We start from the raw sequence: 114,672 nt of genomic DNA on the forward strand, positions 1-114,672 counted from the left end.
GTGGTCATGGTGTAGAAGCCACCGTCGGCCACACGGTCGCCGTTCTCATTGAAATGGCCACCGGTTTCCGCCCATCCGCCCACGGATACCAGGGTTTTCACATCCGGGTACTGTTCCTTGAATTTGGACAGCTGATTGAAGTGGCCCTTGTAGCTGTAGTCCGGGTCGGTTTCCGCACCGGGGATACCATTCCATTCCATACCGGTGGCGGGATTACCCGGGTCACTGGTATTGCCCACGGATACGGAGTAGTCGCTGCCCACGTGGGCGAAGGCGTAATTGATGTGGGTGATTTTGCCCCACGGAATGTCTTTCACCAGGTAGCTGGGCTGGCCGTTGGCGCCGTTGCGCCAGCTGGTGAAGTAACCAATGATTCGGCGCGGGTGATCGGCGCCCATGTCTTCGCGGCCCTCTGCGTCATAGATGTCGCAGTAATTGGGCGCGGTACCCGGGGTGGTGTAGAGCCCGTCCGGGCGACAGGGGTGATCCCCGATAACGACCTGCTCATCTTCGACAGCAATGGAAATTTCCGAAGAGGCGTCCAGATCGTCGTTGTCGGTAGCCACTGCGGAAATGGTGTGATTGCCCAGCGTGGCAGTCCACTCGGCGCTGTATGGCGCAATGGCATCGGTGCTGAGCAGGCTGCCATCGACGTAGAAGGCAACTTGGCTCACGCTGCCGTCACTGTCTGACGCGCTGGCTGTGATGGTCAGGGTTTCGCCGGTGGTATGGCTGGAGCCATTGCCCGGTGCAGTGATATTAACCTGTGGGGCAACCGGGCCACCCACGACTTCCTCTTCCACGGTGAAAGTGACCGGTGAAGTAGTCGCGGTGAGGCTGTCGTTGTCGGTGATGCGCGCGGTGAGAGTGGGCTCACCGGTTACTGCGGTCCAGGTGGTTTCCCAGGGGGCGGCGGTATCAGTGTCGATCAAGGTACCGTCGATAAAGAATTCAACGGACGTTACGGTGCCATCGGAATCGGACGCCGAAACCGTGAAGACAACGCTGTCATTCTCGGTGTGAGTAGATCCGGCGGTGGGTGCAGTGATAGACCCCTGTGGAGCAACGAGCGGGGGGGGATCGCCATCCTCACAGGCGCCGAGCAGGCTCCACTCCTGATACTGGCCGGAATACTGTTCGGGGTCCTGGTTCTGGGTCCACCAGTTTGCCTTGTATGCGTTGTCGTTGTGCTGGACTTCCGCGCCTCCGGAGTAGGCGGTAGCGGCTTCCCAAACCGGGAAATTACTGCAGTCGACAGCGGCATAGCTGTGGCCCGCCGAGAGCATGGCTGCGGTCACCAGACCGAGCCTGAGCTTTGAGTTGATCATATAATGTTCACCTTGCGGCAGATTATTTTTATTGAATCACGACGCTGGAAACTCGGCGCCGCCAAATGACATCGCTGTCAAAATAGCAACCGGTATTCATCGAGGCAACACCAACTTTTCATAAAGCGGTCACAATCGAGCTTTTAACGCCAGAATTTGCGGCCGAAGTCAGATATGAGAAGAATGTCATGCTGTGGTCGCCCGCGAGACGACTTGCCGCAGGGTGGCGAACGTGCAGGCTGGTAGCGGAATGGGGAAGAAACGGAGCTCTTGCCGGGTATCGCTCGAACGGAGCGGCACCACGGCCTGGCTGTTACATATCCCAGAGGGAATTTGTCGCCATGGACAGAGTGATGCGCTCCTTGTCCTGGATATGCTTCAGGTTCTCGAAGACTTCTTTGACTTCCACCGACTCGATAGAGCCGTAGACAGAGTGGTATAGCTCAGAAAAATAGCGGTCTACTTCCTGCCCGAGCTTATTGATCTCGTCGATGGAGGGCTTGTCGCTCAGGTAGAGATTTTTTACCAGTTCACCGGCGGACTCTTCGTGGGTGTACTGCAGCCAGGTCTGCATGACTTTCTGCTCTGCAACGGCGCCATAGTTCTTGAGATTATTTGCCATGCGCAGCTCGTGTTCGTGCAGGTGCTTGAGCAGCAGCTGGGTGCGATTGTCCTGACTATTTTCCAGCAATTGCTGGTATAGCCCGGCCATATCCAGATGAAACTTTTGGGCATCCTTGAGAACTTCGTGGGCCTGTTTGAACGTCTTCATCAATGCGCCTTCTCGTTGGTTGGTGTAATTATAGTTTTCCGGTGGGAGCCTCAAATGAGGAGTGTGATACTTCTCTTATGGTTATAGTGCATATCCCCGGGCGTTCAAGTCATCGCAGGCGATAGACTCCCGGACACAAAAAAGGCGATCCGTTGGGATCGCCTGTGTATTTACGCTGTGGCCGGTGCCAGATGGAACTGCTCCATCATGATCTGTAATCGCTTGCGCTGCATCTTGAGGCTGTATTCCAGCTCCTTAACGCGGGTGCGGATGGTCGCATTTTCCCACTTTTCGACCAGGCGTTCGCGGGCGCTTTCATAGCGTGTTTGCTGCAGCTCTTTCCACTCCGCAAGCGCGGCCGAAAAGTCTTGCGCTTCTCGCTCCAGCAGTTGCTTCCAGCTTTCCTTGTGCTTGGAGTTTTCCAGTTTTTTCTCCGCGCGTTTGAACTGCATGGTCAGCATGGCCCGCTGGATACGCATTGCGGGTACCGTCTTCAAATTGCGCGCCAGCCCCAGCCAGCTGGCGGTCTTGATCAGCCACTTGGTGGGGTCCCAGTGGAACCAGCGGATACCGTTGCGGTAGTCGGTCTGAAAGATGTGGTGATAGTTGTGATAGCCCTCGCCAAACGTGAAAAACGCCAGCAGATCGTTGTCGCGGGCGGTGTTTTCATCGGTATAGGGACGACGGCCCCAGATGTGGGCCAGAGAATTAATAAAGAAGGTGGTGTGATGGTTCACCACGATGCGCAGCACGCCGGCCACCAGTAGCATGCCGAGGACATCACCGGTGAGCAGGCCGAGAACCAGCGGCACGCCCACATTCATTGCCACGGTAATGGGCACATAGTGGTTGTGCTGCCACATTACAATCTTGTCGCGCTGCAGGTCTTTGGCATTATCGAAGTCCACCGCACCACTGGGGTAGTCCCGCAGCATCCAGCCGATATGAGAGAACCAGAAGCCGCGATTGGCGGAATAGGGGTCTTGCTCGTTGTCGTCACAGTGGCGGTGATGGCGGCGGTGGCCGGAACACCAGATCAGCGCACTGTTCTGAAGCGCAGCGGCGCCAAACAGCGCATAAAAGAGGCGTAGGGACCAGTGGGCCTCGTACGTGCGGTGGGACCAGAGTCGGTGGTAACCGGCGGTGATGGAAATACCGCAGAAGGCACCCAGCACGGCAAATGCCAGCCAGTGGTACCAGTGATAACCAACCAGGAAGCCGTACAGCGGTACCAGGGTCACGGCGATCAGTGCGGTACTGGCGAACAGCACGGTCGTGAGCCAGATACGGGGGGCTTCGGGAACTGCTTTCATATTTTACAACCTTGTTTGAGCCTGCCGATTTCGGCGCTCGCTGGATCTGCTCGGGCCGAAAGGGAAATGCTACCGCAGATGCCGCCTCGGGACACGTTATTAGAGGGCGCCTGACATGCAAATCGCTGGATATGAGACCTGAAAAGAGTGCGCTAGTTCTCGGGCCGGCGGTGAGGTCTCGGCCCAAGTGGGATTTTAGCGCGCCACGAGTGGGTTGAAAGTCACGTTGGGGAGGAATGGTCCAAAGTTGCATTGTTTTGGTGCGTTAGTGGATTTTTGCGTTCAATCTTGGGTCAAGCGCTGTCATTTATCTTTAATAAAGGGTTCTTTAGCACAAAATTTTCAATTTGATCGAAGTTTGCCTGTATGTTTTTTGTTCAAACCGCTTGGGGGGGAGTTAGAAAACACCGTTTTTTGGCAATTTTTGAAAAGTTGGCACACCGGTTGCAATACTTTAAGCGTGGGCCGCGAGGTCCACGCTCCGGGAATCCATCACGGGTTATGGCAAACGTAATAATGCGTGACTTCCCGTTTTCTCTCATCATCGCTATTTTGGGCCCCGCATTGCGGGGCCTTTTTTTATCCGGCGATAAGTGATTCACTAGCCGTATTCCGGTCGCACGCGCGGCCTTTCCTAATAGAGCAGCTGCACGGCAATACGGTGTCGAAGACGACCCCCATACACTCCAGTCCATTTGGCCTGTACCTCGCCAGCCCCGGCGAGCTGGAAGGTCTGTCGCCAGCGCAGGCATTGAATCAGGCGCAATACCTGCACAGCCTTCTGCTGAGTGGGAGTCAGGGAATCTGGGAATGGCACCCGGAAACCGGAGAGCAGCGCTCTATCGGGAGCCTTTGGCTGCAGTTGCACCAGGACCCCCAAGCCGCGCTGTCCGGTATATGGAGTGGTGACCTGGGGCTGGTCCACTCCGATGATCGCGACGGGCTACTAGCGCTGCGCAACCGCCTGTGTCAGCAGGGCGCTTTCGCCGATACCACTTTCCGAGCCTATACGCGCGAAGGTCAGCTGGTATGGTTGCGGCTCTGGGCCCGCGTGTTCAGCGACCCTGCCGGCCAGCGATTCTTTCTCGGTGGCTGTACCGATTACAGTGAGCCGCTCACCGCACGATCCCTCTCAAATTTTTCTGGTGAACGATTACAGCAAACCCTGGACGCCATCGGGGATGGCCACTGGGAGTGGGATTTACGCGTAGACGAAGTCGTTCTCGATAACACCTGCTGGAGCATGCTGGGGTACGCCCGCGGGCAGAGCGATCCCGATGTCAGGGCCGCGCTGGCTCGCTGGAAGACCCACATGTTTCCGGAGGACTACCCCGATGTGAAGCAGGCGATGGAGGACAATGTCCGGGAGAGATTGCCGCTGGATGTGGCATTTCGCCTCAAGCATAGCGATGGCAGTACCATCTGGGTGCGGGCGCGCGGTAACGTCCAGAGCAATAGTGCGGGGCGCCCGGTGCGGGTGCTCGGGACGCTCGAAGACATCACTGCGACAAAAAAGAAACAGATGCGGGCGAAAGAAGAACTGCTGCGGCTCAAACAGCAAAACCGCGATCGCACGGAGCTGATTTCCAGCCTGGGACACGAATTGCGCACCCCGCTCAATGCCATTCTTGGCTACAGCCAGATGGTGGAACTGGATCAAAGCCTGAACCCGAACCAGAGACTGCGCCTTGCTGAAATCCGCAAGGCCGGGCAGCACCTCCTGCACCTGGTCGGTGATGTGATGGACCTGGCGCGCATCGACAGCCAGCGCCTGGCGCCCTCCATCGAGCCCGTGCAGCCGGCCAACCTGGTGGCAGATTGCCGGCAGTTGTTAGAGCCTCTGGCGGATACCCGCAAGGTCAATCTCACCTTCGAGCCGCTTGGCTGGGAGCGCGCCTATGTTCTCGCCGACCCGGTGCGGTTCAAGCAGGTTGTTCTCAACCTGGTTGGCAATGCGATCAAGTACAATCGCGAGGGCGGCCGAGTGGTGATTTCCCTGGCACCACAGGCAGAAGGGTGGCTGAGGTTGAGTGTCCTCGATACCGGCTGTGGCATTGCTGCGGGTAAGCAGCCTCAAGTGTTTGAACCGTTTAACCGCCTTGGTGCGGAGCAGGGGAAAATTGAGGGCACCGGCGTCGGACTGGCAATTGCCAGGCAGCTGACTGAGGCTATGGGTGGGCGAATTGGCTTCGACAGTGAAGAGGGGCAAGGCTCGGTATTCTGGATCGAGTTTATGATGAACGATGCCCCCAGCGAAGTACTGACGATGGCGGCACGCCCGGATTATGCGCAGATGCTTCCTCCGTGCCGGCTGCTCTACATTACCGGTCGAACCGCCAATGCTAGCCGCCTCAAAGTCGTACTGGCCTCCGTGCAGCAGGCTGAAGTTCAGACGTGCAATGATGCCATGCGTGGAATATTTGCCGCGCGTACCGGTCGCCCGGATATCATTCTGATCGACAGCGAATTACCCGGCGTGTCACTCAGGGACTTCGCTGCCATTCTGCGCGGAGATGCGACCACCGCACATATCCCACTGGTGGGTATTCTGGATCAGCGCAGTGACGACGTCGATTTCTGTGTACCCGCCAGTTACGACCTGACGAGCCTCGCCGAAGGATTGCGTTATGGTTTGTCACTTGATCAGGTTGATGTCGACGGGATTGAAGGTGAGCATTAGAACTCGTGCTGCACACCCTTGCTGGAGTGCGGGCAACGACACTGAGCGAACGGGAGGGGGGAATGCGTCCCCGCGACATAGTAAAACAGTGAAAGGAAGTACTGATTGAAAGCTCCAAATCCCGATGTGGGCGTCGCACAACAGAACGATGCAGGCCAGAGCGGCATGCGAGTGCCTGTCGATTCGAGATTGCAGCACACGGAGCAGGGGCGCGCGAGCGGGTTGACGGTACTGGTGCTCACTTTCGGTACCTTCTGTCTCGCTTACCTTTGTAAACAGTTCCTTTCTGTCAGTGATGGTATCGCAACCATATGGCTTGCCGATGCCTTCACCATTGCATTCCTGTATCGATATGCCAGCCGATCCTGGCCACTTCTGCTTCTTGGGTCCTATATTGGAACCCTTGCTGCTGCTGTTGTCGGTGATGTAACCCTGTCCAACGCGCCACTGTATTCCCTGGCCGGGGTGGTGGAGGCCTGTGTTGCGGCGTCCATGTTGCGATTTTTTTGCGCGGACGGCGACTTTTTCGATGGTGCGGGACGCTGGCTGAGGTTTATCTTTTTTGGCGCCCTTATCCCAACCGTATTTGGCGCTGGTTTTGGTTCCCTGGTTGCGACGCTGTTTGCCGGACTGCCCCTCATCGATGTGTTTATGGTTTGGTACCTGGCAGACGTTGTCGGGATCAGTGTTTTTTTCCCGCTGGTGTACCTGTTTTCCATTGGTGCCGGGCGGGAGACGTTGGCCGCGAGTGCCATTCTCCAGTTGATCACGGTTTCAGCCTGCGCGCTAGTTTGCATATTCATCGTATTGTTTACCTTCTCCCATCCATTTGTGTTTATTGCGCTGCCCCTGATTTGGGCTGCCTCCCGCCTTGACTTAACACAAACGCTGCTACTTGTTTTTGTTGCGGTGGTAGCACAGTTGGCGGTGTTCACTAACGCCCTCACCTGGCTGCCGGCGGAGATGCGGTCGTTCACCGGCGCACTGGATTTTTTTCCTCTGTACGCCGCCATGTTGCCTGCATACATCATGGCGGTGATATCCCGCATCGAGCGAAAGCGGAGCGCCCGGATTGTGGAGGTGGAGAGCAGTTTTCGTGCGGCAATGGCGTCATCGCGCATCGGTATGCTACTGGTGACGCTGGACAACCGGATTCTGCAGGCAAACGCAAGTTTCTGTCGGTTTATTGGATTTACCGAAGTTGAATTGCGCGGGCTGCGTGTCGGGGAAGTGGTCGCGCTGCCAAATTCTGGTACAGGCAATCAGCGGGACGGTTTGCGAGGGTACGAGCGTCCGCCGCAGGATTTTGAATTCGGGTATGTCCAGGATGCCGAATGGCAGTTTATCCGTAAAAGTGGTGAGCGCGTTTGGGGGCACTGGTCCTGTACCCAGGCGAGAGGGTCTCGCAACGAGCCGTTGTATGCCATAGTGCAAGTCGAAGATGTCGATTGGCGAAAGCGGAGCGAAGAGCAGCTGGCCCGCGCTGAAGAGCGCTGGAAGTTCTCGCTGACGGTTACCGGTCAGGTGGTTTATGACTGGGACCTGGAATCCGGCAAGACATTCTTTTCGGAGTGGTTGAGCGGTGGTATGGGGATCGACGCAGGCAGCCTAACCTGTCGCAGTGATTGGACTGCACGGGTCGCGGAAGCTGATCGCCCGCGCCTGTTATCGGCCCAGAAGGCACATATTGACGGTGACGCGGCGGAAATCGACTGTCAGTACCGGGTGGAAACCGACGCGGGAAGAATGCGTTGGGTGCATGAAGTCGCGCACGTTATGGAATCCGCTGACGGTGGAAAACCACTAAGGCTGATTGGCGTTTTGCGGGATATTACCGAAAACAAGAATATGGCAGAGTCTCTGGAGAAAGAAAAAGAGCAGCTGCAGGTGACTCTCAACGCGATTGCGGATGCAGTTATTGCCACCGATGGGCGTCAGCGAATTACTTTTATGAACCCCGTTGCCGAGCTGTTGACCGGCTGGAAACTCACCGAGGCCAAGGGGCGCGAAGTAGGTGAAGTGCTACGTTTGTCCAGTGGCCGGAAAGGAGCGATTGTTACCGGTCCCGCACAAGATTGCCTCAACATGAACCTGCCTGTGATGTCACCGGAAGGTACCGTACTGCACCACCGGGGAGGGGAGTGTTACGACGTCAAGTGTTCGGCTTCACCGCTGCGTACCAGTGATGGGTTGGTGCTTGGCGCCGTTCTGGTATTCCAGGATGTCACGGAAACACGCCAGCTGATTCAGCAACTTCGCTACAAGGCGAGTCACGACCATCTTACCCATCTGCCAAACCGGGAAGCATTCCGGCGAGAGCTGTTGGAGGCGGTTAGCACCGTGCGAAATACGGAGCGGGTTCATGTGCTGGCGTATATGGATCTGGATCGCTTCAAGGTAATCAATGATAGTGCCGGCCATCAGGCTGGTGATGCATTGCTGAAAAATGTTGCGCGTTTCCTGCGCGGCCATTTGCGTGAGTCCGATTGTGTGGCCCGCTTGGGCGGTGACGAGTTTGGCATTCTGCTTCGGGATTGCGACAAAGATCAGGGGCTGGCGCGGTGTGAGCAGTTGGTACGAAAGATTATCGCTCTGCGTTTCCCTTGGAGTGGGCGAATCTTTGACGTGGGCGCAAGTGTGGGAGTGACGGAAATTTCCCGTAGCAATAGCCAGGTCGCAGACTTGATGAGCCAGGCCGATGTGGCCTGTTACTCCGCCAAGCACGCCGGTCGCGGAGTGGTGATGTTGTACGAGGCGGACCGAAGCGCCGCAGCAGAGCAGCATCGGGAAATTCACATGGCCTCGCGCATACGTGCAGCGCTGGATGAAGGGAGTTTCCGTCTGTATGCGCAGCCGATCGCCAGTGCGAAGGATTCCACGCGGATACATCACTATGAAGTTTTGGTGCGAATGCTGGATACCGATGGAAATCTGATTTTGCCCGGTGCATTTATACCAGCGGCAGAGCGCTACGGTTTGATGCAGCAGGTCGACAGCTGGATTGTACGGGAACTTTTCGAAAATCAGGCGGCCGCTGTTGCCGCTAGCCAGCTGAAGCTGGCGTTAAACCTGTCGGCAGATGCACTTGGAGATAGTGCGTTTCAGAAGCAGTTTTTCAGGTTGCTCGAAGATTCTGCCATTTCGCCGCAACACTTGGGCATGGAAATTACTGAAACCGCCATGATCAACCAGATGGAGAGCGCCAGTCAGTTTGTTGCGGACTTGCGCGCTATGGGTTGCACTGTGGCACTGGATGACTTCGGTAATGGTCTGAGCTCGTTTAATTACCTGAAAAACTTTGCCATTGATTACATCAAGATAGACGGCAGTTTCGTGCGGCAGGTGGAGTCCAATTTCGTCGACCTGATGATTGTCGAGTCGATCAATCAGGTTGCGCACCGCCTTAAAGCGCAGACGATTGCTGAGTTTGTCGAGGATCAGGCGACGGCGGAAAAGCTGGAGGCAATCGGTGTAGACCTGTTGCAGGGGTACCATATTGGCCGGCCGCGACCACTTCAGAAGGTTCTTGATGAGGCGCGACGGTTAAAAGACGAATTACCTGTGACGGCAACCTGAATCTTATCTCAGTCAGACCGGTGGCGGCGCGGTAGCGGAGTGTTCCGCCACCAGATGCTGCCACCGTTCACGGGTCGACAGTAGATTTATTGGCGAACCTTACCCAGGTGCTTGCCCACGATTTGCAGCAGAGGCTTGAAGGTCTTGGGGGTGGCGCAAACCAGGTTGCCGGAATCCAGGTAGTCATTACCGCCGCGGAAATCGCTGATCAGGCCGCCGGCTTCTTTCACCAGCAGCGAGCCCGCTGCGATATCCCAGGTGTTCAGATACATTTCCCAGAAGCCATCAAAGCGACCGGCGGCAACATAGGCCAGGTCCAGTGCGGCTGCGCCCGGGCGGCGAATGCCCGCGGTCTGTCCGGCAATGTCTTTCATTGCGGCCAGGTAGCCATCGATATTCTCAAAGGAATCGCCGTTGAACGGGATGCCGGTGCCGATCAGTGCGCCGTTCATGCCCTGGCGGTTGGAAACGCGAATGCGGCGGCCATTCAGTGCCGCGCCACGGCCGCGACTTGCGGTAAATTCTTCGCGCTTGATCGGGTCCAGCACTACCGCATGCTCGATCTGGCCTTTGTATTTGCAGGCGATGGAGATCGCAAAGTGGGGCAGGCCGTGGATAAAATTGGTGGTGCCGTCCAGCGGATCGATAATCCACTCGTATTCAGGCTCAGCGCCTTCCTGAACGCCACTTTCTTCGGCGCGGATGCTGTGTTTGGGGTAAGCCTTGCGCAGGTGATAAATGATCTCCTGTTCGCTGGCCTTGTCCACTTCCGTCACGTAATCGTTGCGGCCCTTCTCTTCAAACTTCATCAGGTCGCCGCGCTCCCAGGCGCGTTCGATCAGTTCACCGGCCTTGCGCGCCGCGCGCAGGGCAATATTCAGCATGGGTTCCATAGGAATTCCGCGATCAGTAGTGGATTGTGGATGGTAAAAAGCAATGTCGGGCTCGCCGACGGGCGAGATTGTAGGGATTCCCGTTCAATTTTGCTACACTCCGCGCCGGTTTTGTAACAGGCAAGTGTAGGGTAACGCAGCGGTATCCTGCGACCTGGCTTGCCGCGTCATAATCCCGGCCGAATCAAGGCCCAAACCAGCTTTTACCCCGGAATCCCCATGGCGACCTCTCCTTCGGAAACCTCAACCCAAATGGCTTCCCAGTCAGCTCTCGCAGCGCTGGACAACATTCGCGTGGTGTTGGTGAACAGTGCGCACCCGGGCAATATCGGCGGCGCGGCGCGGGCGCTGAAGAATATGGGGCTGAGCCAGCTGTATCTGGTGCAGCCGCGGGAGTTTCCCGCTGCCAATGCGGTGTGGCGTGCGGCGGGTGCTTCCGAGCTGCTGGATAGCGCCGTGGTGGTGGAAACTCTGGAAGAGGCCGTGGCGGATTGCGGCCTGGTGGTGGCCACCAGCGCCCGTGAGCGCCGTATCCCCTGGCCACTGCTGACGCCCCGGGAGTGCGGAGTGCGTGCCGTGGCCGAGGCCAAATCTCATCCAGTCGCCCTGGTGTTTGGCCGCGAAGACCGCGGTTTGACGAATGACGAGCTGCAGGCCTGCAATTTCCACGTGCATATTCCCTCCAATCCGGAGTACAGCTCCCTGAACCTGGCCACCGCCGTGCAGGTGCTGGTGTACGAGGCCCGTATGGCGGCGCTGGAGGCGGATAAGGGGGAAGCGCTGAAGTTCACCGACTGGGACAGGCCCCCGGCCAAAGCGGGCGATATGGAGCTCTATTATGAGCACCTCGAGCTGGCTTTGGGGGAGCTGGGCTTTATCGACCCGGACAACCCCCGTCAGACCATGACCCGCCTGCGCCGACTGTTCAGCCGGGTGCGTCCGGACGATATGGAGCTGGGTATTCTGCGCGGCATGCTGACCGCGATTCAGAACCATATCCATCGCAGTGGTGGTAAAGGTCGGCCCGACTGACAGTTCACGCCTGCTCGTTATGACCGTTATGCCTGGGTGGTAAATCGCGATAACCAACAGGTCTAGGCAGCCGCCAAATACCCGACTGAAACGCTCGGCTATATACTTGACTGAAGTAGTGGGTTATTCCATACTCGCGCCCCGAATCCGCAGTGCCGGTAAGGGTTGCGGGGTGGTTGCGAATCATTCGCAAGTGCCGGTTTGGTGGCCCAAGCGGTGCTGACTGGTGCGACTTCCCAGGTGAAGGGCAGGAGAGGGTATGCGTTTAACAACCAAAGGGCGGTATGCGGTCACAGCAATGCTGGACCTGGCGTTGCACGCCGAACGCGGCCCTATCAGTCTGGCGGATATATCCAAGCGTCAGGATATCTCCCTGTCTTATCTGGAACAGCTTTTTTCCCGTCTGCGCCAGTCCGGCCTGGTCTCAAGTGTACGCGGACCCGGTGGTGGATACCGCCTGGCGCGGCAGAGTGCAGAGATCTGCGTGGCGGAAATCATTGATGCGGTCAACGAATCCGTGGACGCCACCAGTTGTGGCGGCAACAGCGATTGTTCCGCCGGTGAGCAGTGCCTCACCCACTATCTCTGGACCGACCTCAGTCGCCAGATTCACAGCTTCCTGAATGGCATCAGTCTGGCGGATATGGTTGAGCGCGCCGAGGTGCAGGAAGTGGCTCGCCGTCAGGATGGCCGCAGTGCAGCACTGGCCGACGTGATTGAGCAGAAAGTAGCGATTATCGGCGGCTTGCAGTAAGGTGCCGGCCGCCCGGTCAGGCAGAGCGGCCTGGCTACAGGAAATTTGAGCGCATTTAGCGATAGCAGTATGGCGCCGACGCAAATCGGCGATTGGAGACAAGAGACTATGAAGCTTCCCATTTATCTGGATTATTCGGCAACCTGTCCGGTAGACCCGCGCGTCGCCAGTAAAATGGCGGAGCAGTTGACCATGGAAGGCAACTTCGGCAACCCGGCTTCCCGCTCCCACCTGTTTGGCTGGAAGGCGGAAGAGGCGGTGGAAGATGCCCGTCGCCAGGTAGCGGAACTGGTCAACGCGGACCCGCGCGAAATCGTCTGGACCAGCGGTGCCACCGAGTCCGACAATCTCGCTATTAAAGGTGCTGCGCACTTCTATCAGGGCCGCGGCAAGCACATCATCACTTCCAAGATCGAGCACAAAGCCGTGCTGGATACCTGCCGCCAGCTGGAGCGCGAAGGCTTTGAGGTGACTTACCTGAACCCGAAGGAAGACGGCATCGTCTATCCGGAGCAGGTTCTGGAAGCGCTGCGCGAAGACACCATCCTGGTGAGCCTGATGCACGTCAATAACGAAATTGGTGTGATCAACGATATCGCCGCTATCGGCGAACTGTGCCGCGAGCGCAAGATCATTTTCCATGTGGATGCGGCCCAGAGCGCCGGCAAGATTGAGATCGATCTGGCGGAACTGAAAGTGGACCTGATGTCCTTCTCCGCCCACAAGGTTTACGGCCCCAAAGGCATTGGCGCCCTGTACGTACGCCGCAAGCCGCGCGTGCGTATCGAAGCCCAGATGCACGGCGGTGGTCACGAGCGCGGTATGCGTTCCGGCACCCTGCCGACGCACCAGGCAGTTGGCATGGGTGAAGCCTTCCGTATCGCCAAGGAAGAAATGGCAGAAGAGGGCAAGCGCATGGTCGCCCTGCGCGATCGTTTCTGGAGCCAGATCAGCGATATGGAAGAAGTGCACATCAATGGCTCTGTGGAGCAGCGTGTGCCGGGCAACCTGAACGTGAGCTTCGCGTTTGTGGAAGGGGAAAGCCTGATCATGTCTCTGAAGGATCTGGCGATTTCCTCCGGTTCCGCCTGTACCTCTGCGAGCCTGGAGCCCAGCTATGTGCTGCGCGCCCTGGGTGTGAACGACGAGCTGGCTCACAGTTCCCTGCGCTTCAGTTTTGGTCGTTTTACCACGGAACAGGACGTGGATACCGCGGCCAAAGAAGTAAGGAAGGCAGTAGAAAAGCTGCGCGAACTCTCCCCTCTGTGGGATATGTACAAGGATGGTGTTGACCTCAGCACCATCGAATGGGCTGCGCACTAAGCTGCCGCGCAAATAGAGAATTTTTGAGAGGGTATAGTCATGGCCTATAGCGATAAAGTAATTGACCACTATGAACACCCGCGCAATGTTGGCCGCATGGACGACAAAGCGGACAACGTGGGTACCGGTATGGTTGGCGCCCCGGCCTGTGGCGACGTAATGCGTCTGCAGATTCAGGTAAACGACAACGGCATCATCGAAGACGCCAAGTTCAAAACCTACGGTTGCGGTTCTGCCATTGCCTCCAGCTCCCTGCTCACCGAGTGGGTGAAGGGCAAGTCTCTCGACGAAGCGGCGCAGATCAAAAACACCGAGATCGCCGAGGAACTGGCGCTGCCGCCGGTGAAAATTCACTGCTCCGTACTGGCGGAAGACGCCATCAAGGCGGCGGTGAACAATATCCGCGAGAAGCGCGGTGAGAAGAGCGGCGAAGCCGCAGAACAGGCTGCCGGCTAGGCGCCAGCGCTGAATAGCCTGCACTGAATAGACAGAGAAGTAAGGAGTAGCACCGATGGCAATTACCATGACCGAAGCGGCCCGGGCACACGTTGCCAAACAGCTGGCCAGTCGCGGTAAAGGTATCGGTATTCGCGTAGGTGTGAAGACCGCCGGCTGCTCCGGTATGGCGTACGTTCTCGAGTTTGTCGACCAGGCCGAAGCGGAAGATGAGGTGTTCGACGCGGGCGAAGTAAAGCTGATCGTCGACCCCAAAAGTCTCGCATACCTGGACGGTACCGAGCTGGACTTTGTCAAAGAGGGGTTGAACGAAGGCTTCGCCTTCAAGAACCCCAACGTCAAGAATGAGTGCGGCTGCGGCGAGAGCTTTCACATTTAAGGCTCAAGCGCAGCAGCAACAAGGCCGGGTGCGCAACTGCATGCCGGCCTTTTTGTTATTGGATTTCCTGACTTCAGGTTTCTAATTCCAGGCTTCAAAGAGATGCAACAGAATCACTTCGAAATTTTCGGCCTCCCGGTCTCCTACACCGTAGATCGCACGGCGCTGGCACAGCGCTATCGCGAACTGCAGCAGGAGTTTCACCCGGACCGTTTTGCGGCAAAGTCTGAACGCGAGCAGATGCTGGCCATGCAATACGCAGCGCAGATCAATGAGGCGAATAACACGCTGAAGGATCCGGTCGCGCGGGCCGCTTACCTGCTGAAACTGGCCGGTGTGGAAATCAATCCGGAGCAGACCACCGCCGACGGTGAGTTCCTGATGCAGCAGATGATTCTGCGCGAGCGTTTGGAAGACGTGCGCCAAGCCGCAGACCCGGAAGCGGAACTCGAAGATCTCGCGAGTGAAACCGCGCAGTTGTTCAAGGCTCAGGAGCAGGCGTTCGCGCAGGCTCTCGAAAAGAGTGCGCTGGACGACGCAAAAAGTGCGCTATTGAAATTGCAGTTTCTCGCCAAGCTGCAGCGCCAGATCGAAGAGCTCGAAGAAGATTTATTGGACTAAGACTGACTTATGGCATTACTGCAGATCTCCGAACCCGGCCAGACCCCCGAACCCCACGAGCGCAAGCGCGCCGTAGGCATCGACCTCGGCACCACCAATTCCCTGGTGGCAACGGTGCGCAGCGGCTCTGCACAAGCGCTGCCTGCGGAAGATGGCCAAGCCATCCTTCCCTCTGCGGTGCGTTACACCGAGCGTGGCGTGGAAGTGGGCTACGGCGCTCGCGCCGCCGCCGGTGAAGATCCTTACAACACCCTTATTTCCATCAAGCGTCTGATGGGGCGTGGCATCGCCGATATCAAACACTTCGGCGAGCAGTTGCCGTACAAATTCAGCGAAGACAATTCCGGCATGCCGTCCATCGAAACGGTGGCCGGTGCGGTGAACCCGGTTCAGGTATCCGCGGAAATCCTCAAGGTTCTCGCCGAGCGCGGTGCGCAATCTCTGGGCGGCCCGCTGGACGGTGCCGTGATCACCGTGCCCGCGTATTTTGATGACGCCCAGCGCCAGGCCACCAAAGACGCCGCCAAGCTGGCGGGGCTGAAAGTGCTGCGTCTGCTGAACGAGCCTACCGCCGCGGCGGTAGCCTACGGCCTCGACAAGGCCGACGACGGCAGCGATGTAGGCGACAAAACCATCGCCGTTTACGACCTCGGCGGCGGCACCTTCGATATTTCCATTCTGCGCCTGTCCAAAGGCGTATTTGAGGTTCTGTCTACCGGTGGCGACAGTGCCCTTGGCGGTGATGATTTTGACCGCGCCGTGGCCGAGTGGATGGCGGCGGAAGCGGGGCTCGGTACCGACCTCGACGCCGGCACCCAGCGCAAACTGCTGAATGCCGCCTGTGCCGCCAAAGAGGCACTGGCCGCCGAGGCTTCGGTGGCGGTCGCATACGGTGACTGGTCCGCGCAACTGGATCGCGTCAAACTCGCCGAGCTGCTGGATCCGCTGATCAGTAAAACCCAGCGCGCCTGCAAGCGTGCCCTGCGCGATGCGGATCTCACCGCGGACGACGTGGAAGAAGTGGTTCTGGTGGGCGGCTCTACCCGCACCCTGCGTGTGCGGGAGAAAGTGCAGGAATTTTTCGGTCGCGAGCCCCATGCGGATATCGACCCGGATCAGGTGGTCGCCATCGGTGCGGCGATTCAGGCGGATGTACTCGTCGGCAACAAATCTCGTGAAGACCTGCTGTTGCTCGATGTGATTCCGCTGTCCCTGGGTATCGAGACCATGGGTGGGCTTACCGAAAAGCTGATCCACCGCAACACCACCATTCCCGTGGCCAAGGCCCAGGAATTCACCACCTTCAAAGACGGCCAGACCGCCATGGCCATTCACGTGGTGCAGGGCGAGCGCGAGCTGGTGAGCGATTGCCGCTCCCTGGCCCGTTTCGAACTGCGCGGTATCCCGCCCATGGTGGCCGGTGCCGCGCATATCCGCGTGACCTACCAGGTGGATGCGGACGGCCTGCTGTCCGTAACCGCCATGGAAAAGAGCAGTGGCGTGCAGGCGGAAATCACCGTCAAGCCGTCCTACGGCCTTGAGGATTCCGAAATCACCCGTATGTTGCAGGACTCCTACGCCAACGCCGAGGAAGATATTGCGGTGCGCGCCCAGCGCGAGGCCCAGGTGGAGGCGGAGCGCACCCTGGAGGCGATGCTTGTTGCCTTGCAGGAAAATGGTGCGGAACTGCTGAGCGAGAGTGAACTCGGCGAGCTTGAGCGCGGTATGGAAGCCCTGCGCCTGGCCCATAACGGCGGCACCGCGGAAGAGATTCGCTCCCGTATCGACGAGCTGAACGCGCTTTCCGAACCCTTCGCAGCGCGCCGCATGGATGCTTCCATCAAGCGCGCCATGCAGGGCCACAGTCTGGATGAATTCGACAAGCCCTGAGGGCGGTCGCGATTAATAGAGAAATAAGTTATGCCGAAAATCGTATTCCTACCCCACGAAGAGCTGTGTCCCGATGGCAAGGTGATTGAAGTGGAGCCGGGCATCAGCGTGTGCGACGCCGCATTGAAAAACGGCGTGGACATCGAGCACGCCTGTGAAAAAGCCTGCGCCTGCACCACCTGCCACGTGATCGTGCGCGAGGGCTTTGATTCCCTGGGCGAGCCGGACGAGCTGGAAGAGGATCTGCTGGACAAGGCCTGGGGCCTGGAGCCGGAATCCCGCCTGTCCTGTCAGGCGATTGTGGATAAAGAAGACCTGGTGGTCGAGATTCCCAAGTACACCATCAATCAGGTTTCCGAAAAACACTGAGGGCTGCCGGTATGAAATGGACCGACATTCACGACATCGCCATCGAGCTCAGCGATGCCTACCCGGACAAGGATCCGTTGACGGTCAACTTCGTTGACCTGCGCAAGTGGGTGATGGATTTGCCGGAATTCGACGACGATCCCGACCGCTGTGGCGAGAAGATCCTGGAGGCCATCCAGGCCGCGTGGATCGAGGAAAACGAATAAAGCCTGGCAAAATGTCCGTCATGCCGGACTCGATCCGGTATCCAGCGCTACGGAGCACTGTTCTCTGGATCCCGGGTCAGGCCCGGGATGACGTGAAGGAAGCCAAATCAAACAGTACAAACTTCACCGTACAGCGCGTATAATCCGCGCTCCGCGAATCAGGATTGGTCAATTAATCAACAGTTGGCGCGGTGAGAGAATTCAGGGAAGAGCAACGTGAGTTGCTCTTTTCGTATCTGTCTTAAGACAAATTTTTTGCAAAACCTAGAAATGGAGAAAATCATGGCCGTGGAACGTACCCTGTCCATCATCAAGCCGGACGCCGTAGCCAAGAACGTTATCGGTGAAATCGAGAGCCGCTTCGAGAAAGCGGGCCTGCGCGTTGTTGCCATGAAGATGGTTCAGCTGTCTCAGGAGAAAGCGGAAGGTTTCTACGCTGAGCACAAAGAGCGTCCTTTCTTCAAAGACCTGGTTGAATTCATGACCTCTGGCCCGGTTGTTGTACAGGTTCTGGAAGGCGAGAACGCCATCCTGGCCAACCGCGACCTGATGGGCGCCACCAACCCGAAAGAAGCCGACGCTGGCACCATCCGTGCAGACTTCGCTGACAGCATCGACGCCAACGCGGTACACGGTTCCGACTCCGCGGCTTCTGCCGAGCGCGAAGTAAGCTACTTCTTCTCTTCCGAAGAAATCTGCGCGCGCTAATTCAGCCTGTGCAACAGTAGGGGCCTGTCCGCAGGCCTCTACAGCTACTCCAAATTCGCACCGCAATCGGTGCAAGGTGAACCCATGACCGAAGTACAAACTGCTGTACAAACCGAAAAAGTGAACCTGCTGGGGCTGTCCGTAGACAAGCTCGCGGACTTCTTTGCCGGTTTGGGCGAAAAGCGCTTCCGCGCGGTACAGGTCCTGAAGTGGATTCACCAGAATGGCGCGGATGATTTCGAGCAGATGACCAATGTCAGCAAGGCCATGCGCGCCAAGCTGTCCGAGATCGCCGAAATCCGTGCCCCCAAAGTCCTCAAGCAGATGGACTCCGCCGACGGCACCCGCAAATGGCTCATCGAAGTCGCCGGCGGCAATGTGATCGAGACCGTCTATATCCCCGATGGTGACCGCGGGACTTTATGTGTGTCCTCCCAGGTGGGCTGCTCCCTGGACTGCAGCTTCTGCGCCACCGGCAAGCAGGGCTTCAACCGCGACCTGACCGCCGCTGAGATCATCGGTCAGGTGTGGATCGCGTGTAAATCCTTCGGCCAATTGCAGCCGAACGGACCGCGCAAGGTGACCAACGTGGTGATGATGGGCATGGGCGAGCCCCTGCTCAACTTCGACAACGTGGTCGACTCCATGAACCTGATGATGGAAGACAATGCCTACGGCATCTCCAAGCGTCGGGTAACTCTGAGCACCTCCGGTGTGGTACCGGCTCTGGATCGCCTGGCGGAAGTGACCGATGTCAGCCTGGCCATCTCCCTGCACGCGCCCAATGACGAGCTGCGCAACGAGCTGGTACCGATCAACAAGAAGTACCCCATTGCCATGCTGCTCGACAGCGCCAAGCGCTATATCGAGAACATGCCGGACAATCATCGCAAGATGACCATCGAGTACACCATGATGCGGGAGGTCAACGACCGCCCCGAGCACGCCGAACAACTGGCGGAGCTGCTGCGTGATGTGCCGGTAAAGATAAATCTGATACCCTTTAATCCGTTTGAGCTGTCCGACTATCAGCGGGTCAGCAACAACGCTTTGCGACGTTTTCAACAGATTTTGTTGGACAAAGGCTATACCGTAACCGTGCGTACCACCCGGGGTGATGATATCGCCGCGGCCTGTGGTCAGCTGGCCGGCCAGGTAAACGACCGCACCCGCCGCTCCGAGCGTTATCGCAACGCCGAGCGCCCGGTAAAAATCGTCAACCAGGCATAACGGCTCCGATTGCTTTCGGGCATTGCCGAATGGATTTGGCGTGCGAGGCTGTACGCACTCTATAACCATAAGGTGAGGCTAGTGTTAGCAAGAATTTCCAATCCGGCCCTCCTTGCCGGATTACTGATTACCCTGCTGTTGGGCGGCTGTGTTGCCACCGGTCCCGGTAAGCAGGTCGACCTCGACAAGGCCCGTGAGACCCATATCCAGCTCGGACTGCGCTATCTGCAAAGTGGTAGCGACAACCGCGAGATGGCCCGCCATCACTTCCAGGAAGCCCTCAAGCTGGGGAAGAGAGACCCTCAGGCCCACCACGGACTCGCCCTGTTGTATCAGGCGGATGGCGAGTTGGCTGTTGCGGAGTCCCATTTCGAAAAAGCGCTGCGCTATGACCGCAGTTTTTCCATGGCCAGGGTTAATTACGGCGTTTTCCTTTACCAGCAGGAGCGGTATCAGGAGGCTCGGGAGCAGTTCAAGGTCGCCTCTGAGGACCTGACCTACAATCGTCGCTCGTATGCGCTGGCCAATCTGGGCCGCGCCGAGCTCCGATTGCACGCACTGGAGGGAGCCGAGCAGGCGTTTACCAAGGCGCTGTCGCTGAGCCCCGGCCTGCCTGTGGCGCTGCTCGAACTGGCCGAACTCAAGTTCGAGAAGCAGGATTACACCCAGGCCAAGCAATATCTGGATCGCTTCAGTGAAAAGAACCGGCAGGTGCCGCAATCCCTGTGGCTGGGAATCCGCATCGAAAAAATCTTTGGCAATCGTGACAAGGAAAGAAGTTACGCCCTGGCGTTAAAGAACCTCTTTCCCTATTCAGCGGAAACGCTGAAATATCAGCAGATGATGGCCGAAAATGAGCAGTAATAATCCGATTTCAGAGCCGGTCCAGGAGGCCGTCGATTCCGTATCCGTCGGTGACCAGTTACGCCTTGCCCGCGAGCAGGCCGGGCTGGGGATTGATGAGCTGGCGAGTCGTCTGTGCATGACGTCAGACAAGCTGGAAGCGCTGGAGCAGAACGATTTTGCCCGCCTAGCCGGTGCCACCTATGTGCGTGGTTATATTCGCAATGCGTGCAAGGAGCTGGGCCTGGATTGCGCCCCGGTGCTGGATGCCTTTGCGCAGCAGGTGCCCTCGCAGGCGGCGGTCCACGTGCCGGAAATGCCTCGCGGTGCTGTAATGCCCCGTGGCGCTCAGCAAAGCGAGGGAGGCTCACTATTTGGGCCCGCTGTGCTGGTGCTGGCCATTGCGGCCGCGGGTGGCTTCTGGTGGTTTGGCCTGCAGGGCGGAAGTACCGCGCCGGCGGTCGACCCCGCGATTGTCGAGGCAACCTCTGAGCAGAGTTTTACCACCGAGGCGAACCCGCTACCGGTGGAGGATGTCGAGCCCGAATTTGAGTCGTTTGCTGCTGAATCAGGGTCGGTTGACCAAGAACCCGTTGAGCCAAAGTCAGTTGATGAGGGCGCGGTGGAGGTTACTTCCGAGATTGAGGATCTGCCACAAACCGGTGCAGAACTGGAGGTTGCTGAAAATGCGTCTTCCGAAGCGATTGCAGAACCCGACACAGTAACTGCAGCCCAATCTGTAGTGGTTGAGCCCGCAGCGAGTCATGAGCCCGTTGCGGTCGCGGAAGCACCTGCGATCACCGCAGAGACCGCTGCAAACATCGCGCCGGGTCAGGAGCTGTCGCTGACATTCAGCGAAGAGTCCTGGGTGGAAGTAACCGATGCTACGGGCAATAAACTGCTGGCGAAGCTGCAGCCTGCCGGTTCGACCGTTGAGCTGACCGGCAAGGCACCTTTTAATCTGATGCTGGGCAATGCCGCCGCCACCACTGTCAGCTATGCCGGTGAAGTGGTGGACAGCGCCCCGCTGGGCAATCGCCGCACCCGTAAGCTCACTGTGGGCGGCTGAAGCTAAGTCGGCTTGGTCGTGCGGCGACCTCTTAGAATCGTAGCGAGCGGGTGCCTGGTGGTGCCCGCCGGAGCGCAGAAAGCGGAGTGTATGGTTAATACATGAGCATTTGACCGGGCTGGCGCACCAGCACCGCCGGGGGCCGCCAGGCACTCGCGCAGTAGATTCTATGAGGTGGCCTGTAGGTTTGCGCCCAATCTATCTATAATCTCCCCGTTTTTTTACCGTCACCCACACCCGCTTAAAGCCAACGCAGGTTCTGTTATGCAGTTCGAGTCACCCATAGTTCGCCGCGTGTCACGCCAGATCATGGTGGGCAATGTGCCGGTCGGCGGTGGTGCGCCCATCTCCGTGCAGAGCATGACCAACACCGAGACCTGCGATGTGGCCGCCACGGTGGACCAGATTCAGCGCCTGGAGAAGGCGGGCGCGGATATCGTGCGGGTGTCGGTCCCGTCCATGGAGGCTGCGGAAGCTTTCGGCGAGATTAAAAAGCAAGTGGCTGTACCGCTGGTGGCGGATATCCACTTCGACTATCGCATCGCCCTGCGTGTCGCAGACCTGGGCGTGGATTGTCTGCGCATTAATCCGGGCAATATCGGCCGTGAAAAGCGTATCCGCGCGGTGGTGGACAAGGCGCGGGATCTGAATATCCCGATCCGCATCGGCGTCAACGCCGGCTCCCTGGAAAAGGACCTGCAGAAAAAATACGGCGAACCCACACCGGATGCATTGGTGGAATCCGCTCTGCGCCACGTAGACATCCTGGACAGCCTGAACTTCCAGGACTTCAAGGTAAGCGTAAAGGCCTCGGATATTTTTATGGCCACCGCCGCCTACCGCAAACTGGCTTCCCAGATTGAGCAGCCGCTGCACCTGGGTATTACCGAAGCCGGTGGCCTGCGCTCCGGTACCGTCAAATCCGCCATCGGCCTCGGTGCCCTATTGCTGGACGGTATCGGCGATACGCTGCGCGTATCGCTCGCCGCGGATCCGGTGGAAGAAGTAAAAGTCGGCTGGGACCTGCTGAAGAGCCTGCGCCTGCGCACCAAGGGCATCAACTTTATTGCCTGCCCCAGCTGCTCGCGCCAGAACTTCGACGTGGTGAAAACCATGAACGAACTGGAAACCCGTCTCGAAGACATCACCACTCCGCTGGATGTGGCGGTGATCGGCTGTATCGTGAACGGCCCGGGCGAAGCAAAAGAGGCGGATATCGGCCTCGCCGGCGGTACCCCGAGCCACGCGATTTACGTGGATGGCCAACCGGACCGCAAATTCAAAAATGAGAACCTGGTGGAAGACCTGGAAAAACTGATCCGCGAAAAGGCCGCTGCCAAAGAGGCCCAGGAAGCGAGCATCATCGCCAAGGAAACCACCGAGTAATTTAGGCATCCCGTCATCCCGGTACCGGATCAAGTCCGGCATGACAAGGCGATCCGGGATCCAGCTCCGAAACTGGATACTGGCCTCCGCCGGTATGACGGCACAGCAGAATTTTAGATACATCGTCATCCCGGACTCGATCCGGGATCCAGCTCCGAAACTGGATACCGGCCTCCGCCGGCATGACGACAGAAAAGACGTTAAGGACACCCGTTGAAACAACTTCGCGCCATCCGCGGCATGAATGATCTGCTGCCCACCCAGTCCACGGTGTGGCAATACGTGGAAAGCACCCTCAGTGAGCTCTTCGCCCGCTACGGCTACAGCGAAATCCGCACGCCGATTCTGGAAGCGACCCAGCTGTTCGCCCGCGCCGTCGGTGAGGCCACCGACATCGTCGAAAAGGAAATGTACTCCTTCGACGACAAGAGCGGCGACAGCGTCACCATGCGCCCGGAAGGCACCGCCGGTACCGTGCGTGCGGCGATCCAGAACAACCTGCTAATTCAGCCCCAGCGCCTCTGGTACTTCGGCCCCATGTTCCGCTACGAGCGCCCGCAGAAAGGCCGCCTGCGTCAGTTCCACCAGTTTGGCGTGGAGGTGTTCGGCATTGAAGGTCCGGATATCGACGCGGAGATCCTGATGATGACCGCGCGCCTGTGGAAGCAGCTGGGCGTATCCGAGCATGTCACTCTGCAACTGAACTCCCTCGGCAACAGCGAAAGCCGTGCAGCCTTCCGCGATGCACTGGTGGAATACCTGTCTGCACGCAAGGATCAGCTGGATGAAGACAGTCAGCGCCGGCTGGACAAGAACCCGCTACGGATTCTCGACAGCAAAAACCAGGATACCCAGGCTCTGCTGGAAGGGGCCCCTTGTCTGCTGGACTTCCTCGACGACGAATCCCGCGCGCATTTCGACCAGCTGCGCGGCTTCCTGGATGCGGCCGGCGTAACCTATGAAGTGAATCCGCGCCTGGTGCGCGGTCTCGACTACTATGGCAAGACGGTTTTCGAATGGGTGACCGATAGCCTCGGCGCCCAGGGCACCGTCTGTGCCGGCGGCCGCTACGACGGCCTGGTGGAACAGATGGGCGGCAAACCCACCCCGGCAGTAGGTTTCGGCCTCGGTGTGGAGCGCCTGGTGCTGTTACTGGAAACCCTGGAAGTGCTGCCAGACACCCTGGATCAGCAGGTGGATGCCTATCTGGTGGCCGTGGGTGATGTACAATCAGCCGCCCTGGCCGCGGCCGAGCAGCTGCGCAGTGATCTGCCCTGGTTGCGCCTGCAGACCCACTGTGGTGGCGGCAGCTTCAAGAGCCAGATGAAGAAGGCCGACAAGAGCAATGCGGATTACGCACTGATCATCGGCGAAGACGAGGCGGCTGCGGGGCAGGTGACGGTTAAGTCCCTGCGCGCAGAGGTCGAGCAGCAGACCGTTGCGGTCTCCGAGCTCGCGGCGCTTTTGCAGAATTAATCTGCCGCGAACGGGTATTGGCCCGCGTCGCGCAGAAGATAAAAGATCAACGTTTCAAGACCTGGTATCGGGAATAAGGCAAATAACAAATGGCAGACCATCTGACAGAAGAAGAACAGATTGAATCCATCAAGCGCTGGTGGAAAGAAAATGGTACCGGCATCGTAACCGGCGTTGTACTGGCGCTGACTGCCTACTTCGGCTGGCAGTGGTGGCAGGGAAAAGAGCGCGGTGATGCAGAGGCGGCGTCCAATGTGTACCAGAGCTTTGTAGATGCCGTTTCCGCCAATGAGGGCAACCCGGATAACAAGCAACTCACCACTGCCCAGTCCCTCGCCCGCGAGCTGAAAGACGACTACGCCAAGCGTATCTACGCCACCCAGGCCTCCCTGGAACTGGCGGCACTGGCGGCGAAAGAAAATGATCTGGAAGCGGCGGCCAAAGAATTGCAGTGGGCGCTGGATAACTCCAGTGACGAGGCTCTGAAACTGGTGGCCAAACGCCGCCTTGCGGCGGTGAAAGCCGCTCGCGGTGAAACCGATGAAGCATTAAAGCTGTTGGACGGTGATGTTCCGCCGGCATTTGCCTCTCTCTATGCTGAGACCCGCGGCGATATCCTGGTACAGCAGGGCGAGAAAGAAGCCGCCCGCGCGGCCTATCAGGAAGCGCGCGCGCAAATCCTGCCTGAGCAGGCCGCCAACACCCGTCTGCTGGACCTGAAAATCGAAAGTCTCGGCGAAGTGCCGCAAACAGATGAAACCAAGGACGCCGCACCGGTGTCTGAATCCGACAACGATTCAGACAATGCAGAAATGGAGAACAACGCGCAATGATAAGCACGTACACCGGTAACCGCTTCGCGGCGGGCAAGACACTCAACCGATTTCTTGCCGTGGCCCTGGCCGCGATGATCAGTGCCTGTGCTTCCAATGATGAAAAGGAAGACACAGACCCGGTGGAGCTCACTGAGATCCATGAAAGTGTAAAACTGCGCGAAGTGTGGTCCACCAATATCGGTGATATTGATGCTCTTCGCTACGCCATGCTGAAGCCCGGCATCATCGACGGAAAGATCATTGCGGCCAACAGCGATGGCGATGTGTACGCTCTGGATCGCGCCACTGGCAAGCGCCTGTGGAAAACCGATGTGGATCAATCCATTGGTGGTGGTGTAGGGGTTGGCCTGGGTTTGGCAGTGGTCGCGGATTTCCGCGGACGTGTAGTGGCGCTGGACCTGAACACCGGTGAACAGCGCTGGAATACCCAGCTCAGCAGCGAAGTCGTTGCAACTCCTGCTGTTGGCGCCGGTATGGTGGTGGTACAAACCGTCGACGGCAAGCTCCTCGGGCTGGACGCCAGCACGGGTGAGCAGCGCTGGCGCCACAATACCGCATTGCCGGTATTGACCCTGCGCGGTACCTCCAGCCCGGTAATTACCGGTGGCGTGGTGTTCGCCGGCCTGGATAATGGCAAGTTGATTGCGCTGAGCGCCACAGATGGTCTTACTCGCTGGGAACAGCGAGTGGCCATTCCTCAGGGTTCTGCAGAACTGGAGCGCGTTGTGGATATCGACGGCGCGCCGCTGGTGCGTGGTGAGCTGGTGTTCGCTGCCAGCTACCAGGGCCGCGTGGTTGCCCTGTCCCGTGAAGATGGCCGTGGCCTCTGGGCCCGTGACGCCTCCACCAACCATGGTGTGGCAGTGGGCGCCGGCCAGGTATTCCTGAGCGGTGCCGACGGCAGTGTCCACGCCTACAATGTGGGTAATGGACAGATTCAATGGACCAACAGCGAGCTGCTGCGCCGTGAGCTGAGTGGCCCCGCGTATTTTGGTGATGTGGTGGTTGTAGGTGACCTGGACGGTTACCTCCACGCCCTGGATCCAAACACCGGCCGCTTCGTGGGTCGCACCCGCATCGACCGCGATCCGATCCGTATTCCACTGCTGGCGGACGGCGATCTGCTGTTCGCCCTGTCCGACGACGGTGAGCTGGCCGCCCTCCGCCTGGAGCGCTGATTTCGAATCTCGTCCTACCGACGAATTCGTCATACCGGTACCGGATTGAGTCCGGCATGACAAAGCGATCCGGTACCCGGTGCCTCGGCGCGGGTCCAGAATCCGTACTGGATCCCGGGTCGAGCCCGGGAAGACGACGACAAAACCACACCGGTTTTAAACAATCGCCCGCATTCTGCGGGCGTTCGTATTTCTGGTCGGGCCCAAAACAACCCGCCAGTTTTTGAGTATATTTGAATTATGTTGCCTGTAATCGCCCTGGTAGGGCGCCCCAATGTGGGTAAATCCACCCTGTTCAATCGCCTGACCAAGAGCCGTGATGCCCTTGTAGCCAACTACGCCGGTCTCACCCGCGACCGCAAATACGGCGAGGCCGAATTCGAAGGCCACAAAATGATCCTGGTGGACACCGGTGGTATCAGTGGTGGTGAAGAAGGTATCGACGCCGCCATGGCCCAGCAATCCATGCAGGCCATCGAGGAAGCGGACTTCGTCCTGTTTATGGTGGATTGTCGCGCCGGTTTGACCCCTGCGGATGACATGATCGCCGAGCGCCTGCGTACCCGCTCCAAGCCCACCATTCTCGTGGCTAACAAGGTAGACGGGGTAAACCCGGATATCGCCTTGGCGCCGTTCTACGAGCTGGGTATTGGCGAGCTCTTCCCCACTACCGCCACTCACGGTCGCGGTGTGCGCTCCCTGATGGAGCGGTTAGTAGGTGACCTGCCAGAACCTCCGGAAGAAGAGCAGCCCGACGAAGCCACCGGTATCAAGATCGGAATCGTCGGCCGCCCCAATGTGGGCAAGTCCACCCTGGTAAACCGCCTGTTGGGTGAAGATCGCGTCGTCGTTTTCGACCAGCCCGGTACCACCCGGGATAGCGTGTATATCAACTACACCCGCGATGAAAAGCCCTACACCATCATCGATACCGCAGGTATCCGCCGGCGTAAAAACGTCAAGGAATCCGTGGAGAAGTTCTCCATCGTCAAAACCCTGCAGGCGGTGGAAGACGCCAACGTCGTGGTGCTGGTGATCGACGCCAGTGAAGGCCTGGTGGATCAGGACCTGCACCTGATGGGTACCGTCATCCAGTCCGGCCGCGCACTGGTTGTGGCTCTGAACAAGTGGGACGGTCTGGACCCGGATCATCGCGACTTTGTTAAAACCGAACTGGAGCGCCGCCTGCGCTTTGTTGACTTTGCGGATATTCACTTTATTTCCGCATTGCACGGCACCGGTGTGGGCAACCTGTACCAGTCCATTGAGGCCGCATACCAGTCCGCCACCGACAAGCTCTCCACCAACCACCTGACGCGTATCCTGCAGTGGGCGGTAAGCGAGCACCAACCACCGCTGGTCAACGGCCACCGCATCAAACTGCGCTACGCCCACGCCGGTGGCCAGAATCCACCGGTGATCGTGATCCACGGTAACCAGACCGCGCAGGTGCCCAATCATTACGTCCGCTATCTGGAAAAGACCTACCGCAAAGCTCTGGACCTGCACGGCACGCCGGTGAAAATTGAATTCCGCACCGGTGACAACCCCTACGCGGGTAAGAAAAACAAACTGAGCGACCGCCAGAAAGCCAAGAAGCGCCGCCTGATGAAGTTCGTGAAGAAAAAGAAATAAGTACGATTCGGTTGAAGCGGCGCAGGGGCGCCGCAATACCCTTTAGGTAAGGGCAGAGAAATCAGCCTGAGACTAAAATAGCGGGCACAAACTTCGATGCTAAGGCGCAGCTAGCTGGTGCATATTTATCAGCTAGCTGCGCCGCCCACTAACTTGCCGGCAACCACAAGGAAAGGGCCCCAAATGCTAAATCTCAAGAATCCTGACCTCCTACGCAAACAATCCTACATCAACGGCCAATGGCTGGATGCGGACTCCGGCAACACTCTGGATGTCACCAACCCGGCTACCGGCGAAACCGTCGCCACCATCGCCAGCCTCGGCGCCGATGAAACCCGCCGTGCTATCGAGGCCGCCAACGCAGCCTGGCCCGCCTGGCGCGAACTCACCGTCAAACAGCGTGCAAAAGTCCTGCGCGACTGGTACAACCTGATTATCGAAAACGTCGACGATCTGGCCGCGATTCTCACCGCAGAGCAGGGCAAACCCCTCGCGGAAGCCAAAACCGAAATCACCTACGGCGCCAACTATCTGGAATGGTTTTCCGAGGAAGCCAAGCGCGCTTACGGCGATGTGATCGCGCCGCCATCCAAAGACAAACGCATCGTTGCCATCAAACAGCCGGTTGGCGTCACCGCATCGATCACCCCATGGAATTTCCCCAGCGCTATGATCGCGCGCAAGGTCGCCCCGGCACTCGCCGCCGGTTGTACCTTTATCGCCAAGCCCGCGTCGGAAACCCCTTTGTCTGCCCTGGCCCTCGCCGTGCTCGCAGAAAAAGCTGGCGTCCCCAAAGGTGTATTCAATGTGGTGGTAGGTAAAAGCTCCCGGGAAATTGGCGGTGAGATGACGTCCAACCCGCTGGTGCGGAAATTTACCTTCACCGGCTCCACCGCAGTAGGTAAGCAACTGGAAGCCCAGTGTGCCGAGACCATGAAGAAAACCTCCATGGAGCTCGGTGGCAATGCACCGTTTATCGTATTCGACGATGCGGATATCGATGAAGCCGTAAAAGGCGCCATCGTCTGTAAATACCGCAACGCCGGCCAAACCTGCGTGTGCGCCAACCGCATTCTGGTGCAGGAAGGCGTGTACGAAGAATTCGCGAAAAAATTCTCCGCCGCGGTTAATGAATTGAAAATGGGCAATGGCGCGGAAGAGGGCATCGAAGTCGGCCCCATGATCAACTCGGGTGCCGTAGACGATGTAAAAGCCCTTGTGGAAGATGCCCTGAGCAAAGGCGCCAAAGCCCTGATCGACGGCGGCCCCAGCGAAATGGGTGAGTGCTTCTTTACCCCCACCGTACTGGCGGACGCCGATGACACCATGCGCCTGTTCAAAGAAGAAATTTTCGGCCCGGTCGCGCCCCTGTTCAAATTCAAAACCGAACAGGAAGCCATCCAGATGGCCAACGACACCGAGTTCGGTCTCGCTTCGTATTTCTACTCAAGAGATATAGGCCGTATCTGGCGCGTCGCCGAAGGCCTGGAGTACGGCATGGTCGGTATCAACGAAGGCATCATTTCCAATGAAATGGCCCCCTTCGGTGGCATCAAGGAGTCCGGCAGCGGCCGCGAAGGTTCCAAGTACGGCATCGACGACTACCTGGAAATCAAATACCTGTGTATGGGTGGTATCTAGCGCTCGTCATACCCGCGCGTCATGCCGGCGAATGCCGGTATCCAGAGCATTGGCACCGAGGCCGCTTCGTACCACCAACACTGGATCCCGGATCGCTTTGTCATGCCGGACTCGATCCGGTAACGGGATGACGTACAAAATAGAATGAACATTACTCCCATCGCCACCACCCACTCCTGCTTCACGGAAAAATTCGGCATCCCCCGCCAGCCCCTGCTGGCGGATGCCAGCCGCGCATCCATCGAACTGCTGCCACCCTACAACGACCCCGAAGCCGTCGTTGGCCTGGAACAGCACAGCCACCTGTGGCTCACCTGGCAATTCCACCAGGTCGCCGGCCAATGGTCCCCCAAAGTGCGTCCACCGCGCCTCGGCGGTAACAAAAAAATCGGTGTGTTCGCCACGCGCTCACCATTCCGTCCAAACAATATTGGTTTGTCGGTAGTTCGCCTGATCGAAGTTCGGGTGGCGGATGAAAAAGCGGGCACCAAAGTCGAACTGATCGTCGCCGGCGCCGACTTGCTAAACGGCACCCCGATTCTGGATATCAAGCCCTATATTCCCTATGCCGACAGCGTACCGAATGCCTCCAGCGAACTGGCCGAATCAGCGCCTCCTGCCGTCAATGTAACTATCCCCGCCGATATTCGTTCCTCTGCCAAAAACTATCGCGACGTCTGGGGAACAGATTTGCTGGAATTGATTACTCAAGTACTCGCACAAGACCCCAAGCCTGCCTATCAAAAGCCAGACCCCGAGCGGGTTTACGGTATGGAGCTGTGTGGATTCAACCTGCAATGGCGTTACGAAGGTCATGACATTCAGGTCGTGGGGCTCAGCGTATTGTCCGAGAGTGTAGAGCGATGAGTGCGAAACGGGTAATCTGGTCACTGGCCAAATTTATTCTTTTAGCCGCGCTAGTGGTTACCGCCGTCTCTTGGTACCACAGCCGCAATATGCCCAAAGGCCTGGCTCCGGAACTCATCGCCCCAGACATCAACGGCCTGCCCATCAACCTGCAGAAGATGACCCAACAAGGCCCGGTACTCATCTACTTCTGGGCAACCTGGTGCGGCTACTGCCGTGTCGTCTCCCCGGCAGTTTCCGAGTTATCCACAAACCACCAGGTAATCACTATCGCCCTACAGTCCGGCACCCCGGATGAAGTGGCCAACTACCAGCAAAAACACAACCTTAACTTCCGTACCATCAACGACCCCGCCGGTGCCCTCAGTGCAAGCTGGGGCCTACAGGTAACCCCGACCATTGCGATTGTAGATACAGAAGGAAAGGTCAGCACAGTGACCTCGGGGATGACATCAAGACTCGGGCTCAAAGCCAGACTCTGGCTAGCCAACTGAGTTGCGCGAACCCGTCACGCCGGAATCGATCCACTATCGTCATGCCGGACTTGATCCTCTCTCGTCATGCCGGACTTGATCCGGCATCCAGCTCCTCAGACCCTCCCGGCCACACTGGATCCCGGGTCAAGCCCGGGATGACGAGGCGGTCTCAATGCCGCGTCTTGCTAGGATCCAAATCCTCACTCATCACATCATCAAACACCGGCTGCCCCGGAATCTTGTGCCCCTCGCTGGCCCACTCACCGAGGTCAATCAGTTTACAGCGCTCACAGCAAAACGGCCGGTAAGGATTGGAGGAGCTCCACTCCATCGGCTTTTTGCAGGTGGGGCAGGCTACGGTGGGTTTGTCGGAATGAGAATCGGGGGAAGGACGGTCAGACATAAGAACAGCTATTGCGACGACTATTGAGAGTGGGTGGCCAGTTGAAGGTACTTCTGGTGAAGCGTATCCACCTGGGCGTGTAGGGATTCAAGTGAGCCGCTATTATCCAGAATATCGTCCGCCCTTGCACATCGCTCTTGTCGCGACATTTGCGCAGCCATGATTTTGCGGATCTGATCCACGGAGTTGGCATCCCGCGCACTGGCGCGTTGCAGCTGCAGCACTTCCGGGATATCCACAACGCAAACTCGTTGCACCAGCTCAGACTGGCTGGTCTCCAGGAGCAGCGGGGTTTCAAAAATGGCATAGGGCGCGGAGTGGGTTTCTGAACTGGCGGCCAGAGAGGAAATGATTTCCTCTCTAATCAGCGGGTGAGTCAGTTGTTCCAACCAGCGTCGTTCTTCGGGGTTGTCGAACACCAGCTTGCGTAGCGCGGCCCGATCCAGCCCACCTTGGGGCAAGATCACTTCCGAACCAAAGTGCACCGCAATGGCATCCAGCGCCGGCCGCCCAGGCTCAACCACCACCCGTGCCGCTTGATCCGCATCCACCACATTGACCTCGTGGTGCCGGAAACGAGCCGCCGCTGCGGATTTGCCACTGCCAATTCCACCTGTCAGGCCAACAATAAACATGTGCGCGCTCACCCTCTACGTGCGTGCTTTCAAGATTGCTGGAGCTCTAGCGCAATGGAGCACTGCGAGCACAATTAAGCGTGAGCCACGAGCGGTATAGAATATTCCATAAGGAAAGCGGTGGATTAGAAGGCGGCGAATGTCTTTGTGTACACACGGGACTATGCTGAATTCTCGAAAACCCCTCCTCAACACAAAGCAAGAAATCCGGCCCCAAGCCGTCGCGGCACTCTTCGTAAAACTCGTACGCGTTAGTCAAATCCGCCTCAGCAACAGGGCGGATATAAAGTGAATATGCCACTACTTTCGAGTAATACGAGCTTTGACAGACTCCCAATCTGAGCCAGGGTTGCTATCTACTTCGTAAGCGGCAAGCCGGGCATCGAGTACACCTCTCTGGGCCTGACTCAATTCAATTTTGTTTTGTTCTGCAAGCACACTTTCCCACAGCTCCTGTGCCAGAACTATGCGTTCACTAACACTAAGTTGTTGAATTTCCACAGGTTTCTCCACTCGCTGTATGGTTGGGTAAATTATATACCGATTAGTAATCTTACCCTAACCTCCTCTTGCAAGAGGTCGCAGAGCCATTCCGCTAGGTATTTAGACCAGAAACACGGAAATACCACCCCATAATCTGCTCACCCCACAACATGGCAATCCACGCCGCGCCGGCAAGGTAGGGGCCAAAGGCGATAGGCAGATTCTTGTCACGCCCGGAAATCAAGGTCCAGGTAATACCTGCCAGAGCGCCAACTGCCGCAGAAAGCAGAATCACCAACGGCAATACCTGCCAGCCAAACCAGGCCCCGATCGCTGCGAGAATTTTGAAATCCCCGGCGCCCATGCCTTCCTTACCGGTTACCAGTTTAAACACGTGGAACACGCTCCACAGGGCAAGGTAACCGGCAATCGCCCCAATCACCGCATCCTGAAGCGGAGCAAAAACTCCCCACAGGTTAATCAGCAGGCCTGCCCACAATAGTGGCAAGGTGATGCTGTCTGGCAGAAGCTGCTTGTCAAAATCAATCCCGGTCAGTGCCACCAGCGCCCAGGTAAAAAACACCCCTGCCAACGCCTGCCAGGTAAAGCCCAGCTGCCAGACAACCACGGCAGTGAGAATGCCAGTGACAAGCTCTACCAGTGGATAACGCTTGGAAATACGAATGCCACAGTTACTGCATTTCCCGCGCAGTAACAGGTAGCTGATGATAGGGATGTTCTGCCAGGGCTTAATTTCTTGATTACAGCCAGGGCAGTGTGAGTTTGGGAGAACCAGGTTATATTTTTGATCGAGTAGCTTCTTATCTTCAGGTGAAGGTGTTTTTTCAAAGTAGGCGTAGAAATCTCGCTGGTATTCCCGCTCCATCATAATGGGGAGGCGGTGGATAACCACATTGAGGAAGCTGCCGATTAGCAGGCCTAAAACAAAAGCGCTGCTAATTAGCAGCGCTGGGTGAGAAATCAGTATTTCGGTCATTATTAAACTACTTTTCCGAGTTGGAAAATCGGCAGGTACATAGCGATCAATAGTCCTCCGACAAGTACACCAAGGACTGCCATGATCATCGGCTCCAGCAGCGCAGTAAGGTTGTCAACGAGATTGTCGACTGCTTCTTCGTAGAAATCTGCAGCTTTACTCAGCATGTCATCAAGTGCGCCTGTTTCTTCACCAATGGCTGTCATTTGCACCAACATTGACGGATATAGCTTGGATACACTCATGGCTACATTCAAAGGAAGGCCGGTTGCTACTGAGTCGCGAATTTTAAGGGTGGCTTCCTCATAGACGATATTGCCAGTTGCTCCTGCGACTGATTTGAGCGCGTCTATTAACGGCACGCCTGCAGCGAAAGTTGTGGATAACGTACGGGCATATCGTGCAGAAATAGAATTGTAAGTTATTTGGCCAAGTACCGGTATTTTCAAAGCAAGACGGTCGAACGAATGTGCAATAGATTTATTGCGCTTTTTCATTTCGACTATTCCGCCCACAGAAAACACAGTACCCAGCATTGCAATCCACCAGTTTGCCTGCATCCACTCAGAAATACCTAGAACAAATAAGGTGAAGGCAGGTAAATCCGCGCCAAACCCGGAAAAAGTCTCGGCAAATGTTGGGACCACTTTAACTAGTAGAATTGCTGTAACAATGATCGCCACGATTACAACCGCAACTGGGTATGTCATTGCTTTTTTGATTTTCTTTTTTAGTGACTCAGTCTTTTCTTTATAAGTTGCAATCCTATCCAGCATAGTTTCGAGGGCGCCGGACTGTTCGCCGGAGTCCACTAAATTACAGAAAAGTTCATCAAAAAAGAGCGGGTGTTTACGTAGTGTATTTGCAAAGCTAGTTCCGGACGCGACTTCGTCGCGAATGCTAAGGATGAGTTTTTTAAGTCCCGCATTATCGGAACCGTCCGCTACGATTTCAAAGCTCTGGACCAAAGGTACACCGGCCTTCATCATGGTTGCGAGTTGGCGCGTAAATAAGGCTATGTCGCCTGCGGATATTTTTTTACTTTCGCCAAATAATGGTTTGGCTTTCTTTTGCACTCTATTGGCGATTATGCCTTTGCGCCGAAGGTGTGCTTTGACCAGCGCCGGGCTGGCGCCACTTGTTTCGCCTTCGACTTTATTGCCCTTGGCATCCACGCCTTTGTAGGTATATGTGGTAGCTGTTGCGTTGGCGGCATTGGCCATGTTGGTAATCCTGATTCTTATTTGAGTTCACTGTTAATCTTTTGTTACCCGATTGGCTTCTTCCAGGCTGGTAACTCCCATCACTACTTTGCGTAGTGCGGAGATGCGTAGGTTATTGAAGCCTTCTTTTTTTGCCTGGTCGGCAATCTGAATTGAATTACCGCCTTCCATTATAATGCGCGAAATTCCGTCGGTAATGCGAACCACTTCATATACTCCTACGCGTCCTTTATAGCCTTTTGAGCAGTGCTCGCAGCCAATTGGTTGGTAGACTTGCCACTCAGATTTAGGGATATTTACTTCGTCCAATCCCTCCTCAAGTAGAACCTCTTCTGGCAAAGTAATCGGCTTTTTACATTCGTTGCACAATCGACGTGCCAACCTTTGGGCAATGATCACACTAACTGATGTGGCGATATTGAACGTAGGTACGCCCATGTTCATCAGACGCGTCAGAGTTTCAGGTGCTGAGTTCGTGTGCAGGGTAGAAAGCACCAAGTGCCCAGTTTGTGCGGCTTTAATTGCGATTTCCGCTGTCTCTAGATCCCGGATCTCGCCGACCATTACGATATCCGGGTCCTGTCGCAAGAAGGACCGTAGAGCCTCGGCGAAATTCAGTCCAACCTTGCTGGAGACGTTTACTTGATTGATTCCCTCCAGGTTAATCTCTACAGGGTCTTCGGCTGTCGAAATGTTGCGCTCAGCTGTATTTAGGATATTTAACCCAGTATAGAGAGACACCGTTTTACCGGAGCCTGTGGGCCCAGTAACCAGAATCATTCCCTGGGGTTGCTCCAGCGCATCGAGATAGATTTTCTTTTGGTTCTCCTCGTAACCTAAAGCGTCAATTCCCAGTTTGGCCGAAGAGGGGTCCAGAATCCGCAATACGATTTTCTCGCCCCACAGGGTGGGCAGGCTGTTGACCCGGAAGTCGATCGCCTTGGTTTTAGAGAGCTTCATCTTTATGCGGCCGTCCTGAGGCACCCGACGCTCAGAAATATCCATCTTGGACATAACTTTCAGGCGTGCAGCTAGGCGACTAGCTAATTGAATAGGTGGTTTTGCCACCTCATGTAGAATGCCATCTGTCCGCAGGCGCACTCGATAGCTTTTTTCATAGGGCTCAAAGTGAATGTCGGATGCCCCGCCTCGGATAGCATCTAGGAGGACCTTGTTTACGAATCGCACAACTGGGGCTTCATCACCACCAGGGTCGCTCTCGTCGTCCCGTTGGGGGGTACCGGATTCTACATCTAGACTATCCAGGTCTTCGTCGTCCAGTCCTTGTAGTCCACCGCTAACGTCCCCACTGTTGGCCATGTAGCTCTCGATGGCCTTGGTAAGTTTATCGGCCTCTACAAGGACTGCGTCTGTATTGAGACCTGTGTTGAAATTTATCTCATCCAGACCTGCGAGATTGGTAGGGTCCGCAACGGCTACAAATAGTCGATTGCCTCGCTTGTAAAGTGGCAAAGCAAAATGTTTGCTGATCAACTTTTCGTCAACTATGCCTTTGGGGAGCAATTCGAAGTTATAGCTAGACAGGTCAAACAGAGGGGAGCCAAACGCTTGACTGGCAATATCGGCTAGCTCTCGACTTTTGATCAGCTTGGTTTCAACTGCATGTTGGGCGAAGCTTTGGCGCTCGCGTTTTGCCGCTTGAAGTGCTGATTGCGCGGTGGCTTCGTCGATGGCCTTGTCGATAACCAGGCGCTTTGCCAGTCCGCTCAAAGGGGTGCTGCTCATTAGAAGTCGATTCGCAATTGTTGTGTGTTTTTTGTTCTCTTTCGGCGCTTTTTTAAACTAAACGGCCAGTGCTCCAATATAGCGAAATAACACCTGACCGCCAAATGTTAAAAGACAATTGGATCACAGCGCTACGGGGTTTAGTTAAAGAAACCTATAAAGATCTCGTTTAGGGAAACGGTAGATTCAAGTTTTTGATTGTAAGTGCTCGCTAGCTGACAATATTCGTCACTGTAGGTCAGGATTGTTCGTTATTTGTCCATTTGGGTGGTGTTGCAGCCTTTTTTTTGGGGGGGGAGCCAGTTTTCTGCCTATTCACTAGCCCCTTACTGCTTGCGCGTTTTACCACAAACCCGGTATTGTACTTTCCGACTTCCTCACGGGATTTCACTTAAAAACAACAGTCTGTATGGAGACGGTTACAATGAAAAAGCAACAGGGTTTTACTCTAATTGAATTGATGATCGTAGTTGCGATTATTGGTATTCTGGCTGCGGTTGCGATTCCCGCGTACCAGGATTATGTAGCAAACTCTCATGGCGGTGCAGCCATGAAAGGTGTTAATGGTTACGTGCAAAAAGCGCAGGCATGTATCCAGACTGGCATCGGCTGTGCCTCTTTGGCCGCAGAGATTGATGGCACTATTGTTACCTCCACTACCAACCCGGCTCTGGATACCGCTTCAGACCTGACTTTCGATGATGGTGATTGCTCCGTAACTGCAACTTTCACCGACACTGGTGCTGTGACTTTCGCCGCAGCTTCCACCGGTTCCGGTGCTGACGATGCCCAGTGTGCTAGCGGCGCAGGTCTGTAAATTGAGTTTATGTAAGTTAAGAGCTCGAGTTTTGAACTTGACTATTAGCTGACAAAAAAGCCCTGCTTTTGCAGGGCTTTTTTGTTCCTTCGAATTTTTCTTTTAGTGCATAGTACAAGGCTAGTAAGCGATCAGTCTTCCCCACCCTGGACAGCAGCTCGAGCTTCCAGTGACACCGCAGCCCTGACATTCCACGGCAGCAATGCCTCGATGGCTTCGACCGTTTCGGCTTGTGGCAGATGGCTGTAAATCGCAGCCAGATATTCATGCGGCTCAAGGCCGTTCAGTTTGGCCGTTTCAATCAGGCTATACAGCGCGGCACTGGCCTTTGCCCCTTTCGGAGTATCACTGAACAACCAGTTCTTGCGGCCGATCACGAACGGGCGTATGGCGTTTTCGGTTGCATTGTTGTCGATGGCAGGCGGCCATCTTCGGTGTACCGGTAGGGTAGTAGGCAATAGGGTAGTAGGGGTCATGGGTAGTAGGGGTCAGGTAGTAGGGGTCAAATCTTGACATAACAGTATTTTGACCGATCTTATTACTCCTTAATCGGATTACTGCGTCTAAACCCCTTGAGGCATAGTGTTCTCGTGGTTACCGGTAGATCCCCACTTCTCGAAGGCTTAGCTTCGGCTAAAAGTGATGGCATCGTGGCTGCTACGTGCAAGGGTGATACTTTTCGGGGGTGGTCGCTGGCAACAGGTTGGCTATAATTGGCAAAGTTTGCCAAATAGTGGAGGCTGGTATGGCCACAATGAATATCTCTCTGCCCGAAGGGCTGAAGCGCTGGGTGGAGCAACAGGCGCATTCGGGCCGTTACAGTAACAGTAGTGACTATATGAGGGACTTGATTCGGCGGGATCAGGAGCGAGCTCTCAAAATTGCGAACATGCAGTCGTTGGTTTCCGAGGGTTTTGAAAGCGGGGTTGGAGATAAGAGCATGGAGGTGCTAAAGGTGATCGCACGGAGAAAATTAGAGGGCGGGGACGCTCAGTGAGTTACCGCCTGACAGAGAAGGCGGAAGAAGATGTTGTCGATATTTTTCTTGAGGGGGTAAAACTATTTGGGCTGCCCCAGGCGGAGCTTTACCACTCGCAATTGGAGAAGGCGTTTTTATTCCTGTCTGAAAATCCACTTGTGGCATCCGTCAGAAATGAAATTTCACCTCCTGTTCGAATTCATCCTGTAGGGTCACATTTAGTCGTATATTCGATATGCTCTGATGAGGAGGTGTTAATCGTGCGTGTCCGGCACGGCCACGAGGATTGGAGCCGTGGGAATTAAGGAGATGAGCAGACCACTACGCCTCGAATACCCCGGAGCCTGGTACCACGTGATGAATCGCGGCCTGGCCCGGCAGAAAACTTTTCTCAATGCGGATTGCTATTCCGCGTTTCTCGATACGCTTGCTGAGGCCCATCAGCGGTTTCAGGTTCAGGTGCACGCCTACTGTCTAATGGGCAACCACTACCATCTGCTTCTGCATACCCCACTAGGCAATCTCAGCCGGGCGATGCGCCATATCAACGGTGTTTACACGCAGCGCTTTAACCGGCTGCAGGGGCGAGATGGCCCATTGTTTCGGGGGCGCTATAAAGCAATTCTGGTGGAGGCGGATCAGTATCATCTGTCGCTAACCCGATATATCCACCGCAATCCAATTGAGACACGCCGCCCGCTGGTGGATCAGTTGGAGGAATACCCCTGGTCCAGCTATCCCGCGTACCTCAATCTTTGCAAATCGCCAGACTGGCTGTATCGGGATTTTACCTATGCCGGGTTGGGCCGCCGGGACAAGTTCCGTGGCTACCGGCAGTTTGTGGAGCAGGGGGTGGATGAGGAGGTGGCGGCATTTTACGAGCGTCAGCGGCAGTCGCCATTTCTTGGCGGTGAGGTGTTTCAGGAGGAAATGCGCTCACGGCTTGGTGAAATACCGCCCGAGGTGAGTGGCATGGCCGTTGATGGCGGGGTTTCGGTTGGATATGTGACGATCGTGGAGGCTGTTGCAACGGTTTTTAAGCGGCAGGCTGACGACCTTTATAAGCGCTCAGGGCCTGGACGCTCTGGCGCGAACCCGGCGCGGGCGGTGGCTATGTGGCTTTGTCAGGATCTGGCGGGGATGACGCTGCCGGAGATTGGCGCGGTGTTCGGTGGTGTGCATTACAGTGCGGTGAGCCAGGCGGTGCGGCGGATAAAGGAGAAGGTGAGGGGAAGTGCGGAATTGAGTCACCTGTTTGAAGTGGCAAGGGCGAAAGTTCCGGGAAGCGGGTTGTGAGGTTGATTTTTTGATCTTTGGGGCATGATTCTTGGTATCGGCTTGAAGCATCTGTGATCGGAGAGGCGGGGGAGGAGCTAGTGGGCTTCTATTCGTTATCCCCGGGGCTGTTACCGCCTGGCGAATTGCCCTTAGTCTTGCTAATGGTGTACTCGCGCCGTCATGTCAACACCCAGGGCGCGCAGTACTGCAAGTGTCGTTTTCAATGTGGGGTTTCCCTTTTCACTGAAGGATCTGTACAGCTGTTCGCGGGAAAGGCCAGTTTCTTTGGCAATTTCAGACATACCTTTGGCGCGGGCTACTACGCCTACGGCTTTGGCAATGTAGGCGGCATCACCGGATTCAAAGGCGTCCGCCATGAATATGGCGATGGCCTCGGGACTGTCGAGCGCCGTGGCAGGGTCGTAATTGTAAAGTTTTTCAGCCATTTTAAACCTCCTTTGCCAGCCGCTTGGCGGTGGCGATATCTCTTTGCTGAGAGCTCTTGTCACCACCGCTTAGAAGTATGACAAGGGTGTCTCCACGTTGTTGATAATATATGCGGTATCCGGGGCCATGGTGGATACGAATTTCTCTAACGCCATCACCCACTGGCTTGGCGTCTCCTGAAAGACCATTGGCCAGCCTGAATATACGGGCGGCAATCAGGGCTTTAGCCCTCTGGTCTCTGAGGCCGCTTTCCCACTTCCGAAATGTGTCCGTTTGCTTAATTTCCATGCCGATGAATTGTAGTTTAATGACTACAGGTGGGCAAGCTGGAAGGAATGGTGGTGCGGCGGATAAAAGAGAAGATGGCGGGAAGCGCCGAATTGAGTCGCCTGTATGACGCGGCAGGGGTGAAGGCTACAGGACGGGGGGTGAGGCTAATTTTGACCTGTGAGTCATGGCTCTGTGCGTCGGCTGGAACCCGTTGTGACTAAGTGAGTAAGCACTATAATCGGCCGGAAGGCGATTTTTGTGACTCTTGGAAGGGAAGATGACTCTAAACGTGGATCATCTGTGCCGGACGGTGGATACACTGGCTGCTGCGCTCGAGGAGTTGGGTAAAGTAACGCCGGGCAGTGTTCAATACGATCTATTCCGTAATGCCGCCATCAAGAGTTTTGAGCTGTCGCTGGAAGCATCGGGAAAGTTGTTGAGATAGGCGTTGAAGGCATTTTCAGGGAGTCCGCGACAAAAGGCATTGTCGGAGATGACTGATGACACCCAGGCTTGATCAGTTGCCGCGATACGCGGAAGGCGTGTTGCGAATTCTCGATGAGCGGGTCCCGGAGGCTGAAGTCTGGGCGTTCGGTAGCCGAGTGGTAGCCGGGTGGTAGGCGGGGCCCATGAAGGCAGTGACCTGGATCTGGTGCTTCGCAATCCAGTTGATCTTTCTGCGCCCTTATCTGGCCTCGGGGCGCTTAAAGAGGCCCTGAGCCAAAGTAACATTCCGATTCTGGTTGAAGTGCATGATTGGGCCTTGTTGCCGGATGCTTTTCACGAAGAAATCGAGAAAAAAAGCCTCCTTTTTCGAGCGCCTGTAAATCTGGCGGCTTGAATAATTCGCCGGCGTCAAATCTTGACATAACCGTATTCCGGTCAAGGGTTGGTGAGGTGTCGGGTTTGGAGACACACAGCCCTGGTTATATTGCACCCGCTGCGATAGTGAGTTGCACCGGGTGCTAAATGTTGTTCGCGGTGAACCTCATAATGACTATGAAATTCTAAAGGTTTCCACCATCGCCGGAACACCTGGAAACATACCAATCGCCAACATCACAACGCACAGCAGCGCAAAAACAACACCGGGAATAATCCACCGGCCAGCGTGCCCCAGCTCCTGCCCCCGCTCTTTGCAACCGATCAGGCCCAGATTGTCCAAGAGCACTGTCAGGGACCAGCCAAACACCGGGTTGACGATAGCGGAGGCGAAAATAACTACCGCGGCGGATTCTGTGGTTTTGCCTTTGCGGGTCATTTGCATGCCGGCTTCCAGGAGTGGCAGGAATACGCCCACGACCAGGGCAATGCTCAGCACTGGTGGCCAAACCGCCAAGTCCATTGGGTAGCCCAGCAAAGCGGTAGCGATACACAGAATACCGGTTAGCACGGCGCCGCCCGGGATGGGGCGCTTGGCGATGGCGGCCGGTACGATATAGGTTCCCCAGGATGAGGTGATGTTGGCGCCTCCCAACAGGCTACCGACCGTTTGCCGGGTTGCCGCACCGATCATGGTGTCGTCAATATTCATGATTACCCGGTCGGTTCTCGGCGGGTAATTGAGCCTCTGAAATACCTGATGGCCCAGAAAGTCTGGGGACCACATGGCGACCGCCAGAATGGCGAAGGGGGTGACGGCGAGAAAGGCCTTCAAATCCGGCAGGCCCAGTTGCCAGCCGGTGTTTTCTCCCCACCAGTACGCCGGGTTCATGTTGGGCAGGCCGGGTTCGGTGGTGAATTCGAACGGTGCGCCCAATGCAAAAGCCACAATGCCTGCCAGCAGGCAACCCAGTGGAATAGCCAGCCAGCGTTTGCGGAAGTGCTCGAGCAGGGCGTACATCACGATGGTCGCCAGGAGTACGACGAACGCGATGTATCCTTTGTCGAAGCTTTCCGCCCAGGTAAACAGGCGCCCCACCTGGCTGGTTACGCCGATAAACCCAAGATACAGCAGCAGACCACCGGCCACGCCGTTGCTGGTCAGCCTGGTGAGCAGGCTTCCGCCTTTGGTGATACCCAATATAAAGCCCAGTATCCCGATCATGATCCCCAGTGCCATGGGGTGCCCGCCGGAGGCAACCACCAGCGGAATCATGGGGATCAGGGGGCCGTGGGTGCCGGGAAGATTGGCGGTGGGGTTCAGGAATCCGGAAAGGAAGAAGGCGAACAGAGCCGCGGCGATCAACATTTCGAAGCGAATGTTTTCCGTCATAAATTCTGCGGACAGTCCCAGCGGCGTGGCGAATGCCGCCACGATGGCGGCCACCATGACGACTTTGCCGATGGTGGCTGCCATGGCGGGGATCCAGTCTTCCCACTCAAAGCGGTAGTCGCGGAACGGGTAATTGGGGGCCCAGCGGCGCGGGGCCATGATTTGCAATTCGTGCTCAAGGTACTCTTCACGAGTCGTGAACGCGGATCTCGGTTTGCGCTGCGCTCGATAGCTGCTCTCGACCAGAGGCTCGGTCATTACGGGATCCTTCGCCTGTTCCAATTTAGTTTGGGGATAGAGGATTTCAGGTAGAACTATAGACGCGAGTCCGTTGAGCTAGACGAATTGAGGCCCGTTATAGATTGATATAGGTAGGTGTCGCCTGATTTGTGGTTTGCTCGCGCTTCGACACTAGAATGAACAGGTGAATCTCCACCCACGAGGAGCCCAGCCAATGACCATGCGCACTCTAGCCACCGAATTCCCCGACCTCGCCGACAGTATCCGCCACCTGGTTCAGGACAGCATCCAGTACAAGAATGACCACGACAATTACCACAAGCTGGACAAGACCATCCGTGGGCTTGAAGAGCGGGGTGTGGCCACGGATGATCACCATTTTAGGGAGCTGAAGACGGAGCGTGCGCGTTTAAAAGACCAGCTGTATATGCAGGCGAAAAATCACGCGCATTGAGGGAATCCAACTCCAGGCTTAAAACCGGTTCAGCTCATCCCGCAGGTCCTTCTCCAGGTCTGCGGGTTCGGTGATCCATACGCTGTTATCGGCACCGGGAAAAACCCCCACCTCTATACCGTCTTTCTTCAGTCCGGGCAGCCAGCGGTTGAGGAACTGGGGCAGGGGAATGCTTTTGGGCTTCAGGTCGCTATCGGCTGCTGCGTAGGTCTCGGCGAATTCGACACTTGGCCAGACGGGCAGATACTCAAAGCCGCCATCCTCTTCGCTGTGCAGCTTCAGGAAGTGCTCGTCGCTGTTGATCAGTATCCAGATTTCCCGCTCTTCACCCACCAGGTCCAGAAAGTACTCGAAGCGTTCTTCGCAGGTCTGTTCCAGTACGCTCTCCAGGTGATCATTGCTCATAGTCTTACTTCTCAGTCGCTTCGCTGCTGTTGTGGTGGCGCGGACATTGTTGCGGTCCGGTGAATTGTCGATTATGCGCCACGCGGGTTGCTCAGAGTATGGTAATTTGAATACAGGTTCGCAATTGGGAAAAAGGAGTCGCCATGAGAAGGTTTGTGTGTCTGTTTTCGTTGTTGTTCTGTGTATTTACCGGAGCGCAGGCTCAGGAGGTGAAATTACCGGAGCGAATGCCAGAGTTGTCGGTAACGGAAGACGCGGCGCTGGGGACAGGTGATGCGGGATTGAAGGCGGGCGCCAAACCTGCGGATTTCACCGTGCTGAATCACAAGGGCGACGAGGTTTCCCTGCGCTCGCTGTTGGCCTATAAGGCGCCGATTCTGGTGATCTTCTACCGCGGCGGCTGGTGCCCCTACTGCAATGTGCAGATTCGCCAGCTGGCGGAAGCCTGGCCGGAGTTTGAAAAGCGCGGGGTGACACCAGTGCTGATCAGTGCAGACAAGCCGGATGCCGGTGCCATGGCCAAGGCGACCTACGAGATTCCCTTCCCTGTGCTGTCGGATCCGGATCTCAAGGCCCTCGAGGCGTTCGATGTGGTGGTTCAGATTGACGACGAGACGGCGGAGAAGTACAAGACCTACGGGATTGTATTGGAGGACTGGTCCGGGCGGGATCACCACACGGTTGCGGCGCCGGGGATTTTCCTGCTGGACAAGTCCGGTAAGGTCACCTGGGCCCATGTGTCCAAGGACTATAAGACCCGCCCCAGCGTGGGCCAGCTATTGAAAATGCTGGATGAGCGCAATTGACCGACCTGGCCGGCGCTAGCCGGCCTTCAGGCCGTTGGCGGGTTGCAGCGGCTCCGCCAGCACCTCGGCGGTTTTCGCTGCGTTGTAATCCATGATCAGCTGCGGCTCGTCGGTAAATACACCGTCTGCACCCATGGCGACGATCAGCGCGAGGTCTTGCGGGTGGTTGACGGTGAAAACGTAGTTTTTCAGGCCGCGCTTCTGTGCGTCGGCGATGATTTCCGGGCACACGAAGTTGAGACTGTGGTGCATGGAATAGGCCTGCAGCGGCTCGGCACAGGCGGCAAGGTCCAGGGGAACGCCGTCGATCAGTACGCCGCGGCGCACCTGGGGGATCAACTTCAGGCATTCATAGATCTGGCGGTGATCGAAGGACGAGATGATGTATTGCTCGTAACTGGCGCCGTTGTCGCGAATGTAGGACTCCAGCTCCCTGGCGGCGAGGGCTGCACAGTTGGGGCCTTTCAGCTCAATATTCAGCTGCACGTGATTGCCGATCAGCTCCAGCACTTCCCGCAGTGTGGGCACCTGTTCGCCGCCGGGCAGCAGCATCTGGCGCAGTGCAGCGGGGGCCATCTCTGTGAGCAGCTCCTGCCCCGCCAACAGGCGGCCCAGGCGGCGGTCATGCTTGACGATCAGTTCGCCCCCCACATTCCACACGTCGATTTCCACACCGTCAATATCGAATTCCAGTGCGTGGGAGATGGCCTGCAGGGTGTTCTCCGTGGCCCGTTTGGGGTAGCCCCGGTGAGCAAAGCAGAAGAGGGTATCGGCTGATCGCATTTCGACGTCCACAGTGGCGGAGGTCTCCCAATGATGATTTAAAAGTATGACTACGAGGTGACAGGGTCACAACGGCGAGGCGGGATTTTGGGGGGGATTTTTAGACCGTTTGGCGCGTTAGGTACACACGCTTATTCCGGAAAGGTTTGAAGTGGGGTATTGGATGGTAATGCAGGCCCCGTGGGGCCTGATGGGGAATCCTACCAGGCGTTTACTCGCCGGCGAGGGCGCGGTAGCGGCCGCGGTGGAATACCAGGGGCTCGCCGCCGGCCGCGGTGAATTCCAGCACCTCACCCAGCAGAATGGTGTGATCGCCACCTTCGATATTCTGCGCGCGGCGACAGTGGAACAGGGCGGCACAGTCATCCAGTTGCGGGATGCCCTCGGCGCCCTGGTGCCATTTCACCTGGCCGAATTTGTCTGCGCCGCGGCCGGCAAACAGGTTGGAGATGTGCTGTTGGTCGCCCTTCAATACATGCACTGCGAAGCGCTCGCATTCGGTGAAGGCGCTGTAGCTGAGGGAGCTGCGGTCGATGCTCCACAGGATCAGGGCTGGATCCAGGGAAACAGAGTTGAAGCTGTTGACGGTCATGCCCACGGGCTGGCCGGCCGCGTCCAGGGTGGTGACTACGGTCACGCCGGTGGCGAACTGGCCGAGCGTGTCGCGTAGGGCGCGGGTGCGCTCGGCGCCGTCTTTTGAGACCTGGGCTTGCGGGGTCTGGTCTGCAGTGGAGGGGGCGGAATTACTGGATGCCGTCATACTTCGATCAATTTGTGGTCAAATTTTGTGCTGGTGGCCATTCTACGGGAAAAGCGCCGCCGATGCGTGGTTTTCTTTATCGTCGCCGTTTCAATCCTGGCTGTTCATCCTTCTCCGTTCATCAATGCCGCACAGCGCTGACTGAGCGCATCACGCTGAGCGATACCGCTGCCGGTAAGGGCGAATCCGAGCAGTTTGCCGTCGTGATCCAGATACTCTGCCACTACACCGCCTTCCAGCTCTGTGACCTTCCAGTCTGCGGCGGTGCTGCCCACACGGGGCGGGCATACCACGGTGGGGCGCAGGGTGGTTTTTACCGCAACCGGCAGGCTGCCGTACTGCACCGGTGTCGGTTTGCCGGTGAGGGTCTGGGCCAGGGCGCGGGCGCTCTGGGTAAGTGGGGCGACGAAGAAGAGATTGTGACCGTCGACCTCGGCACAGTCTCCGAGGGCGAAGATATCCGGGTCGCTGGTCTGCAGTTGGCGGTTGGTGATGATTCCGCGGGAGACGTCGATACCAGCGGTTTCCGCCAGCCCGGTATTGGGTTTGAGGCCGAGGGCAGCCAGGGCGATGTCGGCCTCGATCACACTGTCGTCTGCCAGCTGTGCACGGAGTCCGCCCGCCTGCAGATCCAGTTGGCTGACGCCCGCGCCGAAGTGAAAGCGCACGCCGGCGCTTTCCAGCGCTCGCTGAATATCTCGCCCCGCGGCTTCCGGCAGCAGATTGGCCAGGGGCCACGGCTGCAGGTCCACTACATCCACCGAGTAGCCCGCCTGAATCAGGTCGTTGGCAAACTCACAGCCAATGAGGCCCGCACCGATCAGCAGTACGCGCTTGCGGTTGGCCAGGGCGGTGCGGAAGCGATGATAGTCCGACAGGCTGTTGACCCGGAACAGGCGGGACAATCCGTTGCCGTCGATGGGCGGCAGTGGCGCGCAGTTGGCACCGGTGGCAAATACCAGTCGACCGTAGGTGAGTTCGGCGCTGATGCCGCCGCTGTCGGATACCAGCGTCAAGAGCTTGGCGGTGCGGTCCAGGTTGGTGACGTGCGAGTGCACGAGGATTTCAGCGTTCAGTTCTTTCGCCATGTCTTCCGCACTGGCGGTGGCCAGTTGTTGCGGGGTTTTTCCATGGGCGAGGGACGCGGAGAGCAGCGGTTTGGAGTAAAAGGTACCGTCGTCGCCGGTGATCAGGGTCAGCGGTGTGCGCTGATCGAGTTTGCGGAACTCCCTGGCCAGGTGATAACCGGCGAGGCCGGTACCGATGATCACCAGCGGCTGGATGTCGTCGAGTATCGGGCGCGTCTCTTCGAGCGGTTGTGACTCACCTGCGTCGGCGGCGGGCGTGCTCACCAGCACCATATCGAAATCTTCTTTACCGACACCGCATTCCGGGCAGGTCCAGTCTTCCGGGATATCTTCCCAGCGTGTGCCGGGGGCAATACCTTCTTCCGGTGCGCCTTTCGATTCGTCGTAGACCCAGCCACACACCATGCATTCCCAGATGCGACCGGCGGCGGCCGTCGAGGCGGCCGGTTTTTCGATGGCAGGCGCCGCTTCGGGGTTGGCGGTGTCGGCCTGGGGCTGGTGGCCCGGAGCGGTACCCACCACCGCCAGCATATCGAATTCGTCTTTGGTGGCACCGCATTCCGGGCAGAGCCAGTCGTCAGGGATGTCATCCCAGCGGGTACCGGGGGGAATGCCGTCGTCCGGTGAGCCTTTAGCTTCGTCGTAAATCCAGCCACAGATCTGGCATTCCCACACACGGAAGTCGGACATGATTACCCCTGGAAACAGCGTTATTCGTTAAGGTCGAGTGGTCGACTTTGAAGGCTGTGGAGTTTAGGGAAAAACGCCGGGAAAGTTAAGGAACCCGGCGCTTGATAATGGTCACGATTAGGGCGGGAATAAGACGAGAGCAAACAAAACCTATTCTTTGCCCCGCTGGGCAATACTGGTAAGCGCGCGGTGGTACATGTCCGTGATCTGCTCGGTGTTTTCTACGGTGATCCGCAGGTCATTGATCAGCCCGTTGGACAGGCCGTAAACCCAGCCGTGTACGGACAACTCCTGACCGTTTTCCCAGGCGTCGCGCACCGGGGTGGTCTGGCACACGTGAATAACCTGCTCGAGCACATTCAGCTCACACAGCAGGTCAACCCGGTCCTGTTCCTTGAACAGTTCGATCAGGGTGTGGTGCTTGTCGCGTACATCCTTGATATGGCGCAACCAGCTTTCAATCAGTCCCAGGCGAGTGTCTTCCAGTGCGGCCTTGACCCCGCCACAGCCATAGTGGCCGACCACCATGATGTGTTTGACCTTGAGCACTTCAACGGCGAACTGGATAACAGACAGACAGTTGAGATCCGACGGCACCACCACGTTGGCCACATTGCGGTGAACGAATAGTTCCCCGGGCAACAGATCGACAATCTGGTTGGCGGGCACACGGCTGTCCGCACATCCAATCCACAGATACTCCGGGGATTGCTGTTCGGAGAGCTTCAGGAAGAAGTCGGGCTTCTCCTTACGGGTGGTTTCCGACCAGGAGTGGTTTTTTTCTATCAGGTCTTGGAGCTGAGACAAGGGGATCATTCCGTTGGTGTGCAGAGACTGCGCAGAATATCCTGTTTGAGTCAGGCGGGGAATGCCTGCGCTGGAATGTCTGCATCGGTAATCGCCATCTGTTACCCTGCGCCCTCAGGTTGAATTCATCTGCTTTCACGCCACCGGCAAGAGACTGATCATGGGACTTCGCAATACCAGCATCCGCCGCCCACGTCGTTTCAACAAGCATAATGCGGCACTGTCCCGGCGCCGAAAAAAAGTGCGCTGGTTGCTGGCGCAGCGGGCACGGGTGCGAAATTACCGTCGCTTTTTTCAGGTGCAATCCCAGATTGTTGCGGACGCACAAGCCGGGCGGGCAGGGGAATAAACCGTGATTGCGCAGTAACTGAAAATAGTGGATTAGAAGGAGACAGGGCGAGTTGGAAGATTCGAATAACAATGTGGTAACGGTAATAGCCGATTACCGGGACGATCAACAGGGCGCAGATCTGTTGGCGCTATTGAATGAATATGCTCTGGACCCCTGCGGTGGCGGCGAGCCGCTACCGGACATCTGCCGTGCAGAATTACTGGATCGACTGGCGGCGTTTCCCGGTGCGTTTTCCGTGATGGCATACCAGGGTGGCAAAGCGGTGGGGCTGGTGAACTGCTTTATGGGGTTCTCCACCTTTATGTGCAAACCACTGGTCAATATTCACGATGTGACCGTGAGCCCTTCTGCGCGGGGGGCGGGAATCTGCACATTGATGTTTGAGAAGGTGGTGGCCGAGGCCAAAGCGCGCGGCTGTTGCAAGATCACTCTGGAGGTACTGGAGAAGAACCTGCCGGCGCAGGCGGCCTATCGTAAAGTGGGCTTCAAACCCTATGCCCTCGACGAAGAGTTCGGTCAGGCGGAGTTCTGGCAGCGCTACCTGTAATACGGGAGCGCTGCCGTCAGTTTTATCGATTTAACAGGCCTTTCACGGCGTTGGGTAGATCCGCAGGCAGCAGAATGTTTTTGGCATTCGCGGAGGTAGACAGTTCCTCCAGCGCGTTGATGTAGCGCTCACCCAGCAGATACATAACCGGCATTTCCTTGTCGCCTATGGCGTGGGTTACCCGTTCAATCGCCTCACGGCTGGCGTCGGCCAGTACGACCTGGGCCTTGGCATCCCGCTTGGACGCTTCCAGGCGGCCGTCCGCCTCCAGAATCGCCGCCTGCTTTTCACCTTCTGCACGGGTTACCGTGGCGCGGCGCTGGCGCTCGGCAGCCGCCTGTTCTTCCATCGCTTTCTGCATGGTTGCGGAGGGGTTGATATCCTGAATTTCCACGGTTTTCAGGTTGATTCCCCAATCGGCGATATCGTCGGAGATGGCTTCCTTCAGTTTGGCCTTGATCAGGTCGCGGGAGGACAGGGCGGAGTCCAGAGACATTTCACCAACGATGGAGCGCAGCGCCGTCTGCACCAGGTTTTGAATCGCAATTTCGTAGTCTTCAACACCGTACACCGCCTTCTCCGGCGACACGATATTGATGTACGCCACGGCGTTGGCAATGATGGTGGCGTTATCCTGGGTGATGACTTCCTGCGAGGGAATATCAAGCACGATATCCTTGGTGGTTACCTTGTAGGGCACCTGATCCACGTAGGGGATGATTATGTTCATGCCCGGGTTCAGGGTGCTGTGGTATTTGCCCAGCCGCTGCACTATGTGCTTGGAGCCCTGCGGCACGATGCGTACGCCCATGCCAACGGTAATGATCACCAGCACCACCAGTGCCAGTACTACGGATAACCCTTCCATTTGAATTTCTCCCAAAATTTTTTTGTATATTTGTATCTGGATGTCAGAGCGGGCTGACAACCAGCGTGTTGCCGGAAATGTTCATCACTTTCACCCGCTCGCCAACGGCGATTTCGCTGGTGCTCATAAACATCCATTCGTCTTCGCCGAGAATCGGTGCCGGGAAGCGCATGCGTCCGCGAGGCTTGCCGATATTGGAGTCAATGACCGAGCCCACCTGGCCGCTGAGCGCTTCCATCGCCATTCCGGAGGTGGTGCGATCCTTCCAGTTGGGCTTGATGAACTTTTGCCACACAGCGACCAGCCCGACGGACAGCCCTGCCCAGATCAGCAACTGTGCGGTAATTGGCATGCCCACGAGCATCAGCAAAACGCCCATAAAGAGCGCGGCCAGGCCGAACCAGAACAGGATAAAGCCGGAAACAAAAATCTCCGCGGTGACGAGTAGTAGCCCCAGTACAAGCCAGTGCCAGTAGGCAATATGTGTGTTCAGCCATTCGAGCATGATGGCCTCTCTCCTTAAGTTGTTCCGGATATGTTGTTCCGTGAATCTTGCTACCAAATTGAATGAGCAATTCGTTGATTATGCCTGAAAGCGGTATCACGCGCGCGTGATACTCAAGAACTGCACTGGTGAGCACTAAATCACCATCGTATTGAAGAGGTTTATCACCCGGGGCGGTGGAATTTACGATAAAAATAGTTCCACAAATGTTCGTAAAAACTTCACCAAAGCGCAGCAAAACCGGGGGGCTGTGCAATACTTTTTGCAGGCGCCTCCGAGTATTTCCTCGGAGTACCCGCGAAAGCTCCCTACAAGATGCTGAAGCCGTATCTGCACATCCGAGTTCACCAGCGAACGAGCAGAAAATATGCATCAATTTTGTGCGTTTGCACCGGGGTTATCCCCTACCGCAACCAGCGACATCACGGACGAATTTTTTATGCGAATGACCGCTAACCTGGCCCAGGGCCGCTACCAGTACAGTTGCGATGGCAGAACCATGCCGGTGCAGGACGACTGGCAACTGGGGCGCGATGAACAGGGCAGGCAGCTGCTTATCAGCCGCAGGCTGGTGGGCGAACAGGGGCACGGGATTGAAGTACGCGCGCTGATGGATGCGGGCCTGGTAACCGAGTGCCTGGTGAACTGGAAGGATGAGGTGGACGAGGTGAATGCCCACTATCGCCTTGCCCCCAGTAATGGTGCCGTGGCGGCGATGGGTGATCCTATCGAGGTGGACTGGACCGGCCCCAACGGGCCGCAGCAAATCGTGCTGGAGGGGGGGAACCGGCTGCTGTTCCCTCTGATGCGGATTTTTATGGGGCCACTTCTGTTGCGCCTGTGCGATATGGAATTTGGTTGTGAGGTGATTGCCCCGGATATCGTGGATCCCTCGCAGCGGGGCAAACTCCTGTCTCCCCGTGTGAGCCACCGTCGCGCCGGGGTCATGGCCGGTGATGCGACGATTCAGGGGGTCCATGACCTCGGCCCGGATATCACCGTGTTCTCCTATCAGGGTGACGAGGCCGAGCGGGACGCCCACTGTTTTGTGGACCCGCGCGGACTGCTGGTGGGTTACGACTGGCCAAGCAGCACTGGCCGTTTGTGGCAGGTGCGTTTACGTGACCTGGAGTGGTCAGCGGATTTGGCGTCCCTGAGCTGATTTGGGCAGTGCGTCAATAGGCTGACCGGCCGCACACTATCAGTCCGCAAACCATGTAAACTGGCGCCCTGAATCCAATCAGGAGCGCCAGTTTTTGTTTTCAGCTCGACGTTATTGCTCTTCTCTCAATAAGCTCTGCACCGTACTGCTGGCGGGTACCTGTCTATCCGTAACGGGCTTGGTTAATGCGCAAGTGGTGGCCGCGGAAGACATGCCCGCGGCGGAGGCTGGCAACCAGGAAATCGAGATACTGCAGACCGACGATTCGCTTCAGAGCGAAGAACGGCGCCAGCAAAACTGCTTGCGTGAGCAATTGCTCACTGCGCCGGCGAATATCACACTGGAAGAGATGCGGATTCGCTGTGAGCTGTCGGTAATCCGCGAGGGCCGCCAGGTGGAGGAAACGCCGGTGTTTGCGACGACCCCGGAAGTGCCACCTCAGGAATCGGCCGATGTGCTGATCAGCAAGCGCGCCCAGGCCATCCGCGACGCGGCGCAGAATCCATTCACCCTCGCATCCCATAAAACCAACTATCTGCTTCCGGTAACCTACAACCCCAAGCCCAACAAGGGCGGGCTGGAAGATTACGATACGGAGAATGAGATCGACCTGGATTCCATCGAGGTGCAGTTTCAGCTCTCGGTCCAGGTGCCGGTGTGGCGGGGTTTCCTTGGCAAGGCGTCGTTTATGAGCTTTGCCTACACTAACCGCTCCTTCTGGCAGGCGTACAACTCGGACGATTCCGCGCCATTTCGCGAGACCAATCACGAGCCTGAGCTGATCATGACCTGGCTTAATGACTGGACCATTTTCGGCTTTCAGAACGTGGCTAACCAGATCGCGTTCAATCATCAGTCCAACGGCCGCAGTGAGCCACTGTCCCGCAGCTGGAACCGGGTCTACGCCAATTTTGCCTTTGAAAAAGACAATCTGTATTTCACCTTCAAGCCCTGGTATCGCATTCCGGAAGACAGGGAAGACGACGACAACCCGGATCTGGAATTTTATCTGGGGCATTTCGAGTTTGTGGGTGGGGTAGAGCGCGGCGACCACAATATTTCGATCATGGTGCGCAATAACCTGCGCTCCGATAATAAGGGCGCCGGCGAATTGCGCTGGAGTTTCCCAATGGGCAGCCGCGTGCGCGGTTACGTGAAATACTTCAACGGCTACGGGGAAAGCCTGATCGACTACGATGAATCGGTACAGACCCTGGGGATAGGATTTGAACTGGCCCGGGGTACCGGAAGTTAAGCGGCACCGGTACGAATCTGCTGGGCGGGCGCCAGCGGCCCGCTCACGACGATTTAGACGACTTCAATGGTGCCGAGCAATACGGATAAGGTCCACGGATGGGATTTGACGACACCTACAGGCTGAGTGCTCACGCGGTCATAACCAATGAAGCGGGTGAGGTGCTGCAACTGCGCGCCACCTATGCGGACAAAAACTGGGGACTGCCTGGCGGCGCGCTGGACCTGGGGGAAACCATTCACGAGGCCCTGCACCGGGAGTGCAGAGAGGAGCTGGGCCGGGAGATCGTCATTGACTACCTGAGTGGCGTCTATTACCACCGGGCATACAACTCACATGTGTTTATCTTCCGCGCGCATTTGAAAGCCCATGGCACGAGAAATAACGGCGGGGGAAACAGCAATGGCGATATCACCTTGTCGTCCGAACACTCCGCATTTGATTACTTTTCTGTGAACGACCTGTCACCGGTCCAGCGCGTGCGCGTTCAGCACTGTTTGCAATTTAACGGCGAAGTTCAGAGCGCAAAATTCTAATGTGATCACATTTGACGATCATTGATTTCGTATCCCTACGGCTTTCTGGTGCTTATCGCCAATTTCTTGTGTCTACCCCTAAACGGCGTCAGCCTCATTTAGTATCTGTCTCCTATGCTGAAAGATAAGAAGAAATGTTATGGGTGTAGAACTGCCAATGCCTGATCTGGGCAATCTCTGCGAACAGCGCCAGCCACTGGAGTGCCGAGTGGCGCTGGTCAGTAATGACCGCGACCTGAGCAGCATTTGGGTCAGCGCACTCAATGCGACCGCCGCTCAGCACGAGAACCCCTACGGGTTGCGCTTTGAGTCGGTCGCCACCAGCGCACTGGAGAAGTGCCTGCGGGAAGAGGACCAGTTGCAGGCGCTGATTATCGACGGTGGCTGTGACGCCGACGAGCTCAAGGCCGCAGAGCAACTGGCCGACCGTATGCATGACTTGCGGGCGCAGTTGAACGTTTTTCTGGTGGCACAGGATTCGTTCCTGAATGACCAGGGCGGTGCCCCTGCGTCCGTGCGCAAGCGCTTCGATGAGCTGTTCGACCGCCGTGAGTGCAACTTCAACCATATGTTCCGGCTGGTACAGGCGTTTATCGCCCGCCGCGCCTCCACTCCGTTTGCCGATACCCTCAAGGAGTATGTGTTCTCCGCCCGCGATGCCTGGCATACCCCCGGCCACTCCGGTGGCGACAGTCTGCGCAACAGCCCCTGGGTAGGGGACTTCTACCGCTTTATGGGTGAGCACGTGTTCAATACCGACCTGTCGGTATCCGTACAGGTACTGGACAGCCTGCTGGAGCCCCACTCGGTGATCCAGGAAGCCCAGGACCTGGCAGCCCAGGCATTTGGTGCCGAACAGACGTTCTTCCTCACCAACGGCACCTCCACTGCCAACAAGGTGGTGATTCAGCAGATTCTGGGCGGAGGTGGCAAGATCATTGTCGATCAGGCCTGTCACAAGTCGGTACATCACGCGATCGTGATGAACCGGGTGGAACCCGTGTATCTCAAGTCCACCCTGCATCCACAATTCGGCATCTACGGCCCGGTATGCCGCGCGGATATCGAAACCGCGCTGGACGAGCACCCGGATGCGGGTCTGTTGGTGATCACCTCCTGTACCTATGACGGCCTGCGCTATGACCTCAAGCCGATCATCGATTATGCCCACGAGCGCGGGGTGAAAGTACTGATCGATGAGGCCTGGTACGCGCACGGTTACTTCCACACCGAGCTGCGCCCAACGGCACTGGAGTGCGGGGCGGACTATGTCACCCAGAGCACCCACAAAATGCTGTCGGCCTTTTCCCAGGCCAGCATGATCCATGTGCAGGACCCGGATTTCGATGAGTTCCGTTTCCGCGAAAACCTGAATATGTACGCGTCCACCAGCCCGCAGTATTCGATGATCGCGAGTCTCGATGTGGCACGTAAACAGATGGTGATGGAAGGTTACGGGCGCTTGCGCCACTGTGCACAGATGGTCGCCACTTTGCGTCGGGAAGTGGATGCAACCGGTGTGTTTCGCGCATTGACCCTGGACGATCTGGTGCCGGCAACCCTGGCCAAAGACAATATTCGCCTGGACCCAACCAAAGTGACCATCGACGTATCCGGCAGTGGTTACTCCGGTAAAGAGATTCAGGTCAAACTGTTCGACCAGTTCGGTATTCAGGTCGAGAAAACCACGTACAACACAGTGACCGTCCTGGTGACACTGGGTAGCACCGAGAGCAAACTGCTGCGACTGGTGCACGCACTCAAGCAACTGGCGCGGCAACCGCGCAAGCGCAGCCATGCGGGGACCGCCCGACAGTTGCCAGAGTTTACCCATCTCAACTGTCTGCCGGCGGATGCATACTTTGCGGATACCCAAGAGCTGCCACTGATGGACAACGGGGTGGCGGCAGAGAAAAAACTGGTGGGGCGCACTTGCGCGGACGAAATTGTTCCCTATCCACCGGGGATTCCGGTGCTGGTGCCAGGGCAGGAGATATCCGCGCAGATCGTGCAGTTTTTACAACAACTGTTGCAGGGGCAGAATGCGACAGAAATTCACGGTTTGATTTTCCGATCCGACGAGCCAATGCTGCGCGTGGTCAAGCCCGAGGCTCGTGGGGACATGGCACCCGAGACACCGGCGAAAGCCAAGAAGTAGCCGCGGCTGGGGCGACGAGGGACGAGGCAGGAATGCCAGAAGAAACTGTTGGCAATGGTTCGCCACACTGTATTCTGATCGCCGGTGCGGGCGGCGGCCTGGGTGTTGCCTTGAGCGCTGTTCTCTCAAAACGATTGCCCACAGCTAATCTGCTGACGATCAGTCGAGGTGATCTGGATCGCATCTCGGATATGCATCATCACCTGATCGCGGATCTGGAAGATCCCGGGTGTATTGCCCCTGTTCGCGAGTGGCTGTGCAAATGGCCTTTGCCAAATTGGATCGTGTGTTGCTGCGGCATTCTGCACTGGCCCGGTCACCAGCCAGAGAAAAACCTGCAGCAATGTGATGGTGAGGCGATTCATCACAGTGTCACGGTCAATGCCCTCACGCATTTACATCTGGCTCAGGCGATTGACCCTCTGCTCAAACGCCAATCGCCACTCGTTTGGACGTCGCTTTCCGCAAAAGTGGGAAGCATTGAAGACAACCAGCTGGGCGGCTGGTACAGCTACCGTATGAGTAAAGCCGCGCTCAATATGTTGGTGCGAAACCTCTCCATCGAGTGGGGTAGAAAAATCGATACCTGTTGTGTGGTCGCGCTGCACCCGGGTACAACAGACACATCTCTGTCCAAGCCTTTTCAGCGGAATATTCCCGACGGCAAGCTCTATTCAGCGACACAAAGTGCCGAAAGAATTGTGTCGGTCTTGCAACAGTTAAAGGACAGTGACTCCGGTAAGTTACTTTTCTGGGATGGCTCGCATATTCCCTGGTAGCCCGGAGCTCTATCGGAAAAACTTGCCGGATTCTTATTTATTTCCACACATTGCCATCTTCACTTCCGATATGTATTGGTGGCAGTATCTCTAGTCCGGCGCAACACAGTAACGTTAAACTCTCCCTCTGTTCACAATGAGTTTCCTACAGGAAACCGGGCAAGGGAGAGTTTTCGTGAGTAAAAAGGCCTTTGAAGTAGGGATGGACTGGAGCCAGTCGCTGGCGGCCATATGGCGACCCAAACGCGCGGCGCTGAAACCGGTTCGCCGGCTGGACCCAATCAGGCTCGATGAGCTGTTGGGCATTGACGAGCAAAAGCACCAGCTGGTGGCGAACACACAACGGTTTTTGCGCGGCGAAAGTGCCAATCACGCGCTCTTGTGGGGATCTCGCGGCACCGGGAAATCCAGCCTGATCAAGGGGATATTGAACCGCTTTGGCGAGGACGGGCTGCGTTGTATTGAGGTCAACCTGCAAGATCTGGATGACCTTCCCGAAATCGTCGACCAGCTCGACAGCGGCGATGCCAAAAATTACCGCTTTATCCTGTTCTGCGACGACTTTTCTTTTGAAAAGGGCGACGAGCGCTACAAAGCCCTCAAAACCATTCTCGCCGGCTCACTGGAGCTGCCTCCGGAAAACGTACTGCTGTACGCCACTTCCAACCGCCGCCACCTGATACCGGAAAGCGCGTCGGACAACCTGCAAACCAGAATCGTCGATGGTGAGCTGCACCACGGTGACACGGTAGAGGAAACTCTATCTCTCGCCGACCGCTTTGGTCTCTGGCTGAGCTTCTACCCCGCGAATTGGGAAAGCTACCTGAAAATGGTGGATCAGCACTTTTCGGATTACACCGGTGACCGGCAACAACTCCACACGGCCGCCAAACAGTTCGCCATGCTCCGTGCCAGCCACAGCGGGCGAACCGCGGAGCAGTTCTACAAAAGCTATTCAGATTGACCCGCTAGTGGTCCATGCGGAAAGTTCGGTAACTATGGAGCACAGCCAAAGTGTTCAGATCAAGGCGAGAAAGCGCAGGAATAGTGGTTCTATTTCAAGCTTTCTCAACGCAGAGCAGGGCGCTTTGGCGAAGCGAACAGTTACACAACTTTCCGCATGGACCACTAGATCATGTAGGAGCCTGTCCTGCAGGGCAGGCTCTTGCGAAAGGCGTTAAGAAATCAGCGGATTACCACGCTCGATAATCGTTTTCACATCCACGCCTACAGGCAAGGTCCCGGTATTGTTCGCTCCCCGTGTATCAAGGCGGGATGCAATAAACCCTTCTGCAACCGGGGTATTGCCGGCCTGCATTAACAAATGGCTCTGCATGGTCAGCGCCAGTTGATCGATAATGTGCCGTGCGCGGTATTCCATATTGTCCAGGTCCGCGAACTGATTTTTCAGTTGCGCCAGTGCCCGGTCAAAGCGCAGATCGCTACCCTTGCTTTTTTCCAGCTCATCAAACCAGTTGGTCAGCACCGCCGGTGTTTTTGCCACCGCGCGTAATACATCCAGTGCCTGGATGTTGCCGGAACCCTCCCAGATGGCATTGATGGGGGCGTCGCGGTAGAGGCGGGCGGTAATGAAATTCTCGATCACACCATTTCCACCGAGACACTCCATCGCCTCATACGCGTGATGCGGGGTGCGTTTGCAGATCCAGTATTTGCCCACTGCGGTACCGAGGCGCATCAGTAGTTTCTGTTGCTCGTCGTCCAGGTGATCCATGGCCTGCGCCATGCGCATGGTCATGGCGACGGAGCCTTCCACTTCCAGTTGCAGGTCGGCGAGTACATTTTGCATCAGTGGTTGTTCGATCAACCGTTTACCGAACGCGTTGCGCTGGCTGGCGTGGTATATCGCCTGAAGTGCAGCCTGGCGCTGCCCGCCGGAGGAGCCGATCATACAGTCGAAGCGGGTGGCCGAGACCATTTCGATGATCGCCGGTACACCGCGGCCTTCCTCGCCCACCAGCCAACCGAGCGCGCCGCGCAGCTCGATTTCTGACGAGGCATTGGAGATGTTGCCGGCCTTGTCTTTCAGGCGCTGTACCTGAATCGGGTTTTTCGACCCATCCGGGCGCCAGCGGGGCACCAGAAAGCAGCTGAGCCCGGCGTCGGTTTGCGCCAGCATCAAAAAGGCATCGCACATGGGGGCGGAGGTAAACCATTTGTGGCCGACGATCTCGTAGGCGCCTTCGCCGATTGCTGTGGCCGTGGTGGTGTTGGCGCGCACATCGGAGCCGCCCTGTTTCTCCGTCATCCCCATTCCGATGGTGAGCGTGGATTTTTCTGTGTGGGGGCGGTTGCTGGGGTCGTAATCGCGATCGGTAATTTTCGGCAGCCACTCTTTTGCCAGAGCGGGAGTGAGCTTGATGGAAGGCACCGAGGCAAAAGTCATGGTGATCGGGCAGCCGTGGCCGGATTCCACCTGGCTGTGCAGATAGTATTTGGCGGCGCGCACCACGTGTGCGCCGGGCTTAGGGTCCGTCCACGGCGACGAGTGTAGCCCTTCACTTTTCGCCAGTTGCATCAGCTGGTGGTAGGCGGGGTGGTAATTGACCTGGTCGATGCGGTTGCCTACCCGGTCGTGGGGTTCAAACTCCGGCTTGTAGTGATTGGCCTGAAAACCGCGTTCAATCCACTCCGGGCGCCCGCAGATTTCACCGTAACGTTGCAGGTCGTCTTCACCCCAGTGACCGCCGTTGCGTGCCACTGCCTCTTTCAATGCCGTATCCCCAGCGTAAAGGTTATGACCCTGCAGTGGGCGAGGCTGGTTCATGACGGTATGAGTGCTGGCCATCTCTGACGCTGTATGCGGATTGTCCATGCTTTTCTCTCGGTAATCTTTGGATTCTCTTTTAGATCAATCCTAACCAACTTGCATGGCGGCCACTTGTCATTTGATGCCGGGCGCATTGCTCCCATGCGCCAATTGCGCCTCACTGTGCGCAGCGTTGATGCATTTGTGAGTGACAGCGTTGTCATCCGTGTGCTGCAGGCGGTAGCATGACCGCAGGAACAAGGGTGAATCCAAGCCCTAATACATAACGAGGTATAACGCAGGAGAACTCGCGATGGGGAACTGGTGGCGTTGGTGTGGTCTGTGGCTGGTGATGTTGGGTGGTGCTGCCTGTGCGGAAGAGAGCGCGGATGTACCCCCGGTGAGTGCGGACGAATTGGCAGTAATGGGCTATTACATGGGCGACGGGCATGACCTGGCGCGCTATGACTTCAACAAGCTCACGCATCTTATCTACAGCTTCGTCTGATCTGGACGGCAATCAGCTGGCATTTCGGGACGATGAAGCGGTCGCTTCTTATCGGCGCTTGTTGGCGCTGAAACAACAGTTCCCACATTTAAAAATAATGATCGCGCTCGGAGGTTGGGGTGGCTGCGAGACCTGTTCAGAGGTTTTCTCTTCAGCGGAAAACCGTCGTGCCTTTGCCGGCTCTGTAAAGGCAACACTGGAGCGCATTGGTGGCGATGGCCTGGATCTGGATTGGGAGTATCCAGCCATTGCCGGACATCCGGGGCATCCCTACAAACCGGAAGACCGCGAAAACTTTACCGCGCTGGTGCAGGCGTTGCGCAAGACCTTGGGGCAGGACTACCTGATCACTGCCGCCATTGGTGGTTTCGATGAGTTTTTGCAGAAATCCCTGGACTGGCAGGCGGTCACGCCGTTGCTGAATGCGATCAACGTGATGAGTTACGACCTGGTCAATGGCTTCAGCACCGTGACCGGACACCACTCACCCCTGTATTCCACCGATCAGCAGAAGCAGTCCACGGACAATGCCGTCCGCTTCCTGCTGGAAGCCGGTGTGCCCAGCAAGAAAATTGTGATTGGTGCGGCTTTCTATTCACGGGTTTGGGATGGCGTCGCACCGGACCAGAAAGGGCGCTATCAGAATGGCACCCATGTTGCGGGCCTGGCGTTTAGTGCATTGGAAACCGCCTATACCGCAGAGTCAGGATTTGAGCTGGCGTGGGATGACGAGGCAAAGGCTGCATACGCCTACCACGCGCAGAAGAAACAGTTTGCGACCTTTGATAACCCGCGTTCTGTCGCAGCAAAAACCCGTTATGCAAAGGATCACAAGCTGGGCGGCATTATGTTCTGGCAGTTGCCGGGGGATAGCGACGATGGCGAACTGGTAAACGCGATCTTCGAAGAAAAAAGCCGCTGATGTTACGGCAAGCGCTAGATACTGCGCTTGCCGGAGAGGTTGAGGGTCAACTCCAGTAGTCCGGCCCAGGGGTCCATTTCCTTGCCGCCTTTGATGGCGTTATCCACTGCCCTCGCGCGCATCAGGAAGTTTTCCAGGTGGCGCGGGCGCAGGCGCTGGCAGGCGGCCTGAATCAGCGGCTGGCGTTTCTGGATACGCACCAGACGGTTGATGGGCTGGCCTTGATCCAATTTCTGTTGGGTTTCTAGCAAGGTGCGGATTTCCCGGGCAATGGCCCAGAGCACCACCGGGGCTTCCACACCTTCGGCGCGCAGCCCTTGTAATGTGCGCACCGCGCCCGCGGCGTCGGCAGCGAGCGCCTTGTCGATCAAACCGAACACGTCGTAGCGTGCGGAGCTGGCGACGGCATTATTCATGGTGTCGGCGGTAATCACCGTGTCCTGTGCCAGCAGTTTCAGCTTTTCAATTTCCTGACTGGCGGCGAGCAGGTTGCCTTCCACACGCTCGGCCAGTATCTGGATGGCTTCCGGCTCGGCGTCGAGGTTGGCGGCGCGCAGGCGTTGGTGAATCCAGCGCGGCATTTCGGAGGCGTTTACCGGCCAGATCTGGATCAGTACGCCTTTGGCTTCCAGCGCCTTTACCCATTTGCTGTTTAGTTGCGAGCGGTCGAGGCGTGGCAATACCAGTAGCAACAGGGTTTCGTCGTTCGCCATGCTGGCGAACTCCTGCAGGGCTTTACTGCCTTTGTCGCCGGGCTTGCCGCCGGGCAGGCGCAACTCAATTACTTTTTTGTCTGCGAACAGTGAGAGGGAGCCGGCTGCGGAGAGCAGTTGGCCCCAGTCGAAGTTGTGTTCGCCGTGCAGCAGGTCGCGCTCGTTGAAGCCCTGTTTGCGCGCGGCGTTGCGGATACTGTCGCAGCATTCCTGCACCAGTAGCGGTTCGTCGCCGGTGACGACGTAGATGGGTGCGAGTCCCTGGCGTAGGTTCTGCGCGAGCTGGCGCGGGTTGATGCGTGGCATATCAGGGCAGTGCCGGGCTGTCGCGGACTGGGGTGTTGATTTCGATACGGCGCAGGCGGTCGATGATCCGGCCGATAAGTTCGCGGCGCATTTCTTCCCGCTGCAGGCGCTCTTCTTCCCCTTTACTGACGACTTCGGCGTCGTCCCATTCGAGGGTGCGGTAGACGTCGGCGCGGGCCATGGTAAGGAGGTCGCGGCCGGTGTTGTCACGCACGCTGTATTCGGCGCTGGTGATGAGTTCGTATTCGGAGGCGCGGCCCTGGGCATCCACGGAGACGGTACGTTTTTGTTCGATCTCTTTGTGGATGGTGAGGGTGAAGTCGGCTTCGTTAGGCGCTTCTGCTAATGGCAGGCCGCTAGTTTGCAGCAGGCGGGTGATGCTTTCGGCAAGTTCGCTTCTGGGGTCTTCGGTGGTGATGTAGAGCTTGCTTCCGGGAGGGAAGTTTTTCGGTGCGCCGCGGAGGTGCCAGCCACAGGCTGAGATTGCTATGGCCAGGATTATTGTTAGGGTGCGGAGCATTATTGATTTCATCGAGGTCCGTTGCGTTCTTTTGCTGATGTGGTGGTGGGAGGGTGCCGGGTACAGGTTTTCAGGACCGCTGTAGACCCATCCCTGGGCGCTGCGGCGCAAACATCCTGTTTGCGACGCTCCTGAAAACCTGTACCCGGCACCCACCCTTCGCATCTGAGCATTGTGCTTCGTAAGGGAAGGTGGATGCGCTGTGCTTATCCACCCTACGTCGAGGTACTGCCTTAATTTGTAGGGTGGATAAGCGAGAGCGCATCCACCACTCGGGGTCAATCAATTGGCGACGATGTTGACCAGTTTACCGGGTACAACGATCACCTTGCGCACGGTTTTACCTTCGGTAAATTTCAGTACGTTTTCGTCGGCCAGCGCCATTTTTTCCAGGGTTTCCTTGTCGGCGTCTGCGGGCGCTTCGAGTTTTGCGCGCAGTTTGCCGTTGACCTGAACCACCAGGGTGATGCTGGAGCGGACCAGGGCTTTTTCGTCCACTTTGGGCCAGGGCGCGTCGACCAGTTCGCCGCTGTTGCCCAGCGCTTTCCACAGTTCGTGGCTAATGTGCGGGGTGACCGGGGCGAGGAGCATGACGGCGGCCTGCAGGGCTTCGCGTTCTACGGCGAGGCCGTTGGCGGAGTCGCGCTCTGCTACCTTGCCCACTTCGTTCAGCAGTTCCATCACCGCGGCGACGGCGGTGTTGAAGGTCTGGCGGCGGCCGTAGTCGTCGCTGACTTTCTGGATGGTTTCGTGGGTTTTGCGGCGCAGCTGTTGTTGCTTGTCGGACAGCGCGTTGGTATCAATCGCCGCACTACCGTCGCCGGCTTCGATATGGCCGTGGACGGTTTTCCACAGTTTGCGCAGGAAGCGGCTTGCACCTTCCACACCGGAGTCGTGCCATTCGAGGGTCTGCTCGGGGGGCGCGGCGAACATGGTGAACAGGCGCACGGTGTCGGCACCGTATTCCTGTACCGCGGCGTGGGGGTCGATGCCGTTGTTTTTGGACTTGGACATTTTCACCACGCCGCCGGCAACCACTTCTTCACCGGTGGCGCGTTCTACGGCTTTGATCGGCTTGCCTTTGTCATCGCGCTCTACGTCGACGGCAGTCGGCGCGATCCAGGTTTTGTGGCCGTTGTCTTCTTTGTAGAAGGATTCGGCCAGTACCATGCCCTGACACAGCAGGCGCTTGAAGGGCTCATCGCTCTTTACCAGGCCTTCATCGCGCATGAGTTTGTGGAAGAAGCGCGCGTACAGCAGGTGCAGAATGGCGTGTTCGATACCGCCCACATACTGGTCCACCGGCAGCCAGTAGTTGGCGCGGTCCGGGTCGAGCATGCCTTCTTCGAAATCCGGGCAGGTGTAGCGGGCGTAGTACCAGCTGGACTCCATAAAGGTGTCGAAGGTGTCGGTTTCCCGTTCAACGGCTTCGCCGTTGTACTCGTCTTTGCGCCACTCTGTGTCCGCTTTAATCGGTGAGGTGGTGCCGTCGAGCTCCACGTCTTCCGGCAACAGGATCGGCAGTTTCTCCGCCGGTACCGGAATTTCGCCGCCGTCGGCGAGGTTGAACATGGGAATCGGTGCACCCCAGTAACGCTGGCGGGAGACACCCCAGTCGCGCAGGCGGTAGTTGGTGGTGACGCGGCCTTTGCCAGCGGCTTCCAGGCCGTCGGCGATGGCATTGAAGGCGGCGTCGAAGTCGAGGCCGTCGAAGCCGCCGGAATTGACCAGCACGCCTTTTTCGGTGAAGGCTTCTTTTTCCAGATCAATGGACTCGTCGCCGGTGGGGGCGATCACCTGCTCAATCGGCAGGTCGTATTTCTTGGCAAATTCCCAGTCACGCTGGTCGTGGGCGGGTACCGCCATCACAGCGCCGGAGCCGTAATCCATCAGTACGTAGTTGGCGATCCACACCGGCACTTCTTCACCGGTAAGCGGGTGGATGGCCTTGAGGCCGGTGTCCATGCCTTTCTTGTCCATGGTGGCCATATCGGCTTCGGACATGGATTGCTTTTTGCACTCGTCAATAAAGGTTTTCAGCTCTGGATTGGACTCTGCCAGTTCCAGCGCAATCGGGTGTTCTGCCGCGAGGGACACGTAGGTGACGCCTATGAGGGTGTCCGGGCGGGTGGTGTAGACGTCGAAGTGGTCGACACCGGCTATGGTTTTCGGCAATGCGAAGGCCAGCTCGACCCCTTTGGATTTACCGATCCAGTTGCGCTGCATGGTGCGCACCTGTTCCGGCCAGTCCGGCAGCTGGTCCAGGTCTTTCAGCAGTTCTTCGGCGTAATCGGTAATCTTGATAAACCACTGGGGGATTTCCCGGCGTTCGACCAATGCACCGGAGCGCCAGCCGCGGCCGTCTTCCACCTGTTCGTTAGCGAGTACGGTCTGGTCCACCGGATCCCAGTTCACCGTAGCCATTTTTTTGTACACAAGGCCTTTCTTGTACAGGCGGGTGAAGAACCACTGCTCCCACTTGTAGTAGGACGGCTGGCAGGTGGCCAGCTCCCGGGACCAGTCAAAACCGAAGCCAAGAGACTTCAGCTGGCCTTTCATGTAGTCGATATTGGAGTAGGTCCACTTGGCCGGCGCGGTCTTGTTCTGGATGGCGGCATTCTCCGCCGGCAGACCGAAGGCGTCCCAGCCCATGGGGTGCAGCACGTTCTTGCCCTGCATGCGCTGGTAGCGGGAGATCACGTCGGTGATGGTGTAGTTACGCACGTGCCCCATGTGCAGCTTGCCGCTGGGGTAGGGGAACATGGATAGGCAGTAGAACTTGTCGCGGCTGGGGTCTTCCTTTACCTCGAAGCTTTTCTGCTCGGCCCAATGGCCCTGGGCGGCGGCTTCGACTGCGGAGGGGTTGTACTGCTCTTCCATCTGTGGGGAACCTATACTCTGTGACTCGATCTATTGGGGTGTTCTGACCGGGAGTCTAAGGCCCGGCCGGAAAACCGCGAATTATAGGAGGGATAAGGTGAGTAAGAAACCTAAAGAGGCCGGCAAGGTCGCGAATCCCGATCTGCCAGGGGAAGATGGCAAGCTCTCTACCGAGGCCAAACGCGAGCTGGAAAAGCTGGTGGGGGAAGAGCTGGACGTGGAAAGTTTCACCGCGCGCAAGGCGGCTTTCCTCAACGCCTGGATCAAGGACGACGCCCACCGCGCGGAAAACTACCTGCAGGATCTTGGGGGCGAGCTACTGACCCAGGAGGAGCGTGTCGGCGACTGGCTGCTGGATGCGGCAGACCCCACCAAGACCGTGTGGCCCGCGGTGATGGGTTGTATCAAGCGCGGTGAGCCCTGGGCGCTGGCCGGTGAGATTGTCGGCGAAGGCGAAGAGCTGCAGTGTCTCGGCTGCGGTTACCGGGCGCTGCCGGATGCCGGTGCCGAAGTGACACCCTGCCACCGTTGCGGCTATGGCTGCTTCCGCCAGATTGTGGGCGGCCCCGAAGACCGCTAGCCCCCTTTGTGAATAGACAAGGAGGCTGCGCCCTGAAATCAACATCCTGAGATGGATCGCGCGCAAACGGAATAATGGAACTGCAAACTGCACTTACGACACTGGTGATGCCGCCATTCGCCCCCCTTGTCGGGATGCTGCTGGCATTTGCCTTCTGGTTTTTTCCCGCCTCTTCCCCCGTCGCCAAACTGTCACTGCCACTGGCTATCCTGTGCTTCCTCACGCTGTGGGTTTTCGCGACACCGGCTTTTTCCGGCTGGCTTGGGCAGCGCCTGGTTCACGAGTTGCCCGTGGCCCCGGAGTCGGAGCCTTCTGCGGTGGTGGTCCTCGGCGGTGGGCGCTACCGGGATGGGGACAGTGGTGTCGAGCGGCTCTCTGCCGCAAGTCTTGAACGGGTTGCCTGGGCGGTACAGCAGGCGCCGGAGAAAATGCCGATTCTGGTTACCGGTGGGCGTGTGTTCGAGGAGGAAAAGCTCCCGGAATCCGACCTGATGGCCGGTGCCCTCGAGGAACTGTTCGGTCGTAGTGCCACTTGGCGTGAGAATTGCAGTCGCAACACGGCGGAGAACGCTTCCAATTCGGCGGCACTTCTACACGATTCCGGAGTCGAAAGCGTACTCCTGGTTACCCACTGGTGGCACATGCCCCGCGCTGCGGAAACTTTTGCCCGTGCCGGGCTGCAGGTGCAACCGCTGCCCGTGGGCAGCCCCGGTGAACTGGTGCCACGGGGTGAGAGCGGTCTGTTGCGCTGGTTACCCAGTGCCGGGGCGTTGATGCGCAGCCAGGTTTACTGGCGGGAGTTACTGGGCCTGCAGTGGTACCGGTGGCGGTCGCTACCGGCACGCAGGCAGTGTTGATTTCGATAAATTGACCAGAATGTAATCGCGGGTTTTGGGTGGCTGGTGAGGTTGCCGTTAGTTTCAGATAAAACTAGTATGGCTGCCTCCGCTGTTTGCCTTTGGATGGCCTGAGTGGCTTCCGGGTAGCGGCAGAACAGGCTACCTAGCGAATAACAACAAAAAAGTTTGAGGTACGGATTGATGTCAGATTTTCCTGCGTCATTTTCCCCTATTCAGCTGCATAATCGGCTGAATCGTCCGGTATGGGTTGGGTTCAAGATGGCCCGCCGTGGCAGTCGACAACTGGTCATGTTGTCCGCGGGTGTCGAGAGCGGCGCCAAGCTCAGTAAGAATTTCGAAACCTTCGTTGGTCAAATTGTGCGCGAATTCAATCTGGATCCCGAGCAGACCGACTTCGTCGAGTTTCGCCAGGAAAAGGCGGAGAGCGAGGGTGCGACCAACGTCGAGGAGGCCCACAGTTGGTTTCGCTGGCACGCTCAGTGGGTAGGTTCTGCACCAATGGAGTGCAAGGTTGACCCGGTGACCTCCGAGTCGGCGCGTAGTTACCTGGATGAGGTGCTGGTGCGAAGTAATGCCGCGGCCTGAAAGGTATTGCGAGAAGCCAGCTAGTGCCCTCGTGAAGAGGCGTGGGCACTGCCGTTACTGCCCGCCGGGGCCAACAGGTCCTCGAGGGCTTTTTCCAGAGTTGGATATTGGAAGCTATAGCCGCTGTCCAGGGCGGTGCGCGGCTCCATGCGCTGGCTTGCCAGCAGTAACTCCTCCGCCATCTCCCCAAACAGGATTTTCAGCATCCAGGCCGGTGTACGCATCAGGCATGGCCGGCGCAACTGTTTTGCCAGCAGGCGCGAGAAGCTGTTGTTGGTGACCGGCTCTGGTGCGCAGGCATTGAATGGCACACACAGGTGACGGTCGATCGCATGCAGCATCAGACCGACGATATCCGCCTCGTGAATCCAGCTCATCCACTGTTCCCCGCAGCTCATTGGGCCACCGAGTCCGGCCTTGAATGCCGGTAACATCTGCTTCAGGGCGCCGCCGTCTATGGACAGCACAATCGAGGTGCGCATGATACCCACACAGATACCGGCCTGTTGCAGCGGTAGTGTGGCCGCCTCCCAGTCCCGACACAGCTCGGCGGCAAAGCCACCGCCCGGGCCACTGGTTTCCTTGAGCAGATCACCACCTCGGTCACCGTAGTAACCGACAGCCGAACCGGAGAGGACGTATTTGGGGCGCTGGGGCTGGGACAGAACCCAGCGTGTGAGGTCGCTGGTGGTGTCGAGACGGGAGCGGCGGATTTCCTGCTTGCGGGCCTCGCTCCAGCGCCGGGAAATGGTTTCCCCTGCCAGGTTCACCACCACGTCGACCGGCCCCTCAACCTGTTGCAGGTCGCGCACCGCATTGGCCGCCTCGCCACACAGGCGGTGAACTTTATCCGGCGTACGGCTCAATACGGTGAGTTGGTGGCCTCTCTCCAGCCACTTCTCGCAGAATTGGCGGCCAATCAATCCGGTGCCGCCGGTAATCAAGCAATGCATATCTCAGGCATCCATGCCGCACATTGTCCGCCGCTGCCAAAAGTGGTTCGGCGCGTGGACTTGATCTGTGCAGTCAAAATAAGTGCAAATTTGTATCTTCCCCGATACGGGCCGGAGGCATTCTGTGCCGGCGGGAAAGGGGGGAGGCGCTGGGCCTGTGGGTAAATGTACTGCAATGGCTTCCCGGTGATCCGAAAAGTCTGCGGGCGATTTACCCGGTGAATATCTCAGGATAATAGCAGCCGCAAGTTCGCTTGCGGTGGATTCCGGGGGAATATTGGCCGGGCAGGTGAAACCGGGCGGCAAAGGAAGGCAATCGCCGCCCCGGCTTTCGGCCCGAGGGTAAGTGTGGGCTAGTCCAGCGCGCGGGCCACGGCACCATCGGTGGTGTTTGCGGGGGATTCCCGGCGGCGCTGCAACAGGGCCGCGGCTATCAGCATGAATACCGCCAGTGCTACCAGGCCCCAGACACCCATCACCATAAACGGCGTTACGCCGCTGCGGGCCTGTACCTGGCCGACCATGGTGGCCTGTTCGAACTGGGGAAGTTGCTCGGAGATGTTACCGTCGGGAGTGACAATGGCGGTAATTCCGGTATTGGTGCCCCGCACCAGGTAGCGCTGGGTCTCCAGCGCGCGCATCTGTGCCATCTGCATGTGCTGCAGTGGACCGATGGACTTCCCAAACCAGGCATCGTTACTCAGGGTCAGCAAAACCTGTGCGTCGCCACTGCTCTGCGCAACCAGCTGTGGATACACAATTTCGTAGCAGATCAGCAGTGCCCAGCTGAGCCCGCCGGCGTTCAGCGGTGTTTGCCCTTCGGGGCCCGGGCGGATAAATGACGTGGGCAGGTTGAAGAACTCGATGGTGCCGCGGATCCAGTCTTCCAGTGGGACATATTCACCAAAGGGCACCAGATGGCGTTTGTGATAGAGCTGTTGTTCGCTGCCGAATACCGCAGCGGAGTTGTGCACCACACGGCGGTGATTCTGCTCGGTATCGTAGAGAATTCCGGTAATCAGGTCGGTCTTTGCATCTTGCGCGTTGGACTGCAGGGCTTCCATCAAATTGGGTGCGTGATGGTACAGCAACGGCAGCGCTGCTTCGGGCCAGATCACCAGATCTACGCCCTGCTGGTGTAGGGATTCTGTGGCGGTCTGGTAGCGTCGGATGGTTTCACCGCGAAATTCCGGCAACCACTTTTTTTCCTGAGGGATATTCGCCTGCACCAGTCCAACGGTACGTGAGTCATCGCTGGCCTGAGTCCACTCCACATTGGTCAGCAATAGGCCTACAGGCCAGATCAGGGCGGCAGAGATGCCCAGAGCCATCGCCGCCGGAGATTTCCACAGGCCTGTGCCGAATGCCCAGCGTGCGAACAGCGCGAACACTGCGCAGGTAAACGCCAGCAACAGGCCAATACCGTAAACACTGAGAATCGGCGCCCAACCGGCAAGCCAGGTGTGAATATGTCCGTAACCGGCAAACAGCCAGGGAAAGCCAGTAAACATCCAGGTGCGGCACCACTCACTGATAAACCAGAGTGCGGCAAAGGCGAGGGCAAAAGAAACCGGGTTTGCGCGAAAGCGCGCGAGCAGGATAAACGGCAGGGCAAACAGCACCGCCATAATGCCGACAAAGGCAGCGGTAAGAATCACCCCGAGCAGTGGGGATGAGTTACCGAAATCGGTGATGGAAACATATACCCATGAGCCACCGGTGGCGAACAGGCCAAAGCCGTAACACAGGGCCAGCCAGAAGGTCTGTTTGCCGGAGAGCGCTGGTGCATTTTTTCCTGGCGCCAGCAGCCAGGCAAAGAGCCCCAGGGAGAGCAGGCTGCACCACCACAAATTGTACGGCGCAAAGGAAAGGGTAAGCTGGCCGCCCGCGATCAGGGCGGCCACAGAGGGCAGCGCCCTCGAGAAGAACAGAGAATTACGCATCAACCATCTTCTTCAGCGGGCCTGTCGAACCGACTAACACGCAGCAGGTGAATCTGCCGGTTGTCGGCGTAGAGGACGCGGAATTGGAATTCCCCGAGCTTGGTCATTTCATCGCGCCCCGGCAGGTGGCCGAAGGACTGCATGATCAGACCGCCGATGGTGTCGAACTCTTCATCGCTGAATTCGCAATTGAAATAGTCGTTGAAGTCCTCGATGGGGGTGAGCGCTTTCACCACAAAGTCGTTGTCGCTCACTTTGCGGATAAAGCTATCCGCTTCTTCCTCGTCGGTCTCGTCTTCAATTTCGCCGACGATTTCTTCGAGGATGTCTTCAATGGTTACCACGCCCGAGACACCACCATACTCGTCGATTACGACAGCCATGTGATAGCGGTTCTCGCGGAATTCCCGCAGCAGGATATTCAGGCGCTTGCTTTCGGGAATGATATTGGCGGGGCGGATATGATCTTCCAGGCGGAAATCGTCTACGCCTTTCAGCACCAGTGGCAGCAGATCTTTGGCCAGCAGGACGCCGCGGATATCGTCGATGCTCTCGCCCACCACCGGGAAGCGGGAGTGGCCGGACTCGATGATCTTGGGGAGGAAGTCCTTGGGGCAGTCTTCAATACTGACCACCACCATTTGTGAGCGCGGAATCATGATCTCCCGCACCTGTTGGCTGGAAACATCCAGCGCTCCCTCGATGATGGACAGGGCTTCGGCATCGACCACCTTGTTTTCGGCGGCGTCCTTGATGATGTCCAGCAGCTCATCGCGGGATTTGGGTTCTTGTGAGAAGGCACCCAGTATTTTTTCCAACCAGTTTTTCTCCCCCGATCGGGGGCGGTTGGAAGAGGAGCTACTTGGGGGTTCGTCGGTGGTCATGGATGTGGCCATACTCCGCGTTACTCGTCGGTTCCGTTTGTCGTTTTTTCGGCCTGTGCGTCTTGCGCAGGCGCTTCAATAGGCTGGTATGGGTCTTCGATACCAAGTTCAGCCAGTATGCGGGTTTCGAGATTTTCCATGATCTCGGCTTCATCGTCCTCGATATGGTCGTAACCCAAAAGATGCAGTGTGCCATGGACCACCATGTGTGCCCAGTGTGCGGACTGGGCTTTGTGCTGCTGTTCCGCTTCCCGCGCCACTACCTGCGCACAGATCACCAGGTCGCCGAGCAGGGGTAGGCCCAGCTCCGGAGGTATGTCCGCAGGGAAGGAGAGTACATTGGTGGGTTTGTCTTTGCCGCGATACTGGCCGTTCAGGGCCTGGCTCTCGTCCTCGTCGACGATGCGCAGGGAAATTTCGGCGTGCGCCCGGTGCTCGCCCACAGCGGCTGATGCCCACAGGGCAAGATCGGCATCATTTGGGAGTGGGGAGCAGGAGGAGGCCCGCTGCACATCCAGATGGACGTCAGCGGGCGAGCGCGACTGGCTCTCGGACAAATTGGCGTTCATGGGCGCGGCCTCAGGCCGCATTTTCTCCAGCGCGACCAGCGGCTTCCAGCGCAGCGGCCTTGCGCGCCGCGCGCTCGGCTTCCTGCTGCGCTTCCACTTCCGCTTCGTGCTCACCGTAGGCCTCCACGATCCGCTGTACCAGCGGGTGGCGGACCACGTCTTTGGCGCCGAAGTGGGTGAAGCTGATGCCGTTGACGTTGCTCAGCACTTCAATCGCGTGCTTGAGGCCGGAGGCCTGGCCGCGGGGCAGGTCGATCTGGCTGGGGTCACCGGTAATCACCGCGGTGGATCCGAAGCCGATCCGGGTGAGGAACATCTTCATCTGCTCGCGGGTGGTGTTCTGGCTCTCATCGAGAATCACAAACGCGTTATTCAGGGTACGGCCGCGCATATAGGCCAGCGGGGCTACCTCGATCACATTGCGTTCGATCAGCTTGCCCACGGTCTCGAAGCCGAGCATTTCATACAGGGCGTCGTACAGGGGGCGCAGGTAGGGGTCGACCTTCTGGCTCAGGTCACCGGGCAGAAAGCCCAGTTTCTCGCCGGCTTCCACCGCCGGGCGTACCAGCAGGATGCGCTCTACGGAGTCCTTGAGCAGGGCTTCCACGGCGCAGGCCACGGCCAGATAGGTTTTACCGGTACCGGCGGGGCCAATACCGAAATTGATATCGTTGGTCTGAACCGCGCGCACGTATTTGCGCTGGTTGATCCCGCGCGGACGCACGGAGCATTTCTTGGTGCGGATCAATACAACCTGATCGTCTTCACCTTCTTCGATCTGTTGCTTGCCGCTGATCAGCTCTTCAACCCCGGATTCCTGCAGGGCGAGGTGGATCTGCTCCGGGGTCACTTCGTCATTGGCTCCGGCTTCCTGATACAGGTTGCTCAGGATCTCACCGGCGGCGCGGGCGGACTTGGCATCTCCGTAAAAAGCAAACTGATTGCCGCGATTGCGGATTTCGATATCCAGTCGCTGTTCAATCTGGCGCAGGTGTTGATCAAATTGGCCACAGAGGTTGGCCAGGCGGCGAGCGTCGTTAGGCTCGAGGGTGATGCTGTGAGCGAGGGCTTGTGTTTCCAAATTGGTTTCCATGCACCTTTTGTCTGATGGTTCAGTCTGTAGGTTATACCCATTTCACCGGTATAGGAAAGGCCGGTTTGTGACGAATGGGTTCTAACCGGTCGGGTGGCTTATAACAGGGGAGTATGAAGGTTTTGGGTCGCTTCCGGGTTTTGGTGCTTCGTAGTGGGCTTCGGAGCTTCGTAGATGGTGCCAGGTCTTTGGTGCTCCGTAGCTAGCCTTGTGGCGGCCCTGCTGCCGGTATTCGTTTCCGGGACACGCTACAAGCACCCGCAAGCGGGCCGGCCGCCAATCAAGATTGGCGTCGTTCGGCTGCGTGCGAAGCGTTGCTTCACAAACACTTGCCTTACCCCTGTGCGCTCGGACACGGCCATCCATGGCCGCGTACGGTCCCGGAAACGAATCCCGGCAGCATGCCCTTAGCATCGGCTTCAGTGCACGTACGACCACATGGATTCAAGTTGGTTTGATGTGTAAAGCGAAGGCGCTGATACCGATAGTCCTTTGCGAGACCTTCCGCGAGAGGGACCTCGTGGAAGAGCCCCCAGGGATGGGTTCACGGCGTGTCTCGCAAAGGACTATCGGTAGCAGGGCCGCCACAGGCCCCGCCGATTAAGGACCACTAAATCAGCTCAGCGGCCCATCCAGCTCAGAAGCCACCAAAGTCCCGCGCAGGGAGTTCGGCAGTGCCTCTTCGATCAGCACATCGGCAAACTTACCGATCAGCTCCAGCTGATCACAGCGGAAATTGACCACGCGGTTGTTTTCAGTCCGGCCCTGTAACTGGCCCGGGTCTTTTTTGGAGACGCCGCTGACCAGAACGCGTTCTACATTGCCCACCATACGGTGTGCGATTTCGCGGGCCTGCTGGTTGATGCGGTGTTGCAGCAGTTGCAGTCGGTGTTTCTTCACTTCTTCCGGAGTGTCGTCCGGCAGGTCGGCCGCCGGCGTGCCCGGGCGGGCGGAGTAGATGAAGCTGAAGGAGATATCGAAACCCACATCCTGAATCAGCTTCATGGTGGCCTCGAAGTCACGCTCGGTTTCACCGGGGAAGCCGATAATAAAGTCAGACGACAGGCAGATATCCGGGCGAATCGCCTTCAGGCGGCGGATCTTGGACTTGTACTCGAGCGCCGTATGGCCGCGCTTCATCGCCATCAGAATGCGGTCGGAACCACTCTGAACCGGCAGGTGCAGGTGGTTTACCAGCTCCGGCACTTCCGCGTATACATCGATCAGCGCATCCGAGAACTCCACCGGGTGCGAGGTGGTGTAGCGGATGCGGTCGATACCGTCGATGGCGGCAACGTAGGTGATCAGCTCGGCAAAATCCACGATCTGGCCGTCTTCACCGGGCGCGCGGTAAGCGTTTACGTTCTGGCCCAGCAGGTTTACTTCGCGGACTCCCTGGTCTGCCAGGTGTGCCACTTCTTCCAGCACGTCCGCCACCGGGCGGCTCACTTCCTCACCGCGGGTGTAGGGCACCACACAGAAGGTGCAGTACTTGGAGCAGCCTTCCATAATGGATACGAAGGCGCTTACGCCGTCCGCTTCCGGCTGCGGCAGGCGGTCGAATTTTTCGATTTCCGGGAAGGAAACGTCGACAACGATGGCGCCGCTCTGCTGCTTCTTGGTTTCCATCATCTCCGGCAGACGGTGCAGGGTCTGCGGGCCGAATACCAGGTCAACATAGGGCGCGCGTTTGGCGATGGCCTCGCCTTCCTGGCTTGCCACACAGCCGCCAACCCCGATCACCAGATCCGGGTTCTTTTCTTTCAGGTGCTTCCAGCGGCCCAGCTGGTGGAACAATTTTTCCTGTGCTTTCTCGCGGATAGAACAGGTGTTCACCAGCAGCACGTCCGCATCTTCCGGATCGTCGGTGGGCACCATCTGGTGAGATTCGCCCAGCAGGTCCCGCATGCGCGCAGAATCGTACTCATTCATCTGGCAGCCGTGGGTCTTGATAAAGAGCTTCTTCACCGGTTTTTCGGTCGGTTCGGAGGGCTTCTCGGGGGACATCTCAATAGACATGTTGGGCCTGGTTAAAAACTGGTCAATTCAAAAGGTGGGGCATTATACCGGCCGCGTTTGGGGCTGCATAGACGGGGGTTGGTTCCGGTGGTACCCTTCCGCGCTTTTCGTGGCTGAGGCCACCCGCACACTAGAATTCACGGGGCTTTCGCAATTTCCCTTGTACATTTCCGCCCCCTCATTGAGCGATCTATGGCAAACCCAATCTACAAAGTCATTTTCCACAACCAGAACCAGGTGTTCGAGCTCTACGCCCGTGCCATCTACCAGAGTGAGATGTACGGCTTTATCGAAGTGGAAGAGTTCGTGTTTGGGGAAAAGTCCCAGCTGGTGGTTGACCCCAGTGAGGAAAAGCTGAAGACCGAGTTCTCCTCGGTGAAGCGCTCCTATATCCCCATGCACAGCATTGTGCGCATCGATGAGGTGGAGAAAGAGGGCGTTGGCAAGGTGCATGAAGTGAAGGGCGACAAGGTGGCCCAGTTCCCGTTCCCGGCACCCATGCGGCACCCGACAGATTCCGACTGATCGGAGAGCGGTTGCGAAAACGGGCCAATTGGCCCGTTTTTTTATGCCCGGAATTTGGGATTGGGGAGTAGAAATACCCGACTTTTCGTCGACATCGACGACTGTTCCGTGAAATTCTGGCGCCTGCGTTGCTTTCCTAACGCCATTTGTCGCATCGAAGCCGCTGGCTGAATGCTGCCAGCTATGCTGAAAAAGGGAGTCCTTCCTCCCGAAAACCTAAAATGTAGTGGAAGTTTTTAGGTGACAGCATGACCTCAATTCCGGCTACCAAAGCCGCCATCACAGCCCTCAAAATCGAGCAGCGCGTCGAGCGCGATGTGAAAGCGGGTATTCCCGAAGTCGATCGTCGCAACCACACCGAGAGCGAAGAGAGTATGCGCTCTTACGTGGTGCGGGAGATCATCGGCCGGGTGCATGAAAACCGCCAGAGCGAGCTGGACAAGGAGCTGGCGGATCGCAGTGAGGTGGATATCCGCCAGCTGCACCAGGAAATGAAAAACACCGAGTCGCTGGTGGAGAAAACCGTTGCCGGGCGTCTGGCCCATCTGGTGAGCGGGTTGAAGCAGCGCGCCCAGGAGTACTCCGCACTGCGCATGGACCTGGAAATGTTCCGCCAGCGCAACGGCCTCACCCGCGAGGCGGTGTATCGGGAGTCCAAATTGCTGCACTTTTCCGTGATCTTTTTTATTGTGATTATGGAGACGGTGCTAAACGCTTTTTTCCTGTCGAAGGGCAGTGACCTGGGTTTGGTGGGCGGTTTTTTTCAGGCGTTTATCATTTCAATGATTAACCTCGGATTTGCCGCATTTCTTGCGTTTTCCCTGCGCCACTGCCTGCACCAGAACCCGCTGAGAAAAATCGGTTCCGGAACCCTGTTCCTCGCGGTTCTGACCACCGCGGTGGTATTCGTGCTCGGCGTTGGCCACTACCGCGAGGCGCTGGAAGCCAATCCATTCACCGCGTCGCAGGTAGCGATGACCACGTTACAGGCACAGCCCCTGGGTATTCAGGATTTCAATTCCTGGATCATGGTGGTGGTTAGCGGCATCGCGCTGATTCTGCTGGCGGCCAAGTTTTTTGTGGTGGATGACCGCTACCCCGGGTACACCGCCATTACCCGCCGTGTGAAACAGCAACAGCAGGCATGGCGCGAGGCCCATGAAGACGCCATCGAAAGCGTCAACGAGATGGCCGAGGATATTCAGGAAACCATTTCCGATACGGAAAAAACCATTCGCGCGCAGTTTATCCAGTTCAAGGCCAGCATCGAGCGCAGCGAGGAAATCCATCGCCACTATCACGAAGACATCATCAAGGCGCAGGGATTGCTGGATGAGCTGGTGCGGTACTACCAGTCTTACTCGGCACGTATGATGAATCGGCGCTCTGCCTACTTTGGCGAGCTGCTGCGGTTTGAATTGGACAAGCTGCCACAGCTGAATACCACCGGACTGGAGCAGCACAAGCGGGATCTTGTCACCTTCGAAACGGTGATGGATGAGCTCGATCAGTCCTATAGCGATGCGGTGGGGGTGGTCAATCAGCGCTGTGAATCGATTCAGGCCTCTCTCGCCGCACTTGTGGATAAACTGGAGCTTGATCACGGACTGCGGAGAGTGTGATGGGAGACTTTCACCGTCGTCGCGCTTGTCGCTCGCCGGGTCGCTCGCTCAGCCGGGCTCGCCCCTGGCGGCGATTGTCCAGGGAAGACAAAAGAGGCACGCTGATTTTTGCCCTGGGAGCGCTGATCCTGGCAGCACTGGTGGTGTTTGCGCTGCAGGTGGTGCGCTCGCCGGCGCGGGATTTCGACAAGGTCACCCTGTGCAATCCGCATCTTCCGCGCTTTGCCCAGCACCTTGTGGTGATCGACGCTTCCGATACGCTCTCGGCGCACCAGGCGCATTTCCTGAAAACCCATTTGTCCGGATTACTGGAGACGGCGTCGGTAAACGACCGCTTCTCCATTTTCGTGCTGGATGATCACTATAACGGGCTGTCGGAGCCGGTGATCAATCTGTGCAAGCCGCATTCCGGCGAGAGTGTCAGTGCGCTTACCGCGAACCAGCAGTTTGTACAGGCGCTGTACAAACAGCGTTTCGAGCAGCCTCTGGATCACGCCATCGGTCGCGCGGTTTCCGGTGGCGAGCAGCCGGTTTCTCCCATCTACGAGGCGTTGTCCGATGTGGTCGCACTCAACCATCTGGATCCGGCCGCGGAGCACGTCCAACTCACCATTGTCAGCGATATGATCCAGAATTCCCGCGCAGGCTCGGTATTCAAGGAGGGTTCGGCGGCCATCGATCAGCTGCCACTGATTGATCTGCGCAGAGCCCGAACCCGGGTCTACTGGCTGGACCGTGAGAAATACCAGCGCTACCAGACCGCCGAGCTAGAGGCCAGCTGGCAGGATTATCTGGGCAGTGTATCTCGACTGGAAACTATTCAGCGGGTGCGCAATTAAGGTGGAGGGCACACCGTTATTCCTCCAAAGCCCAATTTTCGTCACCATTTTCCTCTTTGTGGTTGGTTTGCAATAGAAGCTTCAAGAAACAGCCGCCGGTTTGTAAGAAAACTCAAGCAAAGTTTTATCCCATCTGATGTGGTCCAAACCCTTGATGGAATCTGGATGGAACTTGCCAATGAGTAATCGATATCGCGCACTGTGGATTTCCGATGTTCACCTGGGTAGCCGGGATAGCGAGCCGCAACGGCTGGCGGACTTCCTCGCCCAGAACACCGCGGACACCGTGTATCTGGTGGGCGATATTTTCGATATGAAGGCCATGTCCCAGGGCAAGGGCAGTTGGTGCAAGGCCTCCAGCATGCTGTTGGAAATGCTGTCCGACCTCAGCACCCGGGTACCGGAAATCATCTACGTGCCCGGCAACCACGACGCGCCCATGCGCAGCTGGGCGGGCAAACGCCTGGGCAATATCCGCGTCGAGCGCGAGTGGGTCCACACGGCCTCCGACGGCAAGCGCTACTGGGTTACCCACGGGGACCAGTTCGAACATCACATCGATATCAATCCTGTCAGCTACCACATTGGCGATCAGAGCTATTACCTGATGCTGCGGTTTAACCGCTGGATCAATTACTGGCGCAGCCGGTTCGATAAGCCATGGTGGTCCCTCGCGAATCACGTAAAAAATCGTGTAAACGCCGCTCGCCGGATGATGAACAAATTCGAAGAAGTGGCTATTCGCGAAACCGGTCGTAAAGGTTACGACGGTGTTATCTGTGGTCACATTCATCGCGCGGGTATCCGTCACAGCGCGTCAAAAGACAGTGCGGTGACCTATGCCAACTGCGGTGATTGGGTCGACTCCATGACCGCCATTGTGGAAGAAAAGAGTGGCGCTCTAAACGTATTGCACTGGCACCGGACGCCGAAGATTGCACGTATCATGACAGAGGCGGTAGCCGCATGATTCAGCTCGAAAACCTGTTACAGAAAAATCCCTGGTACAGCGCCGCGCCGAAAAGCCCCGCGCGCCGCCTGGTTTCCGCCACGGTAAAGAAAATCTGCTGTGAGCAGCAGCTCCAGCAATTCGGTAAAAATTTCCCGCACCTTGGAGGCCTGGACTTTATCCGCCAGGTGTTCCGCTCCTTCGATTTTCATTACGACGTCAATCTGGCGGAGCTGGAGCGGATACCTACGTCTGGCCCGCTGGTGATTGTGTCCAACCACCCTCTGGGTAGCCTCGATGGGCTCGCCCTGATCGATATGGTGGCGCGGGTACGCAAGGACGTGAAAGCGGTGGCCAGCCAACTACTGTGGAATATCGAACCCCTGCGTGGCTATTTACTGCCGGTGGATAACTTTAATGGTCGCACCCGCCGCGAAGACGTGGAAGGTATATACAGCCACCTGCGCGCTGGCGGTGTGATTATCGTGTTCCCCGCCGGGGAAGTGTCGCGCCTGACCCACCAGGGTGTGCGCGATGGCCGCTGGAATCCTGGATTTATCCGCTTCGCCGATAAAACCGACGCGCCTATTTTACCGGTGCAGGTACGCGGTAGAAACTCCCTGTGGTGGTACGGCCTGTCCATGGTGAATAAGCCGCTATCTACCCTGTGGCTTATTCGCGAAATGTTCAAACAGGTGCGCAAGGGTATTGATATCCGCATCGGCACACCGGTAACCCCGGAGCACTATCGGGACTGGCCCATGGCGCCCCGCGCTCAGGCCAAGTTGTGGAAAAAACAGGTTTACCGCCTGCACAAAAATCCACAGGGACTGGCACCGGAACCCATCGCCGGTGCGGAGGCTGCTCCCGAAGTCGCTGCGGTTCTCGCCAACTGCGAAACCCTGGTCGCGCAGGGAGAGTTTGAAGTGAAGCTCTACCGCCAGCAGTCAGACTGCCCGGTTATGCGCGAGCTTTCCCGCCTGCGGGAAATCGCCTTCCGCGCGGTGGGCGAGGGTACCGGCAACAGCCGCGACTGGGATGCCTTCGATGCCTGGTACGACCACCTGCTGTTGTGGGACAAAGAGCGCCAGCAACTGGCCGGTGCCTATCGACTGGTGAGCACCGACGGGCTGACCGCAGACAAGATCTACAGCACCACCCTGTTCAGCTACTCTCGCTCCCCGGAAGAGTGCCTGCCGGCCTCCGCCGAACTGGGCCGCAGTTTCCTGCTGCCGGAATACTGGCGCAGTCGAGGCCTGGATCTGCTTTGGTGCGGTATCGGCCAGTGGATTCTGCGCAATAACCGCCGCTTCCTGTTCGGCCCGGTCTCCATGCCCGGTAATTTCTCTCGCCGTGCCAAGTCCGCCATCGTACGCTATTTTCTGCACCACTTCGCTACCCAGAAACCCATGGGCAATGCGCGCCTGCCATTTATCGAAGCCCGCGCAGATCTTCCAGAACTCACCGGTGACGCCAATGGGGATATGCTGCAACTGAAGCAAATTCTCAAAGAAGAAGGTGTGGTGCTGCCGCCACTTTTCAAAAAATACACCGCGGTGACCAGCCCCGGCGGCACCAGTTTCCATGCATTCAATATCGACCCGGATTTCTGCGATTCCGTGGATGGTCTGGTGGTAGTTGATCTGGAAAAAATGGACTCCAAGTTCGCCAAGCGGTACCTGGCGGCGAGCTGATCTACACTCTATGCGTCGGCAACAGGTTTCGGCTTATCGGTAACCGGCGCTCAATTCCCTATACCTGCTGGCGATTCTGTTACGCTTGTGTTTCCTGACCTTTCGCACCCGGGATAACACTTATGAAACAGTGGTGTTCGAAAGCGGTAACCGCCTGCCTGCTACTGATTTTGGCGCAGATGTTTTCTATTGCTGGCCTCTCCCAACCGGAGCAAGAGAGGCAATCGGAGCAAGAGAGTCAAACAGAGCGAGTGGTAGGCGGCGCCGGCGAGTCCGAAGCGCAGAATCAACCGCATATTGCGCAGCTCTCCATTAATGGTCCGATTGGACCGGCAACCACCGACTATCTGATTCGCACCAGCAAGACCGCCCGCGAAAAGGGTGCGCGCTTGTTTATCGTAAATATGGATACCCCCGGGGGGCTGGATGCGGCCACGCGGGATATTATCCAGCATATCCTCGCGTCCGATCTTCCCTACGTCACCTACGTCACTCCTGCAGGTGCCCGTGCCGCCAGTGCTGGCACCTATATTCTCTACGCCAGTCATGTGGCGGCGATGACACCTTCGACGACGCTCGGCGCGGCGACACCGGTGCAAATTGGCGGCATGCCGGGTGAGCAGGAGCCTCCACAAAACGCACCCGATAAAGCGGCGGAAGGCGGCAGTGATAAGAGCGGTGACGACAAGAGTGCCGGTACAGGCGATGAAGCTGAAGCCGAGAAAGATAGCGCCAAGCCCGGCACCGCGATGGAGCGCAAGGTGATTAATGATTCCGTGGCCTATATCCGCGGCCTCGCCCAGCGTCACGGGCGCAATGCCGACTGGGCGGAAAAGGCAGTGCGCGATGCCGCCACCTTGACCGCCCAGGAAGCGCTGGCGGAAAGCGTCATCGATGTGGTGGCGGATAACCAACAGCAGTTAATTCAACAATTGCCAAATCGTGAAATCGTATTGAACGGGAGCAAGCAGCAGATTGCCGGCAGCATCGCCGAGCTACCGGTCGTTGCGTACGAGCCCGATTGGCGCAATGAGCTGTTGTCTCTGATCACCAACCCCCAGGTGGCCTACATCCTGCTGCTAATCGGCATATACGGCCTGATCTTCGAAGGCTATAGCCCCGGCGCCATCGTGCCCGGCGTGGTCGGAGTCATCTGTTTGCTGCTGGCGTTTTACGCGCTGCAGGTTTTGCCAATCAACTACGCGGGGCTTGCGCTCATCATTGTGGGGGCGCTGTTAATTGCCGCGGAGCTGTTCGTACCGAGCTTTGGCGCATTGGGTATTGGTGGCGTCGTCGCTCTGGTCATCGGCTCGGTGCTGTTGATCGACAGCGACGTGCCGGGCATGCGGGTATCCAAGGCGCTGATTGGTTCCATTGCCGCAGTCAGCGGACTGGGATTGCTTGGCTTGTTGTACGCGGTCGGTCACAGTCTGCGTCAACCCAAGGTGGCGGCGAACAAGGCGATGGTGGGACGTACCGCGGTAGTGATCGAAATAGAGCCGGAGGTTTTAGTAAAGATCGACGGTGAAATCTGGCGGGCCCGCTGCGACAACCTGTTGACCGAAGGGCAGCTGGTGACGGTCACCGCCGAACACGGATTGATTTTGCAGGTTCAACCGGAATAAGCCATTTATTAGGCGAAAAGGGAGCATTCTTATGGTCAGTTACTTTGCCAGCCTGCTGATTCTGGCGGTCGTACTGCTAATCATGTACGCGATTCGAATCCTGCGGGAATACGAGCGTGCGGTGGTGTTCTTTCTCGGCCGCTTCCAGGCGGTCAAGGGCCCGGGGTTGATCATTATCATCCCGGTACTCCAGACCATGGAACGGGTGGACCTGCGTGTGGTGGTGATGGATGTGCCCACTCAGGATGTAATAAGCCGGGATAACGTGTCGGTCAAAGTGAACGCGGTGGTGTACTACCGGGTAATCGATCCACAGTCGGCGATCATCAATGTGGAAAACTATCACGAGGCGGTAAGCCAGTTATCCCAAACCACCATGCGCTCGGTGCTGGGCAAGCACGAGCTGGATGAAATGCTGTCCGAACGCGACAAGCTCAATGTGGATATCCAGAAAATCCTCGATGAGCAGACCGACGCCTGGGGTGTAAAGGTCACCAATGTGGAAATCAAACACATCGACCTGGATGAAAGCATGATCCGCGCGATTGCGCGTCAGGCAGAGGCGGAGCGTTCGCGCCGGGCGAAGGTAATTCATGCGGAAGGTGAAGCGCAGGCGGCGGTAAAACTGACCGAGGCGGCCGACCAGCTTTCCAAGAACTCGAATGCGATCACCCTGCGCTATATGCAGACGCTGATTGATATTGCCGGGGAGCAGAATTCTACGATTGTGTTCCCGCTACCGATGGACCTGATCAAACCGCTACTGAAGAGTGGGAAAGTAGTCGAATAGCCGGAATGCCAGTCATCTTTCAGCGTTTTATTGTACTGATTGATGCCCGGCGACTGGCATCAGTGCGATTCCCGTGAGACTACATCAGCTGAGCCTCCTACCAGGAAGTCCAGGTCGGCGCCCTTGTCTGCCTGCAGCACCGTATCCACATACAGCTTCGCGTAGCCGCGCTGGTAGGTGGGGGCGGGTGTATTGTTGTTCCACTCCACAAGACGGGCCTGCAGCTCCGCGTCGGAGATTTTCAGATTCAGGCTGCGGGCTTCGCCGTTGAATTCAATCAGGTCGCCACTCTGAACCACGGCCAGTGGGCCGCCGGCGCTGGCTTCCGGTGCCACGTGCAGGATTACAGAGCCAAACGCGGTGCCACTCATGCGCGCGTCGGAAATACGCAGCATGTCTTTGAACCCTTTTTCCAGGAGCTTTTTCGGCAGCGCCATATTGCCCACTTCCGGCATGCCCGGATAACCCTTGGGGCCGCAGCCTTTCAGCACCATGATGCAGTGCTCGTCGATATCCAGCTCTGGCAGATCCTTGCGTGCGTGGTAATCCTCAATGGATTCGAACACCACGGCGCGGCCGGTGTGTTTCAGTAATTCCGGTGATGCGGCATTGGGTTTGATGATTGCCCCCTGGGGGCAGAGATTGCCGCGCAGCACCCATATACCGGAGTTTTCCTTTACCGGATTGTCGATATCGCGGATTACTTCGTCGTCGTAGCACTCGGCGTTTTCAACTTGCTCGCCGAGGGTTATTCCGCTGACAGTCGCCGCGTTCAAATCCAGATGGCTGCCGATTTTTCTCATCACCGCGGGCAGGCCGCCGGCGTAGTGATAGTCCTCCATCAGGAAGCGCCCCGAGGGCATCAGGTCCACCAGCAGTGGCAGGTCGCGGCTGTAGCGGTCGAAATCTTCCAGCTGCAGATCAATTTCCAATCGGCCCGCCAGTGCCAGCAGGTGCATTACGGAATTGGTGGAACCGCCCACCGCGGAGTTCACCTTGATGGCGTTGATCAGGGAATCCCTGGTAACGATGTCCTTCATGCGCACATCGTCGCGTACCAGGCGCACGATCTCGCGACCACTCATATGTGCCATGGCCTGGCGGCGGGCGTCCACCGCGGGTATGGAGCCGTTGTAAGGCAGGCTCAGGCCCATGGCTTCCACCAGGTTGGATACGGTGGAGGCAGTACCCATGGTCATGCACACGCCGCGGGAGCGGGACATACCGCTCTCTGCGGCAATAAAGTCTTCCTGGCTCATTTCTCCGGCGCGCACCGCTTCAGAGAATTTCCACACGTCGGTGCCGGAGCCGATATCCCGGCCGCGGAACTTGCCGTTCAGCATGGGACCGGAGGAGACAACGATGGTAGGCAGATTGACGCTGGCGGCGCCCATCAGCTGGCCCGGGGTGGTCTTGTCGCAGCCACCCAGCAGCACTACGCCGTCGATGGGATTGCCGCGGATGGATTCTTCCACGTCCATGGCCAGCAGATTGCGGAACAGCATGGCGGTGGGGCGTATCTGGGTTTCACCGAGGCTGGTAACCGGGAACTCCAGAGGTACTCCACCGACCTCCCAGATACCGCGTTTTACATATTCGGCGATTTCCCGCAGACCGGAATTACAGGGAGTGATTTCAGACCAGGTGTTGCAGATGCCGATGATGGGGCGACCGTCGAACACGTGGTCCGGGTAGCCCTGGGCTTTCATCCACGAGCGGTGGATAAAACCGTCCTTGTCCGACTTGCCGTAGCTCTGCTGGCTGCGGCGGGAGGGCTTGGGTTTGCTCTTCATTCACGTGTTACTCGTCGCTGCTTGTTCTGTCCGAAGTGCTTACGCTGGCTGGCGTGGCCAGGAAGCCGCCATACATTTTCGACTACATAACTGTGACGGATGAGAGGGCGAAAACTGGCGATTTCAGTTCCGGCGCCAGTTTCGCCGTGCGTGGTCTGTACTTTGCCGGGAGCAATTTGGGCATAGATCGGTTGCTGAATTATTTTTGCAGCAGGCGCTTGAACAGGTTTGCCGTGGACCCGTCCCACGCCTCTGGGACGCCATGCTCCATGGCGTCGTGGACACCATTGCCAAGCACTTTGCCAAGCTCCACACCCCACTGATCAAACGGGTTGATATCCAGCAGGCAGCCAAAGGTGAACACCTTGTGCTCGTAGAGCGCCAGCAGACTGCCCAGGTGGAACGGATCGAGCCTTTCCAGAATCAGCGTGTTGCTCGGGCGGTTGCCGGGAACCACCTTGTGCGGAGCCAGCTGGTGAACCTCTTTGTGGGTGTGCCCGGAGGCTTCCAGCTCCCTGCGCGCTTCCGCGAGGGACTTGCCCTTGAGTAGTGCCTGGCTCTGGCTCAGGCAGCAGGACAGCAGCCACTGGTGCTGTTCCTTCAGCTCTGAGGTCGGTTCCTTGATGGCCACGAAATCTGCCGGAATCATATCCGTGCCCTGGTGCAGCAACTGATGGAATGAGTGCTGGCCATTGCTGCCCTCGGCACCCCAGATCACAGCGCCGCTCGCATAGGGCAACGGTTGGCCGTCACGGGTGACGCTCTTGCCGAGGCTCTCCATATCCAGTTGCTGCAGCCACGCCGGGAACTTGGCCAGGCGCTGGGCGTAGGGAAGCACTGCGAGGCTGCCTGCGCTCCAGCACTGGCGGTACCAGAAATGGATCAGTGCCATTAGCACCGGCAGGTTCTGTGCAAACTCCGCCTCGGCAAAGTGGCGGTCCATGGCATTGGCACCTTCCAACAGCTCGCTGTACACCTCAAACCCGCAGGCCAGGGCGACAGGCAACCCGATGGCGGACCAGAGTGAGTAGCGGCCACCGACCCAGTCCCACATGGGGAAAATATTCTGTGCGGCGATGCCGAAGTCCTGGGCCGCGACGATATTGCTGCTCACCGCGACAAAGTGCTTTTCCAGATCGGACTCTGCACACCCGGCGTCGAGCACCCACTGGCGTGCTGAAAGGGCGTTCTGGCGGGTTTCGAGGGTGGAGAAGGACTTGGAGGCGACGATGAACAGAGTCTCGTCAGCGGGCAGGGGAGCAATGGTATCGCTCAGGTCGGCGCCATCGATATTTGCCACAAAGTGTACGGTCAGCTCCGGGTTGTGCCAGGGGCGCAGTGCCTCCCATACCATGCGCGGGCCCAGGTCGGAGCCGCCGATACCGATATTGACCACATGGCGAATACGCTTGCCACTGAGCCCGGTCCAGGCGCCGCTGTGGATTTGTTCAACGAACCTGGCCATCTGCACGCGGCAATCCGCTACCGCCTGCTCGTGCTCTGTCTGCGGCTCGCCCTGAAAGCGCAGTGCGGTGTGCAGTGCCGGGCGGTGCTCGGTGTTGTTGATATTTGTGCCGGAGAGCAACGCGTCAATTCGCTGTTTCAGTTGCGCGGTATCGGCGTACGCCAGCAGCTTTTGCAGTGTGTCCGGGCTCAACAGGTTCTTGCTGTAGTCCAGGTAGATTCCGGCAGCTTCCGCGCTGAACGCGGTTGCCCGCTCAGGACTAGAGGCAAACAGGTCGCGCAGAGACCAGCGGTTTTTATCCTTGTGCTGTTGCAGGGAAGTGATGGCGGCAGACAGAGGTAGAGCATCCATGGTCAAAATTTCTTCGCTGAATAATTTCTGAGTTCGGCAGGAAAGCTGCTGATATTAGCGACAAACGGCCTACGCGACCAGAGTGAGGTGATCCTGTAATGGTTGTGCAAATCAGATACAGGAACGTAGCAAGATTCTACAAAAATGGGGTGAAACTGGCTTGGAAGGTAGCAGGGAATACCGGGGTAGGATGTGAAGCGATGGTGACGCTCGGGAGCCGCTGGTGGTGAAATGAAAGTTACGTGGGAAAATTTTGTGGGGTCCAGAATGCAAAATGCCGCTTCGAAAAGCGGCATTTGCATGAACCTGTCAGAGAGTGATTATTTAACCACTTTCATACAGCGAACATTATCGGATGCCATCCAGCAATCCGCGTCCGCAGGACAAGCCATGGAAGTCGGAATTTGCTCTGATCCTGGAGGGCAGGCGGCCGGCATCGGAGCCGGTGCACAACAACCTGCGAGGACCAGTGCACAAATAATTCCGGTTAAGTACTTGGCTGGAGTGAAATTCATCCCCTAACTCCTTTCCGTTGATGTTAGTCAATAGCATAGACAATAAAACGTCACCTGTTTGGTGTGCTTTGTAAAAATCTTTTCTACAAACATACCGCCCAATGGAGTGTAATAGGCGCGCGGTTAAAATAGCCGCCACAGGTGAATTCAGGATAAAAACGCCGCCAGTTTGTCGTCCCAGTGGGCCTGAATTTAAAGGGTTAAACGCCAAATTACGTTTAACAGCCACACTGCATCATTGCAGAGTGGGTATTATTTTTTTTCAGTAAAGTGAAAAAGAATTTTTTTTCCTTCGTTGCCGCCAGTTTGCGCAGAAGGCGGCGCCAGAAAATTCAAAACGTGATGAAATTCACCGGAGCACTGAGGTTGAATTGCGCGCATTTTTCATGCGCGCGAGGAAATTGAAAGAGAGTGAGGTGGAAGAAGAGGGTGCGTTTGGCCGATTTATGGGTCGCCAACGCTCGCAGGAATCAGGTGCCCGACTGGAGAAAACGCCCGAAGGACATGGCAACAGATTCCTGTCTCTCCGGGTCTCGGAGCACGCCCAGCAACACATTGCGCAGTTGGGGAAGGAAGAGCAAGTCGGTCAGCAGGAGATTGAAGGTCTCCTGGGGCTGACTGGCACTGAGCCGTTCCAGCCAACTCCTGGCCAGCGCGGGTAGCGCGAGATCTTTGCTGCAGCGGCTGCCTATGGCTGCAAGTACTTCCGGCTGAGTCGCGGACCCGGCGGGGTTGTCTTCCAGTATCCAGGATAAAAACTGCTGCCGCATACCCCTGGCGGGGCTGTGGGAGATACCGCGAATGACTGCGATCACCAGATTGAAATCCGGTGTGTCCGATTCCAGGGATTGTCTTGCGCGGGCGATCAACGGCTCCACCAGTTGATGGTCCACGGCCTCGCTTTCCAGGCACTGGCACAGGGAAATCAGGGCGGGGGCGGCAAAACGCGGCAGATTTGCCGCCAGGTTTGCCTGCTCTTTATCCCAGCGCACGGCCAGATCTGCCAGACCTTGTAGAGCCAGTTGCTCCCAGGGAAATGCCGCGGGATCTTTGGCATAGGCCTTGGCGGCCGGGAAGTGATCGCTGGCAGCCCGCTGCAGTACCCTCGCGGCCTTGGCGTGAAACACTGCGCTCTTGTCCGCCGCCGGCGTAAACATCAGGCCGCTGTTTTCCAATGCCTGTTGCAGCGCTTTGGCTGGGGCGCCGCCACTGCGCGCTGGCGAGTGAGACGGATCCAGGGCCTGCTGAAGCTCACGCAAAAAGCGGTCGCGAATCGGCAGCAGCAATTTTCCCTGCTCATCCAGTGGCAGTCTGAGGAACCATACCGCCGGCTCTGCGGCACTTTCGCTGTCAGCGTTTACCGGTGTCAGAAGCAGGCCGCACCAGGCCTGGCGAAGATAGGGGTGGGGCCAGGGGGTGGCGCCCTCTTCAAAACTCAGCGCATCTCGTTTTGAAATGGGGCGCACACGGCGCCCCAGGTCAAACCAGCGCAGATCAAAATCCGCATCGGTAATCAGGTCGGTTAATGTGTTGGCCATTGGATACTTCAGGCTTTTTCTGCATCTTGTAGGGGTTGCTGCACGCCCAGGGGCATCTGCTTGAAGTGCAACCAGCCATAGGCAATGGCGAGCAGCGGACAGATGATATTGAACAGGGCGAAGGGCGCGTAAGTGAAAGTGGCAATGCCGAGGGTGGCACTCATATAGGCGCCACAGGTATTCCACGGAATCAGTACAGAGGTAATGGTGCCGGAGTCTTCCAGGGTGCGCGACAGGTTCAGGCCGTGCAGGCCCTTGCCTTCAAATGCCTCGCGGAACATGCGCCCGGGAATGATGATGGCCATGTACTGGTCACCGGCGGCTGCGTTCATGCCGAAGCAGGTAAGGACGGTGGAGGTGATCAGGCCGCCCACGGTTTTTACCCCGGACAGCGCCCAGTTGACGATTCGCTCGAGGAAGCCGGCGCGCTCCATCACGCCACCAAACGCCATGGCGGAAATAATCAGCCAGATTGTGTTGAGCATGCTGCTCATTCCGCCCTTGGAAAGCAGAGAGGCGACGGCTTCATTACTGGAGGTGGATTTATAGCCGTCGAACAGGCTGTGCCAGGCGCCTTTCAACAGGTTGAGAGTGCCTTCTCCCCCGGCCAGTTGGCGTGTGGCATTGGGCTCGAAGATCATTGCGATCAGGCAGCCCACCAGTGACCCGATGATCAGTGTCGGGTAAGCGGGTACTTTCTTCCACGCCATCGCCAGCAGCAGCACCAGGGGCAGCATGCTCACGATCGAAATGCTGAACTCATCTTGCAGGGCGCCAAGCAGTGTCTGGATGTCCTCTGCGGAGGCGTGGCCGGTATTGGAGCTGAGGCCGATCACCGCGAAAATGATCAGGGCGATGGTGAAAGCGGGGATGGTGGTCCACAGCATATGGCGGATATGCAGGAACAGGTCGTTGGAGGTTACCGCGGCGGCCACATTGGTGGTGTCAGATAGCGGCGACATTTTGTCGCCGAAGTAGGCGCCGGAGATCACCGCACCGGCGGTAATCGCCGGGTTCAGGCCGAGCGCCGCAGCGATCCCCATCAGCGCCACACCCAGGGTGCCCGCGGTGGTCCAGCTGGAGCCGATACTCAGACCGACAACCGCACAGATGATACAGCTGGCAGCGTAGAACCACTGGGGGGAGAGCAACTGCACTCCGTAGTAGATCATCGAGGGTACGGTGCCAGCGAGAATCCAGCTGCCGATCAGCGCACCGACTGCCAGCAGGATCAGGATGGCGCCGAACACCAGGCTCATGCCGTGCAGCATGCCGCCTTCCATTTCTTTCCAGGTGAAGCCATTTTTCATGCCCACCATTGCGGCCACGCCAGCACAGAGCAGCAGGGCAATCTGGTTGGGTCCGTACGATGAATCGGCGCCGTAGAAATATACGGACAGGGACAGCAGGGCGATCAGGATCAGGAGTGGGATCAGGGCATCCAGCAGGCTGGGTTTGCGGGAGTCGTGCTGCGACTCGCTGGAACTGGTGTGACTCAAGGTGGTCTCCTAGTGGCAAGCAGGGTACTGGCCGTCCGGCTTGTGACCGGGGCGCCAAGTCAGTTTCTTGTTATTGAAGCGGCCTATTCTCGGGGCCGGCTCCGCATATGTCTATAGTGGTGCCGGTGTGGCCGGTAGCGGCAAAATTTCTCCATTCGCCAGGTGTGTAACCTGTGAGTCGCGGCTGGCGCTGGCAGTTCTTCGCCGCATCCGGTATGTTCTGCGCCGGTTTCGCCCGGCTCTATCTCGATATTGCCCCGGTATTGCATCGGAGCGTATTTGCTGGGCCACAATAAGAATGAGCCAGAGCGTGGCGGGCCTGAATCTCGGCGCGCTGAAGTTGGCAGGTAGCACTACTCCATATGAATGCGAGAAATATCGACCCCAGTCAGTTTGATGAAATCCGCCCGTACCGCGATGATGAAGCGCGCGCCGCGCTGCGTCGCCTGGTAGAAGACCCGGAAATGTCCCGGGTAGTGGCCCATTTCCTGCTCCCCGGCGCCGCAAGCAAGCTGGAGCGTCCGCTTGCGTGGCTGGTGCGCCAGTTTGTGCGCTTCGAATTCCGCAACGCCCACAATATTCGGGGCGTGCAGGAGGTCATCGCCAAGTATCTGGAAAAGGCGGTCAATCGCACCAGCTGTGGCCTTTCTATCTCGGGCCTGGATACGTTGCCGCGGGACCGCGCCTGCTTGTTTGTCAGCAATCACCGGGACATTGCCATGGATCCTGCGCTGGCGATTCTCGCCATGTTCAAGGAAGGGCATGAGACTTCCCGTATTGCCATCGGCGACAATCTCCTCTCCAAGCAGTTTGCCGCGGATATCATGAAGCTCAACAAGTGTTTTGTGGTGAAGCGCAGCTCCGGTAGCCGCCGCGAAAAACTGACCGCGGCCACGACCCTGTCAAAATACATCCATCACTCCATCGTCAACGACAACGAGCACGTGTGGATCGCCCAGCGGGCCGGCCGCGCCAAAGACGGCCTGGACCGCACCAACCCCGCACTGGCGGCAATGTTTGCCATGGCCAAGCCCAAGGAGCAGCCTTTTGCGGAGTTCTGGCGCGAGCTGCATATCGTGCCCCTGTCAATCTCCTATGAGTGGGACCCCTGTGACCGCTACAAGGCCCGTGAGTTGTACATCAAGGAGCACCAGGACGAGTACCAGAAGGAAGCCCATGAAGATCTCGGCAGCATCGGCAAGGGTGTGGTCGGCAAGAAGGGCCATGTCCATGCGGCCTTCGGTACCCCGATTGAAGGGGATTTCAATGACGTGGGTTCACTGGCGGACGAGATCGATCGCCAGATTATCGGAAACTATGTGCTGCATCCGACCAACCTGATCGCTTACCAGATGATCTACGGGGAGGCGCCTCAGGTACCGGTGGGCTATCCCCCCAAGCCCTGGCACCCGGATGAGCACCAGGAGATCCGCGAGCAATTCGAACAGCGTATGGCTGCTATCGATGAGCGCTGGCGGGACAAGGCCATCCAGGGCTACGCCAACCCGGTGGTTTCGCGGCTCGCTTTCGAGCAGTGAGCGGAATCCTGATTGGCGCAATCCTAAGCAAGCATGGATAATGCCCGGCTGATTTACTCCTTTAGTGCAGGTTCAGTCGGTCCCCAGTGCTCAGCGATAAAGACAAAGAATCCATCCAGAACGCCTATCGTCAGTTTCTCAGCGGCCGCGAGCTGAAAGCCCGCTACGGCCAGAAACTGATGATTGCAGCGATCGCCCGCGCCCTCGGCGGCATCGAGCGCAATGGCGCCGGTGAGCGGGACCACGGCAAGACCGACGGCCAGCATATCTGCGTGGTGGAGGCGGGCACCGGTACCGGTAAAACCGTCTCCTACCTGCTGGCGGCCATCCCCATGGCCATCGCCCACGACAAAACCTTGGTTGTCTCCACCGCTACCGTGGCCCTGCAGGAGCAGATCATCCTCAAGGATCTGCCGGAGCTGGTGCGTCATTCTGGCCTCAAGTTTGATGTGGCCCTGGCCAAGGGCCGCGGGCGCTACCTGTGCCTGTCCAAGCTCGATCAGCTACTCACCGAACTCACCTCCAGCGGTGTCGGTGCCTCCCTTGCCTTGTACGAGGACGAAAAGCCCCAGGTGGACGAGGCGGGCGTCAAACTGTATCGGGAGATGGCCGATGAGTTGGCCAGTGGCCGCTGGGATGGCGACCGCGATAACTGGAAAGACACATTGGAAGGGGAAGACTGGAGCCGGGTGACCACCGACCACCGCCAGTGCAGCGGCCGTCGCTGTCCCCACGTCAGCAGCTGCAGCTTCTTCCGCGCCCGCGAAAGCCTGGGCAAAAGCCGCGTCATCGTCGCCAATCACGATCTGTTACTGGCAGACCTTGCCCTGGGCGGCGGCGCCATTCTGCCGGCACCGGAAGATTCCATCTATGTGCTCGACGAGGCCCACCACCTGCCGGACAAGGCGCTCAATCACTTTGCCCACCACAGCCGCGTGGGAGCCACCACCGGCTGGCTGGACCAGGCCAACAAAAATCTGAGCCAGTTGCTGGGCGAGATTGGCGATGGCGGCGAGCTGGACCGCGCCGGAGAAGAGCTGCCCGCGCTGTTCACGTCCGCCAAACAGAAAATGGAAATGGCCTGGCCGCTCATTGAAGACCTGTGTGAATTCGAGGAAGAGCGCGGCCGCGGCGGCCAGCAGTCCCGCAGTGCCCGCTTCCGCTTTGAGGGCGGTGTGGTACCGGAATCCCTGCAGCAACTCGCGGATCAATTGCGCGAGGACTTCGACGAGATGGAGGCGCTGCTGGGCAAAATGGTGCAGGTGGCCCAGCGCATGATGGAAGACGCCCACAGCCCGGTGCCCATAGTCGATCTGGAGCGCTGGTACCCGGTACTCGGCGGCTGGCACGGCCGCGCCGAGGCGAACCTGCAACTGTGGGCCAATTATTCAAGGGAAGACCAGGGCTCTGTGCCCCAGGCGCGCTGGATCACCCTGGTGGACTGGGGTGGTTCTTTCGATTTTGAAGTGTGCAGCTCACCGATTCTCGCCGGCAAAACCCTGGAATACAGCCTGTGGCGCCGCTGCTTTGGCGCGGTGCTGACCTCTGCCACGCTCACCGCGCTGGGTCGCTTTGATCGCCTGAAAATGCGCGCCGGCACGCCGGACAATGCCAGTTACGAAATCGTACCCAGCCCGTTTGATTTCTCCCGCGCGGAACTGCGTGTACCCAGGGACGCCGTGGAGGCCAACAACGCCGACCTGCACACCAACGCGGTAATCGAGGCGCTTCCGGAGTTACTGGATGGAGATAAAGAGGGTGGCGCCCTGGTGTTATTCGCCTCCCGCCGGCAGATGGAAACCGTCTACGAGTCCCTGCCCGGCACCTGGCGCAACCGTATTTTGATGCAGGGGGTACAGTCTCGCCAGCAATTGCTGGACAGCCATAAAAAGAGTATCGACAAGGGCGGTCGCAGTGTGTTGTTTGGCCTCGCCAGTTTTGCGGAAGGCCTCGATTTACCCGGCGATTACTGCCGTCATGTGATTATTGCCAAGTTGCCATTCGCAGTGCCGGATGACCCTATCGAGGCCGCCCTGGCGGAGTGGATTGAAGCCAAGGGCGGGAATCCCTTCATGCAGATCACCGTGCCGGATGCCGCGCTCAAGCTGGTACAGGCGTGCGGTCGCCTGCTGCGTACCGAGCAGGACAGCGGCACTATTACCCTGCTGGACCGCCGTATTGTTACTAAACGCTATGGCCGTGCCATGCTGGACTCGCTGCCGCCGTTTCGGCGTGCTGTGAACTAGCCCCATTTAGATACATAGTTGTAGTTAGATAGTTGCCTGATATGAAATCCATCTATTCGGATATCGCCACCCTGTTGCTCGAAATAGAAGCCGAGCTGCGTGCACTCGGCCTGTGGGAAGAAACCCCGCCCAGCGCCGAGGCCCTGGCCAGCACCCAGCCATTCTGCGTGGATACCCTGACATTTCCCCAGTGGCTGCAGTTCGTATTTCTCGCGCGCATGAGCCATCTGGTGGAGTTTGAGCAGCCATTGCCAGAGCAGTGCGGTATTGCGCCCATGGCCGAGGAGTATTTCCGTGGTGGCAGTCTGTCGGGTGTGACCCTGGTCGCCAAACTGACAGAAATAGACGAGCGTCTGGTGCGAGGCTGACCAGCACACATTTCACGGTGGTGGCGATTGTCGCTTGATTCGTTGTGACCACTTGGTACCATCGCGTCTCGTCGATTGCCGGCTACCCTTTCCTTAATCTGTGCGCCCTAACCCGCGAAAAGGGTGATTGGGCCCCCGGTGCAGTTGTGAAGTGGATAAGGTAATATCCGGGCTTTGCAAAATTCGGGGTGCAAGGAGCACCCGGTGTTATACCGCCAGGATTACTTGATAACAGTGCAAAGGGCCGACCCCGCGCCCTAAGGTAGTAATAAGAACAGATGCGGTTTTTGCCTTCTATTTCCCTGTTGCTGCTTGTTCAGCTGCTAGCCGGTTGTGAGACGCTGCTCCCGTCAGAGCCCGCCTTACCGGAAACACCCAATGTGTTCGAAGAAACACCGCCTCCCCAGGGGACTCCCGATGCGTCAGGGCAGTGCCCGCCGGTGGAGGCTGTGGTGTGCGCCGAACCCGAGGTCAAAGTGGTGGAACGGGTAATCGAGCGCAAGTTCGAGAAAATCGTCGAAGTACCCGTTGCCAAAGACAAGCTGGTCCTCGGCTCGGAAGAGTATTTTGTGGTTGAGCCCGGTGGCCTGCGCCTGAAGGCGCTGGTGGATACCGGTGCAGCGACCTGCTCACTGAGCGTGCTGGAGATGACGCCTTTCGAGCGTGATGGCAGCGACTGGGTGCGTTTCAACCTTTCAGACGGCGGTGATGCGGAGCCGGTAAAGATCGAATTGCCGATCAAGCGCCACGTGCGCGTCGCGCGGCCCGGGTTTGATCGCCAGCGTCGCCCCATCGTCAACATGAGTCTGACCATTGGTGAAGTTACCCACATGGTGGAGGTGAACCTGGTGGAGCGTGGAGAGTTTGAATTCCCGCTGTTGGTGGGGCGCAATTTTCTGAAGGATGCCGCAGTGGTTGATGTGAGCCGCAAGCTGGTTCAGGGAAACGGTGTGGCGCCGGAGGTTGGTAAATAACCCATGGTTGCTGACGGGTAACCCCGGAAATGTGGCGCGGTTACTGGCAGAACTTGCGGTAATCGGCAAAATACGCGGCCAAAAGCTGCAATTCATTTTGAAACGGGGAATGGCGAATGTCGCCACGGGCTCAGGTCTATATTCTCGCCGCGATACTCGCTCTTATGGGTGCCGGCCTCACTATCTATAAAAATGTCGAACTGGGCTTCCCGCTGTTGCCCGGTGAATACCGCACCGTGTGGACCATTGAGGCCAAAGTGCGCTTTACAGCCGACGGCGGCCCCGCCAAGGCCGCGCTGACCCTGCCGCGGGAGCAGCGCAATATGGAAGTGCTGGGGGAAACCTTCAGCTCCTCCGGTTACGGCTTCAATATTATCAGCGAAGACGACGAGTATCGTGCGGTCTGGGCCAAGCGCCAGGCCAGCGGTGTACAGTCGTTGTTCTACCAGCTGGATGTACACCAGACGCCCGGCGCTGCACTGGAGCAGCCACTGGATCTGAGCACTCAGGTCGTGAAACCGCTCCTCGGTGCCCGTGAACAGGAAGCGGTGCGTCAGGCGATTTATTCTCTGGTGGGGTCCGCCCGCGAGCGCTCCTCCGACACCAGTACCTTTACCTCGGAACTGCTTACGGCGCTGAGCGATAACCGCAATCAGGATCGCAACCTGATCTTCGGCTATTACAAGGACCGCTCTTTCGTCGATGTCGCCCTGCTGGTGCTGTCTGCGGCCGATATCCCTGCACACCGTATTCGCGGACTGTATCTGGAAGACGATCGTCGCCGTCTGGATCCGGAAGACCTGCTGGAAATTTTTGATGGCAAGCGCTGGGTGGTCTTTGAGCCCCAGAGCGGCTCACCGGGTGTGCCAAAAAACTTCTTTATCTGGCAGCGCGGTGGCAAAAGCCTGCTGGATGTAGAGGGTGGCCGGAATTCCGGTGTGACCTTCTCGGTAATCTCCAACGATGTTCCCGCCCGCGATGTGGCCATGCTGAGCACCAGCCAGGAAAAAGAAGCCCTGGTGGACTTCTCCATCTACAGCCTGCCGATCGAGCAGCAGAGTATCTTCAAACTGATCCTGCTGGTGCCGGTGGGCGCTTTGGTGGTTGTTCTGTTACGAGTATTTGTGGGCCTGCGTACCTCCGGCACCTTTATGCCGGTGCTGCTGGCCATCGCCTTTATTGAAACCCAGCTGTTTACCGGTCTTGCGATTTTCGTATTGATCCTGATCCTCGGCCTGTGGATTCGCTTCTATCTCAGCAGGCTCAACCTGCTCCTTGTGGCGAGGATCGCCGCCGTGGTGGTCACGGTGGTGATATTGATGGGGGCCATCAGTGTGGTGAGTTACAAGCTCGGTATCGAGCAGGCGCTGACGGTGACCTTCTTCCCGATGATCATTCTCGCCTGGACCATCGAGCGTATGTCCATCGTGTGGGAAGAAGATGGGCCTTATGAGGTGGTGGTGCAGGCAGGTGGCAGTTTGCTGGTAGCGGTGATTGCCTGGTGGGTGATGACCAACCGCTATATCGAGCACTGGACTTTCAACTTCCCAGAGCTGTTGCTGGTATTGCTGGGCTTTATCATGATCGTCGGTAACTACACCGGTTATCGGCTCGGTGAACTGGCGCGGTTCCGCCAGCTGGTGCGCTGATGCATCTGCCGTCTATCTTTCGCGGTGGCCTGGTCTCGCCCTTTGCGCTGAGGAAGCTCGGCATACTGGGCATGAACGCGCGCAATGTGCATTACATTGCGCGGTACAACGATCGCGATAAATACCCCATTGTCGACGACAAGCTCAACACCAAGCGCCAGGCCAAGCGCTACCGGATTCCTGTCCCGGAACTGATTGCCGCCTTCGAGACCCAGCCCAGCCGCAAGCGGGTAATGGAAGTCATCGAGCCGCTGGAAAAGTTCGTGATCAAGCCGGCGCGCGGCTCCGGCGGCAAGGGGATTCTGGTGATTGTGGGGCGTGACGGGGAAGACTACTTAAAACCCTCTGGCAATAAAGTTACCACGCTGGATATCCAGCGCCACGTGAGCAATATCCACAGCGGCCTTTACAGCCTCGGCGGCAAGCCCGACCGGGTGATGATCGAGGCCCTGGTGGATTTCGACCCTATCTTCGACAAATACTCGTTTGAGGGTGTGCCGGATATCCGTGTGATCGTATTCCGCGGCTACCCGGTAATGGCCATGCTCCGTTGCTCTACCCACGACTCCGACGGCAAGGCCAATCTGCACCAGGGCGCAGTGGGGGTGGGCGTCGATCTCGCTACCGGCAAGGCCTCCCACGCGGTGCAGCGGGGGATGCGGGTGGAGATTCATCCGGATACCCAGATGCCCTTCGCCGATCTGGAGGTGCCGGACTGGAAAGAGCTGGTGCGTCTGGCGGCCAGCTGCTACGAAATGACCGGGCTTGGCTACCTCGGCTGCGATATCGTGCTGGACCGCAAACGCGGACCGCTGCTGCTGGAAGCCAATGCGCGTCCCGGGCTCGCGATTCAGATTGCCAATGGTGTCGGATTGCGCACGCGCCTGGAACATATCGAGGATATGGACCTGGAGCAGCTGGAAAAAAATGTGGATGAGCGCGTAGCGTATTCGATGGACTATTTCGCGGCTAAGCCCTTAGCCCTATAAAAAGCCCTTAGCGCTATAGCAAGCCTTTAGCTTGATGGCAGGCCTTTAGCCTAAAGACGTCATACCGGCGAGAGCCGGTATCCAGTACTGAGTTTGGGCACCGTGCAATTATGGATCCCGGCGCAAGGCCGGGATGACGGGCGGGAATATACATGGCCCATGGAAATGCCTACATAACATTCCACATGGGCCTTTCGGTGGAATAACCGACCCGGTTACAGATTCTTCAGCGATTCCAACTGCTCAACAAAGCGCGCGCGAGTGCTCTCCAGATCCGCCAGTCGCTGCTTCTCCTTGTTCACAACCGCTTCCGGTGCCTTGTCCACAAAGTTCGGGTTCTGCAGTTTTCCGGCGACCTGTTTCAGGTCTTTGTCCAGCTTGTCCAGCTCCTTCTGAACCCGCGCACTTTCCGCTTCCACATCGATCAGGCCGGCCATGGGTACCAGCAATTCCAGCTCGCCCACAAAGGCGGTGGAGGAGGCCGGTGCTTCGGCGCCTTTTGCCAGCCAGTCGATGGATTCCAGGCTCGCCAGTTTGGTGAGCAGGCTGCGGGTCTGCTTGAGCAGGTCTTCATCGTGCTCGGAGCCACCGCGCAGGATCAGCGGGATCTTCTTCGCCGGGGAAATATTCATTTCACCGCGAATATTGCGCACGCCTTCAATCACACCTTTCAGCCAGGCAATGGCCGCTTCGGCATTCTCGTCGATGCGGTGCTCGTTGGCCTCCGGGTACGGTTGCAACATGATGGTGTCGCCGGCCTTGCCTGCCAGGTCCTTCGCGCGCTGCCAGATTTCCTCGGTGATGTAGGGCATCAGCGGGTGCGCCAGGCGCAGGATGGTTTCCAGTACGCGGATCAGGGTGCGGCGGGTGCCTTTCTTGATCGCGTCGCTGGCGTTGTCGTCCCACAGGACCGGCTTGGACAGCTCCAGGTACCAGCTGCAGTACTCGCTCCACACAAAGTCGTACAGGGCCTGGGAGGCCAGATCGAAGCGGTAGCTTTCGATGGCTTCTTTTACCGCGATCTCGGTGCGCTGCAGCTGGGAAATGATCCAGCGGTCCGCAATGCTCAGCTCGAAATCTTCACTGCCGTCCTGCCCGCAGTCGTGGCCGTCGCAGTTCTGCAGTACGTAGCGGGAAGCGTTCCAGATCTTGTTGCAGAAGTTGCGGAAGCCTTCGATACGGCCCACGTCGAACTTGATATCGCGGCCGGTGGAGGCCAGCGAGTAATAGGTGTAGCGCAGGGCGTCGGTGCCGTAAGCGGCGAGACCTTCCGGGAATTCCTTGCGGGTCTGCTTTTCAATTTTTTTCGCGTCTTTGGGGTTCATGAGCCCGTAAGTACGCTTGGCCACCAGACTTTCCAGGTCGATACCGTCGATCAGGTCGATGGGGTCCAGCACGTTGCCCTTGGACTTGGACATCTTCTGGCCCTGGCCATCGCGCACCAGGCCGTGCACGTACACGGTTTTGAACGGCACTTCTTTCTTGAAGTAGAGGGTCAGCATCATCATACGCGCGACCCAGAAGAAGATGATGTCGAAGCCGGTAACCAGTACCGAGGTCGGGTGGAACGCCGCCAGCTCCGGGGTTTCTTCCGGCCAGCCGAGGGTGCCGAAGGTCCACAGGCCCGAGGAGAACCAGGTGTCGAGCACGTCTTCGTCCTGGCGCAGTTCGATATCGCCGAGGTTGTATTTCTCGCGCACGTCTTCTTCCGAGCGGCCCACATAGACCTTGCCGTCGTTGTCGTACCACGCCGGGATGCGGTGGCCCCACCACAGCTGACGGGAGATACACCAGTCCTGAATGTCGCGCATCCAGGAGAAGTACATGTTCTCGTAATTCTTCGGCACGAACTCCACGTCGCCGTCTTCCACGACCTTGATGGCTTCGTCTGCCAGAGGCTGGGTTTTCACATACCACTGATCGGTGAGCCACGGTTCGATCACCACGCCGGAGCGGTCGCCGCGGGGCACTTTGAGAGTGTGCGGTTCGATTTTTTCCAGCAGGCCCAGGGCGTCCAGATCCTCCACCACCTGCTTGCGCGCGGCGAAGCGCTCCATGCCCTGGTATTTTTCCGGCACGTTTTCGTTCAGGTTGGCGTCCTGGTCCAGGATATTGATCATTTCCAGATCGTGGCGCTGGCCCATTTCGTAGTCGTTGAAATCGTGCGCCGGGGTGATCTTTACGCAGCCGGTGCCGAATTCCAGATCCACGTAATCGTCCGCGATGATCGGGATTTCGCGATTTGCCAGGGGCAAGGTGATGGTTTTGCCGATCAGGTGCTTGTAGCGCTCGTCTTCCGGGTGCACCGCCACGGCGGTATCGCCAAGCATGGTTTCCGGGCGCGTAGTGGCGACCACAAGGTGGCCGGAGCCATCGGTCAGTGGGTAGCGGAAGTGCCACAGGCTGCCCTGTTCTTCTTCATTCAACACTTCCAGATCGGAAATCGCGGTGTGCAGTTTCGGATCCCAGTTCACCAGGCGCTTGCCGCGGTAGATCAGGTCGTCTTCGTACAGGCGGATAAACACTTCCTGCACGGCCTTGTAGAAGCCGTCGTCCATGGTGAAGCGCTCGCGCGACCAGTCCGGGCTGGCGCCGAGGCGACGCAGTTGGCGGGTGATATTTCCGCCGGATTCTTCCTTCCACTCCCACACTTTTTCGATGAACTTGTCGCGGCCCAGCTCGTGGCGATTTTTGCCTTCCGCTGCCAGCAGACGCTCCACCACCATCTGGGTGGCGATACCGGCGTGGTCGGTACCCACCTGCCACAGGGTGTTATCGCCCTTCATGCGGTGGTAGCGGATCAACGCGTCCATGATGGATTCCTGGAAACCGTGGCCCATATGCAGGCTGCCGGTCACGTTGGGTGGCGGAATCATGATGGAGTAGGGGGCGGCCTGGGTGTCGCCGGAGGGCTTGAAATAGCCGTTCTCTTCCCAGGTTTTGTACCACTGTTGTTCGATGGCGTTGGGCTGGTATGTCTTGTCCATGCGCGGGGGAATGCCTTGCGTTGTATGGGCTGGCCGCCCGGTCACTATCGGTTCCGGGGGCAGTGAATAAATAAAAGGGGCGGAATTATACCGCTGGGGTCGGGGAGGGCAAAAGTGTAGTGCAACGACGCACTCCGGAAGTCCGGATTTGGTGGCCGAAGGTTCAATCGTCTTCCGGATAGATCTCGTTGACCAGCGCGGTGATATTGGCGCGCAGCTGCCGTTCCAGCTCGGGCAGCTGCTCGGCCATCAGCTGTTCAATCAGCTTGTCACGGATCCCGGGCTCTTCATCCGCTTCGGCGTCCTTGGTATCTCCGGTTTCAGGCTGGGGCTCCGGAGCGGCCACCGCGGGTTCCGCGTCCGGTTTCGGGATGCGACCGCCGGTCAGGCGCGCGCGGATATGAGGCGGCAGAAACGGGTTCTCCGAGGCCGCGCGGGCGAGAGCCGGCTGGGTGGAATGTACCGTCTCCGGCGGTTTTGTGTCAGCCGCAGACTCTTTATCCGCTGGTTTTTGCCCTCGTTCGACCGCGGAAGCAGGCGCTTGTGTGGCTTGCCCGGAAGGTGCTTGAGGGGACTCCTGCTGAGGCACCTGCTGGCGTGGTGCATCAAACAGGCCGGGTTGGAATTCTTCTTTAAGGTCAGCATTTGAACCGCGGACTTCGCTCTGCTCGGGCTCCGGTTTCTCTTTGACTTGCTCGCTTGCCCCGGCAGTCGTGTGCTCGGGCATGGTGGCCAGTGCGCGCGGAAGATCCTGAAGCGGGCGCAAAAGCTCCCGGTCTGCATCGCTGAGGGTCGGGGCGTAGTCGTCGGTCAGCTCTTCATCGATGGGACTGAACAGAATGGGCAGGTCGGCCTCTTCCAGCGGGCGCGGTGGTGCAAGCGGAGCGCGGGGTTCCCGCGCAGCGGGTGCGGAATTTGGAGCCGTGTCATTGCTTCCGGGGCTCGCGACCTGATCTAGCAGAGGAATATCCGCTTCCATATCACTGCCGAGCAGCTCGTGCAGTGAGCTCAGTTCACTTAGCAATTCGTGGGGCGGCTGACCGTGGCGGTGTTTTCTATTCTTCTTTCGGCCGGACATGGCACTTGGCTCGGGCTCTGATCAAATGGCGATTTTATGGGATTGTAACGGATATCCCCTGTCGCGGAAGTGACTGTATCGCGTTCTTGAGCGGGCGAGAGAGTCTGGGTGCTGGCAGACGATTTCTGCAAGGCGGTCGAATTGGCTGAACCAGCCGGGCACTTCTGTACAAAGGTTGATCAGTAGCCCGTGATGCTGGCCGGGGTCTTCGCCGCTGTTGATTTCGATGGCGGCCTGCTGATCCAGGTTTTGCGGGGCGTGGGGCAGGAAACTGTCTTCCCTGAAGGTCCACAGCAGCTCATCAAATTGCTTGGCCTGTTGCTCGTTATCCATAGCGATCAGTACCCGCAAACCACTGCGGAACGCTTTCTCGGCCAGGCGGCAGGCAAAGCTCTGGATCTCGTCGGGATTCTCTGAGGCCAAAACATAGAAGTCGATACGGGTCATCTTCAACGCACAATCGGTCGATGCGAAGCCGTCGCTGCCCGGTAAACCCTTGCGAGACCTTCAAAAACAGGATGTTTTTGCAGAGCCCCCAGGGATGGGTTCACGGCGTGTCTCGCAAGGGTTTACCGGGCAGCGGCGGCGCCACCTGATCAGGACATAGCACTGATCCTGGGTAGGTAGCGGTCCTGCTACCGGCAACGGTTCGCAGGACACGCCGTGAACCCATCCCTGGGGGCTCTTCTGCGAGGTCCCTCTCGCAGAAGGTCCTGCGAACCGTTGCCGGTATCAGGACCTTCGCCCGAAGTTTGGGGTGTCGAATAAGTCCTGATTATTTTTTATTCAGGATGTATTGCAGCAGCAGCGGAACCGGGCGTCCGGTCGCGCCTTTGGCGGCTCCGGATTTCCAGGCGCTGCCGGCGATATCCAGGTGGGCCCAGTTGTAGTCTTCGGCGAAGCGGGCGAGGAAGCAGGCGGCGGTCACGGAGCCGGCTTCGCGGCCGCCAATGTTCTGCATGTCGGCAAAGTTGGAGTTCAGCATGGGCTGGTACTCGTCCCACAGCGGCATGCGCCAGGCGCGGTCACCGGTGGTTTCGCCGGCGGCGATCAGCTCTTCAGCAAGCTTGTCCTGGTTGGCGTAAAGGCCTGTGGCGTGGTGACCGAGGGCGATTACACAGGCGCCGGTGAGGGTGGCCACGTCGATCACTACGCTGGGCTTGAATTTGCCAGCCCAGGTCAGGGCGTCACACAGTACCAGACGGCCTTCCGCATCGGTGTTGAGAATCTCGATGGTCTTGCCACTCATGGAGGTGACGACATCCCCCGGCTTGCTGGCGCGGCCGCTGGGCATGTTTTCTGCCGCAGCGACTACGCCCACCACATTGACCGGAGCATTCATTTCCACCAGGGCGTTCATCACGCCGAACACGCTGGCCGCGCCGCACATGTCGAACTTCATTTCGTCCATCATGGCGCCGGGCTTCAGGCTGATGCCGCCAGTATCAAAGGTAATGCCTTTACCGACGAGCACAATCGGCTTCTGGCCGGCTTTACCGCCCTTGTAGTTCATGGCGATCATCGCCGCCGGCTCGTCGCTGCCCTTGGCCACGCTCATAAATGCGCCCATGCCGAGGGATTCCATCTTCTTGTTGTCCATCACCGTGGTGGAGAGCTTTGCGTGTTTTTTCGCCAGTGCTTTGGCTTCACTTGCCAGGTAGCTGGGGGTGCAGATGTTGCCTGGCAGGTTGCCCAGTTCGCGGGCGACGTTGCTGCCGAGCGCCTGGCCACCGCCGAACTCCACACCTTTCTGCAGGGCTTTCAGCTGCTTTTTGTCCGGGGCGTGGGCGGTGAATTTGGCAAGCGGGTTGGGCTTGGCGTCGCTGTGGCAGCGCGTGAATTTGTAGGTGGCGAGACCGGCGGCGAGGGCGAGTTGCGCACCCTGCCAGGTGGCGTCGGCGTCTTTTACGGTGACTTCGGCCAGGAAAGAGGTGGCGTCTTTCAGGTTTTTGACAGCGCGGGCGCTGTTGTTGGCCAGTTTGCGGAACTCGACCTGGGAGACTGGAGCTTTACTGCTGCGCACCAGTAGTACACGCTCGGCGCCGCCCTCCAGGTTCGGCACTATCAGGGTGCTGCCGGTGGCGCTGCCCAGGTCGCCGCGCTTCAGAAGTTTGGCCAGGTTGCCACCGGCTGCCTTGTCCAGTGCGCTGCCGCTGTCGGTGAAGCGGTTCTTGTTGTCAACGGCGATGATCGCACACGCGGTACGCTGTTTCAGTATGTCGGTGACCTTGGCGGTAAACTGCATGTAATAGGTTCCTTGATGGTTTTGTCGCTTGCCGCGGCGTGGATGCAGACGAGCGCCTGGAGCCGGATGATGCGGGCTCGGGGGTGTCTTGCTGTCGGTAATCCAGAGAAACGATGGCGGACCGAGACATTGCCGGGCTTTTTGGTGATAATGCGCCGCACAAGTTTAACCCGAGAAGGATTAGTTTGCTCGGGAACCTCTGAAGGGATGTTCTACTCTGACATCCACCAAGACCGATAAGCTGGAATCGCATTTCCAATCGCTTCAATTCTTACAGTGCAATCAGGGAAGCTGGTCGTTCAGTGATTATTTTCCGCTACCTCTGCCGCGAGTTGCTCGGTGCAACTTTAGCTGTCAGCGCCGTGTTACTGCTGATGGTCATGAGTGGCCGTTTTGTGAAGTATCTGGCGGAAGCTGCGGCGGGTGACCTTTCCGCCGGAATCCTGTTCTCTCTGATGGGCTTCCGCCTGCCGGGCTTCCTCGAGCTCGTCATTCCTCTGGGCTTTTTCGTCGGTATTCTGCTGGCGTACGGCCGTCTGTATATCGAAAGTGAAATGACGGTGCTGCACGCCTGCGGGTTCAGCGAGCGCCAGTTGCTGCGCTATACCCTGGTACCGGCGCTGATGGTGGCGGCGCTTGTGGCGGCCATGAGCCTGTATCTCACGCCCACCGGGATCGAGCGGACCTCCCACCTGCTTACTGCCGACAAGACACGCAATGAATTCGATCACCTGGTGCCGAAGAAATTTGTCGCCACCGGCGGCGGTCGCGCGGTGTACTACGCCGAGGGGCTGAGCGACGACCGTTCCACCATGCACAACGTGTTTCTGGCAGAGCTGGGCAATTCCCGCGGTGACACTGAGACCGATCACCAGATCGTTACCGTGGCCCGCGAAGGGGTGCAGCAGATAGACCCGGAAACCGGCCTGCGCTACCTGGTACTGCGTGACGGCTACCGCTACGAAGGCGTGCCGGGGCAAAGCGATTATCGCCAGATGGCCTTTTCCAGTTACGAGGTTTTACTGGAGGTGCCGAGGTTGCGCTCCAAGGCCAGCGAAAAACTGCAATCCATGTCTACCGCCGCGCTGTGGAAAAGTAAAGACCCTCGTGAGCGCGTGAATCTGCACTGGCGTTTGAGCTTGCCAGTACTGGTGCTGGTGGTGGCGATTCTCGCGGTTCCCCTGAGCCGTACCAATCCGCGTCAGGGCCGTTACGCCAAGATGATCCCGGCGGTGCTGCTGTACATTATTTATCTCGTTGCGCTGCAGGGGGTTCGCGGTGCTATTGAAGACGGCAAGATTGAGCAGGCCTGGGCGATCTGGTTGGTACACCCACCGTTCCTGATCCTCGGCTTATTCCTGTTGGGCGGTCGCAAACTCAAGAAACCGCGCAAGCGCGGAGGTGGTGGCGCGAATAAAGGAGGTGAGCATGTCCCTGCTTGATCGTTACATCGCCCGTACAGTTACTCTGGCGATCCTTGCGGTGCTCATGGTGATCCTTGGGCTGGATGTGATCTCGGCCATTGTTGACGGCCTCGGAGATCTCGGCGGTAACTACCAGTTCACCGATATGATCGAATATGTGGTGTGGACGCTGCCAGAGCGTATATACAGCCAGCTCGGTTTTTCGGCTCTCGTGGGCTGCATGGTGGGGCTCGGCACGCTCGCCGGAACCAGCGAGCTGACGGTCATGCGTGCAGCGGGAATATCCATAGGCCGTATCGCCTGGGCGGTAATGAAGCCTGTTCTGGTAGTAATAGTGCTCGGGCTCGCTCTTGCTGAGCTGGTGATTCCTTATACTAACCAAACGGCGGAGAGCGAACGCGCGATTGCATTAGGGGAGTTTGAGAATTCTGGCCTGGAGCAGGGGCTGTGGTTGTTCGAGGGAGGCGAGTTTGTGCATTTCAATGCCGCACTGCCCGGCGGTACCTTGTTCGGAGTTACTCGCTACAAATTCGATCAGGATTACCAGCTGGAGCAGGTGGTTTTTTCCGAGCGCGGTTATTACGTTCGAGGCCGCTGGGAATTGCAGAACAGCCGCCAGACAAGCCTGACCCCGGAGCGCGCAAGTAGCACCACCCAGGTCGAGTCAACCTGGGATTCGGACATGTCTCCGAATCTGTTTTCCCTGGTAGTGCCACTGCCGTCGGATCTGTCACCGCGCAACCTCTGGTCCTATGGTCGATTCCTCGACCGAAAGGGAGAGGAGTCAGCGCGCTACTGGCTGGCGTTCTGGAAAAAGATATTGCAGCCGCTCACGATCGCCGGCCTGGTGATGATGGCCATCTCGTTTATTTTCGGTCCGTTGCGGGAAGTGACCACTGGCCTGCGGGTGTTTACCGGGGTGATCGTGGGCATCGTGTTTCAAACGGTGCAGGATATGCTGGGCCCGTCTTCGGTGGTATTCGGTTTCCCACCATTTGTGGCGGTGATCGTGCCGATTCTGGCCAGTTTTCTGCTGGGATGGGCGCTATTGAAGCGAGCGAGGTAAGCCTCGCTGGTGTAACAATTTCCAGCCTGGTGGCGGTGCCGCTGCCGGGTGCGTCCCCGAGAGGCACGCCGTGAACCCATCCCTGGGGGCTCTGCAAAAACATCCTGTTTTTGAAGGCCTCTCGGAGACGCACCCGGCTTTGGCACCTTCGCAATTCGCTACCGTCCGGGTCTCGTGTCTTACTTCTTTTTCTTTTTCGGCAGCTGGCGCACTTCGGCGTCGGATGCCAGGTCGTGCCAGCTGGCGTGGTCTGCGCGGAAATATCCCCAAAAGTAACCCAGGCCAAAACACGCTAACGAGATCGGGCCCACTAATGCGCGAATACAGCACTGGTACCAGCTCAACTGCATACCGTTATTGTTGGCCACCATCAGGCGCCAGGCGCGCATACCGATGGTCTGCCCCGCCGCACGCCACGACCAGAAAAAATAGCCCGCTGTGACAAGTGCCAGGCCGAGCTGATACACGGGGCCGCCCACGCAAGGGGTGTAATCCACGTGTTCCGGCTGGCAGTGCAGGCCGCCAAATGTCGATGCCACCAGCATGGCGAAGAACCCGTAAACCATCCACAGGCCTGCCACGATCAGGGCATCGTAGAGCAGCGCCATTAGCTTCGACAGCACGCCGGCGTGGGGGAGTTGATTGAATTGGGTTGGTGTATTGACGGTGTCGGACACGGGATTCTCCGCCTGTGGAATAAGTGGCGGAGATTTTAGCAGGTTAGCAGTGCGAAGAAGCCCGGACTTCAGAACTCGTATTCAACCGAGATCTTGAATTTGTCGTCTGACAGGCGGAAGTCGTAGTCCAGAACATTGTTGAAGTTGAATTTGCCTTCGCCCTGGGTGTAGCGCAGGAGCGGGTGCTGCTTGCTGCGCTTGTGCTGTTCCATGTAGGTTTTAAAGCCCATTTTCAGGATTTCATTTACCGCGCGGCCGCCGGTCTTGTCCGCGTACTCACTGGGGCGGGTGTGCTGCTCCAGCCACTGGTGATTTAGACGGCGGTGGATCATGCCCATGGAATTGTTGCGGAGGTTTTCTGCGGATTCGTATAGAGCGTTGTTGTCCATGCCAAAGGCACTGTCGATGAAGAAGGCGTTGTCGGCCTGGAGATTCAGTGCACCATTGGAATCGGGGATGAAAATTTCGTCAGCCAGGAGAGTGGAGGAAATGGGGAGCAGAATGAGACCAAGCGCTGCCGGCACGGCTCTGGCCAGGCGCTTAGTGGGAAGATACCGAGTGCTGCGAGAATCCATTTTTCCACCCCGGGGAGTATTTACTTGGCTCAGTTGGCTACTGAACAACCACTGAATTTATTATGGCTCACCCTGAACATGACGTTGTATCTCACAAAAAACGGAAAAGTGCCAATGCTGGTTGTGAAAATTGTGCCAGATTCAGTCATTACGCTGCGAGCCCCGTCAGTGCTGAATGTATTGAGTTTTGCCCAGTTTGCGAGGCCTGCGGGGATGTTTCTGCCAATGTTTTTTAATATAAAAACTGTATGGTCACCGTGCTGGTTATAAAAACATTGTCTAGTGACCGCTGCGCTGATTCATTATTGAGAGGGGGCAAAAGTGATCGTGGTTTCCTGGTCGCAGACTTTTGGCACAGGTTTGGTCATGTTTGTGAAGGTCGTTCAGTGTCGAGTTCCGGACGCTCGCTGGGTAATCGGATCTGCAATTGTGTAGCTGACCTTTACGGCTACCCGTTCGCTGAGTACCTGCGGTTGACAGCGCTGTCTTTTCCGCTATTGTGGTGCGCTGGCCGGATTCTGAAATCCGCGCATACAACATAAGAATCCACGAGTGCGCTGTCTGATTATGTTGGACGCAGGGCACCCACCAAAAACAGAGATCATCCATGAGACGGATCCCACTCTTTGCCAGCCTGGCCCTGTCAGCTTTTATTGCCTCCTGTGCGGACCCGGAGTCCTCCCGAGCCCCGGCCGCCGAGACTCTGGCGGGCGCTGATGTACCTGCGCCCGAACGTATCGCCGCGAATTTCGATGTCACTCAGGAAGTACTGCTCAATTTCCAGGGGGTGGATGACGCCCTGCGAGCCCAGTGCAAACAGGCCGGTGGCAGTGGCGCGACTTGCTCCACTTATCGCATCAGCTTGATCAATAACGGTCCGGCCGTGGCTGCCGACGAGCGTGACTGGACTCTCTATTTCCACAGTGTGCGCCGCTCTCTGGCGCTGCTGAATACCGATGCGTTTACCCTGGAAAGAGTGAATGGCGATCTGCATCGCCTGATTCCCAACGAACAGTTTGCCGGTATCGGCAGTGGGGAAACCGTCGAACTCGACCTGCTGGCGGAAAGCTGGATGCAATTCGAGTCGGATTTCCAGCCGCGCCTGTTCGTGGTGGATGCCGCTGGCGAACCTCATGTGATTCGCTCCACGGATACCGATGACCTGTCAGACATTGTTCTTCCCATTAACAAGAATGACGCAGACAACTGGAAGCGGGCCGCAGACGACGCCAATACCCTGGCCACTGCAGGCAGTCGCTTCCAGCAGTTCACCGCCGATGTACAGCCTGTCGATGAGCAGGACTGGCGCGGTCGCATTATCCCCCAGCCTGCCTCGGTCGAGCTGTCGGAAGCGCCGGCTATCCAGCTGAACGCGGGTATCGAACTGCGGGCAGAAGGCCTGGATGCGGGCAGTGTGAATGCGCTGGAACAGCGCCTCGCAACCTTGCAGTTGTCCGCCAATGGCGACGCTGCCTATCCGGTATCCATAAAGGTGGATGCGACGGCGTTTAATGACCGTCCCGCCGGAGCCTCTTTACCTCCCGCCGGGACCTATCGCCTGAACGTAGGCGAGCAGGGTGCCGAGGTTGTGGGTGCCGATGCCAGCGGTGCTTTTTACGGTGTGCAATCCCTGCTTGCCCTGGTGGACCTGAACAGTGCCAGCCTGCCTCAGGCAATTGTGGAAGATGCACCGCGCTTCCCGCACCGGGGCATGTTTGTGGACGTGGGTCGTAACTTCCACAGTAAGGAAGTGATCATCAAGCTGCTGGACCAGATGGCGGCCTACAAACTCAACCGATTCCACTTCCACCTGTCTGATGACGAGGGCTGGCGCCTGGAAATTCCGGGCCTGCCGGAACTGACTGAGATTGGCAGTCAGCGCTGCTTCGATCTGGAAGAGAATCGCTGTCTGCTGCCACAGTTGGGGTCCGGTCCTTTTGCGGACAACTTCGGCAGTGGTTTCTACAGCGTTGCAGACTACGAAGAAATCCTGCGCTACGCGGCAGATCGCCATATCGAAGTGATCCCTGAGTTTGATATGCCGGCCCACGCGCGCTCTGCGGTCGTGGCGATGGAGGCGCGGTATCGCAAGCTGAAAGATTCCGATGCGGAAGCAGCAAACGCCTATCGCCTGATCGATCCACAGGACGACACTCAATATCTCTCCGTTCAGTTTTACGACGACAGCTACATCAACCCCTGCGTGGACTCAACCTATAACTTCGTCGGCAAGCTGATCGGTGAAGTGAAGGCCATGCACGATCGCGCCGGCCACCCGCTGAAAACCTGGCACTTTGGTGGAGATGAAGCGGTGAATATTCTCGCGGCCGACGCCTTTGAGGTAGGTCCCGGCGAGAACCCCGATAAGGGCGATGTCGGTGCAGAGCAGCGCAGTAAGCCGTGGACCAATTCCCCCCAGTGCCAGAAACTGGTCGCCAGTGGTGAAGTAAAGGCCATTGATGAGCTGGGTGAACTCTACGCCAAACGTGTCAGCAAGCTGGTGGCGGATGCGGGTATCCCGACCATGGCAGCCTGGAACGACGGCGTGAAAAAAATCAGTGACGCGGGCGAAGAGCTGGCGACACCGAACAACTATGTGAATTCCTGGGCGCCCCTGTTCTGGGGTGGTGGTGACGAGAGTGTGCACTTTGCGGAAACCGGCTTCGACCTGGTTCAGTCACACTCGGACTACCTGTACTTTGATATGCCTCAGGAAGTGGACCCGAAAGAGCGCGGTTACTACTGGGCCTCTCGCTATACCGATACGCGCAAGACGTTTAGCTATGCGCCTGTAAATACTGCCCAGCTGGCGGAGCTCTACCCCAATCGCGATGGCCAAAGCTGGGAAGCTACCTCGCCGGGAATGGAATTTGCCAGTCAGGTGCGCGGCATACAGGGCCAGCTGTGGAGTGAGGTGGTGCGGACCGATGAAGCGGTCGAGTATCAGGTCTTCCCGCGCTTGCTGGCCTTGGCGGAGCGCGCCTGGCATCAGGCCGAGTGGGAACTGCCGCTGCAGAAAGGTCAGAGCTTTAACGGTGAAACCACTTTTGTGGACAAGTCGGCCGTTGCCGCAGACTGGTCAGGCTTTTCCGCCGCTCTGGGCAACAAGGAGCTGCTCAAGCTGGATCGTGCGGGGATCGGCTATCGGGTGCCGGTGCCCGGAGCCGTAGTGGATGGTGAGAGTGTGAAGACCGCTCTGCCGTACCCGGGTCTGGCACTGGAGTACTTTGACGGCGAGCAGTGGCTGCCGCTGTCTGCGGATGTGGCGCCTCAGTCCGTACAGTCCGTTCGCGCGCGCAGTGCCGATGGGCAGCGCGCTGGCCGCGCGGTGGCGCTGTAAGCTTCCCGGAGACATGACCGGGTAAAGTCGGGTGCTCGAAGTTCGGGCGCCCGATTTACCTCTCCGCTGACATCTCGTTTCTCTGCTATTTGTTCTTTCTTCCTTCTTTTTGATCCTCCTTCCCGACCGCCTTTTCCTGCTGATTTGACTGGCGCTTACGTTGCCATCGTCTGTCTCGGGCAATCATCGGACTTGCACGGCTCAGGTCTACAATTGCTGGGGCGACGGCCGCGAATAGCGGCTTATCTCTAACGGATTTCGAAATCGCGCGTTTAATGGGCGGAAAGGCGCGGGGTTTGCCACGTTTTGACAAGAGTTCAGTGAAAGTTCAGTGCTAGATTGGGCGCCGCAGGCCACAAGTTCGTCCTGCCGCTCACGATAACAAGCATAAATTTCAGCGAGAGAAGATCATGGCGAGAAGCAAAGTGTACGACTACGTGATTGTCGGAGGAGGATCGGCGGGCTGTGTGCTGGCTAACCGACTTAGCGAAGACGAGCAAAACAGGGTTTGCTTGCTGGAATCCGGACCCTCAGATCACAACCTGTTGATTCAGATGCCAGTGGGGATCGGTTATCTGGTGCCGGGCAAGCGGTTCAATCTCCACCACTACACCGAGCCACAGGCTAACCTCGATAACCGCCGCCTGTTCTGGCCCCGCGGCCGAGTCCTCGGGGGCAGTAGCGCCATCAACGCCATGCTGTATATCCGCGGTAACGCCGGTGACTACAACGCCTGGGAGCACGCGGGTAACCCCGGGTGGGGGTGGGATGCGATGTTGCCGTATTTTTTGCTGGCGGAAGGGAATCAGAGAGGGAGTGATGCCTGGCACAGTGGCTTTGGACCGCTGTCTGTTTCTGACTTGAAATGGAAATCGCCGGCGGGGCGCGCCTTTGTAAGTGCCGCGCAGGAGGCCGGGCACCGCCACAATCACGATTTCAACGGCTACCAGCAAAACGGTGTTGGTTTTTACCAGGTAACGCAAAAGGCCGGACGCCGCTGCTCGTCGGCCACGGCCTATCTGTATCCGGCTAAAGCGCGCCCCAATTTAAGCATTTACACCAGCTCTCCGGTGGCAGGACTGGAATTCAAGGGCGATCGGGTGAGTGCCGTCACGCTGGTCAATGGTCAGCGCGTGGTGGCGAATAAGGAAATCATTCTCTGTGCAGGTGCTATTCAGTCGCCTCAACTACTGATGCTCTCAGGTATTGGCCCCGAGGATGAACTAAAAAAATTGGGGATTGTTCCCCAGTGCCACCTCCCCGGTGTGGGACGCAATCTCCAGGATCACCTCGATATTACCCAGGTGGTGGAAACTAATCGCCCTGTTGGCTTTAACGATGCGTTTCTGTCCAAGCTGGGCGCGGCAATGCATTTTCCCGAGTACCTTTTGCTCAACCGAGGAAAGCTGACCAACAATGTGGCGGAAGCGGGAGGCTTTGCCAGTTCTGGTCTTGCTGGAGAGCATCCGGATATCCAGTTCCACTTGAGCGCGGCGCCACTATTTAATCACGGCCTCGACAAGCGTCCCGGTAACGGTTATTCACTGCACGCTTGCGCCCTGCGCCCCAAGAGCCGAGGCCAGATCAGTCTGGTATCCCGTGACCCGCGCGCGCTACCCGCGATTCAACCCAACTATCTGGCAGAGCCGGAAGATCTGCAGGTACTGATAGAGGGCTTTGAAATGGCGCGGGACATCATCGAGCAACCCGCACTGAATAAGTTGCAAAAGCGCCGGTGGCTGCCAGAAAAGTCGCTCACCAGTAAAGACGCCATCGCCAATTTTATTCGCCAGAAAGCGGAGTCCATCTATCACCCGGTGGGGACATGCAAGATGGGCCAGGACGAGCTCGCTGTAGTGGATAGTGAATTGCGCGTGCGTGGTGTGGATGGACTGCGTGTGGTGGATGCCTCCATAATGCCCACCCTCATCAGCGGCAACACCAACGCACCGGTGATTGCCATCGCTGAAAAAGCGGCAGATCTGATTCTGAACAAATCCGCAGTACAGCAATTACAGGAAATCAGCGAAAACGCATGATCTGGCAGTGCCCCCATTGCAGTGAATCCCTTCCATTGGAAAGCCGAAGCTGGCGTTGTGCCAACGGCCACAGTTTTGACCGGGCGAAGGAGGGCTACGTGAATTTGCTGCCGGTGCAGCAAAAACGCAGCCGTGAACCGGGGGATTCCGCGGAAATGTTGAACGCGCGCCGCCGGTTTCTCGAGGCCGGCCACTATCGGCCGCTGGTGGAAGCGATCTGCGCCCAATTGCGGCCCGTTACCGCGGGCGTGCAAGCCCCCGTATTGCTGGACATCGGTTGCGGCGAGGGCTATTACGCGCGACAACTGGGGAGCGGCGGCTGGCCCGAAAACTTGATTTACGGTATTGATATCGCGAAAGCGGGTGTGCGGCTCGCGGCAAAAAAACAGCCGCACGCTCAGTTTGCGGTTGCCAGCAGTTTTCATCTGCCGGTGGCCGATGCCAGTGTGGACGCGGTATTACGCGTATTTGCGCCCGGTCCTGCGGAAGAGCTGGTACGTGTTTTGAAACCGGGTGGCGTGTTGCTCGATGTATCTCCCGGCCCTGATCACCTGTGGAGCCTTAAATCCCGGCTCTACGCGCATCCGCAACAACACAGCGCTCCGGCGACTATTTCCGGGCTGGTCCCCGAAAGCGAAATGCGTTGTGAATTTCCGCTACACATGAACGACAACGAAGCGGTCAAAGATTTTCTTACCATGACGCCGTTTGCGTGGAAGGGTAAGCGCGAGGCCCGCCAGCAACTGGAGTCACAAAGCGAGCTGCATCTGGAGGCGGACTTTCTTTTGCGCCGCCTGATCATGGATCCGGGCGATGTTCGGGAGCGGGGTCAGTAATACAATTATGCATACCACCAGAACAGAGTAACTATCAGGACAGTGAACCGTGGCGACACCGCGCGATTTTATATTTATGCAGCAAGCCCTTGCCCTGGCCGAGCAGGCTGCTCAATTGGGCGAAGTACCTGTTGGCGCAGTAGTGGTGCTGGAGGGTGAGGTTATCGGTGAGGGCTTTAATCAGCCGATTTCTGCTTCCGACCCCAGCGCCCATGCAGAAGTCATGGCTATACGCGCCGCTGCGCAACATCAGCAGAATTATCGCCTGCCCGGGGCCACGCTGTACGTAACCATCGAGCCCTGCACCATGTGCTTTGGCACCCTGGTGCACGCGCGAATCGCCCGGCTGGTATACGGCGCCACCGAGCCCCGTGCCGGCGTGGTTGCCAGCCAGTTACAGTTACCCGAGCAGACATTTTTTAACCACAAGGTACAGGTGGAAGGTGGTGTGATGCAGGACCAGGCGGCTTCTCTGGTGCGAGATTTTTTTCAGAAGCGGCGCTGAGATGCTGGTAGCAATCCTGATCAATATGTTCCTGGTGGCATTCGCGGTGGTGATTCACCACGAGGCGCTCAATGCGCTGTTCTGGGTATCACATCGATGGAAGTTTCGCCGTAACGTGGCAGTACTGATCGGGGTGTTCGGTGCGCTGATTGCCCATATTCTCGAGATCTGGATGTTTGCAGTGGGTTACTACTTTATGTA

General features: G+C 57.7%; 103 protein-coding genes and 1 pseudogene (2 of these 104 running past the window's edge). 63 read left to right on the top strand and 41 right to left on the bottom strand.

Annotated elements, in window-relative coordinates:
- The 3 genes from ACYX4K_RS02565 to ACYX4K_RS02575 all read right to left on the bottom strand — a co-directional run.
- Positions 1-1,328: the start of a glycosyl hydrolase family 18 protein gene (locus ACYX4K_RS02565; RefSeq protein WP_475093669.1), read on the bottom strand. Its footprint begins 1,789 nt before the window's first position; only the first 1,328 of its 3,117 coding nucleotides appear in the window; it begins with the start codon at positions 1,326-1,328; its stop codon lies beyond the left edge, outside the window.
- 313 nt (positions 1,329-1,641) lie between these two features.
- Complete coding sequence (locus ACYX4K_RS02570) at positions 1,642-2,100, bottom strand: hypothetical protein (RefSeq protein ID WP_475093668.1); 459 nt, start codon at positions 2,098-2,100, stop codon at positions 1,642-1,644.
- A gap of 170 nt (positions 2,101-2,270) precedes the next feature.
- A complete protein-coding gene (locus ACYX4K_RS02575) occupies positions 2,271-3,413 on the bottom strand; it encodes an acyl-CoA desaturase (protein ID WP_475093667.1) in 1,143 nt (380 codons plus the stop codon).
- A gap of 661 nt (positions 3,414-4,074) precedes the next feature.
- Between ACYX4K_RS02575 and ACYX4K_RS02580 the strand changes: the two genes are divergently transcribed.
- Complete coding sequence (locus tag ACYX4K_RS02580) at positions 4,075-6,093, top strand: hybrid sensor histidine kinase/response regulator (RefSeq protein ID WP_475093666.1); 2,019 nt, start codon at positions 4,075-4,077, stop codon at positions 6,091-6,093.
- A 105-nt stretch (positions 6,094-6,198) separates the two neighbouring features.
- A complete protein-coding gene (locus tag ACYX4K_RS02585) occupies positions 6,199-9,669 on the top strand; it encodes an EAL domain-containing protein (protein WP_475093665.1) in 3,471 nt (1,156 codons plus the stop codon).
- A gap of 86 nt (positions 9,670-9,755) precedes the next feature.
- Here ACYX4K_RS02585 and ACYX4K_RS02590 read toward each other — a convergent pair whose 3' ends face one another.
- Positions 9,756-10,562 (bottom strand): inositol monophosphatase family protein, encoded by an 807-nt coding sequence (locus tag ACYX4K_RS02590; protein WP_475093664.1) that lies wholly within the window; start codon positions 10,560-10,562, stop codon positions 9,756-9,758.
- 252 nt (positions 10,563-10,814) lie between these two features.
- On the opposite strand from ACYX4K_RS02590, the gene trmJ reads away from it, so the two are divergent.
- From trmJ to ACYX4K_RS02695, 21 genes are all read left to right on the top strand, one after another.
- On the top strand, positions 10,815-11,594 hold the full coding sequence (trmJ, locus tag ACYX4K_RS02595; RefSeq protein WP_475093663.1) for a tRNA (cytosine(32)/uridine(32)-2'-O)-methyltransferase TrmJ: 780 nt from the start codon (positions 10,815-10,817) through the stop codon (positions 11,592-11,594).
- Positions 11,595-11,853: 259 nt separating this feature from the next.
- Positions 11,854-12,348 (top strand): Fe-S cluster assembly transcriptional regulator IscR, encoded by a 495-nt coding sequence (gene iscR / locus ACYX4K_RS02600; protein WP_475093662.1) that lies wholly within the window; start codon positions 11,854-11,856, stop codon positions 12,346-12,348.
- Between the two features lie 108 nt (positions 12,349-12,456).
- Entirely contained in the window at positions 12,457-13,671 is a 1,215-nt protein-coding gene (locus ACYX4K_RS02605; RefSeq protein ID WP_475093661.1) for an IscS subfamily cysteine desulfurase, read from the top strand.
- 39 nt (positions 13,672-13,710) lie between these two features.
- Positions 13,711-14,127 (top strand): Fe-S cluster assembly scaffold IscU, encoded by a 417-nt coding sequence (iscU, locus tag ACYX4K_RS02610; RefSeq protein ID WP_475093660.1) that lies wholly within the window; start codon positions 13,711-13,713, stop codon positions 14,125-14,127.
- Between the two features lie 55 nt (positions 14,128-14,182).
- The gene (iscA, locus tag ACYX4K_RS02615) at positions 14,183-14,506 is read left to right on the top strand and encodes an iron-sulfur cluster assembly protein IscA (RefSeq protein ID WP_475093659.1); all 324 of its coding nucleotides are present in this window, start codon (positions 14,183-14,185) and stop codon (positions 14,504-14,506) included.
- Positions 14,507-14,608: 102 nt separating this feature from the next.
- Positions 14,609-15,127 (top strand): co-chaperone HscB, encoded by a 519-nt coding sequence (gene hscB / locus ACYX4K_RS02620; RefSeq protein WP_475093658.1) that lies wholly within the window; start codon positions 14,609-14,611, stop codon positions 15,125-15,127.
- A gap of 9 nt (positions 15,128-15,136) precedes the next feature.
- Positions 15,137-17,017 (top strand): Fe-S protein assembly chaperone HscA, encoded by a 1,881-nt coding sequence (gene hscA, locus ACYX4K_RS02625; protein WP_475093657.1) that lies wholly within the window; start codon positions 15,137-15,139, stop codon positions 17,015-17,017.
- Positions 17,018-17,047: 30 nt separating this feature from the next.
- Entirely contained in the window at positions 17,048-17,386 is a 339-nt protein-coding gene (gene fdx, locus ACYX4K_RS02630) for an ISC system 2Fe-2S type ferredoxin (protein ID WP_043317355.1), read from the top strand.
- An 11-nt stretch (positions 17,387-17,397) separates the two neighbouring features.
- Positions 17,398-17,592 carry a Fe-S cluster assembly protein IscX gene (iscX, locus tag ACYX4K_RS02635; RefSeq protein WP_475093656.1) on the top strand — a complete coding sequence of 65 codons (195 nt, stop codon included), beginning with the start codon at positions 17,398-17,400 and terminating at the stop codon, positions 17,590-17,592.
- A 282-nt stretch (positions 17,593-17,874) separates the two neighbouring features.
- The gene (ndk, locus tag ACYX4K_RS02640) at positions 17,875-18,300 is read left to right on the top strand and encodes a nucleoside-diphosphate kinase (RefSeq protein WP_475093655.1); all 426 of its coding nucleotides are present in this window, start codon (positions 17,875-17,877) and stop codon (positions 18,298-18,300) included.
- An 84-nt stretch (positions 18,301-18,384) separates the two neighbouring features.
- Positions 18,385-19,530: a dual-specificity RNA methyltransferase RlmN gene (gene rlmN / locus ACYX4K_RS02645; protein WP_475093654.1), complete on the top strand. Its 1,146-nt coding sequence runs from the start codon at positions 18,385-18,387 to the stop codon at positions 19,528-19,530.
- Positions 19,531-19,611: 81 nt separating this feature from the next.
- A complete protein-coding gene (gene pilW / locus ACYX4K_RS02650) occupies positions 19,612-20,394 on the top strand; it encodes a type IV pilus biogenesis/stability protein PilW (RefSeq protein WP_475093653.1) in 783 nt (260 codons plus the stop codon).
- Positions 20,384-21,442, top strand: coding sequence for a RodZ domain-containing protein (locus ACYX4K_RS02655; protein WP_475093652.1), 1,059 nt, complete (start codon positions 20,384-20,386; stop codon positions 21,440-21,442). Before pilW ends, ACYX4K_RS02655 begins: the two co-directional genes overlap by 11 nt.
- A gap of 264 nt (positions 21,443-21,706) precedes the next feature.
- Entirely contained in the window at positions 21,707-22,828 is a 1,122-nt protein-coding gene (gene ispG / locus ACYX4K_RS02660) for a flavodoxin-dependent (E)-4-hydroxy-3-methylbut-2-enyl-diphosphate synthase (protein WP_475093651.1), read from the top strand.
- 213 nt (positions 22,829-23,041) lie between these two features.
- On the top strand, positions 23,042-24,304 hold the full coding sequence (hisS, locus tag ACYX4K_RS02665; RefSeq protein WP_475093650.1) for a histidine--tRNA ligase: 1,263 nt from the start codon (positions 23,042-23,044) through the stop codon (positions 24,302-24,304).
- 89 nt (positions 24,305-24,393) lie between these two features.
- Positions 24,394-25,137, top strand: coding sequence for a YfgM family protein (locus ACYX4K_RS02670; protein WP_475093649.1), 744 nt, complete (start codon positions 24,394-24,396; stop codon positions 25,135-25,137).
- Complete coding sequence (bamB, locus tag ACYX4K_RS02675) at positions 25,134-26,318, top strand: outer membrane protein assembly factor BamB (protein WP_475093648.1); 1,185 nt, start codon at positions 25,134-25,136, stop codon at positions 26,316-26,318. Before ACYX4K_RS02670 ends, bamB begins: the two co-directional genes overlap by 4 nt.
- A gap of 240 nt (positions 26,319-26,558) precedes the next feature.
- Positions 26,559-27,953, top strand: a complete 1,395-nt coding sequence (der, locus tag ACYX4K_RS02680; RefSeq protein WP_475093647.1) for a ribosome biogenesis GTPase Der — start codon at positions 26,559-26,561, stop codon at positions 27,951-27,953.
- Positions 27,954-28,136: 183 nt separating this feature from the next.
- Positions 28,137-29,594 (top strand): NAD-dependent succinate-semialdehyde dehydrogenase, encoded by a 1,458-nt coding sequence (locus ACYX4K_RS02685; RefSeq protein ID WP_475093646.1) that lies wholly within the window; start codon positions 28,137-28,139, stop codon positions 29,592-29,594.
- A 144-nt stretch (positions 29,595-29,738) separates the two neighbouring features.
- Positions 29,739-30,461, top strand: coding sequence for a tRNA (N6-threonylcarbamoyladenosine(37)-N6)-methyltransferase TrmO (tsaA, locus tag ACYX4K_RS02690; protein ID WP_475093645.1), 723 nt, complete (start codon positions 29,739-29,741; stop codon positions 30,459-30,461).
- Positions 30,458-30,955, top strand: a complete 498-nt coding sequence (locus ACYX4K_RS02695) for a protein disulfide oxidoreductase (protein ID WP_475093644.1) — start codon at positions 30,458-30,460, stop codon at positions 30,953-30,955. Before tsaA ends, ACYX4K_RS02695 begins: the two co-directional genes overlap by 4 nt.
- A 151-nt stretch (positions 30,956-31,106) precedes the next feature.
- On the opposite strand, the gene yacG is transcribed toward ACYX4K_RS02695, so the two are convergent.
- The 6 genes from yacG to pilB all read right to left on the bottom strand — a co-directional run bounded on the left by yacG (position 31,107) and on the right by pilB (position 36,424).
- Positions 31,107-31,340, bottom strand: coding sequence for a DNA gyrase inhibitor YacG (gene yacG / locus ACYX4K_RS02700; RefSeq protein WP_475093643.1), 234 nt, complete (start codon positions 31,338-31,340; stop codon positions 31,107-31,109).
- A 20-nt stretch (positions 31,341-31,360) separates the two neighbouring features.
- Positions 31,361-31,975 carry a dephospho-CoA kinase gene (gene coaE / locus ACYX4K_RS02705; protein ID WP_475093642.1) on the bottom strand — a complete coding sequence of 205 codons (615 nt, stop codon included), beginning with the start codon at positions 31,973-31,975 and terminating at the stop codon, positions 31,361-31,363.
- 300 nt (positions 31,976-32,275) lie between these two features.
- Positions 32,276-32,476 carry an addiction module protein gene (locus ACYX4K_RS02710; RefSeq protein ID WP_475093641.1) on the bottom strand — a complete coding sequence of 67 codons (201 nt, stop codon included), beginning with the start codon at positions 32,474-32,476 and terminating at the stop codon, positions 32,276-32,278.
- A gap of 94 nt (positions 32,477-32,570) precedes the next feature.
- Complete coding sequence (locus ACYX4K_RS02715) at positions 32,571-33,455, bottom strand: prepilin peptidase (protein WP_475093640.1); 885 nt, start codon at positions 33,453-33,455, stop codon at positions 32,571-32,573.
- 2 nt (positions 33,456-33,457) lie between these two features.
- Positions 33,458-34,678 (bottom strand): type II secretion system F family protein, encoded by a 1,221-nt coding sequence (locus ACYX4K_RS02720; RefSeq protein WP_475093639.1) that lies wholly within the window; start codon positions 34,676-34,678, stop codon positions 33,458-33,460.
- 33 nt (positions 34,679-34,711) lie between these two features.
- Entirely contained in the window at positions 34,712-36,424 is a 1,713-nt protein-coding gene (gene pilB / locus ACYX4K_RS02725; RefSeq protein WP_475093638.1) for a type IV-A pilus assembly ATPase PilB, read from the bottom strand.
- Positions 36,425-36,848: 424 nt separating this feature from the next.
- Between pilB and ACYX4K_RS02730 the strand changes: the two genes are divergently transcribed.
- On the top strand, positions 36,849-37,241 hold the full coding sequence (locus ACYX4K_RS02730; protein ID WP_475093637.1) for a pilin: 393 nt from the start codon (positions 36,849-36,851) through the stop codon (positions 37,239-37,241).
- A 131-nt stretch (positions 37,242-37,372) separates the two neighbouring features.
- On the opposite strand, the pseudogene ACYX4K_RS02735 reads toward ACYX4K_RS02730, so the two are convergent.
- Positions 37,373-37,683: pseudogene (locus ACYX4K_RS02735) on the bottom strand (transposase domain-containing protein); the annotation flags it as partial.
- A gap of 303 nt (positions 37,684-37,986) precedes the next feature.
- Here ACYX4K_RS02735 and ACYX4K_RS02740 point away from each other — a divergent pair.
- From ACYX4K_RS02740 to ACYX4K_RS02750, 3 genes are read left to right on the top strand one after another with little or no spacing between them, the layout of a single operon-like run.
- Entirely contained in the window at positions 37,987-38,238 is a 252-nt protein-coding gene (locus ACYX4K_RS02740) for a type II toxin-antitoxin system ParD family antitoxin (protein WP_475093636.1), read from the top strand.
- The gene (locus tag ACYX4K_RS02745; protein WP_475093635.1) at positions 38,235-38,525 is read left to right on the top strand and encodes a type II toxin-antitoxin system RelE/ParE family toxin; all 291 of its coding nucleotides are present in this window, start codon (positions 38,235-38,237) and stop codon (positions 38,523-38,525) included. Before ACYX4K_RS02740 ends, ACYX4K_RS02745 begins: the two co-directional genes overlap by 4 nt.
- The gene (locus tag ACYX4K_RS02750) at positions 38,515-39,516 is read left to right on the top strand and encodes a helix-turn-helix domain-containing protein (RefSeq protein ID WP_475093634.1); all 1,002 of its coding nucleotides are present in this window, start codon (positions 38,515-38,517) and stop codon (positions 39,514-39,516) included. The genes ACYX4K_RS02745 and ACYX4K_RS02750 overlap by 11 nt, the downstream gene beginning before the upstream one ends.
- 140 nt (positions 39,517-39,656) lie before the next feature.
- On the opposite strand, the gene ACYX4K_RS02755 is transcribed toward ACYX4K_RS02750, so the two are convergent.
- Positions 39,657-39,944, bottom strand: coding sequence for an addiction module antidote protein (locus ACYX4K_RS02755; RefSeq protein WP_475093633.1), 288 nt, complete (start codon positions 39,942-39,944; stop codon positions 39,657-39,659).
- 1 nt (position 39,945) lies between these two features.
- Entirely contained in the window at positions 39,946-40,233 is a 288-nt protein-coding gene (locus ACYX4K_RS02760) for a type II toxin-antitoxin system RelE/ParE family toxin (RefSeq protein ID WP_475093632.1), read from the bottom strand.
- Between the two features lie 259 nt (positions 40,234-40,492).
- Between ACYX4K_RS02760 and ACYX4K_RS02765 the strand changes: the two genes are divergently transcribed.
- The gene (locus ACYX4K_RS02765; protein ID WP_475093631.1) at positions 40,493-40,660 is read left to right on the top strand and encodes a hypothetical protein; all 168 of its coding nucleotides are present in this window, start codon (positions 40,493-40,495) and stop codon (positions 40,658-40,660) included.
- 552 nt (positions 40,661-41,212) lie between these two features.
- Here ACYX4K_RS02765 and ACYX4K_RS02770 read toward each other — a convergent pair.
- Positions 41,213-42,688 (bottom strand): DUF3360 family protein, encoded by a 1,476-nt coding sequence (locus ACYX4K_RS02770; protein WP_475093630.1) that lies wholly within the window; start codon positions 42,686-42,688, stop codon positions 41,213-41,215.
- A 196-nt stretch (positions 42,689-42,884) separates the two neighbouring features.
- Here ACYX4K_RS02770 and ACYX4K_RS02775 point away from each other — a divergent pair, with 196 nt between their 5' ends.
- A complete protein-coding gene (locus ACYX4K_RS02775) occupies positions 42,885-43,124 on the top strand; it encodes an HP1242/YdcH family protein (RefSeq protein ID WP_475093629.1) in 240 nt (79 codons plus the stop codon).
- 18 nt (positions 43,125-43,142) lie between these two features.
- On the opposite strand, the gene ACYX4K_RS02780 is transcribed toward ACYX4K_RS02775, so the two are convergent.
- Positions 43,143-43,529: a DUF2750 domain-containing protein gene (locus tag ACYX4K_RS02780; RefSeq protein ID WP_475093628.1), complete on the bottom strand. Its 387-nt coding sequence runs from the start codon at positions 43,527-43,529 to the stop codon at positions 43,143-43,145.
- A gap of 143 nt (positions 43,530-43,672) precedes the next feature.
- On the opposite strand from ACYX4K_RS02780, the gene ACYX4K_RS02785 reads away from it, so the two are divergent.
- Complete coding sequence (locus ACYX4K_RS02785; protein WP_475093627.1) at positions 43,673-44,335, top strand: peroxiredoxin-like family protein; 663 nt, start codon at positions 43,673-43,675, stop codon at positions 44,333-44,335.
- 15 nt (positions 44,336-44,350) lie between these two features.
- Here the strand turns inward: ACYX4K_RS02785 and ACYX4K_RS02790 are convergent, their stop codons facing one another.
- From ACYX4K_RS02790 to can, 4 genes are all read right to left on the bottom strand, one after another.
- A complete protein-coding gene (locus tag ACYX4K_RS02790; protein WP_475093626.1) occupies positions 44,351-45,118 on the bottom strand; it encodes a glycerophosphodiester phosphodiesterase in 768 nt (255 codons plus the stop codon).
- A gap of 211 nt (positions 45,119-45,329) precedes the next feature.
- Positions 45,330-45,878, bottom strand: coding sequence for a flavin reductase family protein (locus ACYX4K_RS02795; protein WP_475093625.1), 549 nt, complete (start codon positions 45,876-45,878; stop codon positions 45,330-45,332).
- Positions 45,879-45,982: 104 nt separating this feature from the next.
- Complete coding sequence (locus ACYX4K_RS02800) at positions 45,983-47,656, bottom strand: FAD-dependent oxidoreductase (protein ID WP_475093624.1); 1,674 nt, start codon at positions 47,654-47,656, stop codon at positions 45,983-45,985.
- 150 nt (positions 47,657-47,806) lie between these two features.
- Positions 47,807-48,463, bottom strand: a complete 657-nt coding sequence (gene can, locus ACYX4K_RS02805) for a carbonate dehydratase (RefSeq protein ID WP_475093623.1) — start codon at positions 48,461-48,463, stop codon at positions 47,807-47,809.
- Between the two features lie 160 nt (positions 48,464-48,623).
- Here can and ACYX4K_RS02810 point away from each other — a divergent pair, with 160 nt between their 5' ends.
- Positions 48,624-48,812, top strand: a complete 189-nt coding sequence (locus ACYX4K_RS02810; protein WP_475093622.1) for a hypothetical protein — start codon at positions 48,624-48,626, stop codon at positions 48,810-48,812.
- Positions 48,813-48,864: 52 nt separating this feature from the next.
- Entirely contained in the window at positions 48,865-49,362 is a 498-nt protein-coding gene (locus tag ACYX4K_RS02815) for a GNAT family N-acetyltransferase (protein WP_475093621.1), read from the top strand.
- Between the two features lie 22 nt (positions 49,363-49,384).
- Here ACYX4K_RS02815 and ACYX4K_RS02820 read toward each other — a convergent pair whose 3' ends face one another.
- Both ACYX4K_RS02820 and ACYX4K_RS02825 read right to left on the bottom strand, forming a co-directional pair.
- Complete coding sequence (locus tag ACYX4K_RS02820; protein ID WP_475093620.1) at positions 49,385-50,230, bottom strand: SPFH domain-containing protein; 846 nt, start codon at positions 50,228-50,230, stop codon at positions 49,385-49,387.
- A 43-nt stretch (positions 50,231-50,273) separates the two neighbouring features.
- A complete protein-coding gene (locus ACYX4K_RS02825) occupies positions 50,274-50,735 on the bottom strand; it encodes an NfeD family protein (RefSeq protein ID WP_475093619.1) in 462 nt (153 codons plus the stop codon).
- A 367-nt stretch (positions 50,736-51,102) separates the two neighbouring features.
- Here ACYX4K_RS02825 and ACYX4K_RS02830 point away from each other — a divergent pair, with 367 nt between their 5' ends.
- From ACYX4K_RS02830 to ACYX4K_RS02855, 6 genes are all read left to right on the top strand, one after another.
- Complete coding sequence (locus tag ACYX4K_RS02830; protein ID WP_476178759.1) at positions 51,103-51,897, top strand: hypothetical protein; 795 nt, start codon at positions 51,103-51,105, stop codon at positions 51,895-51,897.
- A gap of 178 nt (positions 51,898-52,075) precedes the next feature.
- The gene (locus ACYX4K_RS02835; protein ID WP_475093617.1) at positions 52,076-53,152 is read left to right on the top strand and encodes a phospholipase A; all 1,077 of its coding nucleotides are present in this window, start codon (positions 52,076-52,078) and stop codon (positions 53,150-53,152) included.
- 98 nt (positions 53,153-53,250) lie between these two features.
- The gene (locus ACYX4K_RS02840) at positions 53,251-53,688 is read left to right on the top strand and encodes an NUDIX hydrolase (protein ID WP_475093616.1); all 438 of its coding nucleotides are present in this window, start codon (positions 53,251-53,253) and stop codon (positions 53,686-53,688) included.
- Between the two features lie 139 nt (positions 53,689-53,827).
- Positions 53,828-55,846 (top strand): aminotransferase class I/II-fold pyridoxal phosphate-dependent enzyme, encoded by a 2,019-nt coding sequence (locus ACYX4K_RS02845; RefSeq protein WP_475093615.1) that lies wholly within the window; start codon positions 53,828-53,830, stop codon positions 55,844-55,846.
- Positions 55,847-55,878: 32 nt separating this feature from the next.
- A complete protein-coding gene (locus tag ACYX4K_RS02850) occupies positions 55,879-56,625 on the top strand; it encodes an SDR family oxidoreductase (protein ID WP_475093614.1) in 747 nt (248 codons plus the stop codon).
- A gap of 175 nt (positions 56,626-56,800) precedes the next feature.
- Positions 56,801-57,589, top strand: a complete 789-nt coding sequence (locus ACYX4K_RS02855) for an ATP-binding protein (protein WP_475093613.1) — start codon at positions 56,801-56,803, stop codon at positions 57,587-57,589.
- Positions 57,590-57,802: 213 nt separating this feature from the next.
- Here ACYX4K_RS02855 and ACYX4K_RS02860 read toward each other — a convergent pair whose 3' ends face one another.
- A complete protein-coding gene (locus ACYX4K_RS02860) occupies positions 57,803-59,461 on the bottom strand; it encodes an isovaleryl-CoA dehydrogenase (protein WP_475093612.1) in 1,659 nt (552 codons plus the stop codon).
- Between the two features lie 247 nt (positions 59,462-59,708).
- Between ACYX4K_RS02860 and ACYX4K_RS02865 the strand changes: the two genes are divergently transcribed.
- Positions 59,709-59,903, top strand: coding sequence for a hypothetical protein (locus tag ACYX4K_RS02865; protein WP_476178760.1), 195 nt, complete (start codon positions 59,709-59,711; stop codon positions 59,901-59,903).
- Positions 59,860-60,825: a glycoside hydrolase family 18 protein gene (locus tag ACYX4K_RS02870; RefSeq protein WP_476178761.1), complete on the top strand. Its 966-nt coding sequence runs from the start codon at positions 59,860-59,862 to the stop codon at positions 60,823-60,825. Before ACYX4K_RS02865 ends, ACYX4K_RS02870 begins: the two co-directional genes overlap by 44 nt.
- 14 nt (positions 60,826-60,839) lie before the next feature.
- Here ACYX4K_RS02870 and holA read toward each other — a convergent pair whose 3' ends face one another.
- The 3 genes from holA to leuS all read right to left on the bottom strand — a co-directional run bounded on the left by holA (position 60,840) and on the right by leuS (position 65,244).
- Positions 60,840-61,844 carry a DNA polymerase III subunit delta gene (holA, locus tag ACYX4K_RS02875; protein WP_476178762.1) on the bottom strand — a complete coding sequence of 335 codons (1,005 nt, stop codon included), beginning with the start codon at positions 61,842-61,844 and terminating at the stop codon, positions 60,840-60,842.
- Between the two features lies 1 nt (position 61,845).
- Positions 61,846-62,364: an LPS-assembly lipoprotein LptE gene (locus ACYX4K_RS02880; protein ID WP_475093609.1), complete on the bottom strand. Its 519-nt coding sequence runs from the start codon at positions 62,362-62,364 to the stop codon at positions 61,846-61,848.
- Positions 62,365-62,646: 282 nt separating this feature from the next.
- Positions 62,647-65,244 carry a leucine--tRNA ligase gene (gene leuS, locus ACYX4K_RS02885; protein ID WP_475093608.1) on the bottom strand — a complete coding sequence of 866 codons (2,598 nt, stop codon included), beginning with the start codon at positions 65,242-65,244 and terminating at the stop codon, positions 62,647-62,649.
- Between the two features lie 97 nt (positions 65,245-65,341).
- Between leuS and ACYX4K_RS02890 the strand changes: the two genes are divergently transcribed.
- The 3 genes from ACYX4K_RS02890 to ACYX4K_RS02900 all read left to right on the top strand — a co-directional run bounded on the left by ACYX4K_RS02890 (position 65,342) and on the right by ACYX4K_RS02900 (position 67,269).
- Complete coding sequence (locus ACYX4K_RS02890; RefSeq protein ID WP_475093607.1) at positions 65,342-65,824, top strand: zinc ribbon-containing protein; 483 nt, start codon at positions 65,342-65,344, stop codon at positions 65,822-65,824.
- 74 nt (positions 65,825-65,898) lie between these two features.
- Positions 65,899-66,681 carry a YdcF family protein gene (locus ACYX4K_RS02895; RefSeq protein WP_475093606.1) on the top strand — a complete coding sequence of 261 codons (783 nt, stop codon included), beginning with the start codon at positions 65,899-65,901 and terminating at the stop codon, positions 66,679-66,681.
- A gap of 183 nt (positions 66,682-66,864) precedes the next feature.
- Positions 66,865-67,269, top strand: a complete 405-nt coding sequence (locus ACYX4K_RS02900; RefSeq protein ID WP_475093605.1) for a hypothetical protein — start codon at positions 66,865-66,867, stop codon at positions 67,267-67,269.
- A 20-nt stretch (positions 67,270-67,289) separates the two neighbouring features.
- Here the strand turns inward: ACYX4K_RS02900 and ACYX4K_RS02905 are convergent, their stop codons facing one another.
- The 6 genes from ACYX4K_RS02905 to miaB all read right to left on the bottom strand — a co-directional run bounded on the left by ACYX4K_RS02905 (position 67,290) and on the right by miaB (position 74,730).
- The gene (locus ACYX4K_RS02905) at positions 67,290-68,222 is read right to left on the bottom strand and encodes a TIGR01777 family oxidoreductase (RefSeq protein WP_475093604.1); all 933 of its coding nucleotides are present in this window, start codon (positions 68,220-68,222) and stop codon (positions 67,290-67,292) included.
- 353 nt (positions 68,223-68,575) lie between these two features.
- Positions 68,576-70,165: an apolipoprotein N-acyltransferase gene (gene lnt / locus ACYX4K_RS02910; protein ID WP_475093603.1), complete on the bottom strand. Its 1,590-nt coding sequence runs from the start codon at positions 70,163-70,165 to the stop codon at positions 68,576-68,578.
- Positions 70,165-71,061 (bottom strand): HlyC/CorC family transporter, encoded by an 897-nt coding sequence (locus ACYX4K_RS02915; RefSeq protein ID WP_475093601.1) that lies wholly within the window; start codon positions 71,059-71,061, stop codon positions 70,165-70,167. The genes lnt and ACYX4K_RS02915 overlap by 1 nt, the downstream gene beginning before the upstream one ends.
- A gap of 8 nt (positions 71,062-71,069) precedes the next feature.
- Entirely contained in the window at positions 71,070-71,618 is a 549-nt protein-coding gene (ybeY, locus tag ACYX4K_RS02920; protein ID WP_475093600.1) for an rRNA maturation RNase YbeY, read from the bottom strand.
- Between the two features lie 10 nt (positions 71,619-71,628).
- A complete protein-coding gene (locus tag ACYX4K_RS02925) occupies positions 71,629-72,711 on the bottom strand; it encodes a PhoH family protein (RefSeq protein ID WP_475093599.1) in 1,083 nt (360 codons plus the stop codon).
- 615 nt (positions 72,712-73,326) lie between these two features.
- On the bottom strand, positions 73,327-74,730 hold the full coding sequence (miaB, locus tag ACYX4K_RS02930; RefSeq protein ID WP_475093598.1) for a tRNA (N6-isopentenyl adenosine(37)-C2)-methylthiotransferase MiaB: 1,404 nt from the start codon (positions 74,728-74,730) through the stop codon (positions 73,327-73,329).
- A 192-nt stretch (positions 74,731-74,922) separates the two neighbouring features.
- On the opposite strand from miaB, the gene ACYX4K_RS02935 reads away from it, so the two are divergent.
- From ACYX4K_RS02935 to ACYX4K_RS02965, 7 genes are all read left to right on the top strand, one after another.
- Complete coding sequence (locus ACYX4K_RS02935; protein WP_197023776.1) at positions 74,923-75,255, top strand: DUF1820 family protein; 333 nt, start codon at positions 74,923-74,925, stop codon at positions 75,253-75,255.
- Positions 75,256-75,503: 248 nt separating this feature from the next.
- Positions 75,504-76,877, top strand: a complete 1,374-nt coding sequence (locus ACYX4K_RS02940; RefSeq protein ID WP_475093597.1) for a hypothetical protein — start codon at positions 75,504-75,506, stop codon at positions 76,875-76,877.
- Positions 76,877-77,716: a hypothetical protein gene (locus ACYX4K_RS02945; RefSeq protein ID WP_475093596.1), complete on the top strand. Its 840-nt coding sequence runs from the start codon at positions 76,877-76,879 to the stop codon at positions 77,714-77,716. Before ACYX4K_RS02940 ends, ACYX4K_RS02945 begins: the two co-directional genes overlap by 1 nt.
- A 178-nt stretch (positions 77,717-77,894) precedes the next feature.
- On the top strand, positions 77,895-78,686 hold the full coding sequence (locus ACYX4K_RS02950) for a UDP-2,3-diacylglucosamine diphosphatase (RefSeq protein ID WP_475093595.1): 792 nt from the start codon (positions 77,895-77,897) through the stop codon (positions 78,684-78,686).
- Complete coding sequence (olsF, locus tag ACYX4K_RS02955) at positions 78,683-80,359, top strand: bifunctional ornithine lipid synthase OlsF (RefSeq protein ID WP_475093594.1); 1,677 nt, start codon at positions 78,683-78,685, stop codon at positions 80,357-80,359. The genes ACYX4K_RS02950 and olsF overlap by 4 nt, the downstream gene beginning before the upstream one ends.
- Before the next feature lie 122 nt (positions 80,360-80,481).
- A complete protein-coding gene (locus tag ACYX4K_RS02960; RefSeq protein ID WP_475093593.1) occupies positions 80,482-81,984 on the top strand; it encodes an NfeD family protein in 1,503 nt (500 codons plus the stop codon).
- A gap of 31 nt (positions 81,985-82,015) precedes the next feature.
- Positions 82,016-82,774: a slipin family protein gene (locus ACYX4K_RS02965; protein ID WP_475093592.1), complete on the top strand. Its 759-nt coding sequence runs from the start codon at positions 82,016-82,018 to the stop codon at positions 82,772-82,774.
- 59 nt (positions 82,775-82,833) lie between these two features.
- On the opposite strand, the gene ACYX4K_RS02970 is transcribed toward ACYX4K_RS02965, so the two are convergent.
- From ACYX4K_RS02970 to nhaC, 4 genes are all read right to left on the bottom strand, one after another.
- A complete protein-coding gene (locus ACYX4K_RS02970) occupies positions 82,834-84,567 on the bottom strand; it encodes an IlvD/Edd family dehydratase (protein ID WP_475093591.1) in 1,734 nt (577 codons plus the stop codon).
- Between the two features lie 199 nt (positions 84,568-84,766).
- Entirely contained in the window at positions 84,767-86,383 is a 1,617-nt protein-coding gene (gene pgi, locus ACYX4K_RS02975; protein WP_475093590.1) for a glucose-6-phosphate isomerase, read from the bottom strand.
- 985 nt (positions 86,384-87,368) lie between these two features.
- On the bottom strand, positions 87,369-88,436 hold the full coding sequence (locus tag ACYX4K_RS02980) for a DUF3549 family protein (protein WP_475093589.1): 1,068 nt from the start codon (positions 88,434-88,436) through the stop codon (positions 87,369-87,371).
- Between the two features lie 8 nt (positions 88,437-88,444).
- Positions 88,445-89,935 (bottom strand): Na+/H+ antiporter NhaC, encoded by a 1,491-nt coding sequence (nhaC, locus tag ACYX4K_RS02985; RefSeq protein ID WP_475093588.1) that lies wholly within the window; start codon positions 89,933-89,935, stop codon positions 88,445-88,447.
- A gap of 362 nt (positions 89,936-90,297) precedes the next feature.
- Here nhaC and ACYX4K_RS02990 point away from each other — a divergent pair, with 362 nt between their 5' ends.
- The 6 genes from ACYX4K_RS02990 (at position 90,298) to ACYX4K_RS03015 (ending at position 97,699) form a co-directional block, all read left to right on the top strand.
- Entirely contained in the window at positions 90,298-91,473 is a 1,176-nt protein-coding gene (locus ACYX4K_RS02990; protein WP_475093587.1) for a 1-acyl-sn-glycerol-3-phosphate acyltransferase, read from the top strand.
- An 86-nt stretch (positions 91,474-91,559) separates the two neighbouring features.
- Positions 91,560-93,719: an ATP-dependent DNA helicase DinG gene (dinG, locus tag ACYX4K_RS02995; protein ID WP_475093586.1), complete on the top strand. Its 2,160-nt coding sequence runs from the start codon at positions 91,560-91,562 to the stop codon at positions 93,717-93,719.
- A gap of 41 nt (positions 93,720-93,760) precedes the next feature.
- Positions 93,761-94,087, top strand: a complete 327-nt coding sequence (locus tag ACYX4K_RS03000) for a YqcC family protein (RefSeq protein WP_475093585.1) — start codon at positions 93,761-93,763, stop codon at positions 94,085-94,087.
- 278 nt (positions 94,088-94,365) lie between these two features.
- The gene (locus tag ACYX4K_RS03005; RefSeq protein ID WP_475093584.1) at positions 94,366-95,061 is read left to right on the top strand and encodes an ATP-dependent zinc protease family protein; all 696 of its coding nucleotides are present in this window, start codon (positions 94,366-94,368) and stop codon (positions 95,059-95,061) included.
- Between the two features lie 116 nt (positions 95,062-95,177).
- Entirely contained in the window at positions 95,178-96,710 is a 1,533-nt protein-coding gene (locus ACYX4K_RS03010; protein ID WP_475093583.1) for an inactive transglutaminase family protein, read from the top strand.
- Complete coding sequence (locus ACYX4K_RS03015; protein WP_475093582.1) at positions 96,710-97,699, top strand: alpha-L-glutamate ligase-like protein; 990 nt, start codon at positions 96,710-96,712, stop codon at positions 97,697-97,699. The genes ACYX4K_RS03010 and ACYX4K_RS03015 overlap by 1 nt, the downstream gene beginning before the upstream one ends.
- A gap of 215 nt (positions 97,700-97,914) precedes the next feature.
- Here ACYX4K_RS03015 and ACYX4K_RS03020 read toward each other — a convergent pair whose 3' ends face one another.
- From ACYX4K_RS03020 to ACYX4K_RS03035, 4 genes are all read right to left on the bottom strand, one after another.
- On the bottom strand, positions 97,915-100,686 hold the full coding sequence (locus tag ACYX4K_RS03020) for a valine--tRNA ligase (RefSeq protein WP_475093581.1): 2,772 nt from the start codon (positions 100,684-100,686) through the stop codon (positions 97,915-97,917).
- A 163-nt stretch (positions 100,687-100,849) separates the two neighbouring features.
- Positions 100,850-101,764 (bottom strand): hypothetical protein, encoded by a 915-nt coding sequence (locus ACYX4K_RS03025; protein WP_475093580.1) that lies wholly within the window; start codon positions 101,762-101,764, stop codon positions 100,850-100,852.
- Between the two features lie 21 nt (positions 101,765-101,785).
- The gene (locus tag ACYX4K_RS03030; RefSeq protein WP_475093957.1) at positions 101,786-102,211 is read right to left on the bottom strand and encodes a DNA polymerase III subunit chi; all 426 of its coding nucleotides are present in this window, start codon (positions 102,209-102,211) and stop codon (positions 101,786-101,788) included.
- 328 nt (positions 102,212-102,539) lie between these two features.
- A complete protein-coding gene (locus ACYX4K_RS03035; protein ID WP_475093579.1) occupies positions 102,540-104,009 on the bottom strand; it encodes a leucyl aminopeptidase in 1,470 nt (489 codons plus the stop codon).
- A gap of 302 nt (positions 104,010-104,311) precedes the next feature.
- Here ACYX4K_RS03035 and lptF point away from each other — a divergent pair, with 302 nt between their 5' ends.
- Together lptF and lptG are read left to right on the top strand one after the other, a co-directional pair.
- Positions 104,312-105,451: an LPS export ABC transporter permease LptF gene (gene lptF / locus ACYX4K_RS03040; protein WP_475093578.1), complete on the top strand. Its 1,140-nt coding sequence runs from the start codon at positions 104,312-104,314 to the stop codon at positions 105,449-105,451.
- Complete coding sequence (gene lptG / locus ACYX4K_RS03045) at positions 105,438-106,499, top strand: LPS export ABC transporter permease LptG (protein WP_475093577.1); 1,062 nt, start codon at positions 105,438-105,440, stop codon at positions 106,497-106,499. Before lptF ends, lptG begins: the two co-directional genes overlap by 14 nt.
- A 179-nt stretch (positions 106,500-106,678) precedes the next feature.
- On the opposite strand, the gene ACYX4K_RS03050 is transcribed toward lptG, so the two are convergent.
- Both ACYX4K_RS03050 and ACYX4K_RS03055 read right to left on the bottom strand, forming a co-directional pair.
- Positions 106,679-107,176, bottom strand: a complete 498-nt coding sequence (locus ACYX4K_RS03050; RefSeq protein ID WP_475093576.1) for an RDD family protein — start codon at positions 107,174-107,176, stop codon at positions 106,679-106,681.
- 68 nt (positions 107,177-107,244) lie between these two features.
- Complete coding sequence (locus tag ACYX4K_RS03055; protein WP_475093575.1) at positions 107,245-107,751, bottom strand: hypothetical protein; 507 nt, start codon at positions 107,749-107,751, stop codon at positions 107,245-107,247.
- Positions 107,752-108,358: 607 nt separating this feature from the next.
- Here ACYX4K_RS03055 and ACYX4K_RS03060 point away from each other — a divergent pair.
- The 5 genes from ACYX4K_RS03060 to ACYX4K_RS03080 all read left to right on the top strand — a co-directional run.
- Positions 108,359-111,091, top strand: a complete 2,733-nt coding sequence (locus tag ACYX4K_RS03060; protein WP_475093574.1) for a family 20 glycosylhydrolase — start codon at positions 108,359-108,361, stop codon at positions 111,089-111,091.
- A gap of 410 nt (positions 111,092-111,501) precedes the next feature.
- Positions 111,502-113,130, top strand: a complete 1,629-nt coding sequence (locus tag ACYX4K_RS03065) for a GMC family oxidoreductase (protein ID WP_475093573.1) — start codon at positions 111,502-111,504, stop codon at positions 113,128-113,130.
- The gene (rlmA, locus tag ACYX4K_RS03070; RefSeq protein WP_475093572.1) at positions 113,127-113,966 is read left to right on the top strand and encodes a 23S rRNA (guanine(745)-N(1))-methyltransferase; all 840 of its coding nucleotides are present in this window, start codon (positions 113,127-113,129) and stop codon (positions 113,964-113,966) included. The genes ACYX4K_RS03065 and rlmA overlap by 4 nt, the downstream gene beginning before the upstream one ends.
- A gap of 49 nt (positions 113,967-114,015) precedes the next feature.
- A complete protein-coding gene (gene tadA, locus ACYX4K_RS03075) occupies positions 114,016-114,471 on the top strand; it encodes a tRNA adenosine(34) deaminase TadA (RefSeq protein ID WP_476178763.1) in 456 nt (151 codons plus the stop codon).
- A 1-nt stretch (position 114,472) separates the two neighbouring features.
- A protein-coding gene (locus ACYX4K_RS03080) for an ion channel (protein ID WP_475093570.1) crosses the window boundary here: on the top strand, positions 114,473-114,672 show its beginning. It continues 235 nt past the right edge of the window; the window shows 200 of its 435 coding nt (coding positions 1-200); it begins with the start codon at positions 114,473-114,475; its stop codon lies off the right edge, out of view.

It is taken from the genome of Microbulbifer sp. ABF4_107 (assembly GCF_056312215.1).

What these genes read in the sequence shown, in the direction of transcription:
- ACYX4K_RS02880 (WP_475093609.1), bottom strand. Translation starts at nt 62,364, where the DNA reads ATGCTCCGCACCCTAACAATAATCCTGGCCATAGCAATCTCAGCCTGT.
- ACYX4K_RS03055 (WP_475093575.1), bottom strand. Translation starts at nt 107,751, where the DNA reads ATGGATTCTCGCAGCACTCGGTATCTTCCCACTAAGCGCCTGGCCAGA.
- ACYX4K_RS02850 (WP_475093614.1), top strand. Translation starts at nt 55,879, where the DNA reads ATGCCAGAAGAAACTGTTGGCAATGGTTCGCCACACTGTATTCTGATC.
- olsF (WP_475093594.1), top strand. Translation starts at nt 78,683, where the DNA reads ATGATTCAGCTCGAAAACCTGTTACAGAAAAATCCCTGGTACAGCGCC.
- ACYX4K_RS02755 (WP_475093633.1), bottom strand. Translation starts at nt 39,944, where the DNA reads ATGGCTGAAAAACTTTACAATTACGACCCTGCCACGGCGCTCGACAGT.
- ACYX4K_RS02765 (WP_475093631.1), top strand. Translation starts at nt 40,493, where the DNA reads ATGACTCTAAACGTGGATCATCTGTGCCGGACGGTGGATACACTGGCT.
- der (WP_475093647.1), top strand. Translation starts at nt 26,559, where the DNA reads ATGTTGCCTGTAATCGCCCTGGTAGGGCGCCCCAATGTGGGTAAATCC.
- ACYX4K_RS02785 (WP_475093627.1), top strand. Translation starts at nt 43,673, where the DNA reads ATGAGAAGGTTTGTGTGTCTGTTTTCGTTGTTGTTCTGTGTATTTACC.
- ACYX4K_RS02570 (WP_475093668.1), bottom strand. Translation starts at nt 2,100, where the DNA reads ATGAAGACGTTCAAACAGGCCCACGAAGTTCTCAAGGATGCCCAAAAG.
- ACYX4K_RS02935 (WP_197023776.1), top strand. Translation starts at nt 74,923, where the DNA reads ATGGCAAACCCAATCTACAAAGTCATTTTCCACAACCAGAACCAGGTG.
- ybeY (WP_475093600.1), bottom strand. Translation starts at nt 71,618, where the DNA reads ATGAACGCCAATTTGTCCGAGAGCCAGTCGCGCTCGCCCGCTGACGTC.
- coaE (WP_475093642.1), bottom strand. Translation starts at nt 31,975, where the DNA reads ATGTTTATTGTTGGCCTGACAGGTGGAATTGGCAGTGGCAAATCCGCA.
- ACYX4K_RS02925 (WP_475093599.1), bottom strand. Translation starts at nt 72,711, where the DNA reads ATGGAAACCAATTTGGAAACACAAGCCCTCGCTCACAGCATCACCCTC.
- ACYX4K_RS02740 (WP_475093636.1), top strand. Translation starts at nt 37,987, where the DNA reads ATGGCCACAATGAATATCTCTCTGCCCGAAGGGCTGAAGCGCTGGGTG.
- holA (WP_476178762.1), bottom strand. Translation starts at nt 61,844, where the DNA reads ATGCCACGCATCAACCCGCGCCAGCTCGCGCAGAACCTACGCCAGGGA.
- ACYX4K_RS03000 (WP_475093585.1), top strand. Translation starts at nt 93,761, where the DNA reads ATGAAATCCATCTATTCGGATATCGCCACCCTGTTGCTCGAAATAGAA.
- ACYX4K_RS02830 (WP_476178759.1), top strand. Translation starts at nt 51,103, where the DNA reads ATGCATCAATTTTGTGCGTTTGCACCGGGGTTATCCCCTACCGCAACC.
- leuS (WP_475093608.1), bottom strand. Translation starts at nt 65,244, where the DNA reads ATGGAAGAGCAGTACAACCCCTCCGCAGTCGAAGCCGCCGCCCAGGGC.
- iscR (WP_475093662.1), top strand. Translation starts at nt 11,854, where the DNA reads ATGCGTTTAACAACCAAAGGGCGGTATGCGGTCACAGCAATGCTGGAC.
- ACYX4K_RS03005 (WP_475093584.1), top strand. Translation starts at nt 94,366, where the DNA reads ATGCGGTTTTTGCCTTCTATTTCCCTGTTGCTGCTTGTTCAGCTGCTA.
- ACYX4K_RS03060 (WP_475093574.1), top strand. Translation starts at nt 108,359, where the DNA reads ATGAGACGGATCCCACTCTTTGCCAGCCTGGCCCTGTCAGCTTTTATT.
- trmJ (WP_475093663.1), top strand. Translation starts at nt 10,815, where the DNA reads ATGGCTTCCCAGTCAGCTCTCGCAGCGCTGGACAACATTCGCGTGGTG.
- ACYX4K_RS02905 (WP_475093604.1), bottom strand. Translation starts at nt 68,222, where the DNA reads ATGCATTGCTTGATTACCGGCGGCACCGGATTGATTGGCCGCCAATTC.
- tsaA (WP_475093645.1), top strand. Translation starts at nt 29,739, where the DNA reads ATGAACATTACTCCCATCGCCACCACCCACTCCTGCTTCACGGAAAAA.
- ACYX4K_RS02965 (WP_475093592.1), top strand. Translation starts at nt 82,016, where the DNA reads ATGGTCAGTTACTTTGCCAGCCTGCTGATTCTGGCGGTCGTACTGCTA.
- ACYX4K_RS02860 (WP_475093612.1), bottom strand. Translation starts at nt 59,461, where the DNA reads ATGGACAATCCGCATACAGCGTCAGAGATGGCCAGCACTCATACCGTC.
- ACYX4K_RS02770 (WP_475093630.1), bottom strand. Translation starts at nt 42,688, where the DNA reads ATGACCGAGCCTCTGGTCGAGAGCAGCTATCGAGCGCAGCGCAAACCG.
- ACYX4K_RS02655 (WP_475093652.1), top strand. Translation starts at nt 20,384, where the DNA reads ATGAGCAGTAATAATCCGATTTCAGAGCCGGTCCAGGAGGCCGTCGAT.
- ACYX4K_RS02845 (WP_475093615.1), top strand. Translation starts at nt 53,828, where the DNA reads ATGGGTGTAGAACTGCCAATGCCTGATCTGGGCAATCTCTGCGAACAG.
- pgi (WP_475093590.1), bottom strand. Translation starts at nt 86,383, where the DNA reads ATGGATGCTCTACCTCTGTCTGCCGCCATCACTTCCCTGCAACAGCAC.
- fdx (WP_043317355.1), top strand. Translation starts at nt 17,048, where the DNA reads ATGCCGAAAATCGTATTCCTACCCCACGAAGAGCTGTGTCCCGATGGC.
- iscX (WP_475093656.1), top strand. Translation starts at nt 17,398, where the DNA reads ATGAAATGGACCGACATTCACGACATCGCCATCGAGCTCAGCGATGCC.
- ACYX4K_RS02960 (WP_475093593.1), top strand. Translation starts at nt 80,482, where the DNA reads ATGAAACAGTGGTGTTCGAAAGCGGTAACCGCCTGCCTGCTACTGATT.
- ACYX4K_RS02980 (WP_475093589.1), bottom strand. Translation starts at nt 88,436, where the DNA reads ATGGCCAACACATTAACCGACCTGATTACCGATGCGGATTTTGATCTG.
- ndk (WP_475093655.1), top strand. Translation starts at nt 17,875, where the DNA reads ATGGCCGTGGAACGTACCCTGTCCATCATCAAGCCGGACGCCGTAGCC.
- ACYX4K_RS02900 (WP_475093605.1), top strand. Translation starts at nt 66,865, where the DNA reads ATGTCAGATTTTCCTGCGTCATTTTCCCCTATTCAGCTGCATAATCGG.
- ACYX4K_RS02790 (WP_475093626.1), bottom strand. Translation starts at nt 45,118, where the DNA reads ATGCGATCAGCCGATACCCTCTTCTGCTTTGCTCACCGGGGCTACCCC.
- ACYX4K_RS02840 (WP_475093616.1), top strand. Translation starts at nt 53,251, where the DNA reads ATGGGATTTGACGACACCTACAGGCTGAGTGCTCACGCGGTCATAACC.
- ACYX4K_RS02730 (WP_475093637.1), top strand. Translation starts at nt 36,849, where the DNA reads ATGAAAAAGCAACAGGGTTTTACTCTAATTGAATTGATGATCGTAGTT.
- ACYX4K_RS02670 (WP_475093649.1), top strand. Translation starts at nt 24,394, where the DNA reads ATGGCAGACCATCTGACAGAAGAAGAACAGATTGAATCCATCAAGCGC.
- ACYX4K_RS02795 (WP_475093625.1), bottom strand. Translation starts at nt 45,878, where the DNA reads ATGACGGCATCCAGTAATTCCGCCCCCTCCACTGCAGACCAGACCCCG.
- ACYX4K_RS02800 (WP_475093624.1), bottom strand. Translation starts at nt 47,656, where the DNA reads ATGTCCGACTTCCGTGTGTGGGAATGCCAGATCTGTGGCTGGATTTAC.
- ACYX4K_RS02715 (WP_475093640.1), bottom strand. Translation starts at nt 33,455, where the DNA reads ATGACCGAAATACTGATTTCTCACCCAGCGCTGCTAATTAGCAGCGCT.
- ACYX4K_RS02810 (WP_475093622.1), top strand. Translation starts at nt 48,624, where the DNA reads ATGGGACTTCGCAATACCAGCATCCGCCGCCCACGTCGTTTCAACAAG.
- ACYX4K_RS02940 (WP_475093597.1), top strand. Translation starts at nt 75,504, where the DNA reads ATGACCTCAATTCCGGCTACCAAAGCCGCCATCACAGCCCTCAAAATC.
- ACYX4K_RS02915 (WP_475093601.1), bottom strand. Translation starts at nt 71,061, where the DNA reads ATGGCCACATCCATGACCACCGACGAACCCCCAAGTAGCTCCTCTTCC.
- hscB (WP_475093658.1), top strand. Translation starts at nt 14,609, where the DNA reads ATGCAACAGAATCACTTCGAAATTTTCGGCCTCCCGGTCTCCTACACC.
- ACYX4K_RS02970 (WP_475093591.1), bottom strand. Translation starts at nt 84,567, where the DNA reads ATGAAGAGCAAACCCAAGCCCTCCCGCCGCAGCCAGCAGAGCTACGGC.
- ACYX4K_RS02605 (WP_475093661.1), top strand. Translation starts at nt 12,457, where the DNA reads ATGAAGCTTCCCATTTATCTGGATTATTCGGCAACCTGTCCGGTAGAC.
- rlmA (WP_475093572.1), top strand. Translation starts at nt 113,127, where the DNA reads ATGATCTGGCAGTGCCCCCATTGCAGTGAATCCCTTCCATTGGAAAGC.
- ACYX4K_RS02990 (WP_475093587.1), top strand. Translation starts at nt 90,298, where the DNA reads ATGAATGCGAGAAATATCGACCCCAGTCAGTTTGATGAAATCCGCCCG.
- yacG (WP_475093643.1), bottom strand. Translation starts at nt 31,340, where the DNA reads ATGTCTGACCGTCCTTCCCCCGATTCTCATTCCGACAAACCCACCGTA.
- lnt (WP_475093603.1), bottom strand. Translation starts at nt 70,165, where the DNA reads ATGCGTAATTCTCTGTTCTTCTCGAGGGCGCTGCCCTCTGTGGCCGCC.
- ACYX4K_RS02695 (WP_475093644.1), top strand. Translation starts at nt 30,458, where the DNA reads ATGAGTGCGAAACGGGTAATCTGGTCACTGGCCAAATTTATTCTTTTA.
- ACYX4K_RS03010 (WP_475093583.1), top strand. Translation starts at nt 95,178, where the DNA reads ATGTCGCCACGGGCTCAGGTCTATATTCTCGCCGCGATACTCGCTCTT.
- ACYX4K_RS02685 (WP_475093646.1), top strand. Translation starts at nt 28,137, where the DNA reads ATGCTAAATCTCAAGAATCCTGACCTCCTACGCAAACAATCCTACATC.
- lptG (WP_475093577.1), top strand. Translation starts at nt 105,438, where the DNA reads ATGTCCCTGCTTGATCGTTACATCGCCCGTACAGTTACTCTGGCGATC.
- bamB (WP_475093648.1), top strand. Translation starts at nt 25,134, where the DNA reads ATGATAAGCACGTACACCGGTAACCGCTTCGCGGCGGGCAAGACACTC.
- ACYX4K_RS02865 (WP_476178760.1), top strand. Translation starts at nt 59,709, where the DNA reads ATGGGGAACTGGTGGCGTTGGTGTGGTCTGTGGCTGGTGATGTTGGGT.
- ACYX4K_RS02950 (WP_475093595.1), top strand. Translation starts at nt 77,895, where the DNA reads ATGAGTAATCGATATCGCGCACTGTGGATTTCCGATGTTCACCTGGGT.
- ACYX4K_RS02775 (WP_475093629.1), top strand. Translation starts at nt 42,885, where the DNA reads ATGACCATGCGCACTCTAGCCACCGAATTCCCCGACCTCGCCGACAGT.
- iscU (WP_475093660.1), top strand. Translation starts at nt 13,711, where the DNA reads ATGGCCTATAGCGATAAAGTAATTGACCACTATGAACACCCGCGCAAT.
- ACYX4K_RS02820 (WP_475093620.1), bottom strand. Translation starts at nt 50,230, where the DNA reads ATGGAAGGGTTATCCGTAGTACTGGCACTGGTGGTGCTGGTGATCATT.
- ACYX4K_RS03030 (WP_475093957.1), bottom strand. Translation starts at nt 102,211, where the DNA reads ATGACCCGTATCGACTTCTATGTTTTGGCCTCAGAGAATCCCGACGAG.
- ACYX4K_RS02780 (WP_475093628.1), bottom strand. Translation starts at nt 43,529, where the DNA reads ATGAGCAATGATCACCTGGAGAGCGTACTGGAACAGACCTGCGAAGAA.
- ispG (WP_475093651.1), top strand. Translation starts at nt 21,707, where the DNA reads ATGCAGTTCGAGTCACCCATAGTTCGCCGCGTGTCACGCCAGATCATG.
- rlmN (WP_475093654.1), top strand. Translation starts at nt 18,385, where the DNA reads ATGACCGAAGTACAAACTGCTGTACAAACCGAAAAAGTGAACCTGCTG.
- ACYX4K_RS03025 (WP_475093580.1), bottom strand. Translation starts at nt 101,764, where the DNA reads ATGTCCGGCCGAAAGAAGAATAGAAAACACCGCCACGGTCAGCCGCCC.
- ACYX4K_RS02870 (WP_476178761.1), top strand. Translation starts at nt 59,860, where the DNA reads ATGACTTCAACAAGCTCACGCATCTTATCTACAGCTTCGTCTGATCTG.
- ACYX4K_RS02720 (WP_475093639.1), bottom strand. Translation starts at nt 34,678, where the DNA reads ATGGCCAATGCCGCCAACGCAACAGCTACCACATATACCTACAAAGGC.
- ACYX4K_RS03020 (WP_475093581.1), bottom strand. Translation starts at nt 100,686, where the DNA reads ATGGACAAGACATACCAGCCCAACGCCATCGAACAACAGTGGTACAAA.
- ACYX4K_RS02760 (WP_475093632.1), bottom strand. Translation starts at nt 40,233, where the DNA reads ATGGAAATTAAGCAAACGGACACATTTCGGAAGTGGGAAAGCGGCCTC.
- ACYX4K_RS03015 (WP_475093582.1), top strand. Translation starts at nt 96,710, where the DNA reads ATGCATCTGCCGTCTATCTTTCGCGGTGGCCTGGTCTCGCCCTTTGCG.
- pilB (WP_475093638.1), bottom strand. Translation starts at nt 36,424, where the DNA reads ATGAGCAGCACCCCTTTGAGCGGACTGGCAAAGCGCCTGGTTATCGAC.
- ACYX4K_RS03035 (WP_475093579.1), bottom strand. Translation starts at nt 104,009, where the DNA reads ATGCAGTTTACCGCCAAGGTCACCGACATACTGAAACAGCGTACCGCG.
- ACYX4K_RS02590 (WP_475093664.1), bottom strand. Translation starts at nt 10,562, where the DNA reads ATGGAACCCATGCTGAATATTGCCCTGCGCGCGGCGCGCAAGGCCGGT.
- miaB (WP_475093598.1), bottom strand. Translation starts at nt 74,730, where the DNA reads ATGTCTATTGAGATGTCCCCCGAGAAGCCCTCCGAACCGACCGAAAAA.
- ACYX4K_RS03065 (WP_475093573.1), top strand. Translation starts at nt 111,502, where the DNA reads ATGGCGAGAAGCAAAGTGTACGACTACGTGATTGTCGGAGGAGGATCG.
- ACYX4K_RS02825 (WP_475093619.1), bottom strand. Translation starts at nt 50,735, where the DNA reads ATGCTCGAATGGCTGAACACACATATTGCCTACTGGCACTGGCTTGTA.
- iscA (WP_475093659.1), top strand. Translation starts at nt 14,183, where the DNA reads ATGGCAATTACCATGACCGAAGCGGCCCGGGCACACGTTGCCAAACAG.
- ACYX4K_RS02895 (WP_475093606.1), top strand. Translation starts at nt 65,899, where the DNA reads ATGGAACTGCAAACTGCACTTACGACACTGGTGATGCCGCCATTCGCC.
- ACYX4K_RS02945 (WP_475093596.1), top strand. Translation starts at nt 76,877, where the DNA reads ATGGGAGACTTTCACCGTCGTCGCGCTTGTCGCTCGCCGGGTCGCTCG.
- hscA (WP_475093657.1), top strand. Translation starts at nt 15,137, where the DNA reads ATGGCATTACTGCAGATCTCCGAACCCGGCCAGACCCCCGAACCCCAC.
- ACYX4K_RS02575 (WP_475093667.1), bottom strand. Translation starts at nt 3,413, where the DNA reads ATGAAAGCAGTTCCCGAAGCCCCCCGTATCTGGCTCACGACCGTGCTG.